The 115,343-nt window shown below is 55.2% G+C and carries 100 protein-coding genes and 1 pseudogene (1 of these 101 running past the window's edge); 55 read left to right on the top strand and 46 right to left on the bottom strand.

Annotated elements, in window-relative coordinates; translation table 11 throughout:
- Positions 1-475: the end of a preprotein translocase subunit SecA gene (gene secA, locus FHW71_RS11360; RefSeq protein ID WP_179451972.1), read on the top strand. Its footprint begins 2,231 nt before the window's first position; only the last 475 of its 2,706 coding nucleotides appear in the window; its start codon lies beyond the left edge, outside the window; its stop codon occupies positions 473-475.
- A gap of 39 nt (positions 476-514) precedes the next feature.
- Here the strand turns inward: secA and FHW71_RS11355 are convergent, their stop codons facing one another.
- Entirely contained in the window at positions 515-901 is a 387-nt protein-coding gene (locus FHW71_RS11355) for a response regulator (RefSeq protein ID WP_179451973.1), read from the bottom strand.
- Positions 902-1,087: 186 nt separating this feature from the next.
- On the opposite strand from FHW71_RS11355, the gene mutT reads away from it, so the two are divergent.
- Positions 1,088-1,483 carry an 8-oxo-dGTP diphosphatase MutT gene (mutT, locus tag FHW71_RS11350; RefSeq protein WP_179451974.1) on the top strand — a complete coding sequence of 132 codons (396 nt, stop codon included), beginning with the start codon at positions 1,088-1,090 and terminating at the stop codon, positions 1,481-1,483.
- Between the two features lie 27 nt (positions 1,484-1,510).
- Here the strand turns inward: mutT and yacG are convergent, their stop codons facing one another.
- Genes yacG through coaE form a run of 3 tightly spaced genes read right to left on the bottom strand, consistent with a single transcriptional unit; the run spans position 1,511 to position 3,073 of the window.
- A complete protein-coding gene (gene yacG, locus FHW71_RS11345; protein WP_061718119.1) occupies positions 1,511-1,708 on the bottom strand; it encodes a DNA gyrase inhibitor YacG in 198 nt (65 codons plus the stop codon).
- A gap of 8 nt (positions 1,709-1,716) precedes the next feature.
- Positions 1,717-2,460 (bottom strand): cell division protein ZapD, encoded by a 744-nt coding sequence (gene zapD / locus FHW71_RS11340; protein ID WP_061718118.1) that lies wholly within the window; start codon positions 2,458-2,460, stop codon positions 1,717-1,719.
- 4 nt (positions 2,461-2,464) lie between these two features.
- Positions 2,465-3,073: a dephospho-CoA kinase gene (gene coaE, locus FHW71_RS11335; RefSeq protein ID WP_179451975.1), complete on the bottom strand. Its 609-nt coding sequence runs from the start codon at positions 3,071-3,073 to the stop codon at positions 2,465-2,467.
- A 218-nt stretch (positions 3,074-3,291) separates the two neighbouring features.
- Here coaE and FHW71_RS11330 point away from each other — a divergent pair, with 218 nt between their 5' ends.
- On the top strand, positions 3,292-4,332 hold the full coding sequence (locus FHW71_RS11330) for a GMP reductase (RefSeq protein ID WP_179451976.1): 1,041 nt from the start codon (positions 3,292-3,294) through the stop codon (positions 4,330-4,332).
- Between the two features lie 33 nt (positions 4,333-4,365).
- Here the strand turns inward: FHW71_RS11330 and hofC are convergent, their stop codons facing one another.
- The 4 genes from hofC to nadC all read right to left on the bottom strand — a co-directional run bounded on the left by hofC (position 4,366) and on the right by nadC (position 8,462).
- Positions 4,366-5,565, bottom strand: a complete 1,200-nt coding sequence (gene hofC, locus FHW71_RS11325; RefSeq protein ID WP_061718115.1) for a protein transport protein HofC — start codon at positions 5,563-5,565, stop codon at positions 4,366-4,368.
- Positions 5,558-6,946 (bottom strand): type II secretion system protein GspE, encoded by a 1,389-nt coding sequence (gspE, locus tag FHW71_RS11320; RefSeq protein ID WP_179451977.1) that lies wholly within the window; start codon positions 6,944-6,946, stop codon positions 5,558-5,560. The genes hofC and gspE overlap by 8 nt, the downstream gene beginning before the upstream one ends.
- Positions 6,946-7,389: a prepilin peptidase-dependent pilin gene (gene ppdD, locus FHW71_RS11315; protein ID WP_154154180.1), complete on the bottom strand. Its 444-nt coding sequence runs from the start codon at positions 7,387-7,389 to the stop codon at positions 6,946-6,948. Before ppdD ends, gspE begins: the two co-directional genes overlap by 1 nt.
- Positions 7,390-7,565: 176 nt before the next feature.
- On the bottom strand, positions 7,566-8,462 hold the full coding sequence (nadC, locus tag FHW71_RS11310; RefSeq protein ID WP_179451978.1) for a carboxylating nicotinate-nucleotide diphosphorylase: 897 nt from the start codon (positions 8,460-8,462) through the stop codon (positions 7,566-7,568).
- Positions 8,463-8,644: 182 nt separating this feature from the next.
- On the opposite strand from nadC, the gene ampD reads away from it, so the two are divergent.
- Positions 8,645-9,196: a 1,6-anhydro-N-acetylmuramyl-L-alanine amidase AmpD gene (ampD, locus tag FHW71_RS11305; RefSeq protein WP_008108575.1), complete on the top strand. Its 552-nt coding sequence runs from the start codon at positions 8,645-8,647 to the stop codon at positions 9,194-9,196.
- A gap of 16 nt (positions 9,197-9,212) precedes the next feature.
- Positions 9,213-10,067, top strand: coding sequence for a beta-lactamase regulator AmpE (ampE, locus tag FHW71_RS11300; protein WP_061718110.1), 855 nt, complete (start codon positions 9,213-9,215; stop codon positions 10,065-10,067).
- On the opposite strand, the gene FHW71_RS11295 is transcribed toward ampE, so the two are convergent.
- From FHW71_RS11295 to aroP, 3 genes are all read right to left on the bottom strand, one after another.
- Positions 10,049-11,002 (bottom strand): family 43 glycosylhydrolase, encoded by a 954-nt coding sequence (locus tag FHW71_RS11295; RefSeq protein ID WP_154154173.1) that lies wholly within the window; start codon positions 11,000-11,002, stop codon positions 10,049-10,051. The two genes, ampE and FHW71_RS11295, sit on opposite strands and share 19 nt — an antisense overlap.
- Positions 10,999-12,405, bottom strand: a complete 1,407-nt coding sequence (locus tag FHW71_RS11290; RefSeq protein ID WP_154154170.1) for an MFS transporter — start codon at positions 12,403-12,405, stop codon at positions 10,999-11,001. Before FHW71_RS11290 ends, FHW71_RS11295 begins: the two co-directional genes overlap by 4 nt.
- Positions 12,406-12,567: 162 nt before the next feature.
- Positions 12,568-13,923: an aromatic amino acid transporter AroP gene (gene aroP, locus FHW71_RS11285; RefSeq protein ID WP_008108568.1), complete on the bottom strand. Its 1,356-nt coding sequence runs from the start codon at positions 13,921-13,923 to the stop codon at positions 12,568-12,570.
- A gap of 513 nt (positions 13,924-14,436) precedes the next feature.
- On the opposite strand from aroP, the gene pdhR reads away from it, so the two are divergent.
- The 4 genes from pdhR (at position 14,437) to lpdA (ending at position 21,503) form a co-directional block, all read left to right on the top strand.
- Entirely contained in the window at positions 14,437-15,201 is a 765-nt protein-coding gene (gene pdhR / locus FHW71_RS11280; RefSeq protein ID WP_008108566.1) for a pyruvate dehydrogenase complex transcriptional repressor PdhR, read from the top strand.
- Between the two features lie 127 nt (positions 15,202-15,328).
- Entirely contained in the window at positions 15,329-17,995 is a 2,667-nt protein-coding gene (gene aceE, locus FHW71_RS11275; RefSeq protein ID WP_008108564.1) for a pyruvate dehydrogenase (acetyl-transferring), homodimeric type, read from the top strand.
- A 14-nt stretch (positions 17,996-18,009) separates the two neighbouring features.
- Positions 18,010-19,905 (top strand): pyruvate dehydrogenase complex dihydrolipoyllysine-residue acetyltransferase, encoded by a 1,896-nt coding sequence (aceF, locus tag FHW71_RS11270; protein ID WP_179451979.1) that lies wholly within the window; start codon positions 18,010-18,012, stop codon positions 19,903-19,905.
- 173 nt (positions 19,906-20,078) lie between these two features.
- On the top strand, positions 20,079-21,503 hold the full coding sequence (gene lpdA / locus FHW71_RS11265) for a dihydrolipoyl dehydrogenase (RefSeq protein WP_008108560.1): 1,425 nt from the start codon (positions 20,079-20,081) through the stop codon (positions 21,501-21,503).
- A 144-nt stretch (positions 21,504-21,647) separates the two neighbouring features.
- On the opposite strand, the gene FHW71_RS24125 is transcribed toward lpdA, so the two are convergent.
- Together FHW71_RS24125 and FHW71_RS11255 are read right to left on the bottom strand one after the other, a co-directional pair.
- Entirely contained in the window at positions 21,648-21,794 is a 147-nt protein-coding gene (locus FHW71_RS24125) for a Hok/Gef family protein (protein WP_137385164.1), read from the bottom strand.
- Between the two features lie 279 nt (positions 21,795-22,073).
- Entirely contained in the window at positions 22,074-22,973 is a 900-nt protein-coding gene (locus FHW71_RS11255; protein ID WP_008108558.1) for a LysR family transcriptional regulator, read from the bottom strand.
- A gap of 98 nt (positions 22,974-23,071) precedes the next feature.
- Here FHW71_RS11255 and FHW71_RS11250 point away from each other — a divergent pair, with 98 nt between their 5' ends.
- The 3 genes from FHW71_RS11250 (at position 23,072) to yacL (ending at position 27,437) form a co-directional block, all read left to right on the top strand.
- The gene (locus FHW71_RS11250; protein WP_179451980.1) at positions 23,072-24,067 is read left to right on the top strand and encodes an aldo/keto reductase; all 996 of its coding nucleotides are present in this window, start codon (positions 23,072-23,074) and stop codon (positions 24,065-24,067) included.
- Positions 24,068-24,304: 237 nt separating this feature from the next.
- A complete protein-coding gene (gene acnB, locus FHW71_RS11245) occupies positions 24,305-26,902 on the top strand; it encodes a bifunctional aconitate hydratase 2/2-methylisocitrate dehydratase (protein ID WP_085982361.1) in 2,598 nt (865 codons plus the stop codon).
- 172 nt (positions 26,903-27,074) lie between these two features.
- Positions 27,075-27,437 (top strand): protein YacL, encoded by a 363-nt coding sequence (gene yacL / locus FHW71_RS11240; protein WP_008108552.1) that lies wholly within the window; start codon positions 27,075-27,077, stop codon positions 27,435-27,437.
- A gap of 32 nt (positions 27,438-27,469) precedes the next feature.
- Here yacL and FHW71_RS11235 read toward each other — a convergent pair.
- The 4 genes and pseudogenes from FHW71_RS11235 to FHW71_RS11220 form a co-directional block, all read right to left on the bottom strand.
- Positions 27,470-28,795, bottom strand: a pseudogene (locus tag FHW71_RS11235) (MFS transporter).
- Positions 28,796-28,839: 44 nt separating this feature from the next.
- Positions 28,840-29,793 (bottom strand): phosphoglycerate dehydrogenase, encoded by a 954-nt coding sequence (locus FHW71_RS11230; protein ID WP_179451981.1) that lies wholly within the window; start codon positions 29,791-29,793, stop codon positions 28,840-28,842.
- A gap of 162 nt (positions 29,794-29,955) precedes the next feature.
- Positions 29,956-30,840, bottom strand: coding sequence for a dihydrodipicolinate synthase family protein (locus FHW71_RS11225; protein WP_179451982.1), 885 nt, complete (start codon positions 30,838-30,840; stop codon positions 29,956-29,958).
- Positions 30,841-30,857: 17 nt separating this feature from the next.
- The gene (locus tag FHW71_RS11220) at positions 30,858-32,006 is read right to left on the bottom strand and encodes an iron-containing alcohol dehydrogenase (RefSeq protein WP_179451983.1); all 1,149 of its coding nucleotides are present in this window, start codon (positions 32,004-32,006) and stop codon (positions 30,858-30,860) included.
- 182 nt (positions 32,007-32,188) lie between these two features.
- Here FHW71_RS11220 and FHW71_RS11215 point away from each other — a divergent pair, with 182 nt between their 5' ends.
- Genes FHW71_RS11215 through FHW71_RS11205 form a run of 3 tightly spaced genes read left to right on the top strand, consistent with a single transcriptional unit; the run spans position 32,189 to position 35,198 of the window.
- Positions 32,189-33,460, top strand: a complete 1,272-nt coding sequence (locus FHW71_RS11215; RefSeq protein ID WP_179451984.1) for a four-carbon acid sugar kinase family protein — start codon at positions 32,189-32,191, stop codon at positions 33,458-33,460.
- Positions 33,453-34,433, top strand: a complete 981-nt coding sequence (locus FHW71_RS11210; RefSeq protein ID WP_179451985.1) for a D-threonate 4-phosphate dehydrogenase — start codon at positions 33,453-33,455, stop codon at positions 34,431-34,433. The genes FHW71_RS11215 and FHW71_RS11210 overlap by 8 nt, the downstream gene beginning before the upstream one ends.
- Positions 34,434-34,439: 6 nt before the next feature.
- The gene (locus FHW71_RS11205; RefSeq protein ID WP_008108534.1) at positions 34,440-35,198 is read left to right on the top strand and encodes a DeoR/GlpR family DNA-binding transcription regulator; all 759 of its coding nucleotides are present in this window, start codon (positions 34,440-34,442) and stop codon (positions 35,196-35,198) included.
- Between the two features lie 59 nt (positions 35,199-35,257).
- Here the strand turns inward: FHW71_RS11205 and FHW71_RS11200 are convergent, their stop codons facing one another.
- Complete coding sequence (locus tag FHW71_RS11200) at positions 35,258-35,605, bottom strand: YacC family pilotin-like protein (protein WP_007888732.1); 348 nt, start codon at positions 35,603-35,605, stop codon at positions 35,258-35,260.
- Positions 35,606-35,782: 177 nt separating this feature from the next.
- Here FHW71_RS11200 and cueO point away from each other — a divergent pair, with 177 nt between their 5' ends.
- A complete protein-coding gene (cueO, locus tag FHW71_RS11195) occupies positions 35,783-37,372 on the top strand; it encodes a multicopper oxidase CueO (RefSeq protein ID WP_179451986.1) in 1,590 nt (529 codons plus the stop codon).
- Here the strand turns inward: cueO and FHW71_RS11190 are convergent.
- Entirely contained in the window at positions 37,365-38,654 is a 1,290-nt protein-coding gene (locus tag FHW71_RS11190; RefSeq protein ID WP_179451987.1) for a cystathionine gamma-synthase family protein, read from the bottom strand. The genes cueO and FHW71_RS11190 overlap by 8 nt on opposite strands.
- Positions 38,655-38,819: 165 nt before the next feature.
- Here FHW71_RS11190 and hpt point away from each other — a divergent pair, with 165 nt between their 5' ends.
- The 3 genes from hpt to FHW71_RS11175 all read left to right on the top strand — a co-directional run bounded on the left by hpt (position 38,820) and on the right by FHW71_RS11175 (position 41,242).
- Positions 38,820-39,356, top strand: coding sequence for a hypoxanthine phosphoribosyltransferase (gene hpt / locus FHW71_RS11185; RefSeq protein ID WP_008108528.1), 537 nt, complete (start codon positions 38,820-38,822; stop codon positions 39,354-39,356).
- Positions 39,357-39,548: 192 nt separating this feature from the next.
- On the top strand, positions 39,549-40,475 hold the full coding sequence (locus FHW71_RS11180; RefSeq protein WP_179451988.1) for an ABC transporter ATP-binding protein: 927 nt from the start codon (positions 39,549-39,551) through the stop codon (positions 40,473-40,475).
- Entirely contained in the window at positions 40,472-41,242 is a 771-nt protein-coding gene (locus tag FHW71_RS11175; RefSeq protein WP_179451989.1) for an ABC transporter permease, read from the top strand. The genes FHW71_RS11180 and FHW71_RS11175 overlap by 4 nt, the downstream gene beginning before the upstream one ends.
- An 84-nt stretch (positions 41,243-41,326) precedes the next feature.
- Here FHW71_RS11175 and panD read toward each other — a convergent pair whose 3' ends face one another.
- The 9 genes from panD to thpR all read right to left on the bottom strand — a co-directional run bounded on the left by panD (position 41,327) and on the right by thpR (position 48,336).
- Positions 41,327-41,707 (bottom strand): aspartate 1-decarboxylase, encoded by a 381-nt coding sequence (gene panD, locus FHW71_RS11170; RefSeq protein ID WP_007888760.1) that lies wholly within the window; start codon positions 41,705-41,707, stop codon positions 41,327-41,329.
- Between the two features lie 41 nt (positions 41,708-41,748).
- The gene (gene panC / locus FHW71_RS11165; protein WP_179451990.1) at positions 41,749-42,603 is read right to left on the bottom strand and encodes a pantoate--beta-alanine ligase; all 855 of its coding nucleotides are present in this window, start codon (positions 42,601-42,603) and stop codon (positions 41,749-41,751) included.
- Between the two features lie 15 nt (positions 42,604-42,618).
- The gene (gene panB, locus FHW71_RS11160) at positions 42,619-43,413 is read right to left on the bottom strand and encodes a 3-methyl-2-oxobutanoate hydroxymethyltransferase (protein ID WP_061718097.1); all 795 of its coding nucleotides are present in this window, start codon (positions 43,411-43,413) and stop codon (positions 42,619-42,621) included.
- A gap of 42 nt (positions 43,414-43,455) precedes the next feature.
- The gene (folK, locus tag FHW71_RS11155) at positions 43,456-43,941 is read right to left on the bottom strand and encodes a 2-amino-4-hydroxy-6-hydroxymethyldihydropteridine diphosphokinase (protein ID WP_179451991.1); all 486 of its coding nucleotides are present in this window, start codon (positions 43,939-43,941) and stop codon (positions 43,456-43,458) included.
- Positions 43,938-45,350 carry a polynucleotide adenylyltransferase PcnB gene (pcnB, locus tag FHW71_RS11150; RefSeq protein WP_353620989.1) on the bottom strand — a complete coding sequence of 471 codons (1,413 nt, stop codon included), beginning with the start codon at positions 45,348-45,350 and terminating at the stop codon, positions 43,938-43,940. The genes folK and pcnB overlap by 4 nt, the downstream gene beginning before the upstream one ends.
- Before the next feature lie 38 nt (positions 45,351-45,388).
- Positions 45,389-46,318, bottom strand: a complete 930-nt coding sequence (gluQRS, locus tag FHW71_RS11145) for a tRNA glutamyl-Q(34) synthetase GluQRS (protein ID WP_179451992.1) — start codon at positions 46,316-46,318, stop codon at positions 45,389-45,391.
- A 70-nt stretch (positions 46,319-46,388) separates the two neighbouring features.
- Positions 46,389-46,844 (bottom strand): RNA polymerase-binding protein DksA, encoded by a 456-nt coding sequence (dksA, locus tag FHW71_RS11140; protein ID WP_007888770.1) that lies wholly within the window; start codon positions 46,842-46,844, stop codon positions 46,389-46,391.
- A 247-nt stretch (positions 46,845-47,091) separates the two neighbouring features.
- A complete protein-coding gene (sfsA, locus tag FHW71_RS11135) occupies positions 47,092-47,796 on the bottom strand; it encodes a DNA/RNA nuclease SfsA (protein WP_179451993.1) in 705 nt (234 codons plus the stop codon).
- Positions 47,797-48,336, bottom strand: coding sequence for an RNA 2',3'-cyclic phosphodiesterase (gene thpR / locus FHW71_RS11130; RefSeq protein ID WP_179452020.1), 540 nt, complete (start codon positions 48,334-48,336; stop codon positions 47,797-47,799).
- A 36-nt stretch (positions 48,337-48,372) separates the two neighbouring features.
- On the opposite strand from thpR, the gene hrpB reads away from it, so the two are divergent.
- Both hrpB and mrcB read left to right on the top strand, forming a co-directional pair.
- Complete coding sequence (hrpB, locus tag FHW71_RS11125) at positions 48,373-50,847, top strand: ATP-dependent helicase HrpB (protein WP_179451994.1); 2,475 nt, start codon at positions 48,373-48,375, stop codon at positions 50,845-50,847.
- A gap of 223 nt (positions 50,848-51,070) precedes the next feature.
- Complete coding sequence (gene mrcB, locus FHW71_RS11120) at positions 51,071-53,611, top strand: bifunctional glycosyl transferase/transpeptidase (RefSeq protein WP_061718092.1); 2,541 nt, start codon at positions 51,071-51,073, stop codon at positions 53,609-53,611.
- Between the two features lie 54 nt (positions 53,612-53,665).
- Here the strand turns inward: mrcB and ispD are convergent, their stop codons facing one another.
- Together ispD and FHW71_RS11110 are read right to left on the bottom strand one after the other, a co-directional pair.
- A complete protein-coding gene (gene ispD / locus FHW71_RS11115; RefSeq protein WP_179451995.1) occupies positions 53,666-55,051 on the bottom strand; it encodes a 2-C-methyl-D-erythritol 4-phosphate cytidylyltransferase in 1,386 nt (461 codons plus the stop codon).
- Between the two features lie 4 nt (positions 55,052-55,055).
- On the bottom strand, positions 55,056-56,882 hold the full coding sequence (locus FHW71_RS11110; RefSeq protein ID WP_179451996.1) for a glycosyltransferase family 25 protein: 1,827 nt from the start codon (positions 56,880-56,882) through the stop codon (positions 55,056-55,058).
- A 26-nt stretch (positions 56,883-56,908) separates the two neighbouring features.
- On the opposite strand from FHW71_RS11110, the gene FHW71_RS11105 reads away from it, so the two are divergent.
- From FHW71_RS11105 to fhuB, 5 genes are all read left to right on the top strand, one after another.
- Complete coding sequence (locus FHW71_RS11105; RefSeq protein WP_155726974.1) at positions 56,909-57,073, top strand: hypothetical protein; 165 nt, start codon at positions 56,909-56,911, stop codon at positions 57,071-57,073.
- Between the two features lie 143 nt (positions 57,074-57,216).
- On the top strand, positions 57,217-59,421 hold the full coding sequence (fhuA, locus tag FHW71_RS11100) for a ferrichrome porin FhuA (protein WP_179451997.1): 2,205 nt from the start codon (positions 57,217-57,219) through the stop codon (positions 59,419-59,421).
- A gap of 55 nt (positions 59,422-59,476) precedes the next feature.
- Positions 59,477-60,271 carry a Fe3+-hydroxamate ABC transporter ATP-binding protein FhuC gene (gene fhuC / locus FHW71_RS11095; protein WP_007888799.1) on the top strand — a complete coding sequence of 265 codons (795 nt, stop codon included), beginning with the start codon at positions 59,477-59,479 and terminating at the stop codon, positions 60,269-60,271.
- Between the two features lie 9 nt (positions 60,272-60,280).
- Complete coding sequence (fhuD, locus tag FHW71_RS11090; protein WP_179451998.1) at positions 60,281-61,159, top strand: Fe(3+)-hydroxamate ABC transporter substrate-binding protein FhuD; 879 nt, start codon at positions 60,281-60,283, stop codon at positions 61,157-61,159.
- A complete protein-coding gene (gene fhuB / locus FHW71_RS11085) occupies positions 61,159-63,135 on the top strand; it encodes a Fe(3+)-hydroxamate ABC transporter permease FhuB (protein WP_179451999.1) in 1,977 nt (658 codons plus the stop codon). The genes fhuD and fhuB overlap by 1 nt, the downstream gene beginning before the upstream one ends.
- A 57-nt stretch (positions 63,136-63,192) precedes the next feature.
- Here the strand turns inward: fhuB and hemL are convergent, their stop codons facing one another.
- Entirely contained in the window at positions 63,193-64,473 is a 1,281-nt protein-coding gene (gene hemL / locus FHW71_RS11080) for a glutamate-1-semialdehyde 2,1-aminomutase (RefSeq protein WP_008108498.1), read from the bottom strand.
- Between the two features lie 200 nt (positions 64,474-64,673).
- On the opposite strand from hemL, the gene erpA reads away from it, so the two are divergent.
- Entirely contained in the window at positions 64,674-65,021 is a 348-nt protein-coding gene (gene erpA / locus FHW71_RS11075; RefSeq protein ID WP_007893884.1) for an iron-sulfur cluster insertion protein ErpA, read from the top strand.
- Positions 65,022-65,056: 35 nt separating this feature from the next.
- Here the strand turns inward: erpA and FHW71_RS11070 are convergent, their stop codons facing one another.
- From FHW71_RS11070 to mtnN, 3 genes are all read right to left on the bottom strand, one after another.
- Positions 65,057-65,308 carry a hypothetical protein gene (locus FHW71_RS11070; protein WP_008108497.1) on the bottom strand — a complete coding sequence of 84 codons (252 nt, stop codon included), beginning with the start codon at positions 65,306-65,308 and terminating at the stop codon, positions 65,057-65,059.
- Positions 65,309-65,416: 108 nt separating this feature from the next.
- Positions 65,417-66,226 (bottom strand): vitamin B12 ABC transporter substrate-binding protein BtuF, encoded by an 810-nt coding sequence (btuF, locus tag FHW71_RS11065; protein WP_179452000.1) that lies wholly within the window; start codon positions 66,224-66,226, stop codon positions 65,417-65,419.
- Positions 66,219-66,917 (bottom strand): 5'-methylthioadenosine/S-adenosylhomocysteine nucleosidase, encoded by a 699-nt coding sequence (mtnN, locus tag FHW71_RS11060; RefSeq protein WP_008108495.1) that lies wholly within the window; start codon positions 66,915-66,917, stop codon positions 66,219-66,221. The genes btuF and mtnN overlap by 8 nt, the downstream gene beginning before the upstream one ends.
- Positions 66,918-67,015: 98 nt before the next feature.
- On the opposite strand from mtnN, the gene dgt reads away from it, so the two are divergent.
- From dgt to FHW71_RS11035, 5 genes are all read left to right on the top strand, one after another.
- Positions 67,016-68,509 (top strand): dGTPase, encoded by a 1,494-nt coding sequence (gene dgt, locus FHW71_RS11055; RefSeq protein WP_179452001.1) that lies wholly within the window; start codon positions 67,016-67,018, stop codon positions 68,507-68,509.
- 136 nt (positions 68,510-68,645) lie between these two features.
- Positions 68,646-70,094 (top strand): serine endoprotease DegP, encoded by a 1,449-nt coding sequence (gene degP, locus FHW71_RS11050; RefSeq protein WP_008108493.1) that lies wholly within the window; start codon positions 68,646-68,648, stop codon positions 70,092-70,094.
- Between the two features lie 243 nt (positions 70,095-70,337).
- Entirely contained in the window at positions 70,338-75,167 is a 4,830-nt protein-coding gene (locus FHW71_RS11045) for an invasin domain 3-containing protein (RefSeq protein WP_179452002.1), read from the top strand.
- Between the two features lie 222 nt (positions 75,168-75,389).
- On the top strand, positions 75,390-76,547 hold the full coding sequence (locus FHW71_RS11040; RefSeq protein ID WP_061718082.1) for a CdaR family transcriptional regulator: 1,158 nt from the start codon (positions 75,390-75,392) through the stop codon (positions 76,545-76,547).
- Positions 76,547-77,776 carry an alginate lyase family protein gene (locus FHW71_RS11035; RefSeq protein WP_179452003.1) on the top strand — a complete coding sequence of 410 codons (1,230 nt, stop codon included), beginning with the start codon at positions 76,547-76,549 and terminating at the stop codon, positions 77,774-77,776. The genes FHW71_RS11040 and FHW71_RS11035 overlap by 1 nt, the downstream gene beginning before the upstream one ends.
- A 41-nt stretch (positions 77,777-77,817) precedes the next feature.
- On the opposite strand, the gene FHW71_RS11030 is transcribed toward FHW71_RS11035, so the two are convergent.
- The 4 genes from FHW71_RS11030 to map form a co-directional block, all read right to left on the bottom strand.
- Entirely contained in the window at positions 77,818-78,207 is a 390-nt protein-coding gene (locus FHW71_RS11030; protein ID WP_008108490.1) for a DUF3461 family protein, read from the bottom strand.
- A gap of 293 nt (positions 78,208-78,500) precedes the next feature.
- Positions 78,501-79,325, bottom strand: a complete 825-nt coding sequence (dapD, locus tag FHW71_RS11025) for a 2,3,4,5-tetrahydropyridine-2,6-dicarboxylate N-succinyltransferase (protein WP_008108489.1) — start codon at positions 79,323-79,325, stop codon at positions 78,501-78,503.
- A 123-nt stretch (positions 79,326-79,448) separates the two neighbouring features.
- Positions 79,449-82,103: a bifunctional uridylyltransferase/uridylyl-removing protein GlnD gene (gene glnD, locus FHW71_RS11020; protein WP_061718442.1), complete on the bottom strand. Its 2,655-nt coding sequence runs from the start codon at positions 82,101-82,103 to the stop codon at positions 79,449-79,451.
- Positions 82,104-82,173: 70 nt separating this feature from the next.
- Positions 82,174-82,968, bottom strand: a complete 795-nt coding sequence (gene map / locus FHW71_RS11015) for a type I methionyl aminopeptidase (protein ID WP_008108487.1) — start codon at positions 82,966-82,968, stop codon at positions 82,174-82,176.
- A 318-nt stretch (positions 82,969-83,286) separates the two neighbouring features.
- Here map and rpsB point away from each other — a divergent pair, with 318 nt between their 5' ends.
- The 21 genes from rpsB (at position 83,287) to FHW71_RS10910 (ending at position 107,538) form a co-directional block, all read left to right on the top strand.
- Positions 83,287-84,006: a 30S ribosomal protein S2 gene (rpsB, locus tag FHW71_RS11010; RefSeq protein WP_007893898.1), complete on the top strand. Its 720-nt coding sequence runs from the start codon at positions 83,287-83,289 to the stop codon at positions 84,004-84,006.
- 182 nt (positions 84,007-84,188) lie between these two features.
- Positions 84,189-85,040, top strand: a complete 852-nt coding sequence (gene tsf, locus FHW71_RS11005) for a translation elongation factor Ts (protein ID WP_179452004.1) — start codon at positions 84,189-84,191, stop codon at positions 85,038-85,040.
- Between the two features lie 154 nt (positions 85,041-85,194).
- A complete protein-coding gene (pyrH, locus tag FHW71_RS11000) occupies positions 85,195-85,920 on the top strand; it encodes a UMP kinase (RefSeq protein WP_007893903.1) in 726 nt (241 codons plus the stop codon).
- Between the two features lie 142 nt (positions 85,921-86,062).
- Positions 86,063-86,620 carry a ribosome recycling factor gene (gene frr / locus FHW71_RS10995; protein ID WP_036649587.1) on the top strand — a complete coding sequence of 186 codons (558 nt, stop codon included), beginning with the start codon at positions 86,063-86,065 and terminating at the stop codon, positions 86,618-86,620.
- 119 nt (positions 86,621-86,739) lie between these two features.
- On the top strand, positions 86,740-87,942 hold the full coding sequence (ispC, locus tag FHW71_RS10990) for a 1-deoxy-D-xylulose-5-phosphate reductoisomerase (protein ID WP_179452005.1): 1,203 nt from the start codon (positions 86,740-86,742) through the stop codon (positions 87,940-87,942).
- Between the two features lie 166 nt (positions 87,943-88,108).
- Positions 88,109-88,861 (top strand): (2E,6E)-farnesyl-diphosphate-specific ditrans,polycis-undecaprenyl-diphosphate synthase, encoded by a 753-nt coding sequence (ispU, locus tag FHW71_RS10985; RefSeq protein ID WP_007893909.1) that lies wholly within the window; start codon positions 88,109-88,111, stop codon positions 88,859-88,861.
- Between the two features lie 18 nt (positions 88,862-88,879).
- A complete protein-coding gene (gene cdsA / locus FHW71_RS10980; protein WP_008108481.1) occupies positions 88,880-89,737 on the top strand; it encodes a phosphatidate cytidylyltransferase in 858 nt (285 codons plus the stop codon).
- Between the two features lie 12 nt (positions 89,738-89,749).
- Positions 89,750-91,099 carry a sigma E protease regulator RseP gene (gene rseP / locus FHW71_RS10975; protein ID WP_008108480.1) on the top strand — a complete coding sequence of 450 codons (1,350 nt, stop codon included), beginning with the start codon at positions 89,750-89,752 and terminating at the stop codon, positions 91,097-91,099.
- Positions 91,100-91,150: 51 nt separating this feature from the next.
- Positions 91,151-93,562 carry an outer membrane protein assembly factor BamA gene (gene bamA, locus FHW71_RS10970; RefSeq protein WP_008108479.1) on the top strand — a complete coding sequence of 804 codons (2,412 nt, stop codon included), beginning with the start codon at positions 91,151-91,153 and terminating at the stop codon, positions 93,560-93,562.
- Positions 93,563-93,657: 95 nt separating this feature from the next.
- Entirely contained in the window at positions 93,658-94,158 is a 501-nt protein-coding gene (locus tag FHW71_RS10965; RefSeq protein ID WP_007893920.1) for an OmpH family outer membrane protein, read from the top strand.
- A gap of 3 nt (positions 94,159-94,161) precedes the next feature.
- Positions 94,162-95,187: a UDP-3-O-(3-hydroxymyristoyl)glucosamine N-acyltransferase gene (lpxD, locus tag FHW71_RS10960; protein WP_008108477.1), complete on the top strand. Its 1,026-nt coding sequence runs from the start codon at positions 94,162-94,164 to the stop codon at positions 95,185-95,187.
- A gap of 190 nt (positions 95,188-95,377) precedes the next feature.
- Entirely contained in the window at positions 95,378-95,833 is a 456-nt protein-coding gene (gene fabZ, locus FHW71_RS10955; protein ID WP_007893924.1) for a 3-hydroxyacyl-ACP dehydratase FabZ, read from the top strand.
- Positions 95,834-95,836: 3 nt separating this feature from the next.
- Entirely contained in the window at positions 95,837-96,625 is a 789-nt protein-coding gene (lpxA, locus tag FHW71_RS10950; protein WP_008108476.1) for an acyl-ACP--UDP-N-acetylglucosamine O-acyltransferase, read from the top strand.
- Positions 96,626-96,628: 3 nt separating this feature from the next.
- On the top strand, positions 96,629-97,777 hold the full coding sequence (gene lpxB, locus FHW71_RS10945) for a lipid-A-disaccharide synthase (protein ID WP_179452006.1): 1,149 nt from the start codon (positions 96,629-96,631) through the stop codon (positions 97,775-97,777).
- Entirely contained in the window at positions 97,770-98,396 is a 627-nt protein-coding gene (gene rnhB / locus FHW71_RS10940; protein WP_179452007.1) for a ribonuclease HII, read from the top strand. The genes lpxB and rnhB overlap by 8 nt, the downstream gene beginning before the upstream one ends.
- Positions 98,397-98,427: 31 nt before the next feature.
- Complete coding sequence (dnaE, locus tag FHW71_RS10935; protein ID WP_179452008.1) at positions 98,428-101,910, top strand: DNA polymerase III subunit alpha; 3,483 nt, start codon at positions 98,428-98,430, stop codon at positions 101,908-101,910.
- Between the two features lie 12 nt (positions 101,911-101,922).
- Positions 101,923-102,882, top strand: a complete 960-nt coding sequence (gene accA / locus FHW71_RS10930; protein WP_179452009.1) for an acetyl-CoA carboxylase carboxyl transferase subunit alpha — start codon at positions 101,923-101,925, stop codon at positions 102,880-102,882.
- A 374-nt stretch (positions 102,883-103,256) separates the two neighbouring features.
- Positions 103,257-105,404 (top strand): lysine decarboxylase LdcC, encoded by a 2,148-nt coding sequence (locus FHW71_RS10925; RefSeq protein ID WP_179452010.1) that lies wholly within the window; start codon positions 103,257-103,259, stop codon positions 105,402-105,404.
- Positions 105,405-105,469: 65 nt separating this feature from the next.
- Positions 105,470-105,859: a VOC family protein gene (locus tag FHW71_RS10920; RefSeq protein WP_008108470.1), complete on the top strand. Its 390-nt coding sequence runs from the start codon at positions 105,470-105,472 to the stop codon at positions 105,857-105,859.
- Positions 105,860-105,913: 54 nt separating this feature from the next.
- Positions 105,914-107,215 (top strand): tRNA lysidine(34) synthetase TilS, encoded by a 1,302-nt coding sequence (tilS, locus tag FHW71_RS10915; protein WP_179452011.1) that lies wholly within the window; start codon positions 105,914-105,916, stop codon positions 107,213-107,215.
- Positions 107,216-107,229: 14 nt separating this feature from the next.
- Positions 107,230-107,538, top strand: a complete 309-nt coding sequence (locus FHW71_RS10910; protein ID WP_179452021.1) for a cytochrome c — start codon at positions 107,230-107,232, stop codon at positions 107,536-107,538.
- A gap of 39 nt (positions 107,539-107,577) precedes the next feature.
- On the opposite strand, the gene rof is transcribed toward FHW71_RS10910, so the two are convergent.
- Positions 107,578-107,841 (bottom strand): Rho-binding antiterminator, encoded by a 264-nt coding sequence (gene rof / locus FHW71_RS10905; protein ID WP_008108461.1) that lies wholly within the window; start codon positions 107,839-107,841, stop codon positions 107,578-107,580.
- Positions 107,828-108,028 (bottom strand): YaeP family protein, encoded by a 201-nt coding sequence (locus FHW71_RS10900; protein ID WP_036622231.1) that lies wholly within the window; start codon positions 108,026-108,028, stop codon positions 107,828-107,830. Before FHW71_RS10900 ends, rof begins: the two co-directional genes overlap by 14 nt.
- 214 nt (positions 108,029-108,242) lie before the next feature.
- Here FHW71_RS10900 and arfB point away from each other — a divergent pair, with 214 nt between their 5' ends.
- Complete coding sequence (arfB, locus tag FHW71_RS10895) at positions 108,243-108,653, top strand: alternative ribosome rescue aminoacyl-tRNA hydrolase ArfB (protein ID WP_008108459.1); 411 nt, start codon at positions 108,243-108,245, stop codon at positions 108,651-108,653.
- Positions 108,654-108,683: 30 nt separating this feature from the next.
- Here the strand turns inward: arfB and proS are convergent, their stop codons facing one another.
- The 6 genes from proS to metN all read right to left on the bottom strand — a co-directional run bounded on the left by proS (position 108,684) and on the right by metN (position 114,256).
- Entirely contained in the window at positions 108,684-110,402 is a 1,719-nt protein-coding gene (proS, locus tag FHW71_RS10890) for a proline--tRNA ligase (protein WP_179452012.1), read from the bottom strand.
- Positions 110,403-110,491: 89 nt separating this feature from the next.
- Positions 110,492-111,199 (bottom strand): tRNA (N6-threonylcarbamoyladenosine(37)-N6)-methyltransferase TrmO, encoded by a 708-nt coding sequence (gene tsaA / locus FHW71_RS10885; RefSeq protein ID WP_179452013.1) that lies wholly within the window; start codon positions 111,197-111,199, stop codon positions 110,492-110,494.
- Entirely contained in the window at positions 111,196-111,597 is a 402-nt protein-coding gene (gene rcsF, locus FHW71_RS10880) for an Rcs stress response system protein RcsF (RefSeq protein ID WP_061718072.1), read from the bottom strand. Before rcsF ends, tsaA begins: the two co-directional genes overlap by 4 nt.
- A gap of 128 nt (positions 111,598-111,725) precedes the next feature.
- Positions 111,726-112,541: a MetQ/NlpA family lipoprotein gene (locus FHW71_RS10875; protein ID WP_008108451.1), complete on the bottom strand. Its 816-nt coding sequence runs from the start codon at positions 112,539-112,541 to the stop codon at positions 111,726-111,728.
- Between the two features lie 37 nt (positions 112,542-112,578).
- Entirely contained in the window at positions 112,579-113,232 is a 654-nt protein-coding gene (locus tag FHW71_RS10870; RefSeq protein ID WP_008108449.1) for a methionine ABC transporter permease MetI, read from the bottom strand.
- Complete coding sequence (gene metN, locus FHW71_RS10865) at positions 113,225-114,256, bottom strand: methionine ABC transporter ATP-binding protein MetN (protein ID WP_008108447.1); 1,032 nt, start codon at positions 114,254-114,256, stop codon at positions 113,225-113,227. The genes FHW71_RS10870 and metN overlap by 8 nt, the downstream gene beginning before the upstream one ends.
- A gap of 187 nt (positions 114,257-114,443) precedes the next feature.
- Here metN and gmhB point away from each other — a divergent pair, with 187 nt between their 5' ends.
- Positions 114,444-115,004, top strand: coding sequence for a D-glycero-beta-D-manno-heptose 1,7-bisphosphate 7-phosphatase (gmhB, locus tag FHW71_RS10860; protein ID WP_008108445.1), 561 nt, complete (start codon positions 114,444-114,446; stop codon positions 115,002-115,004).
- The last annotated feature ends 339 nt before the right edge of the window (positions 115,005-115,343 follow it).

Genomic DNA, 115,343 nt, shown 5'->3' with positions numbered 1-115,343 from the left:
GGAAAACTATGCTGCCAAAGAAGAAGTGGTCGGCGAAGAGATGATGCGCAACTTCGAGAAAGGCGTGATGCTGCAAACGCTGGATTCGTTGTGGAAAGAGCATCTTGCGGCGATGGATTATCTGCGTCAGGGTATTCATCTGCGCGGTTATGCGCAGAAAGATCCGAAGCAGGAATACAAACGTGAATCCTTCTCTATGTTTGCGGCGATGCTGGAGTCACTGAAATACGAAGTGATCAGTACCCTGAGCAAAGTTCAGGTGCGCATGCCAGAAGAAGTGGAAGCGATGGAGCAACAGCGCCGTGAGGAAGCAGAGCGTTTAGCGCAGCAGCAACAGCTGAGCCACGTTGATGATGCCACCGCCGCAGCCGAAGCGTTAGCCGCACAAGGCGGAGAGCGTAAAGTGGGGCGTAACGATCTTTGCCCATGTGGTTCCGGCAAAAAATACAAACAGTGCCACGGTCGTCTGGCCTGATAAAAAAGGAGCCTTCGGGCTCCTTTTTTTGCTTACGATTTAGCGTGTTATCGCCATTAGTTTCTCTTCGTTTAGGCGTACGCCATGATACGGTAGCGTCACTAGCAGACCATCCGGCAAGCCAGCTCGCTTCAACAGCGCCCGACTTTGGAACAGTAGCTGATGGTAATTGTTGTCGCTAATGCTCGGATAGCTCTCATTCCATACCGTGGCAATAATCTGACGCTTTGAGGTAATACGCAGCAGCAGGCAGGAGAAAAATCGTTTTTGCGCTTCATTCAACGAAATAACTTTGTGTTCAGGCCACCATGTTAAGGTGTTCTTAGCACTGTCTAACGTCAGGATGTCATGAAATACCAGATGGCGTAGGGCTTGTAATTGTTCCGGCGTATTTTGCGCCAGAAACGTTGTTTCTTTGAATTCCATAGGTAATCGGGTTTGGCAGAAGAAAGTGGCTGCGAGTATTCCCAACATTCCCGGTTGCGATCATTACGACATGTCTTAATCACTGGCTTTTGTGCGGCGCGGGACGTCACTTTCCTCTCAACGGTTAACATCACTCGATGTCTGATTTACACTCAGCGCTCATTTATTAAAAGCGGAATCCAGCTTATGAAACACCTGCAGGTTGCGGTGGGCATCATTCGCAATACAGAACGTCAAATCTTCCTTGCCCAGCGTGCGGCAAGCTCCTATATGGCGAATAAATGGGAGTTTCCTGGCGGAAAAATTGAACAAGATGAATCTGCCGAGCAGGCGCTCAAGCGTGAGTTGATGGAAGAAACCGGTATTGAAGTCACATCGGCAAGCGCAATTGGTCAGGCCGATCACAGTTATGAAGATCTGCGCGTTACGCTGCATTTCTTTCTGGTTGAAGGCTGGAACGGCGAGCCTTATGGCCGTGAAGGTCAGCCACAGCGTTGGGTCGAACAGCAGGATTTGATCGCGGATGAATTTCCGCCTGCGAACCATGAACTGATTAGCAGATTAGTGGCTGGCGAAATTTAAGTGAAGGGGCGGAAAGCCCCTTACTTTTCACTGCTGTTCTTCGCTCCAGTCATCGCTGTCCATCTGGTCACCGCTGCTGGGAATGCGTTTCTCTTCTGCTGCCCATTCACCTAAATCAATCAGCTGGCAACGTTTACTGCAGAATGGCCGCCACGGGCTCAACTCATCCCAAATCACATCGCGACGACAGTTGGGGCAAGGTACGGTAATAATCTCTTCCGGCATAACTTCCTCTAACAACAAGCTAATTCAAAATTCAGTCGCGCTGGTACTTCTCCGCGTTCGCTGTCTAACGGCAGAAAACGAATCGCATAACGGCTTTTGTGGCCCGAGACTTGCGGATAGAGCGCGTCTTCCAGCGTCAATTGCAGGCGCAGCAAATCAGATCCTTCGGCGTTATCCTGATAAAAGCCGTTGAGGCTGGTTTGATGACGAAAAATGCCAGACTGACGCACTAAATCGAGGATCATCGTCAAACTATTACGCAACGGATTCAGTGATTCCAGCCAGCCATTGACCTGAACATCTCGCACCGCTTGCTCCTGATGCAGCCAGATATGCAGGCTTGGTAGATCGAAACTGCAGCAGCCGCCGGGAATGCTCAGACGCTGACGCACCAGAGCAACCAGGCGATCTTCTCGCAACTGTTGGCCCATGCGCGGTGCCGCCATCAGTTCGCTTGAGTATTGCTTCAACTGCTGACGCAAATTATTCACGCGCAGTTCGTCAATGCCCGGCACATCCAGCCATGCGCGTAACTTTTGCTGTTGGCGCTCCAGTTCTTTTAGCAATTCAGTGCGCATATCGCCGCGCTCAAAAATATCCAGCAAATCACTGAGGATGCGGAACACGCCAAGTGCTGATACCGAACCGCTAACCGGCACCGTTTCATGCAACTGATCAATCAGATATTCGACGCGCAGCCAGGTACGCATCTTCTCATTCAAAGGGTGTTCAAACAGAACCACTGTGCTCATGATGTTAATCCTTTCCGGTTGCTGCCATGCGCAGATAGCGCTGGTGAAGCTCAGCAACGCGCGGTAGCACCTGCTCAGGTGTACCGCTGTTATCAATGATGTCATCCGCACAGGCTATGCGCTGTTCGCGACTGGCCTGTGCGGCAAGAATATTTTTCGCCTGACTCAGCGAAATGCCATCCCGCTGTTGTGTGCGTTGCAACTGCGTGGCGGTATCCACATCCACAACCAACACGCGATCGGCCTGATGCTGTAAGCCGTTTTCGACCAACAGCGGCACCACCCAAAGCACATAAGGTGAAGTAGCCAGTAACTTTAATTGTTGCGTGCGGGCATTAATAAGTGGATGAAGCAATTGATTGAGCCAGTTTTTCTCATGTGGCTGCTGGAAAATAATTTCACGAAGCCGTGCACGATAGAGCGTGCCTTCTGCCGTCAGAATGGTGTCTCCATGACGTTGAGCAATCGCCTTTAAGGCCGGCGTTCCAGGCTCAACAACTTCTCTGGCAATGACGTCAGCGTCAATAATATCAACGCCTAGCGCTGCGAAAGCGTTGGCAATAGTGGTTTTACCACTGCCAATGCCGCCGGTGAGCGCAACGGTATAAGGCATAACGTTCTCGCAAAATTTATATCGTGAGCGGCGATTAACCACAGCAAGATGAGAGCATGATCACAATCAATTTTCTCAGCTAAATTTAAGGGATTGTAGCCTAAATAAAGTGAAATTCGCAGTCTTGTCGCGGAACGAATGGCGCGTATGATAACGACACTGGAGCCGTGAGCGCTACCCGAACCGCGGTTCGTCGTCACTAACCAGGATAATCAGCTATGCGCATTGAAGAAGATCTAAAATTGGGCTTTAAAGATGTTTTGATCCGCCCAAAACGTTCCACATTGAAAAGCCGTTCCGAGGTTGAACTGGAACGCACCTTCACCTTTAAACACTCAGGCTTGAACTGGAGCGGCATACCGATTATTGCCGCCAACATGGATACCGTCGGTACTTTCACGATGGCTGAAGCCCTGGCGAGTTTTAACGTACTGACCGCAGTGCATAAACATTACAGCGTGCAAGAGTGGCAGACATTTGTGCAGCGCGTGCCAGCGGCGGTGCTGGGTCATGTAATGGTTTCATCCGGTACCTCAGAATCAGATTTCACCAAGTTATCCGCCATTCTGGCGCTATCACCGCAGCTTAACTTTATCTGCATCGACGTTGCTAACGGTTACTCTGAGCACTTTGTTCAGTTCCTGCTGCGCGTGCGTGAAAGCTTCCCGGGTAAAACCATCTGCGCAGGTAACGTGGTCACCGGTGAAATGGTGGAAGAGCTGATTTTGTCTGGCGCAGACATCGTCAAAGTGGGCATTGGTCCCGGCTCGGTTTGCACCACACGCGTTAAAACTGGCGTTGGCTATCCTCAGCTTTCGGCCGTTATCGAGTGCGCGGATGCGGCACACGGCTTAGGCGGACAGATCGTCAGCGACGGCGGCTGCTCGGTTCCGGGTGACATTGCCAAAGCTTTTGGTGGTGGCGCAGACTTCACCATGCTCGGCGGCATGCTTGCGGCCCACGACGAGTGCGAAGGAACCGTCGTTGAAGAGCAGGGCGAGAAATTTATGCTGTTCTACGGCATGAGCTCCGAATCGGCAATGAAACGCCACGTTGGCGGTGTTGCGCAATACCGTGCGGCGGAAGGAAAAACCGTGCGCCTACCGGTGCGCGGCCCGGTTGAGGAGACGGTTAAAGATATCCTCGGTGGCTTACGGTCAGCTTGCACCTACGTCGGTGCGGAACGATTGAAAGAGCTGACGAAACGCACCACCTTTATCCGCGTTGCTGAACAAGAGAACCGCGTGTTCACTCGCTGATCTCAGACATCGGGCGCGCATCGCGCGTGCCCGTTAGCGAATTGCATCGCCAAGACCAAATACCGGCAGATACATCGCAATCACTAACGTGCCAACAATTCCGCCAATTACCACCATCATCATCGGTTCCAGCGATGCCGCCAGAGCATCAGCGCGCGCTAACGTTTGTGCTTCATGCCATTCCGCCAGACGTGCCAGCATCACATCCAGCGCACCCGCTTCTTCGCCCACTCGGATTAGCTGGGCACAAAGGGGAGTGAACAGCAGATGTTGTTGCAGCGCCTGATGCAGCGGCGCACCCGCAGCAATGTGCTGCTGCAACTGAATGATGGCATCGCGCCACAACCGGGAAACCAGCGTCACCTCAACTGCCTGCAGACTTTGCAGCAAGGTTAAACCGGATTGCTGCGTAAGTTGCAGGATGGCGTATATCTGGCTGAGCTGCCCGCCGCGCCACAGCGGCGATAACAGCGGCATGCGCAGCAGCCATTGATGGACGCGCTTTTGCCACGCTACTGAACGACGATAAATTTGCTGCACAATCCCGATAAATACGGCGCATATCAGCGACAGCGGCAGTGCAGCTTTTTGCAGCAGTTCTGAGAGCGACATCACTGCGGCAGTAAAAGCGGGTAGCGGTGCATCAAAGCTGGCATAGACGGAGACAAACTCCGGCAAAACAAACAGCAGCATGCCAGCACTGACCGCCAGCGCCACCAGCAAGATAAACAGCGGATAACGCAGCGCCTTGACCACTTTCTGCCGTAAGTATTGCTGTTTACTTTGCTGCTGCGCCAACTGGCGACAGCACTCATCGAGCTGGCCGGTTAACTCACCCACTTGCATCAAAGCGGGAAACAATGGTGGAAAGATCTGCGGCCACTCCTGCAAGGCTTGTGAGAAGGGCTCACCGGCGATAACGCGGCGCTGCAATCCCTTAAGTAATACCCGCCAACCGGCATGGGGATGGCCTTCTGCCAACAGAATCAAACTTTCCGCCAGCGGCAAACCGGCCTTCAGCAGCGTCGCCAGTTGCCGCACCAGGTCGATTTTCTGCTGCCACTTCCAGTCGCGCGAACGCCAGCATTTTCCACGCTGCCAGCTCACCGGCAGCATGCCGCGATCGGAGAGTTGATTGAGCAACGCATCCTGGCTGGCATTGAGTGATTCGCCTTCCTGCAGCACGCCCATGGTATCGAGCGCCTGCCAGCGGAAATGATAGAGATTAGCCATCGCCCAATCCCACCACGCGCTGCATCTCTTCAAAGGACGTATCGCCGCGACTTACCGCTTCCAGCCCCGCAGCCAGCAAGGTTTTCATTCCCTGTTCATTTGCCAGCATGAGCAGATGTTCCAGCGGCATATCTGCCGAAATAGCATTTTGCAATTTGCTGGTTACCGGCAAGACTTCAAACAGCGCCAGTCGCCCGTAATAGCCGGAGAAGCAGTGATCGCAGCCGGGTGCTCGCCAGGTTTGCAGCGTACCCGGCCAGAGTTCGGCTGGCAGATGGGCGATAGCTTGTCCCGGCTGGCGACAATGCACGCACAGGCGCCTGACCAGACGCTGCGCCACCACCAACTGCAAAGCGGGACCCAGCAGATAGCCGGGAATATCCATCTGGCGCAGGCGCGTCAACGTTTCGGCGGTTGAGTTGGTATGCAGTGTGGAAAGCACCAGATGGCCGGTCTGCGCGGCTTTGACGGCGATGCTGGCCGTTTCGGCATCACGAATTTCCCCTACCATAATCACATCAGGATCCTGGCGCAGCAGGGCGCGCAGTACACGATTGAAATCAAGCCCGCTGCGCGGTTGGATCTGCGTTTGATTGATGCCATCCAGCGGGATCTCAACCGGATCTTCCACGCTGCATACATTCTTTTCCGGCACGTTCAGCGCGCTTAATCCGCTATAGAGCGTGAAGGTTTTACCGCTGCCGGTCGGGCCGGTGACCAGAATCAAACCCTGCGGTTTCGCCAGCGCACTTTTCAGCAAACGCAGCTGGGCGGCGGGCATGCCGAGTTTATCGAGCGTGATGGCGCTGTTTTCACTTTGCAGCAGTCGCACCACGGCTTTTTCACCCTGGCTTACCGGCAGCGTTGAAAGACGGAACGCTGCCAGTTTGTCGTCTATTTCCAGCGTAAACTGTCCGTCCTGCGGTAGACGTCGTTCAGCGATGTCCAATCCACCGAGGATTTTCAAACGCGCCAGGATCGCAGCGGGTTGTGTTTCAGAGGGCGGAGGCAGTTTGTGCAACACGCCATCGATGCGCAGACGCACCCGCAATCCATGGCGCTGCGGTTCGAAATGCACATCTGAGGCGCGGCGCTGAATGGCCTGGCGCAAAATCTGATCGACCGCGTTAATCGCGGACTCTGCGCTGGCGTGTTCTCGCGGTGCGGCGACGGCATCCGGTTCGTGCAGTAACTGCTCAAGACGTGCTGCAGGCCAGCACTCGACATCCACCTTGCACTGGCTGGCGAACTGTAACGCCTCCAGCAGCAGCGGGTCGGGCGTGTCGGCTACCGCAACGCGCAATAGCGTGGCGTCATGGTGCAGAATCACCGCCTGATAACGTGCGCACAACGCATGCAGCGCACTATTAGGATTGTCCATCAGTTGGCATCCTTGTCGGCAAAGCGGAACTGCTCAAGGCAGCTATCGCGCAGGCTGCTGTTATCGCTGGTGCAACTGCGTTGCCAGCTCAACGTGCCATCGGTTGCGCTCCAAATCGGCAGCATTTCAACCGTCAATCCGCTAAGACTTTCCTGGCCGGTCAGGTTGATGGTTCCGTTAACCACGCTGAGCGTTGCCACATAGCGCGATCCTTTGGCCACCGGAATGCCGCGTTGTCCTGCCTGACACTGAGCGGGCCCGCCGCGCTCAATGGCGCAGAGTTCTACGGCTGTTTTGTACGAAACCATGGTTTGCAGCATGTCGGTGAGTGCTGCGCGTTGCAGATAGTTTTGATAAGCCGGTAAACCGATGGCGCTGAGAATGGCGACGATGCCAATCACAATCATCAATTCAATTAGAGTAAAACCGCGTTGTCTGTCCATAGTGAGGCTCCTTGTTGTGGAGCCGCTACGGTAGAAAAGGGCGAGGAAAAGCGGAAGTCAGGCCTGCGCGAGGCTGGAAAGCATCGCGCAGAGAATCGTTAGGATTACAGCGGGAATAGCATAACTTTGGAAGCCATCTCGCATATCCGCCACTTACATACGGCAGATGCAGAGCATCAAAGTTCGCGGAAACGCATCGACAGATCCAGCGCACGCACATGTTTGGTCAGCGCGCCGACAGAGACATAATCAACGCCGGTCTGGGCAATGTGCGGCAGCGTGATTTCGGTTACGTTGCCAGAGACTTCCAGCAGCGCGCGCTTGTTGGTTAGCGCAACCGCTTCATGCATCATCTCAAGGCTGAAGTTGTCGAGCATGATGATGTCCGCTCCAGCATCGATGGCATCCTGCAGTTCTGTCAGCGATTCGACTTCAACTTCTACCGGCACATCAGGCGACAGCCACAGCGCTTTTTCTACGGCGTTACGCACCGAGCCGCTGGCGATAATGTGGTTCTCTTTGATAAGAAAAGCATCCGACAGGCCTAAACGATGGTTGTTACCGCCACCGCACAGCACTGCATATTTCAACGCGGTACGCAGGCCTGGCAAGGTCTTGCGCGTATCAAGCAGCTGCGTTTCGCTGCCCGCCAGCAGGGCGACATAACGGCTGACCTCGGTGGCCACGCCGGACAGCGTTTGCACGAAATTGAGCGCGGTGCGCTCTGCGGTTAACAGCAGGCGCGCCGGGCCGGTAAGCTCGAACAGCAACTGATCGGCAACCAGCGTTTGTCCATCTTCAACATGCCAGGTAAGGGTGACTTTATTACCAAGCTGGATAAAGACTTCTTCCACCCAGCGTTTACCACAAAAAACACCGGCTTCACGGGTGATGACTTTTGCCACCGCCTGTTTTTCAGCCGGCAGCAGCAACGCGGTGATATCGCGATCTGCATCTACTTCGCCGCCTAAATCTTCCTGAAGCGCACGGGCAACGGCTTCCGGAATATCCTGTTCAATACGTTTAATCAGTTCCTGACGGCGATGATCGGGATCGTAACGACGCGTTGCCATGGTTTTGCCACTCCACAAGACGAGATTTCGTGCGCTCACCTTAGCCTGATTTATCGGTCATTGCCAGTTGCTCGCGGTGAAATGTTTAGTATCCTGAACTCACCTGTAGCGGCGCATTAAGTCGCAAGTCTGCTGGGTGAAACATGTTATTCTCAGCCTGATTTTGGTTAGGATTTAACAGCATGAAACTGGAAGAGGGCTGGATTACCAGCGCACGTAAAGTACCTTCACCACACTTCAATCAGCGTCCAAATGATGAAGTGCCCTCGCTGTTGGTGATTCATAACATCAGCTTACCGCCCGGTGAGTTTGGCGGGCCGTGGATCGATCGCTTGTTTACCGGCACGTTGCCTGCCGATGCGCATCCCTATTTTGCGGACATCGCCCATTTACGTGTGGCGGCGCACTGCTTAATCCGCCGCGACGGCGAGCTGGTGCAATATGTCTCTTTCGATCAGCGCGCCTGGCACGCCGGCGTGTCGCAGTTTGAGGGTCGTGAAAGCTGCAACGATTTTTCCATGGGCATTGAACTGGAAGGCACCGATACGCTGCCCTATACCGATGCGCAGTACGCGACTTTGCAACAGGTGACTCACCTGCTGTTGCAGCACTATCCGTTGACGCCTGCGCGCATCACAGGCCATAGCGATATCGCACCAGAGCGGAAAACCGATCCCGGTTCCTCTTTTGACTGGTTGCGCTATAAAGAATCCATCAGGCAGGAGAATCCCTGAGACAGCAGGAGCGGGTATGACGTTGTTTAGCTTGTTATTAGTTTTAGGTTGGGAACGCCTTTTTAAGTTGGGTGAGCATTGGCAACTGGACCATCGGCTTGAGCCGCTGTTTCGTGGCCGCCAGCGTTTTTCCCTGCTGCGCACGCTGATGATGACAGTGATAGCGATGCTGATTGTCTGGCTGGTGGTGTGGAGCCTGAAAGGCATTCTGTTTGGCGTGGCGCAACTGTTGTTCTGGATTTTAGTGGGATTGCTGTGTATCGGCGCGGGTTCGGTACGACTGCACTATCACAGCTATCTCAAAGCCGCGAGTCATGACGATGAAGCGGCACATCAAGCGATGGCGGCCGAACTGACGCTGATTCACGGTGTGCCAGTTGAATGCAGCGAGCGCGAATTCCTGCGTGAACTGCAAAACGCGCTGATTTGGATTAACTTCCGCTTCTATCTTGCGCCGCTGTTCTGGTTTGTGGTCGGTGGACCTTACGGCCCGGTGCTGCTGGTGGGTTATGCGTTTCTGCGCGCCTGGCAGAGTTGGCTGGCGAAACATCATTCGCCGCTGGAGCGCTCGCAGTCTGGCGTTGATCGTCTGCTGCATGTGCTGGACTGGATCCCGGTGCGTTTGGCCGGCGTGGCTTACGCGCTGCTCGGCCACGGCGAACGTGCGCTGCCAGCCTGGTTTGCCGCGTTGGGCGATCTGCATCGCCCGCAATATCAGGTGCTGACCAGCCTGGCGCAGTTCTCGCTGGCACGCGATCCGCACATGGATAAAGTCGAAACGCCACGGGTTGCGGTGGCGTTGGCGAAACGTATTTCTCTGGTGCTGGTGGTGGTGGTCGCGCTGTTGACTATCTACGGCACGCTGGTGTGATCGGCGGGCGGCACGCCGAAATCCGGTGTGCCGTCTTCGCGCCAGTCAAAGTATTTCAAACGCGTATGGCGATTCGGATCCCATAGCGGATCGCCCTCGATTTCGGTGTAATTGCGCGCGTGATACACCAGCACCGCTCTTCCCGCTTCATCCACCGTAAAGCTGTTGTGTCCCGGTCCGTATTGCTGATTATCCCAGCTGGTGGCAAATACCGGCCGCGCGGACTTATGCCAGGCGCTGATGTTGAGCGGATCGGCTAACACATCAATACTTAATATTCCCAGGCAGTAATTTTCATCAGTCGCGCTGGCGGAATAGGTGATAAACAGCTTGTCGCCATGCTGAATTACCGCCGGTCCTTCGTTGACGCTGAATCCCGCGCACTCCCATTCATACTCCGGTCGGCTCAACATCAGCGGGGCGCTTTTCAACGTCCACGGATTGAGTAACTCAGCGAGATACAGGTTGGAGTTTCCGGGAATCGCCGGATCTTTTTGCGCCCACAGATACCAATGTTTGCCTTGATGCTGGAAATACGTCGCATCGAGAGAGAAGGAGTCGATGGGCGTATGTACGCGGCGGCAGGGCTGCCAGTTACCGCTTAGCGGGTCGGCATCATTACATACCAGCGCATACATGCGGTGCTGGAACAGGCCATCTTTAATTGCACGCGTCGGTGCGGCGGCGAAATAGATCACCCATTGCCCGTTGATGTGATGCAACTCCGGCGCCCAAATCAGCGCGCTGAACGGGCCGGTATCCGGCTTGTGCCACACCGTTACCGCTTCTGCCTCAATCAGGCCAGCCAGCGTCGAGGCATAGCGAATCTCCAGTCGGTCATATTCCGGCACCGAGGCGATAAAGTAGTAGCCATCGGCATGGCGCAGAATAAAGGGATCGGCGCGTTGAGTAATAAAAGGATTGGGCCAGCTCATTTGATCTCTCCAGGTTGCGCAGTCGCAGAGGACGCGATAGGGGATTCGTGGTGTGAATGGGCACGGCGCAGCGCCAGATCGGCCTGAATCGTACGCATTAAGTTGCGATCCACTTTCATTAAACGCACTACGCCGGCGGTAATCAGATATCCGACGCCCGGAATTACCGTGAACAGCAGCATGATGCCGTTTATGGCGTTGGGTGCCTGCTGTTTTGCGCCAGCATCGTAGCCGTAAATTGACAGCAGGAAACCGACCATCGCGCCTGCAACCGCCAATCCTACTTTGAGGAAGAACAGGTTGCCGGAGAAGCTCATACCGGTGATGCGTTTGCCGGTTTTCCATTCGCCGTAATCATCCACGTCGGCCATTAGCGACCAGTGCAGCGGCGACGGAATTTGATGCAGGATATTCAGCAGGAAGTAGGCGATCACCACCGCAACAGTGGCGTGCGGATCAATCCAGTAGAAGCCGCAGGAGAACAGCGCCAGCGCGATGTTGGTCCAGAAGAACACCTTGAGCTTGCACCAGCGATCGGTGAGGATTTTCGCCAGCGTGCTGCCGAACATCATGCCGATCACGCCAAGGCTGATAAACAGCGTGGCAAAGTGCGTAGATTGCCCCATCACCCAGGTGACGTAATACATGGTGGCGGCCATGCGGATAAAACCGGGGCAGACGTTGCAGAAGGTCAGCAGCAGAATGCGCACCCACTGATCGTTTTTCCATACGTCGCGCAGGTCTTGTTTCAAATCATCGTTGCTTGGCGTGGCAGGGCGAATGCGCTCACGCACCGTGGCAAAGCAGAACAGGAACATCACCAGACCAATCAGCGCCAGCACGCTCATCGCCAGTTGATAGCCGCGTGCTTTGTTGTCGCCGCCAAACCATTCAGCCATCGGCAGCAGCGAAAGTGAGAGGATCAGCGTGGCAATCCCCACCATCACAAAGCGATAAGACTGACAGGAAACGCGCTCTCCCGGATCGTTGGTAATCACACCGCCCAGCGAGCAGTAAGGAATGTTGATGGCGGTGTAAGTGAGTGACATCAGGAAGTAGGTGACAAACGCCCAGATGACCTTGTTGTCGTAGCTCCATTCAGGTGTGGTGAACATCAACACGCTAAACAGCACGTAAGGCACGGAAACCCACAGCAGCCACGGGCGGAAACGGCCCCAGCGGCTTTGCGTGCGGTCGGCAATCGCGCCCATGATCGGATCGGTAATCGCGTCGAGTACGCGCACTGACAGCAACAGTGTGCCGACCAGCGCCGGGGCTAAACCGAATACATCAGTGTAGAAATAATTGAGGAATAGCATGATGGCACCGCCAATCATGTTGCATCCGGCATCGCCCATGCCATATCCCAGTTTCTCCCTGAACGAGAGGGCTGCTCCTTTCATTGATCGTCTCCAGCGATATGATGAGCAGGAATTATCTGTACAAAATCAGTAATCTGCTGGGGAGCAAATGGTCGGGTAGATGGACAAAACGCGCGGCCGGGGAAAAGTGTGAGCCAGATCAGAAGTGCTGCCCGGCAACGGCGTGCCGGGCATAGAACAACATTACGCTTTCTGTAGTTTGTTCTTGATGGTGTAACCGATAGCCAGAATCACCAGCCAGACCGGGATCAGCCATACCGAAATCGCCATACCCGGCGTCATCAACATGATCACCAGCACACCGGCGAGGAACACCAGGCAAATCCAGTTACCCAGCGGATAGAGCACCGCTTTGAAGCGCGTGGTCACACCTTGCTGGTCTTTCTTCTTACGGAATTTCAGGTGCGCGAGGCTGATCATCGCCCAGTTGATCACCAGCGCAGAGACCACCAGTGCCATCAGCAGGCCAAAGGCTTCGCCCGGCATCAGGTAGTTGATCAGTACACACAGCAGGGTCGCAACGGCTGAGACCAGAATGGTCGCGACCGGCACGCCACGGCTATCAACTTTCAGCAGCGCTTTCGGCGCGTTGCCCTGTTGCGCCAGGCCAAACAGCATGCGGCTGTTGCAGTAAACGCAGCTGTTGTAGACCGACAGCGCTGCCGTCAGGATTACCACGTTCAGCGCGTTGGCCACAAAGGCATCGCCCAGCTCGTGGAAGATCAGCACGAACGGGCTGGTATCCGCCGTTACGCGCGTCCATGGCAGCAGCGAGAGCAGCACTGCCAGTGAACCGATATAGAAAATCAGGATACGCCACAGCACCTGATTGGTGGCTTTAGGGATGCTTTCTTGCGGATTATCGGCTTCCGCAGCGGTGATGCCCACCAGCTCCAGACCCCCAAAGGAGAACATGATAATCGCCATCATCATCACTAAGCCGGTCATACCGTGTGGCAGGAAGCCGCCCTGATCCCACAGATTGCTGACGCTCGCTTGTGGGCCGCCGTTGCCGCTAAACAGCAACCAGCCACCGAACAGGATCATGCCGATGACCGCGACCACTTTGATAATCGCGAACCAGAACTCCATCTCACCAAACACTTTCACGTTGGTCAGGTTGATGGCGTTGATCAGCACAAAGAAGATGGCAGCCGTGGCCCAGGTTGGGAAATCTGGCCACCAGAACTGCACGTATTTACCGACGGCGGTCAGCTCAGCCATCGCCACAAGCACATACAGCACCCAGTAGTTCCAGCCCGAGGCGAAACCGGCGAAGTTGCCCCAGTATTTGTAGGCGAAGTGGCTGAAGCTACCGGCAACCGGCTCTTCAACCACCATTTCGCCCAGTTGGCGCATAATCAGAAAGGCAATAAAACCGGCGATCGCGTAACCGAGAATCACGGCAGGACCGGCCGATTTAATCACTGATGCGCTGCCCAGAAACAGGCCAGTACCTACGGCTCCGCCCAGCGCAATCAGCTGAATATGGCGATTCTTTAAGCCGCGATGCAGCGTGTCGCCATGCTGTTGTTCCATACAAACCTCGTGATGTTGTTATTGTGCACCTGCAGTGCGCGCACTGTAAGGCTGTTTACCCTAATGTATTCTTTTCTTTACGGTATCTGGCGTGCTGTGTGCATGCATGAGCTACCACGGCGTTCAGAATAGTGATAAGCGCGTCAGTTTGCACCTGCTTTTGCTTTTTGTGCTGAGAGATGACTGAAAAAGCAGCAGCATCCTCTGCGCGCCCGTCGCATTATTTCTGCCATGAAAAAACCGTGAACACGAATAGCTTTCGCTTATGGTTATGCCGCGTTGACTCCGCTAACTCAGTGTAAGGTTTGGTAAAAACACAATTATTTAACATTTGCTACAGGCCAACATTTTCCTACCTTATTCCGGTAAGTTAGTGCAGCGCCATTGCTATCGCCCCCGGAAGTGTGAAGCCCGCCATATAGACACAAGGTGAATACTTTGTTACTTTACCGGCACCATTTTTCAATTGGTATTACCAATTTACTCCGGACGTTTGGCTGATAAGAAGGGAAGATGGCCTACAGTAAAATTCGCCAACCCAAGCTCTCCGATGCGATTGAGCAGCAGCTGGAATCCCTCATTATGGAAGGGACGCTCCAGCCGGGTGAAAAACTGCTCCCTGAGCGTGAACTGGCGAAACAGTTTGATGTCTCACGTCCATCCCTGCGCGAAGCGATTCAGAGCCTGGAAGCTAAAGGCCTGCTGCTACGTCGTCAGGGTGGTGGCACCTTCGTCCAAAAAAATCTCTGGCAAAGCCTGAGCGACCCGCTGGTCGGTCTGCTTGCCGAACATCCAGAATCTCAGTTTGACCTGCTGGAAACCCGCCACGCGCTGGAAGGCGTTGCTGCCTATTACGCGGCACTGCGGGGAACCGATGAAGATCTGCAGCGCATCCGCGACTGCCATGTTCATATTCAGCAGGCACAGGACAGCGGCGATCTCGACGCCGAAGCCGATGCAGTGATGAAGTATCAGATCGCTGTCACAGAAGCAGCCCATAATGTGGTGCTGCTGCATCTGCTGCGTTCCATGGGCCCTATGCTGGAACAAAACGTCCGTCAGAATTTTGAATTGCTCTACGCTCGTCGGGAAATGCTGGCGAAAGTGAGCGGTCACCGCGCCAGTATCTACGAGGCGATTGTGGCGCGTGAGCCAGAACAAGCACGCGAGGCATCTCATCGTCACCTGGCGTTCATTGAGGAAATCTTGCTGGATAGAAGTCGGGAGCAGAGTCGTCGTGAACGCTCCCTGCGTCGTTTACAGCAACGTAAGGAATAACGCACGGCAACGAACGTGCGGAAAACACGACGGGCCTGTCTTCTTGTGCTGTGAACCAGAAGCAAAGCACAAGCAGACAGGCTCCTGATAATTTCAACGTATTAGACACAGATAAGGAATACACCCCATGTCAGAACGTTTACAGAATGACGTGGATCCGATCGAAACTCGTGATTGGCTACAAGCGATCGAATCGGTCATCCGTGAAGAAGGTGTTGAGCGCGCGCAGTATCTGATTGATCAGGTAATGAGTGCAGCACGCAAAGGTGGCGTGAAAGTTGCCGCAGGTTCCTCTGCAATCAGCAACTACATTAACTCTATTGCTGTTGAAGATGAGCCGGACTATCCGGGCAACACCTCTCTTGAACGTCGTATCCGTTCCGCAATTCGTTGGAACGCCATCATGTCGGTGCTGCGTGCGTCGAAGAAAGATCTGGAGCTGGGCGGCCATATGTCCTCCTTCCAATCTTCCGCGACCATTTATGAAGTGTGCTTTAACCACTTCTTCCGCGCACGTAGCGACAAAGACGGCGGCGATCTGGTCTTCTTCCAGGGTCACATTTCTCCAGGTATCTACGCGCGCGCCTTCCTTGAAGGTCGTCTGAGCGAAGATCAAATGAATAACTTCCGTCAGGAAGTGCAGGGCAAAGGTCTCTCTTCTTACCCGCACCCGAAACTGATGCCGGACTTCTGGCAGTTCCCAACCGTTTCGATGGGCCTGGGTCCATTGAACGCGATCTATCAGGCGAAATTCCTGAAGTATCTGGAACACCGTGGTCTGAAAGACACCTCAGCACAAACCGTTTATGCCTTCCTCGGCGATGGCGAGATGGATGAGCCGGAATCCAAAGGTGCGATCACCATCGCCACCCGTGAGAAGCTGGACAATCTGGTGTTCATCATCAACTGTAACCTGCAGCGTCTGGATGGCCCGGTCACCGGTAACGGTAAGATCATTAACGAGCTGGAAGGCATCTTTGCCGGTGCTGGCTGGAACGTGATCAAAGTGATTTGGGGCGGTCGTTGGGATGAACTGCTGCGTCAGGACACCAGCGGCAAGCTGATTCAGCTGATGAACGAAACCGTTGATGGCGATTACCAGACCTTCAAATCCCGTAACGGCGCGTACGTGCGTGAGCACTTCTTCGGTAAATATCCGGAAACCGCAGCTCTGGTGAAAGACTGGTCAGACGAAGAGATCTTCGCGCTGAACCGCGGCGGCCACGATCCGAAGAAAGTCTACGCAGCACTGAAAAAAGCGCAGGACACCAAAGGTCAGCCAACGCTGATTCTGGCACATACCATCAAAGGTTATGGTATGGGTGACACTGCCGAAGGTAAAAACATCGCGCACCAGGTTAAGAAGATGAACATGGATGGCGTTCGCTACATCCGCGATCGCTTCAATGTGCCGGTTGCCGACGACAAAATCGAAGAGCTGCCATACGTCACCTTCGAGAAAGGTTCTGAAGAGTACAACTATCTGCACGGTCAGCGTGAGAAGTTGGGCGGCTACCTGCCAACGCGTCAGGCGGAGTTTAGCGAGAAGCTGGAAATGCCTACGCTGGAAGAGTTCCGTCCGTTGCTGGAAGAGCAGAACAAAGAGATCTCTACCACCATCGCCTTCGTGCGTGCCCTGAACGTGATGCTGAAGAACAAGTCGATCAAAGATCGTCTGGTTCCGATCCTCGCGGACGAAGCGCGTACCTTCGGTATGGAAGGTCTGTTCCGTCAGATTGGTATCTACAGCCCGAACGGTCAGCAGTATACCCCGCAGGACCGCGAGCAGGTTGCATACTATAAAGAAGACGAGAAAGGCCAGATTCTGCAGGAAGGGATCAACGAGCTGGGCGCAGGTTCATCCTGGCTGGCTGCGGCGACCTCTTACAGCACCAACAACCTGCCGATGATTCCGTTCTACATCTATTACTCGATGTTCGGCTTCCAGCGCATCGGCGATCTGATGTGGCTGGCCGGCGATATGCAGGCACGCGGCTTCCTGGTTGGCGGTACTTCAGGTCGTACTACCCTGAACGGTGAAGGTCTGCAGCACGAAGATGGTCACAGCCACATTCAGTCACTGACTATCCCGAACTGTATCTCTTACGATCCGTCTTACGCTTACGAAATTGCGGTCATCATGCAAGATGGTCTGGTGCGTATGTACGGCGAAGCGCAGGAAAACATCTACTACTACATCACCACGCTGAACGAAAACTACCACATGCCTGCGATGCCGCAGGGTGCGGAAGAGGGTATCCGTAAGGGTATCTATAAGCTGGAAACCGTAGACGGTAGCAAAGGCAAAGTGCAGCTGCTGGGTTCAGGTTCAATTCTGCGTCACGTGCGTGAAGCCGCGCAGATCCTGGCGAAAGATTACGGCATCGGTTCTGACGTCTACAGCGTGACCTCGTTCACCGAGCTGGCGCGTGATGGTCAGGATTGCGAGCGCTGGAACATGCTGCATCCAACAGAAACCCCGCGCGTTCCGTACATTGCTCAGGTGATGAACGAAGCTCCGGCCGTCGCTTCAACCGACTACATGAAGCTGTTCGCAGAACAGGTTCGCAGCTACGTACCTTCTAGCGATTATCGCGTGTTGGGTACCGATGGCTTCGGTCGTTCCGACAGCCGTGAAAACCTGCGTCACCACTTCGAAGTGGATGCATCGTATGTGGTTGTGGCTGCGCTGGGTGAGCTGGCTAAACGCGGCGAAATCGATAAGAAAGTGGTGGCAGAAGCAATCACCAAGTTCAATATCGACGCCGATAAAGTTAACCCGCGTCTGGCTTAAGAGGTAAGAGAGTAATGGCTATCGAAATTAACGTACCGGACATCGGGGCAGACGAAGTTGAAGTCACCGAAATCCTGGTCAAGGTGGGCGACAAAGTTGAAGCTGAACAGTCGCTGATCACCGTGGAAGGCGATAAAGCCTCCATGGAAGTGCCTTCGCCGCAGGCGGGCGTGGTTAAAGAGATCAAAATCTCTACCGGCGACAAAGTAGAAACCGGCAAACTGATCATGATCTTTGAAGCTGAAGGTGCCGCAGAAGCGGCGCCAGCGCCAGCCGAAGAGAAGAAAGCGGAAGCCGCTCCTGCTCCAGCAGCCGCTGCTGCGGTCAGCAAAGAAGTCAACGTACCGGACATCGGCGGCGACGAAGTTGAAGTCACTGAGATCCTGGTCAAAGTTGGCGACAAAGTTGCCGCTGAGCAGTCGCTGATCACCGTTGAAGGCGACAAAGCCTCAATGGAAGTTCCGGCACCGTTCGCGGGCGTGGTGAAAGAGATCAAAATCGCCACCGGCGATAAAGTGAACACCGGTTCACTGATCATGGTGTTCGAAGCAGAAGGCGCAGCGCCAGCCGCTGCCGCTCCAGCAGCCAAACAGGAAGCCGCACCAGCTGCAGCGCCTGCGGCTTCTGGCGCGAAAGACGTCAACGTGCCGGACATTGGTGGCGACGAAGTTGAAGTTACCGAGATCCTGGTGAAAGTGGGCGACAAAGTCGCTGCTGAGCAATCCCTGATCGTGGTTGAAGGCGACAAAGCCTCAATGGAAGTGCCTGCACCGTTCGCCGGTACCGTGAAAGAGTTGAAAGTGGCGACTGGCGATAAAGTCAGCACCGGTAAACTGATCATGGTGTTCGAAGTGGAAGGCGCTGCACCGGCTGCGGCACCTGCAGCTAAGCAGGAAGCGGCTCCGGCGGCAGAAGCAGCGAAACCTGCAGCGGCCCCAGCAGCAGCGAAAGCAGATGCGAAAAGCGAGTTTGCTGAGAACGACGCTTATGTACACGCTACGCCGGTGATTCGTCGTCTGGCGCGCGAGTTCGGTGTGAATCTGGCGAAAGTCAAAGGCACCGGCCGTAAAGGTCGCATCCTGAAAGAAGACGTGCAGACTTACGTTAAAGATGCGGTGAAACGCGCTGAAGCGGCTCCGGCTGCAGCAGCCAGCGGCGGAAGCCTGCCAGGTCTGTTGCCTTGGCCGAAAGTGGACTTCAGCAAGTTCGGCGAAATCGAAGAAGTGGAACTGGGCCGTATCCAGAAAATCTCGGGTGCCAACCTGAGCCGTAACTGGGTGGTTATCCCGCACGTTACGCACTTCGACAAAACCGATATCACCGACCTGGAAGCGTTCCGCAAACAGCAGAATGCCGAAGCTGAGAAACGCAAACTGGATGTGAAATTCACGCCAGTGGTGTTCATCATGAAAGCCGTTGCTGCTGCGCTTGAGCAGATGCCACGCTTCAACAGTTCACTGTCTGAAGATGCACAGAAATTGACGCTGAAGAAATACATCAATATCGGTGTGGCGGTCGATACGCCAAACGGTCTGGTGGTTCCAGTGTTCAAAGATGTGAACAAGAAAGGCATCACTGAACTGTCTCGCGAGCTGATGGCGATTTCCAAGAAAGCGCGTGATGGCAAGCTGACCGCTGGCGATATGCAGGGCGGTTGCTTCACCATCTCCAGCCTTGGCGGCCTGGGCACCACGCACTTCGCGCCAATCGTCAACGCGCCTGAAGTGGCTATCCTCGGTGTTTCCAAGTCAGCGATGGAGCCGGTGTGGAACGGTAAAGAGTTTGAGCCGCGTCTGATGATGCCGATCTCACTCTCCTTCGACCACCGCGTGATCGACGGTGCTGATGGTGCGCGCTTTATCACCATCATCAACAACACACTGTCCGACATTCGCCGTCTGGTGATGTGAAGTTAATCAAGGCCGGCGAAAGCCGGCCTTGTTGTAAGCATTCAATGTTGCCGCGGTTGGCAGTTTGTTAACAATTCTGTAAACTCTCGCGGTGAAATGTCCCGGCGGATATAGGGCATTAGAGCTTGGGAAAAGCTTTCTCCTGACTGCCGGTAATCAAACAAGAGGTCATGATGAGTACAGAGATTAAAACTCAAGTCGTGGTACTTGGGGCAGGTCCTGCAGGTTACTCTGCAGCCTTCCGTTGCGCTGATTTAGGTCTGGAAACCGTAATCGTTGAGCGTTACAGCACCCTCGGCGGTGTTTGTCTGAACGTAGGCTGTATCCCGTCAAAAGCGCTGCTGCACGTCGCCAAAGTGATCGACGAAGCAAAAGCCCTGGAAGAGCACGGTATCGTGTTTGGCCAGCCGCAAACTGACATCGACAAAATTCGTTCGTGGAAAGAGAAGGTTATTAACCAGCTCACTGGCGGCCTCGCGGGTATGGCGAAAGGTCGTAAAGTGAAAGTGGTCACTGGCCTCGGCAAATTCACCGGTGCTAACACGCTGGTGGTTGAAGGTGAAGGTGGCGCAACCACCATTAACTTCGATAACGCGATCATCGCGGCCGGTTCTCGTCCAATTGAACTGCCATTCATTCCGCACAACGATCCCCGCGTGTGGGACTCTACCGATGCGCTGGAACTGAAAGAAGTGCCGAAGCGTCTGCTGGTAATGGGCGGCGGTATTATCGGTCTGGAAATGGCCACCGTTTATAAAGCGTTGGGTTCAGAGATTGACGTGGTTGAGATGTTCGACCAGGTGATCCCGGCTGCCGATAAAGACGTGGTGAAAGTCTTCACCAAGCGTATCAGCAAGAAATTCAACCTGATGCTGGAAACCAAAGTCACCGCTGTTGAAGCGAAAGACGACGGTATCTACGTCTCAATGGAAGGCAAAAAAGCACCAGCCGATGCACAGCGTTACGACGCGGTGCTGGTGGCGATTGGTCGCGTGCCGAACGGTAAAGGCCTTGATGCCGGTAAAGCTGGCGTGGAAGTGGACGATCGCGGCTTTATCCGCGTCGACAAGCAGATGCGCACCAACGTACCGCACATCTATGCTATCGGCGACATCGTGGGTCAGCCAATGCTGGCGCACAAAGGTGTGCACGAAGGCCACGTAGCGGCGGAAGTGATCTCGGGCCTGAAGCACTACTTCGACCCGAAAGTGATCCCATCCATTGCTTACACCGAGCCAGAAGTTGCCTGGGTTGGTCTGACCGAGAAAGAAGCCAAAGAGAAAGGCATCAGCTACGAAGTGTCCACCTTCCCGTGGGCGGCTTCAGGCCGTGCTATCGCTTCTGATTGTGCAGACGGTATGACCAAACTGATCTTCGACAAAGAAACTCACCGTGTTATCGGTGGTGCGATTGTCGGTACCAACGGCGGCGAGCTGCTGGGTGAAATCGGTCTGGCGATTGAAATGGGCTGTGATGCCGAAGATATCGCTCTGACCATTCACGCGCACCCAACGCTGCATGAGTCTGTCGGCCTGGCTGCCGAAGTGTTCGAAGGTAGCATCACTGACCTGCCGAACCCAAAAGCGAAAAAGAAATAAGTTTGCGCTTTGAATAAATTAACGGCTCCTTTATGGAGCCGTTTTTTATTACGGCTTCTATTTAAATAAACAAGTAAAAAAGGCGCGTGAGCTACTTTGTGAGTCATGCCGGAATAGCGGGAGCGAACTCCCGCTAGTGAAGTTTTACTGTTGTGCTTCGTAAGCCATAACAGCCGATAATTCAGCAGTGAATATCCGTAATCGTAATTCACAGAGTGAGCTGCGATTAACCAGACACAATCCTAATAGAATGAGCCCGCTGATAATCAGCTTGCTGAATATTGACTTCATAGTCACGTTCCTCTTGATTTAGCACGAGCAAGCGACTACCCTGACATTTCTGACGTGTAGGGTAGTTCGCTTGCCCGTGCGGTTAATGAAAGTTAACTGCACGGTTTTACGCTCCACAACCCACCTCAATCTTTTCAGCTTGAAGCAAGTTGCCTCAAGCGTCCGCAGGCAGTCTACGCCAAACTTCTTTTATTTCATCTTAATTTTTAAATTATTTATAATTAATGGATTTATATATTATCTAACCATTTAAATAGGACGCGTAATGGATGTTTTTAATTAAAGGTTGATTTCTTTAAGCCAATCAATAAAATGTCTCAATGGCGCAGAAAGATATTTACGACTCGGATAATAGAGCCAGAATCCTTCTTCTACCTGAGTGAAGTTCGCCAGTATTTCCACTAACTCACCGCGAATTAAATCTTCCCGTACCGTACCTTCATGCAGAAAGGCAATGCCTACGCCCGCGCGCGCTGCCTGTAATATCCGCTCATTGTTATCCAGCACCAGCGATCCTTTTACCGCCACTTCCTGCTTGCGGCCATCCTGCCAGAATTCCCAGCGATAACGTCGGCCACTGGGAAAGCGTCGCTCAATGCAGGGAAACTGCAGCAGCTCAGCCGGTTGCTGTGGCGCGCCATGCTGCGCAATAAACGCCGGGCTCGCCACCGCCAGCGCCCGCATCGCTGCGCCAAACGGCACCGCCACCATATCCTGCGCCAGCACGTCGCCATAGCGCACGCCGGCATCAAATCCGGCCTCTACGATATCCAGCAGAGAATCGTTGCTGTCGATCTCCAGCGTAATCTCGGGATAGCGCAGTAAGAACGGCAAAATAAGCGTATCGAAGAACAGCGCTTCCGCCGATCGCGGCATGCTAATGCGCAATACGCCGCGTGGATCGCTGCGCCAGTCGTTGAGCTCATCCACCGCTTGCGACAGATCGGCAAGCGCAGGCTGAATGCGCTGTAAAAAGCGTTCACCGGCTTCGGTGAGCGCCACTTTGCGCGTGGTGCGATTGAGCAGCCGCACACCCAAACGCGCTTCAAAATGGCGCATCGCGTGGCTTAGGCTGGAGGGCGTGACATTGCGCTCCTCCGCTGCTTTACGAAAGCTCAGGTGCTGCGCGATGGCAGCAAACATCTCCAGTTCCTGCATAGACGCACGGTATTTATTCATTGCTGAGTTTTACTCACTAAATCGGCAAAAATGCCTCAATTGTTGCTGCGATTGCTGAGGTTTATAACATTAACACCAACAGCGAAGAGGATTAAACAATGCAACAACGTCAATTAGGCAATCAGGGATTACAGGTTTCGGCGCTGGGATTAGGCTGCATGGGCATGAGCTTCGCCTATGGGCAGAACGATGAAAAACAGGCGCTGAACACGCTGGCGCGGGCGTTTGAGCTGGGCGTGAATTTCCTCGATACCGCAGAAGTATATGGTCCATTCACCAACGAGAGCTTGTTGGCAAAAGCAATTAAAGGGCGCAGCGATATCAAAGTCGCCACCAAGTTTGGTTTTCGCATTACCGATCAGGGAGAAGGCTGGGAACGAATTACTGGGGTGAATAGCGATCCGGCGCATATTCGACGTGCGGTCGAAGGATCTTTGCAACGTCTCGGAGTGGAAACCATCGAACTGCTCTACCAGCATCGTCTCGATCCGGCGGTGTCGATTGAAGAAGTGGTGGGCGTGATGGCCGATCTGGTGCGGGAAGGGAAGGTGAAGTATCTCGGTTTGTCTGAGGTTTCATCCGCCACCTTGCGCCGTGCGCATGCGGTGCATCCGATTTCGGCGCTGCAAAGCGAATATTCGCTGTGGTCACGCGATCCGGAGCAAGATGTCCTCGCTACCTGCCGTGAACTGAACGTCGGCTTTGTTCCGTATAGCCCGCTGGGTCGCGGCTTCCTCACCGGGAAATTCCCGGCCTCCTCAACCTTAGCGGAAGATGATTTCCGTCGTTCACTGCCGCGTTTTCAGCAGGATGCGCAGGCGCATAACCAAAAGTTAGTGAATCAGCTCACTGAGATGGCTGCAGGTTATGACGCAACCGCCGCTCAGCTGGCGTTGGCGTGGGTACTGGCCAAAGGTGAGTTTATTGTGCCGATTCCCGGTGCCAGCAAAATCGCCCATCTGGAACAGAACTGCGCCGCCGCCGATTTAGCATTACGTCATGCGGATGTCGCCACGCTGGATGAGTTGTTTAGCGAGAAAAACATTCTGGGTGAACGCTATAACGACAGCGAGTTTGTGCTGGTCGATCGTTAAAACCCTCCTCCGAAATGAGAGCAAGCAGGCTTTCAAAGCCTGCTTTTTTATGTGATCCCGCTCAATTTGCAGATGAAGCTGCTAAAAAACGCACGGATGTTGCTTTTTTGTAAACAGATTAACAATCAGGCGAAATGCTGCTATGCTGCCCCACGCGGAACCGGGCACCTCACCCTACTGTTCGACAGCATCAAGGGGTGCACCGGAAAGCTATACAATGAGAGCGAGGAGAACGTCGTGCTAGAAGAATACCGTAAGCACGTTGCCGAGCGTGCTGCCCAGGGAATCGTACCTAAGCCGTTAGATGCTTCCCAGATGGCCGCGCTGGTTGAACTGCTAAAAAACCCGCCAGCGGGTGAAGAAGAATTCCTTACCGACCTGTTGGTCAATCGTGTTCCACCAGGTGTTGATGAAGCGGCGTATGTTAAAGCCGGTTTCCTGGCAGCTGTCACTAAGGGCGAAGCCCACTCTCCTCTGGTTACTCGCGAAAAAGCCGTTGAGCTGCTGGGCACCATGCAGGGCGGTTATAACATCCATGCGCTGATTGAAGCGTTAGAAGATGAAGCCTTAGCCCCCATCGCTGCCGAAGCCCTGTCTCACACGCTGCTGATGTTCGATAATTTCTACGATGTCGAAGAGAAAGCCAAAGCGGGTAACCCACACGCGAAAAAAATTATCCAGTCCTGGGCCGATGCCGAATGGTTCCTGAAGCGTCCAAAACTGGCTGAAAAAATCACCACCACCGTGTTCAAAGTGACCGGCGAAACCAACACCGACGACCTCTCTCCGGCGCCGGATGCATGGTCACGTCCGGATATTCCACTGCACGCGCTGGCAATGCTGAAAAACGCCCGTGAAGGCATCGAACCCGACGATGCTGGTAACATTGGCCCGATCAAACAGATCGAAGCACTGCAGACCAAAGGCTTCCCGCTGACCTATGTTGGCGACGTGGTCGGTACCGGTTCTTCGCGTAAATCCGCCACCAACTCGGTGCTGTGGTTTATGGGCGACGATATCCCTTACGTGCCGAACAAAAAGGGCGGCGGTCTGTGCCTCGGCGGTAAAATCGCTCCAATCTTCTTCAACACCATGGAAGATGCGGGTGCCTTGCCAATCGAGCTTGACGTTGATCGTCTGAACATGGGCGATGTCATCGACGTTTACCCATACAAAGGCGAAGTGCGCAATCACGAAACTGATGAAGTGCTGGCGACCTTCGAGCTGAAGACCGACGTGCTGCTGGACGAAGTCCGTGCTGGCGGTCGTATTCCGCTGATCATCGGTCGTGGCCTGACCACCAAAGCGCGCGAGTCATTGGGTCTGCCGCACAGTGATGTGTTCGTGCAAGCCAAAGATGTTGCCGCCAGCACCCGTGGTTACTCACTGGCGCAGAAAATGGTTGGCCGCGCGTGTGGCGTAGATGGTGTTCGTCCAGGCGCGTACTGCGAACCAAAAATGACTTCAGTCGGTTCTCAGGACACCACCGGTCCAATGACCCGTGATGAACTGAAAGACCTGGCGTGCCTCGGCTTCTCCGCGGATCTGGTAATGCAGTCATTCTGTCACACCGCTGCCTATCCGAAGCCGGTTGACGTGACCACGCACCATACGCTGCCAGACTTCATCATGAACCGTGGCGGCGTGTCGCTGCGTCCGGGCGATGGCGTTATCCACAGCTGGCTGAACCGTATGCTGCTGCCAGATACCGTTGGTACCGGCGGTGACTCGCATACCCGTTTCCCAATCGGTATTTCATTCCCGGCAGGTTCTGGTCTGGTAGCGTTTGCGGCTGCGACCGGCGTAATGCCGCTGGATATGCCGGAATCGGTGCTGGTGCGCTTTAAAGGCGAAATGCAGCCGGGCATCACCCTGCGCGATCTGGTACACGCTATTCCGCTGTACGCGATCAAAGCGGGTCTGCTGACCGTTGAGAAGAAAGGTAAGAAAAACATCTTCTCTGGCCGCGTGCTGGAAATTGAAGGTCTGCCGAAACTGAAAGTTGAGCAGGCATTTGAGCTGACCGATGCCTCGGCTGAGCGTTCTGCAGCTGGCTGTACCATCAAGCTGGATAAAGAGCCGATCATTGAGTACCTGAACTCGAACATCGTGCTGCTGAAGTGGATGATCTCGGAAGGCTACGGCGATCGTCGTACGCTGGAGCGCCGCATTGAAGGCATGCAGAAATGGCTGGCCGATCCGCAACTGCTGGAAGGTGATGCGGATGCGGAATACGCGGCGGTGATCGACATTGATCTGGCCGAGATTAAAGAGCCAATTCTGTGCGCACCTAACGATCCAGACGACGCGCGTTGGTTGTCTGACGTGCAGGGCGAGAAGATCGACGAAGTGTTTATCGGTTCGTGCATGACCAACATTGGTCACTTCCGCGCGGCTGGTAAACTGCTGGATGCCCATAAAGGCCAGCTGCCAACCCGCTTGTGGGTTGCGCCGCCAACCAAAATGGACGCCGCCCAGCTGACTGAAGAGGGCTACTACAGCGTCTTCGGTAAGAGCGGTGCGCGTATCGAGATTCCGGGCTGTTCACTGTGCATGGGTAACCAGGCGCGTGTGGCGGACGGCGCGACGGTGGTTTCCACCTCAACCCGTAACTTCCCGAACCGTCTGGGTACCGGCGCGAACGTCTTCCTGGCGTCGGCTGAACTGGCGGCGGTCGCTTCGCTGCTTGGCAAGCTGCCAACGCCGGACGAGTATCAGCAGTTCATGCTGCAGGTTGATAAGACCGCGGCTGACACTTATCGCTATCTCAACTTTGATCAGCTGGGACAATACACTGAAAAAGCGGATAGCGTGATCTTCCAGACTGCCGTTTAATCGGCTATCGGGATGAACAAGGGGACGATGAAAATCGTCCCTTTTTTTATGCCCTTTTTTCCTCTGACATCTCCAGGCATAATGCGAGCGCGATCCCACTTTATTCAGCGTGCTGCGCACAAAATGCACTAACACGGTGCCGCACGGCGCGTCATCAGTATGAGGCAAACCCATGGAGTACGAATTTCTGCGTGATTTGACCGGTCAGGTCAAAGTGCGTATGTCGATGGACCACGAAGCGGTGGGGCACTGGTTCAACGAAGAGGTTAAAGACAATCTGCCGTTGCTGGATGAGGTTGAGGCCGCCGCCCAGCAGGTGAAAGGCACCATTAATCAGTGGCAGCGGGTCGGACATGAATACACGCTGTGGCTGGATGAAGAAGAGGTGATGATTCGCGCCAACCAGCTGGCGCTGGAAGATGACGGCATGGAAGAGGGCATGACCTATTACGACGAAGAGAGCCTCTCTTTCTGCGGCGTCGAAGATTTTCTCGCGGTGATTGCCGCTTATCGGCTGTTTATCGCCGGTAAATAACGTTGGGTCGCCATTCATGGCGACCCAACCGATTACCGCGCCGCGCCGCTTGCAACGGAATGTGAATGTGAAACCTGTTCCTCATCGACGATAGGTTCAACTTTCCCCATCAGGAACAGATAGTTAAGGATGCCAATCACCACCAACACCGCCGAGAACACCAGCGCCCAGGTAAAGTGACCGGTTGCGCCAACAATCGCGCCGGTAATGATCGGTCCCACCGCACCGCCCATATTTGAAACGGTATTCTGCAGGCCCGCCACAATCGACACGCTGTTTTGCGGCGCAACATCGCCCGGCAATGCCCACACTTATGATGCCGCCACGGTGGTGCCGGATTTGGCGATACACAGCAGCAGGACGGTCATAAACACCGAATCGGTGAACGGAGCAAAGCCGATGCACAGCGCCATCAGCAGGCCGATGGTGAGGAACAGTTTGCGTGTGGCGGTCAGCGACAGCACTTTGTTATGCACCATGCGATCCGATGCCCAACCCGCCAGCACTTCAATCACCATGCCGCAGATCAGCGGCAGCGCGGCCACCATCCCCATTTTGAGGAAATCCATGCCTTTATCTTTCACCAGATAGGTCGGTAGCCAGGTGATAAAGAAATAGGAGGTGTAATTGATGGTGAAGAAGCCAATGCACATCGCCCAGATATTGCGGTAGCGCAGCAGTTTGTACCACTTCATCGGACGCACGCTTTTATCGCCGTGCTTCTGCGCCTGGCCGTCACGGATGAAGCGCACTTCTTCTTTGCTGATCGACTTATGATCTTCCGGGTTCTCGGCGTAGATAAAGTACCAGGCAATCACCCAGAACAAGCCGAGCGCACCAATGGCGAGGAAGGTCAGACGCCAGTCGAACAGGGCAATCATAAAGACAATCAGCGGCATGGCCACCGCACCACCAAACTTGGAGGCGCTGTCGAACAGGCCAGAAACCGTGGCGCGTTCGCGGTCCGGGAACCAGCGCGCGGTAATGCCCGCGTTGCTGGGATAGGCGGCGGCTTCACCGACGCCGAGGGCTAAACGCAGCGCCAGCAGCGATTTAAAGCCGGTTGCGAGGCCCATTGCCATGGTCGCGATTGACCACCAGCCGACGGCGATGCCAAGGCCTTTTTTCTGACCGAAGCGATCGGCGAACCAGCCCGCCGGGATCTGCAATAGCGCATACGACCAGAAGAACGCCGCCATGATGAAGCCCATCATTTCAGGATTGATATCGAGCTCTTTGATCAGATGCGGTGCCGCTGCCGAGAGCACGGTGCGGTCAATGTAGTTAATGGCGATGGCCAGCCACATCAGGCCAGCAATCCACCAACGGATACGACTCGAGCGCGCAGAGTTAGTCATAATAATTATCCACTCGAAAAAGGGTTACAGAGAAAGGCGGGGTGTTATTCCAGCCCGTTCATCACGTTGATTGGGCGTTCGCCCTGTTGGATGCACTGCACAATTTGCGACACGCAACGTTCACCAATCGCGCTGATTGCGCCGTCGGTGTAACCGGCAATGTGCGAAGTGGGAATGAAGTTGTTGAGCGTAAACAGTGGATGCTCGCTCAGCGGTTCCTGCACAAACACATCAGCTGCAGCACCGGCAATCACGTTATCCAGCAACGCCTGATAGAGATCCTGCTCGTTCACCACGCCGCCGCGTGAGGCATTAATCAGGAAGGCAGTTTTCTTCATGCGTTTGAGGCGTGCGGCATCAAATAAATTCTGCGTCTTGTCGGTAAGCGGCATGTGCAGAGTGATGAAATCGCTGGTTTCGGTCAGATGATCCAGCGTGACGAATTCGATGCCGTGCTCGGCAGCAAACTGCTCATCGGGATAAAAATCGAACGCGATAACCCGCATGTTGAAGCCTTTGGCGCGCAGCGAGACCTGCTTGCCGATATTGCCCAGCCCAATGATGCCTAACGTTTTGCCGTAGACGTCGGTGGCAAAAATTCGCGGCCAGCTGCCCGCGCGGGTTTCAATGGCGGCTTGGGTGATCTGACGCGCGCTGTTGAGGATCAAAGCAAAGGCGAAATCGGCAACCGCGTGTTTGTTGGCATCGGGCACGTTAGTGACGTAAATACCGCGTGCGCGCGTCGCTTCCAGATTGATATTGTCGACGCCAACGCCGTGCTTACAGACGATTTTCAGTTGCGGCGTTAATGCCAGCAGTTCTTCATTGATGTCGGTAAAGGCCACAATCATCGCTACGGTGTCAGCCAGATGTGGCTCAAGTGCGCTCAGCGGCGCATCGGCGGGCAGTGCAATCAATTCGAAACCGTGCTGTTGCAGCACCTCAATCGGCGCTGCGTCGTATTTGGCGAATGACGGTGAAGTACAGATGACTTTCATGATTCTTCCCGGGATTAGTAAATGCTGCCAAATTGGGCAGGTCACCATAAATGGCGACCCTACAAAACCGCATTCATATGTGCGTTCGTACCCGCATTCATATGCGCATTCATACGCCGCAGGGTCGCCCTTTAGGGTGACCAAACCAACGGCGCACCTGCATTACTGCAAATACTGATTCACAATCTGGCGGATCTTCTGCTCTTCTTCGGCAGAGAAACTCACCGCATAGCGGCTGTCGCCAACCTCAAAGCCCAGCAGCGTCACCGCTTTTTTCACTGCGGCGGGAGAGAAGCCCACGCTATACAGATCGGTGCGCAGACCGGTGACGTTTTCCTGCGCCAGGCGCGAACCTTCGATATCGCCGGCATGAAAGCGTGCCCAAATCGCATTGATCTCTTTAGGCGCCACGTTAGCGAGACCAGAAATACAGGCCGAGCAGCCGTCGACAAAGCCCTGATGAATCAACGAATCCGGACCGTTCAGCACATCAAAACTGTCGATTCCTGCAGCCGCTTGCAGAAAGCCGCTCAGGCTTTCATAGCTGCCGGCGCTGTCTTTAATGCCGATGATGTTCGGGTGCGCGGCCAACGTGCGCACGGTTTCCGGCTGCAGCGTGTTGCCGGTGCGTGCCGGAATGTTGTAGAGGAACAGCGGCACGTCGATGGCATCGGCCACCGCGCGATAGTGGGCGATCAGCTCTTCCTGCTTTAGCGGCACGAAATAGGGCGTGATCACTGAAACCGCATCCACGCCCAGCTTCGCCACTTGTTTGCCGAGGCGAATGGTTTCACGCGTGGAGATCTCGCCAATGTGCGCCACCACCGGCGCGCGGCCGTTCACTTCATCAACGCAGGTTTGCGTCACCGCCAGCTTCTCCTGTTCGTTCAGCACGAAGAATTCGCCGTTGGTGCCGCCGCAGAAGATGCCGTTGCCAGCGCTTAACTGACGTTTAACCTGTTCGCGTTGGACGGCTGGATTGAATGCGCCGTCGCGATCGAAGGTGGTGACGATGGCGGTTAACACGCCCTGAATTTTCTTGCTCATGTTGTCCTCGATAATCCTTAGTGATTCAAAGCCGGAAATAGCGTCAGGTAGACGTTGCGTACGTCATCGGCGCCCACTTTCATCGGTACATTCTTCATCAGGCGCTGCACGTCGAGCGCGGCTTCCACCAGATACGGCAGATGATCCGAGCCGATACCCAGCTCTTCCAGGCTGGCGGGCAGCTTCAGGCGTTTCACCAGCGCGGCAAAGTACGCCACCAGCGCGTGGGATTTGGCTTCGTCGTCCAGCGAGGTATCGGCATCCGGTAGCAGATCGTAAGCCTGAGCGAATTTGCTCACCGCCGCCGGACGCACAAAGCGCATGCAGGGCGCGAGCAGAATGGCGTTGGCGACGCCGTGCGGCAGGTGATATTTGCCGCCCAGCGGATAAGACATTGCATGTACCAGATGCGTACCGGCATGCGCAATCGATGCGCCACCGTAATAAGACGCCCACAGCATATTCAGGCGCGCCTCAAGATTATCCGGCTCCGCGATGGTGGTTTCGAGGCTGGCAAACAGCTTTTTCATGCCGATCAGCGCATAGTTATCGCTCACCGGATTCGACACGGTTGCGGTAAAACACTCGATTAAATGGCACAGCGCATCGATACCGGTGGAAGAGGCGATATGTGGCGGCATGCTGGTGGTGAGTTCCGGCACCAGCGCGACATAATCTGGCAGCATCACCGGCGTGATAATGCCGACCTTGGTCTCTTTCTCGGGGATCGCCAGAATCGCATTGGGCGTGGCTTCTGAGCCAGTACCTGCGGTGGTGGGAATCAGCAGCGAAGTGGTGCGTGTTTGCGGCTTTTCACCCGCCAGCAGCGCCTCCAGTGTTGGCGCGCCTTCAACACACAGAATCGACAGCAGCTTGGCGACATCCAGTACGCTGCCACCGCCGACGCCAATCACCAGATCCACATCGGTGCTCGGCAGCGCGGCAACAATGGCTGCCACATCGTGCTGGCTGGGCTCTGGCGGCACCGTATTGACGATGCTCAGGCTGGCAATCTGCTGCTTCAACTGGGCGATCAGCGTCTGCACCGCCGGAATGCCTTCAATATTCTTATCGGTCACCAGCAGCGCTTTTTCTTTACCTTGCAGTAAATAGCTGAGGTCATTAAGCGCTTGAAAGCCACTGATCACGGTGCTGTTGATATTCATCTCTTACCCTTACGTTTTTTGCGCTGAATGATTAAGTTTGCTCATGCAGCACGAGGTCTATCACTACAGTGCCTAATTTTATAGGACAAATTGATTTCGATTAATTTGATCTTGCTCACATATAATCAATCATGATTGAATATAATCATTGCAGCACGGCAGCGGCCGGAACAGGAGAGAGCATGACTTTACCGCCATGGAAAACGCCAGTCCTGGTGATTGCCGATGATTTCACCGGCGCCAATGACGCGGGCAGCGGGCTGGCACAAGCCGGGGCGCGAGTGCATGTGCTGTTTGATAGCAGCACGCCGCATGACGCTGATGCCGCCGATGTGCTGGTAATCAGCACCGATAGCCGTGCGCTCAGCGAACAGGAAGCAGCCCGGCGCACGCGAGCGGCGATTGAGCAACATCGGGCCATCGCTAACGATGGTTGGTTGTTTAAGAAGATTGATTCCACGCTGCGCGGCAATCCCGGCGCGGAAATCGAAGCCGCGATGCAGGCCAGCGGCAAATCATTAGCCTTAGTGGTGCCGGCGGTGCCGAAGCTTGGACGCACCACGCGAGCGGGTGAAGTGTGGATCCATCAGCAACGTCTGATCGACAGCGAATTCGCCAGCGATCCTAAAACGCCGGTCACCAGCGGCCATGTGCTGACGCGGTTGCAGATGCAGAGCACATTGCCGGGTGAAACCCTCGATCTCGCTACGCTGCGCGGCGGCCAGTTGGCGCAGGTGCTCGGCAGCAAGCAAGGTTTGCTGGTGGTGGATATCGAGCAGGACGGCGACATTGCCTTATTAATGGCCGCGGCAGCCACGCTGGAGACGCGTCCATTGCTGGCCGGTGCGTCCGGGCTCAGCGATGCGCTTGGCGCGATGCTGGCGGCGCGTCAGCCTCGTCCGGTGCTGGCGGTGGTTGGCTCGATGAGCGCGATTGCGCAGCAGCAGATTACGCGCCTCGCCAGCCAGCGCGACATCCGCATTATCGACATTGATATCCGCCAGCTGTTTGCCCAACCGGCCTGGCCGCTGGCTGAACAGTGGCAGCAGGCAATGCAGCAGGCTCTGTACGACGGCGCGCATTGCGTGGTGCGTACTACGCAACACGCCGATCAGCGCCACGAGATCGAGCAGTTGTGCCAACAACATCAGGTTTCACGTCAGTTATTGGGCGAGCGCATCTGCCAGTTTCTCGCGCAGTTAACCCGCAGCGTGTGCCGCGAGGTGCAGCCTGCTGGACTGTATCTCTCTGGAGGTGATGTGGCGATTGCCGTGGCGCAGGCGTTTGGCGCGAGCGGTTTCCAGATTCAGGGCCTTGTGGCGGGCTGCGTGCCGCACGGGGTTTTGCTTAACAGTGAATTACACCTGCCGGTGATGACCAAAGCAGGTGGCTTTGGTGACGAAAACACCCTGGTAGAAGCCATTCGTTTTATTGAGGAGAAGTCGAGTGAGTAAAATTATTGCGATTACCATGGGCGATCCGGCGGGCATCGGCCCGGAGATCATCATTAAAGCGCTGGCAGAAGGTGAGTTAGCGGGCGTACCAGCGGTGGTGGTGGGTTGCGCCAACACGCTGCGTCGGGTGATGGGACTCAATATCACGCCGCAGGCTGAACTGCGCGTGCTCGACCAGGTCAATGATGCGCACTTCGCGCCCGGCATTATCAACGTAATAGATGAGCCGCTGGCGGATGCCGCCGCGCTGCAGCCCGGCGTGGTGCAGAAAGCGGCGGGCGATTTGGCCTGGCGCTGCGTGAAACGTGCTACCGAACTGGCGCTGGCTGGCGAGGTGCAGGCGATCGCCACCGCACCGTTAAATAAAGAGGCGCTGCATTCGGCGGGACATCTTTATCCCGGCCACACCGAACTGCTGGCGCAGCTGACCAACACCAAAAATTACGCCATGGTGCTCTACACCGATAAGCTGAAAGTGATTCACGTCACCACGCATATTGCGCTGCGAAAGTTCCTCGATACCTTAAACGGCGAACGCATTCAGACGGTGATCGGCATGGCCGACAGCTTCCTGCGCCGCGTCGGTTTCGACAAGCCGCGCATCGCCGTGGCGGGCGTCAATCCACATGCCGGTGAAAACGGCTTGTTTGGCGATGAAGAGATCACCATCGTCGCGCCTGCTATCCAGGCGATGAAAGCGCAGGGCATTGATGTCAGCGGTCCATGCCCGCCCGATACCGTGTTCCTACAGTGTCAGGAAGGGCAGTACGATATGGTGGTAGCGATGTACCACGATCAAGGACACATCCCGCTGAAATTATTAGGTTTTTATGATGGAGTAAATATCACCGCTGGCTTGCCGTTTATCCGCACTTCGGCGGACCACGGCACCGCGTTTGATATCGCCTGGACAGGTAAAGCGAACTCTGCGAGCATGGCGATCTCCATTAAACTCGCGATGCAGCTTGCATAGGGAAATATGAAGGGACAAAGCCGTCTCGACCAGATTATGGACTATCTGAAGAGCCATAATTTGGTCACTGTTGAACAACTGGTGAGCGCTATTTCTGCCTCGCCAGCGACGATCCGCCGCGATCTGATCAAGCTGGATAAAGAGGGCGTTATTAGCCGCAGCCACGGCGGCGTCACGCTGAATCGCTTTATCCCCAATCAGCCGACCACGCTGGAGAAGATGCAGCGTAACCTCGCCGAGAAGCAGGCCATCGCGCAGTTTGCCGCCAGCTACGTGCAATCGGGTGATGCGGTGGTATTGGATGCCGGTACTACCATGCTGGAGCTGGCGCGCCAGCTAACGCACCTCAAGCTGCGGGTGATCACTGCCGATCTGCACATCGCGCTGTTTCTTTCCGAATTTAAGCAAATCGAAACCACCATTATTGGTGGACGCATCGATGATTCCAGCCAGTCGTGTATTGGTGAACATGGACGTCGCTTGCTGCGCAGCATCAATCCCGATATCGCGTTTGTCAGCTGCAACTCTTGGAGCATCGAACGCGGGATTACCACGCCAACCGAAGATAAAGCCGGATTGAAAATGGATCTGCTGGCTAATGCGCGCCGCCGTGTTCTGCTGGCTGACAGCAGCAAGTACGGTTCATGGTCGCTGTATTGCGCCGCGCCGATTGATAGCCTGACTGATGTGGTAACGGATGCGCGTCTGGATGAAGCGGTGTGCCGCGACCTGCGCGAGCGTGGATTGGGTTTGCAATTAACTTAACATTCTCCTCTCCTGTGGGAGAGGAATGGGGTGAGGGCATCAGCCCGCACCCAATCTGATTACTTAACGTAAGCCAGCAAACTCAGCGAATCGCGCGCCAGCGACTTACACTTTTTGTCATTGGTGATGGCGATGCCGCTCAAATCCTTGTAGCTCTCTTCGCCCAGCGACTTCATGTTGTAATTGCTGTAGTTGCTTAAATCCCAACGGTTTTGTTGGGCGAAAAACACCAGCGCTTTACGAATCTGTGCGTCCGGCAAATCCTGATAGCCACAATCGTTCTTGAGATAAACGAACACGGCGGTGAGGTCGGCCAGATCTTCTGCTTCGGATTCGCTCAGGGCAAAACTGGTGGAGGAGAAGCCAAGGAGTCCCGCCAGCAGCAGGATCTTGATGCTTTTCGTCATAATGATTCTCAACAAGGGACAATTTATTGACGTTAGCACAGTTATTGCCGGTATTCCGCTAAATTTGCCCTTTCGGGCCATTCCCACCATTTTTATCAGCGCATTCTGTTTCAGGGCTTGACCCTCCCGCAGGGTAAAGGTTTACGCTGTGCCCTTATTCACGACAAGGATAAGAATATGCAACGTCGTCATTTTCTAAAGTTGACTGCCGCACTCAGCGCCGCCGGTGCGCTGCCGCTGTGGAGCCGCTCACTAATGGCCGCCACACGCCCATTATTGCCGATTCCCTCTATTTTGCAGCCTGATGCCCGCGGGCAATACAACTTAACCGCGATGATCGGCAGCAGCCAATGGAATGGCAAAGCGGTGCCAACCTGGGGATACAACGGTGGATTGCTCGGGCCTGCGCTGCGTCTGCAACGCGAAAAAACGGTTACGGTGAATATCCATAACCAGCTGCCAGAAGCCACCACCTTGCACTGGCATGGTCTGGAAATTCCCGGCGATGTCGATGGCGGCCCGCAGGGGATTATTGCGCCCGGTGCAACCCGTCAGGTGAGTTTCACGCCCGACCAACCCGCCGCAACCTGCTGGTTCCATCCGCATCAACACGGTAAAACCGGTTATCAGGTGGCGCAAGGTCTGGCCGGTTTGGTACTGCTGGAAGATGAAGCTTCCGGCAAGCTGCGTCTGCCGATGCAATGGGGCGAAGACGATGTGCCGCTGATTTTCCAGGATAAGCAGTTGAATAAAGCGGGAACGCAAATCGATTATCAGCTCGATATCATGCGTGCCGCCGTCGGCTGGTTCGGCGACCTGATGCTCACCAACGGCGTGCAATATCCGCAGCATGCGGTGCCGCGCGGCTGGCTGCGTCTGCGTTTACTCAACGGCTGTAACGCGCGTTCGCTGCATATCGCTACCAGCGATCAACGTCCGCTGTATGTGATCGGCAGCGACGGCGGTTTGCTGGCCGAACCGGTGAAAGTGGAGAGCTTGCCGCTGCTACCGGGCGAGCGTTTTGAAGTGCTGGTGGATACTTCAGATGGCAAAGCCTTTGACGTGGTGACGCTGCCGGTCACGCAGATGGGCATGACGCTGGCGCCGTTCGATCAACCGCTGCCGCTGGTCAATATTCTGCCGCTGCGCGTGCTGGCTAGCGGCACATTGCCGGACAAACTGGTGGATCTGCCGCCGATTCCTGCCACCGAAGGTCTGCAAAGCCGCTGGCTGCAGCTGATGATGGATCCGCAGCTTGATCAGCAAGGCATGCAGGCGTTGATGGATCGCTACGGCGATAAAGCCATGGGCGGCATGAAAATGGATCATGGCAACATGGATATGACTAACAGCGCCAAGCCGATGGATCATGGCGATATGGCGATGGATCACGGCAACCACGGCAAAACCGCTGGCTATGATTTCCACAACGGCAACAAGATCAACGGCCAGGCGTTCAACATGACCAAGCCAATGTTCAATGTTGAGTTGGGCAAGCTGGAAAAGTGGACGATTTCCGGCGAAGGCGATCAAATGCTGCATCCGTTCCACATTCACGGCACGCAGTTCCGCATCCTGTCAGAAAATGGCAAGCCGCCCGCGCCGCATCGCGCCGGCTGGAAGGACATGGTCAGCGTTAACGGCTGGCGCAGTGAAGTGTTGGTGCGCTTCAACTATGTCGCTAACGCCGACAATGCCTACATGGCGCATTGTCATCTGCTGGAACATGAAGATACCGGCATGATGCTCGGTTTTAGCGTCAGTTAAGCGAGGCTTCCAGCGCCAGGCGCATGTCTTCAATTAAGTCGTCAGGATGTTCGATTCCAATCGACAGGCGCACGGTCGCATCGGTGATGCCAATACGTTGCCGAACATCCTGCGGCACGCCCGAATGGGTGGTGCTGGCAGGATGGCTGGCGAGCGATTCGGTGCCGCCGAGGCTCACCGCCAGCTTGAACAGTTCCAGCGTGTTGAGAAAACGGAACGCCGCCGCTTGCCCGCCACGAATATCAAACGAGAAGGTTGAACCCGCGCCGCTGCACTGGCGCTGATACGTTTTGCCCGCCGGACTTTCAGCCGTCAGATATGGCAGCCAATGCAGTTTTTCCACCTGCGGATGATCGCGTAAAAACGCCGCCACTTTTTCGGCATTGCTGGTGGCTTTCTCCATGCGCAGCGATAGCGTTTCCAGCGAGCGACCAATCATCCAGCTGGAGTGCGGATCCAGCTGCGTGCCTATGGCGCTGCGCAGCGAACGTACTTTGCCGACCAGCGCTTTGCTCCCCAGCACTGCACCGGCAATCAGGTCCGAATGGCCGCCAACATATTTGGTCAGGGAATAGAGCGACAAATCCGCGCCGTGCTGCAAGGGACGTTGAAACAGCGGGCCGAGCAACGTGTTATCACAGGCTAGAATTGGCCGCGATCCTTGCTGCTGCGCGATCACATCCGCTACCTGCTGCATCAACTGAATATCCACCAAGCTGTTGGTTGGATTGGCAGGCGTCTCAATCAGAATCAGCGCCACGCGTCCGCGCTGCCACGCCAGTTTCGCCGCCTCATGCACCTTATCTTCGTCGGTGCCATCGCTGAAACCCACCGCTTTGATCTCCAAATCGTGCAGCGTTTTACTCAGCAACGTTTCGGTGCCGCCATACAGCGGCTGGGAATGCAGAATCACTTCACCTGGACGCGCAAACGTCAGCAGCGTGGTGGCAATTGCCGACATGCCGGAAGAGAACAGCGCCGCGCTTTCCGCGCCTTCGTACACCGCCAGCCGATCCTCCACGATTTCGCTGTTGGGATGGTTGAAGCGCGAATAGACCAGCCCGCCACTTTTGCCTTCTGGCGGTTGTTTACGCCCAGCGACGAAATCGAAAAAGTCCTGTCCCTCTTCGGCGCTGTTAAATACAAAGGTGGAGGTGAGAAATACAGGTGGTTTCACCGCGCCTTCCGATAATTGCGGATCGTAACCGTAGTTCAGCATCTGCGTTTCCGGGTGCAACTCGCGCGTACCAATCTTGGTTTTTTTACTGGATGAAGCGGTCATAGGAACTCCAGAACTCGGCGGTGAAAGGGCGGACAGGTTCCTACAGTTAACGCCAGCGCGATAAATTTCGCCACGGAATCGTTTGCGTTCTGTGCGCGGCGTTAGACGCTGGCTCGACTATGATAGACTTCGTGGCTTTCCAAAAACCGTAACTGGACGCATGCAATGAAACATACCGTCGACGTGATGATCTCCGAGCAAGAGATCGCAACCCGAATTGCCGAACTGGGCAAGCAGATTAACGAGCACTACCGCGACAGCGGCAGCGAAATGGTGCTGGTGGGTTTGCTGCGCGGCTCCTTTATGTTTATGGCCGATCTGTGCCGCGCCATCGACGTGCCGCATGAAGTCGACTTTATGACTGCGTCAAGCTACGGCAGCGGCATGTCGAGCACCCGCGATGTGAAAATCCTTAAAGATCTCGATGAAGATATTCGTGGCAAGGACGTGCTGATCGTGGAAGACATCATCGATTCCGGCAACACGCTGAGCAAAGTGCGCGAGATCCTGCGCCTGCGTGAGCCAAAGTCACTGGCGATTTGTACTTTGCTGGATAAGCCCGAGCGCCGCGAAGTGGACGTCACCGTCGAATACGTGGGCTTCACCATTCCCGATGAGTTCGTGGTGGGCTTTGGTATCGATTACGCCCAGCGCTATCGCCATCTGCCGTACATCGGCAAAGTTATCCCGACCGGTGAATAACCGCACAATCGTCCAAGGCTAATCTCCCCCGCCTGCGATACACTGCGCAGCCCGTGAGTCAACGACTTATGGGCTGGCTTCACTCTCTGCTAAACTCCATTGATTTCTTAATGTTAATGACCGCGACATCGTTCGTGCGCATTTTCATTTTCATAGGCCTTTGATGTCTCTACAACAAGGTATGGATTCGCAATGACATATGCACTGGAAATTTCCGGGCTGACCAAAACCTATCCCGGCGGCGTACAGGCGCTGAAAGGACTCGATCTCAACGTGGAAGCGGGCGACTTTTACGCCTTGCTGGGGCCAAACGGCGCCGGAAAATCCACCACCATCGGTATTATCAGCTCGTTAGTGAATAAAATCGGCGGCAGCGTGCGCGTGTTTGGCTATGACCTGCAAAAAGACGTGGTCAACGCCAAGCGTCAGCTCGGGCTGGTGCCGCAGGAGTTCAACTTCAACCCGTTTGAGACCGTGATGCAGATTGTGGTTAATCAGGCTGGTTACTACGGCGTTGAACGCGCCGAAGCAAACAAGCGCGCGGAAAAATACCTCAATCAGCTCGATCTGTGGGGCAAACGCAACGAACGTGCGCGCATGCTTTCAGGCGGTATGAAGCGTCGTCTGATGATCGCGCGTGCGCTGATGCATGAGCCGAAGCTGCTGATCCTCGACGAACCAACCGCGGGCGTGGATATCGAACTGCGCCGTTCGATGTGGAGCTTCCTGAAAGAGCTGAATATCAAAGGCACCACCATCATTCTCACCACGCACTATCTGGAAGAGGCGGAAATGCTGTGCCGCAATATCGGTATTATTCAAAGCGGCGAGCTGGTGGAGAACACCTCGATGAAAGGATTGCTCTCTAAGCTGCAATCCGAAACCTTCATTCTCGATTTAGCACCGCGCAGCCCGCTGCCGCAGCTGGAGGGCTTCCAGTATCGTCTGGTTGATACCTCTACGCTGGAAGTGGAAGTGATGCGCGAGCAAGGCCTGAACAGCGTGTTCAGCCAGCTGAGCGCGCAGGGCGTGCAGGTGCTGAGCATGCGCAATAAAGCTAACCGCCTTGAGGAGCTGTTCGTCAGCCTGACACAGGGAAAAACAGGAGTGAAAGCATGACGCACTTGTATTGGGTGGCGCTCAAGAGCATCTGGAGCAAAGAGATCAACCGCTTCGCCCGCATCTGGATTCAGACGCTGGTGCCGCCGGTGATCACCATGACGCTCTACTTTATTATCTTCGGCAACCTGATTGGTTCACGCATCGGCGATATGCACGGTTTCAGCTACATGCAGTTTATCGTGCCGGGCCTGATCATGATGGCGGTGATCACCAATGCTTACGCTAACGTGGCGTCATCGTTCTTTAGCGCCAAGTTCCAGCGCAACATTGAAGAGCTGCTGGTGGCGCCGGTGCCAACGCACATCATCATCGCCGGTTATGTCGGCGGCGGCGTGGCGCGCGGCGTGTGCGTGGGGATTTTGGTGACCGCGATTTCGCTGTTCTTCGTGCCGTTCCACGTGCATTCGTGGTCGATGGTGGCGGTGACGCTACTGCTGACGGCGATTCTGTTCTCGCTGGCAGGCCTGCTGAATGCGGTGTTCGCGCGCACCTTTGACGATATCAGCCTGATTCCGACTTTTGTGCTGACGCCGTTAACCTATCTCGGCGGCGTGTTCTACTCGCTGACGCTGCTGCCACCGTTCTGGCAAGCGGTGTCGAAGCTGAATCCGGTGGTGTATATGATCAGCGGCTTCCGTTACGGTTTCCTTGGTATTAGCGATGTGCCGTTGGTGTTTACCCTGTCGGTGTTGGTCGCCTTTATCGTGGTGTTTTATGTGCTGGTGTATTCGCTGATTCAGCGTGGGCGCGGGTTGCGTACGTAGGTTTTAGAGTGATATTCAAGAAGGTCGCCATGAATGGCGACCCTACAAATAACAAGGGCGGGATTTAATCCCGCCCTTGTTATATCAGGCGACCTGAACCGGCAGCGCCTTGGCGAGGCGCTTCATTTCGTTATCGCCTTCAAAGTAGGCGACTTTCGGCTGCCAGCTACGCGCGACTTCATCTTCGACCTGCACGTAAGAGCAGATGATCATGATATCGCCAGCGCAGGCGCAACGCGCGGCGGCACCGTTGACTGAGATGATCTTCGAGCCACGTTCAGCGGCAATCGCGTAGGTGGAAAAACGCTGGCCGTTGGTGACGTTGTAGATGTCGATGGCTTCGTATTGCAGAATGCCGGAGGCGTCGAGGAAATCCTGGTCAATGGCGCAGGAACCTTCGTAATGCAAATCTGCCTGAGTGACTTTAACGCGATGCAGTTTGCCTTGAAGTACGGTGCGAATCATAACTGTCTAACCTTGTTAAGCTGCCAATAAACGACGGAAAACTACTCCGTCAGATCCACTTGCTGATTATCAATCAGACGCGCATTGCCCAGCCATGCGGCCATCAGAATCACCGCGCGCTGGCTGTCCACGTTCAGCGCTTGTAAGGTTTCGGCATCGCAAATCGCCAGTCCGTCCGGACGAAAACCCTTCTCACGCAACGCCACTTCCGCGTGCTCGATAATCTCTTCGACATGCCGCTCGCCGTTGTTCAGACGTTCGGCCATGCTGTTCATCACCTGGCTGAGACCAGCGGCGATGTTACGCTCGTCGGCGGTGAGATAGCCATTGCGCGAACTCAGCGCCAGGCCATCTTTCGCGCGCACCGTTGGCACGCCCACAATCTCAATATCGAAGCCCATATCCGCCACCATCTTGCGGATGATCGCCAGCTGCTGGAAATCCTTCTCGCCAAAGCAGGCGATGTCGGGCTGCACCAGATTAAACAGTTTGCTGACGATGGTGGAGACGCCACGAAAATGTCCCGGACGGCTGGCACCTTCCAGCAGCGATGATAAACCCGGCACTTCCACGAAGGTTTGGCTATCAAGGCCTTTTGGATAGACATCAGCCGGCGCGGGTGCTAACACCAGATCTACGCTATGACGATTCAGCTTCTCGCAATCGTCCTGCAGCGTGCGCGGATAGCGCGCCAGATCGTCGGGACGATCAAACTGCATCGGGTTAACGAAAATCGAGACCACCACAACGTCGGCGCGCTCGCGCGCTTCATCGACCAACGTCAGATGACCGTCGTGCAGGTTGCCCATGGTGGGCACCAGCGCGATACGTTTGCCTGCCTGACGCCAGCGACGAATTTCTCGACGCAGCATCGGCAGTGTTTCAATGATCAGCACTGCAAATCTCCTGATTTACTGGAAACTGTGTTCAGCGGCTGGATAGAGGCCCGCTTCAACGTCGGCGATATATTGGCGAATCGCCGCGCGAATGTCGCCGGTTTCAGCGAGGAAATTTTTGGCAAATTTGGGAATATGGCCGCCGGTAATGCCAAAGGCGTCGTGCATCACCAGAATCTGTCCGTCAGTGACGTTGCCCGCGCCGATGCCGATCACCGGCACCGACAACGCTTTGGTGACGCGTTCCGCCAGCGCCACCGGCACGCACTCCAGCACCAGCAGCTGCATACCAGCGGCTTCCAGCGCCAGCGCATCGGCCAGTAGACGCTCAGCGGCGGCTTCATCGCGGCCCTGCACTTTATAGCCACCGAAGATATTCACCGACTGCGGCGTCAGACCCAGATGGCCGCATACCGGCACGGCGCGTTCGGTCAGCATACGCACGGTTTCCGCCAGCCACTCGCCGCCTTCCAGCTTCACCATATTGGCACCCGCGCGCATCAGCTGTGCGGCGTTAGTGAACGTCTGTTCCGGCGTGGCATAACTCATAAACGGCAGATCGGCCATCAGCAGCGCCAGCGGCGCGCCACGACGCACGGCGGCGGTGTGATAGGCGATATCGTCCACGGTGACCGGCAAGGTCGATTCGTGTCCCTGCACGGTCATGCCGAGCGAATCACCAATCAGCATCACCTGAATGCCTTCATCGGCAAACAGGCGGGCAAAACTGAAGTCGTACGCCGTCAACGTGGCAAATTTGCGACCGCTGGTTTTGAGTTGGCGTAAATGGGAGAGGGTTGTTGGTTTCATCACACGCTCCAGAGTTTTCTGATGCGCGCAGTGTACTACGGCTTACTCAGACCACAAACGGATAGCGCTGCGATCCAGAGTGGCGAGAATGGCAGACAAGGCTTGCCCGTTCGGCAGCGATAATTGCGGGGCAATTTCCAGCAGCGGCACCAGCATAAAAGCGCGATTGTGCATGTCGTAATGCGGTACGGTCAGACGCGGCGTGGAAATGGTTTTGTTGCCAAACAGCATGATATCGAGATCCAGCGTACGCGGTCCCCAGCGTTCGGCTTTGCGCACACGACCGTGCTCCAGCTCAATGCGCTGGGTATGATCGAGCAGCGCGTCGGCCTCCAGCGCGGTGTCCAGCGCCACAACCGCATTAAGATAATCGGGCTGATCCGGCGGACCGTACGGCGGTGTGCGATACAGCGATGAAGTGGCGATGCGCGTAGTATGCGGAATGGCGTCTAGCGCGGCCAACGCTGCATCAACCTGATGCAGCGGATCGGCCAGATTACTGCCTAAAGCGAGGTAAACGCGGGTCATTGCGGGCTGTTAGTGCGAGGCCCGGTTGGACGGCGACGCGGACGGCGCGGTTTGCGGCGCGGCGCCGGATCATCGCCAAGCGTGGTCATCATGGTTTTCTGCTGCACCGGTGCCGCCGCCTGGAACTCGCCCCACCAATGCGTCAGCTTTTGCAGCTCAGGATTGTTTTCCACGTCGGCACGCAGTGCCATCAAATCGTAAGCGGCACGGAACTTAGGATGCTCCATCAGCTTCCACGCACGCTTGCCGTGACGGCGCGACATGCGTAGCTGCAGCTGCCAGATATCACGAATCAGCGTAGTAATACGCTTTGGAATCGCCAGCGCGCGGCAGGCTTCGTCCAGGGTTTCGTTCATCGACAAGGCGAAAGCATCGTAATAGGTCAGTCCGCTTTCCTGCGCAATGCGTTCGGCGGATTCCAGCTGCGGATACCAGAACATCGCGGCAAACAGGAAGGCCGGATTGACGCGCATATCATTTTGAATGCGGGTGTCGGTATTTTTCAGTACCTGCGCCACCATACGTTCCATCAGGCTGTCGCTTTCGGAGGTGAAACCGCGCGTCAGCGTAGGGAACAGCGGCTGGAACAGCTGATATTCACGCATCATCTGATAGGTGCGGTAGCCGTAACCGGCCTGCAGCAGCTTGAGCGACTCTTCAAACATACGCGCTGGCGGAATGTCATTCAGCAGCGTCGCCAGACGCGGGATCGGCTCGGCAGTTTCTGCCGCGATACGCATCTGCAGCTTGGCGGCAAAGCGCACCACGCGCAGCATACGCACCGGATCTTCGCGATAGCGGGTTTCCGGGTCGCCAATCATGCGAATGATGCCTTCGTGCAGATCGTGCAAGCCACCGACGTAATCACGTACGGTGAAATCGGCCACGCTGTAATAGAGGCTGTTGATGGTGAGATCGCGTCGCTGGGCATCGTCTTCAATGCTGCCGAAAATGTTGTCACGCAGCAGCATGCCGTTTTGGCCGCGCTGCGAGCTGTTGCGATCTTCTTCGCTCTCTTCATGATGATGACCACGGAAGGTGGCGACTTCGATCACTTCAGGACCGAACATCACATGCGCCAGACGAAAACGACGACCCACCAAACGGCAGTTGCGGAACAGCTTACGCATCTGTTCAGGCGTGGCGTTGGTGGTGATATCAAAGTCTTTCGGCTTACTGCCGAGTAACAAATCGCGCACGCCGCCGCCCACCAGGTAGGCTTCGAATCCGGCTTTGTTCAGGCGATAGAGCACTTTGAGGGCGTTTTCGCTGATATCTTTGCGTGAGATGTTGTGGCTTTCTCGTGGAATGACAGTCATCTGACCAGGACTTTCAGCTTCCACCTCTTCAGGCGCCTCCTCATCACGCTTGAGGACTCTCCGGCAAAAATTAGCGACTCGGGTAAAAATGGGACACCTCGACAGTGAGAAAAAGGGTGTTAATAAAATCAGCGGCTAATCATAGCCTGTTGAGAACCATTTAGGAATGGTGATGTCGTTTCATCCTCTTTAAGACCGTTCTGCAACGGAATCAGACGGATATTCCACTGCGCGACCGCCTGTTTCAACAGGCTTTCCAGCGATTCATCCTGCCAGCCTGACGAAACCGGCTGACCAAGAAAGCGCAAAGCTTGCACCAACAACGGGCGCGCATCACCATCGGGCAGCGCGGGCGCATGATTCTGCTTGGAAAGCTTGTTGCCATCGCGATTAACCGCCAGCGGCAAATGCAGGTAATCCGGCACTGGCCAGGCAAACTGCTGATACAAGGCAATCTGGCGCACCGTTGGCTCAATCAAATCCGCGCCGCGCACAATTTCCGTCACGCCCTGAAAATGGTCATCAACCACTACCGCGAGGTTGTAGGCAAAAAGCCCATCACGGCGATGGATAATAAAATCTTCTTGCGCAAGCTGCGGTTCCGCCTGCAAATGGCCGCGCAGGCGATCGTTAAAGCCGCTAACCGGCGCATGTTGACGCAGGCGCAGCGCGGCATTATCCGGCGGCAGCTGCAAATCGCGGCAGTGACCATCATAAAAGCCGCCCAGCTGCTGGATGCGGCTGCGTGTGCAGGTGCAGAAGTAACTTTGACGATGCGTTTGCAGCCAGCTCAGCGCGGCGCGATAGGCGTCGTGGCGCTGTGACTGCCACAAAACCTCGCCATCCCAATGCAGACCATAATGTTCCAGCTGCTGCAAAATACGCGTTGCAGCACCGGGAACTTCACGTGGGGGATCAATATCTTCAATGCGCACCAGCCAGCGTCCCTGTTGCGCGCGCGCGCTCAGGTAACTGCCTAATGCAGCAATCAGCGAACCAAAATGGAGGTCACCAGAAGGAGAGGGAGCGAAACGCCCAATGAAGAGTGAAGGATTCATAACGAAGTGTACCGCACGTCGGGAAAACAGGGATTTTCCCGGCTGTGCGGTAGCAATTTGCTCACGGCCATTAGCCAGCCATCTGCTTCTCGCGGATTTCTGCCAGCGTTTTGCAGTCAATGCAGAGATCGGCAGTCGGACGCGCCTCAAGGCGGCGAATACCAATTTCTACACCGCAGGAGTCGCAGTAACCGAAATCGTCGTCATCCACTTTCTTGAGCGTTTTCTCAATCTTTTTAATGAGTTTGCGCTCACGATCGCGGTTACGCAATTCCAGGCTGAACTCTTCTTCCTGCGCAGCACGGTCGACCGGATCCGGGAAGTTAGCAGCTTCGTCCTGCATATGTGACACAGTGCGATCTACTTCATCCCGAAGTTGGTTGCGCCAGGCTTCCAGAATTTTACGGAAATGGCCTAGCTGGGCGTCGTTCATATACTCTTCGCCCGGTTTCACCTGATAAGGCTCAACTCCAGCGATGGCGAGGATACTCAGGGACGATGTTTTACGGTTTTGCCCTTCTTGCATGTTGTTTCTCCTGGATAACACGCACTTCCCTAAATACGTCAAGTTGCATGTGCGTTAACTGTGTGCCTACAACCCGAACGATTTAGGGCTTATCGATTCCCATAAAGGGAAAAAAACAGGCCGCTATAAATAGCAGAAGCAATCAAGGTTGGCAATTATTCCTGACCACTACTTGACAAGCCTCTGAACAATCGCGTATTCAGCGCCTCGCCCAGAACATTCCTATCACACCAAATTGCTATAAATATTACAACGCTACGTTAATCGGATGCGTCAGTAATATCTTTAACGGTGAGATTTGAGCTTGATACGCTAAAATTTCCACACCACAACGCTGCGCCTGTTCCAGTAGTTCTGCGTAGTGCACGTCGATATGGCGTGCCGGGGAAACGTCCTCAATCCCCGTATGCAAAACTGCGAACAACAAAACGGCTCGATGACCTTCTGCCACGATAGTGCTCAATTCGCGCAGATGTTTCTGTCCACGAGCCGTCACCGCATCCGGAAAATAGCCTTTACCTGCCTGTAACAGGGTGACGGACTTGACTTCAATATAGCAGTTCGATCGGCCATCCGCTTGCAGCAGGAAATCAATTCGGCTTTTTTCCGTGCCGTATTTCACTTCAGGCTGGCAGCGGCTGTAAGCGGATAATTCCGGAATGTTATCGAGCGTCAGCGCCTCGCGCACTAGCTGATTGGCGCGCAGCGTATTGACGCAGATCCAGTGGCCTTGTTGGGTCTCGGTGAGTTCCCAGCTGTGCGGATATTTTCGCGTGGCACTGTTGGATGTCGAATACCACACGGTATCGCCCGGCGTGGCGCAGCCGGTCATCGCGCCGGTATTGGCGCAGTGAATGGTCAGCGTTTCACCTTCTGGCGTAACCACATCGGCTAAAAAGCGTTTGTAACGGGCGATCAAGCGGGCGGGTTTGAGTGGCGGATCGAACTCCATTTACTCTCCTGTGGATGATAGTAGCGGCCAGCGGGCCAGCGCCTGATAACGCGTGCGGCCGCGCGTGACGTTCGAAGCGAACAGCGCAAAATGGCGGATATCGGCGCGCCAGTGAAAGCCGCGCGGCGGTAGCGCAATCTGTGGCACCACGTGGCGCAACAGCGTGATGTGCGGATGAAACGGTTGCGGGCTCTGCGCGCAACCATGACGCGCCGCTTGCGCACGCAGCAGGCTGGCGAGCTGCAGTAATCCGCGCGGCGCGCGCTGGCAGCCGAGCCACACCACGCCGGGACGCGGCCAGTGGCCGGCGTCATCCAAATCGAGGGAAAAACCCGGCTGTTCGATGCGTGAGGCCAGCAGCTGCAGCTTACGTGAGGTCTCATCGCTGACCTCGCCAAGAAACGCCAGCGTCAGGTGCAGGTTGGCCGCCGCCACCGGTTTCCCGGCTTCGGCAGCAAAATTATCCGCGCGCCACTGTACCAGCTGTTGCTGGAGCGGAGCGGGCAGTTCAAGAGCAAAAAACAGACGTTGCGTTGCCAGGTTGGCCTCCGGTAATCCGCGCCTCAGAGTGCTACAATGCGCGCCATCTTAGCACAGGCATTTTGGGAGTTGAGTTTGAGTGAGTTACCGGTAAGCGAGGTGCTGCCTGCGTTGCTGGCCGCGCTGGCGCAGTCGCCGCAGGTGTTGCTGGCGGCGCCGACCGGCGCAGGTAAATCGACCTGGCTGCCGTTACAGCTGCTAAAACACGCCCAATTGCCCGGCCGCATTATCATGCTGGAGCCGCGTCGGCTGGCGGCGCGCAACGTGGCGCAGCGCCTGGCGGAACTGCTTGGCGAGCAGCCGGGCGGCACCGTTGGCTATCGCATGCGCGGTGAAAACTGCTGCGGTGCCAACACGCGCCTCGAAGTGGTCACCGAAGGCATTTTGACGCGCATGCTACAGCGCGATCCGATGCTGGAAGGTGTTTCGCTGGTGATCCTCGATGAATTCCACGAACGTAGCCTGCAGGCCGATCTGGCGCTGGCGCTGCTGCTCGATGTGCAGCAAGGATTGCGCGACGATCTGAAAATCCTGCTGATGTCGGCCACGCTCGACAATCAGCGTTTGCGTCAGCTGCTGCCGGATGCGCCTTTTGTCGTCTCGCAAGGCCGCAGCTTCCCGGTCACGCGCCGCTATGCTTCGCTCAACAGCCAGCAACGTTTTGAGGAAGCGGTGGCACGCGAAGTGGCACAACTGCTGCGCGACGAGTCAGGATCGCTGCTGCTGTTCCTGCCGGGCGTAGCAGAAATTGAAAGAGTGAAGCGCGAGCTGGAAGCGCGGGTCGGTGACGAGGTGGATCTCTCTCCTTTATATGGTGCGCTGTCGCTGGAGGCGCAACGCCGCGCCATCCTGCCGTCTCCAGCGGGTCGACGCAAAGTGGTGCTGGCGACCAACATTGCCGAAACCAGCTTGACCATCGAAGGTATCCGTTTAGTGGTCGATAGCGCGCTGGAACGCTCGGCGCAGTTTGACGTGCGCAGCGGCGTGACGCGGCTGCAAACGCAGCGTATCAGCCAGGCATCGATGACGCAGCGTGCCGGTCGCGCCGGGCGATTAGAACCGGGCATCTGCCTGCATTTGCTGCCGCAAGAGCAGGCGCTGCGCGCGGCAGCGCAGAGCGAACCGGAAATTCTCCAGAGCGATCTGACCTCGCTGCAGATCGATATGCTGCAATGGGGTTGTCAGGATGCGACGCAGCTTACCTGGCTTGACGCGCCGCCGCCGCGCAACTTGCGAGCGGCGTGCGAGCGGTTAACTCAGCTAGGCGCGCTGGAGAATCACCAGCTCAACGCGCGCGGTCGAAAAATGGCCGCGCTGGGCAGCGATCCGCGCCTGAGCGCGATTCTGGTGGCCGCCGGGCAAAACAACGATGCCATCGCCAGCGCCGCGCTGCTGGTAGCGATTCTGGAAGATCCTCCACGCAGCGGCAGCGTCGATCTGCGTGATGCGCTCAATCATCCGCAGTCGCACTGGCAGCGCCGTGCGTGTCAGTGGCAGAAACGCCTCAACGCCAGCGGCGGCACCATTAATCCAGATCTGTTCCCGCAGCTATTAGCCGCCGGTTTTGCCGATCGTCTGGCGCAGCGTCGTGGCGATAGCGCGCGTTATCAGCTGGCGAACGGCATTGGCGCGATGCTCAACGAGCAGGATGGTTTAAGCCGCTATGAATGGCTGATTGCGCCGACGCTGCTGCAGGGCGCCAGCGCTGCCGATGCGCGCATGTTGCTGGCGCTGCCGGTGGATATCGACGCGCTACGCCGCGCGTGTCCAACCTTAGTTGAGCAGCGCACCGACGTGGAGTGGGACGAGGAGAAAGGCACCTTGCGCGCGTGGAAACGCGAACTCATCGGCGCGCTGGTCCTGAAAGCACAGCCGCAGGCGCGTCCGGAAGCCGAAATATTGCATCCGGCGATGCTGCGCTGGATCCGCGAAAAAGGATTGTCGGTGCTGGGCTGGAAAGAAGACGCTGAGCAGCTACTCTTGCGGGTGCACTGTGCCACGCAGTGGTTGCCGGAAGAGGCGTGGCCGCCGCTTGACGATGAGAGCCTGCTCGAAACGCTCGAAAGCTGGCTGCTGCCGGAGATGAGCACGGTGCGCGATCTGAAAGGATTGCAGAGCATCAATCTTGTCAGCGCATTATTACATTTGCTGACATGGTCACAACGTCAGCGGCTGGATACTGTGCTGCCAACTCATTACACTGTGCCGACCGGAAGCCGCCTGCCGATCCGCTACGATGCAGAGAAGCCACCCGCGCTGGCGGTGCGGATTCAGGAGATGTTTGGCGAAGCACAGAATCCGGCGGTGGCCGATGGCCGCGTACCGCTGGTGTTAGAGCTGCTTTCGCCCGCGCACCGTCCGTTGCAGATCACCCGCGACCTCGCGGCGTTCTGGCGCGGTGCCTATCCCGAAGTGCAGAAAGAGATGAAAGGGCGCTATCCAAAGCATCCGTGGCCGGACGATCCGGCCAACGCCTTACCCACAAGGCGGACCAAGAAATTTTCATCGTGAAACGCTGTGGATCGAATTCAGAGGGTTCTGCCATGCGCAGCACGAGAAAGCAGTTGTAGACTAAATAATTCGATTTGCAGGAAGGCAGCAAACGAGAGAATCCCGATGAGCTTACTTCAGTAAGTGATTCGGGTGAGCGAGAGCAGCCAACGCACCTGCAAATCGAATTATGACGTATATAGAGTAACGGCCGCCGCCGTAGCAATGCCTGGAGAATAAAAGCATGTCTGGGAACGATCGCGAACCTATTGGGCGCAAAGGAAAAGCGCCAAAGCCGCCGCGCAGCACTGCGCGTCGGGGTCGCCGCAGGGAACTTGATGATGATATCGATCAGGACGATTTTGATGAAGAAGATGAGGAGAGTGGACCGGTGCCACCAAAAAGTAAAAAACGTCCGCCACGCGGTAAACGTCGCTGGTTAGGCTGGTTGATTAAACTCTTCCTGGTCTTTGTGGTTGTGATGGCTGCCTGGGGCGTCTATCTCGACTCGGAAATCCGTAGCCGCATCGACGGTAAAGTGTGGCAACTGCCGGCCGCCGTTTATGGCCGCATGGTAAGCCTTGAACCGGGCATGCCGTACGACAAAAAAGAGATGATTGCGCTGCTGGAAGGCACGCAGTATCGCGAAGTGTCGCGCATCACCCGTCCGGGCGAGTTTAGCGTCAAAGGCAACACCATTGACCTGCTGCGTCGTCCGTTTGATTTCCCGGACAGCAAAGAAGGGCAGATCAACGCGCGCCTGACGTTTAGCAACGATGAGCTGAGCGAGATTAAAAACCTCGATACCGGCCGCGACTTTGGCTTCTTCCGCCTCGATCCGCGCCTGATCACCATGTTGCAGTCGCCGAACGGTGAACAGCGTCTGTTCGTGCCACGCGCCGGTTTCCCGGATCTGCTGGTCAGCACCTTGATCGCCACTGAAGACCGCCATTTCTACGAGCACGACGGCATTAGCCCGTACTCGATTGGTCGTGCGTTCCTCGCCAACATCACCGCCGGTAAAGCGGTGCAGGGCGGCAGTACGCTGACGCAGCAGCTGGTGAAAAACCTGTTCCTCACCAACGAGCGTTCGCTGTGGCGTAAAGCGCGTGAAGCCTATATGGCGGTGATCATGGATGCGCGTTACAGCAAAGACCGCATCCTCGAGCTGTATCTCAACGAGGTGTATCTCGGCCAGACCGGTAACGATCAGATTCGCGGCTTCCCGCTGGCGAGCTTGTACTACTTCGGTCGTCCGGTGGATGAGCTGAGCCTTGATCAGCAGGCGATGCTGGTCGGCATGGTGAAAGGGGCGTCGCTGTACAATCCGTGGCGTAACCCGAAACTGGCGCTGGAGCGACGTAATCTGGTGCTGCGTTTGTTGCAGCAGCAGAACGTCATCGACCAGGAACTGTATGACATGCTGTCGGCGCGTCCGCTGGGCGTGCAGCCAAAAGGCGGCGTGATCACGCCACAGCCGGCGTTTATGCAGATGGTGCGTAACGAGCTGCAGGCTAAGCTCGGCGACAAAATGAAAGATCTCTCCGGCGTGAAGATTTTCACCACGCTGGATGCGATCTCGCAGGATGCCGCCGAGAAAGCGGTGGTTGAAGGCATTCCGACGCTGAAAAAACAGCGTGGCCTGAAAGATCTGGAAACCGCGATGGTGGTGGTTGACCGCTTCAGCGGTGAAGTGCGCGCCATGGTTGGCGGTGCCGATCCGCAGTTTGCCGGTTACAACCGCGCATTGCAGGCGCGTCGTTCGATTGGCTCGCTGGCAAAACCGGCGACCTATCTCACCGCGCTGAGCCAGCCGAACAGCTATCGCCTCAACAGCTGGATCGCCGATGAGCCGATTGCGCTGAAACAGCCGAACGGCACCATCTGGAAACCGATGAATGACGATCGTCGTTTCAGCGGCAAAGTGATGCTGGTGGATGCGCTGACCAACTCAATGAACGTGCCAACCGTCAACCTCGGTATGACGCTGGGACTGGATGCGGTGGTCGATACCTGGAACAAACTCGGCGTGCCGAAAGATCAGCTGCATCCGGTGCCATCTATGCTGCTGGGTGCACTGAACCTGACGCCGATTGAAGTGGCGCAGGCGTTCCAGTCGATTGCCAGCGGCGGTAACCGCGCTGAGCTGTCGGCGGTGCGTTCGGTGATTGCGGAAGATGGCACGGTGCTGTATCAGAGCTATCCGCAGGCGCAGCGCGTTGAACCAGCGCAGGCCGCGTATCTCACGCTCTACACCATGCAGCAGGTCGCCGATCACGGTACCGCTCGTGCGCTGGGTGCGCGTTATCCTAAAGCGCATCTGGCGGGCAAAACCGGTACCACCAATGACCTGATCGATAGCTGGTTCGCCGGTGTCGATGGCAAAGAAGTGGCGATTACCTGGGTTGGTCGTGATAACAACCAAACCTCGAAACTGTACGGTGCCAGCGGTGCGATGCAGCTTTATCGTCGCTATCTCGACAACCAGGCGCCGATGCCGTTGGTGTTGACGCCGCCGGAAGATATCACGCAGATGAACATCGATTCCGCCGGTAACTTCGTTTGCGGTAGCGGTAGCAGCACATGGCGTTCGCTGCCGGTGTGGTCGCTGGATCCGAATGCGCTGTGTCAGCAGCAGCAACAGCAGGTTCAGCAACAACAGCAGCAGTTGCAGCAGCAACAAGAGCAGCAACAACAGCAACAACAACAGCAGCAGCCACAGAATGAGCAGAAAGATTCTGACGGCGTCGCGGGTTGGATAAAGGATATGTTCGGCAGCAAGTAAGTTGCCGAAAAAATACAAGGGCGCTGCGGCGCCCTTTTTCATTGGGATAGGTGGTTAGCCGGGCTGGTTCTTACCGCTATTTTTGCGAATATCAATAACCATACCAGTACTCTGCGTTACGAGAACTTCCAGGCTTTTTACTGCAACGTCTCGTGCATGTAGCAGTGAGTCTGCCGGTTCCTCGCCAAAATTAACGGTTCTCATCGGCGTTGCGGTTCGCTCAGGATTAATGCAGTTCACTTTGACTTTATCCTCAATCCACTCTTCTGCCAGCGCCTGAGTCAAATTGACTACCGCAGCTTTTGCAGAGGAGTAAAGGGCATAAAAGGCCCGTCCGCGCGTATAGGAACTGGATGTAAAATTCAATAACATGCCGGAATTACAGGTTAAGCGCTCTTTTGCCGCAATCGCCACGTTTACTGCCCCGAGATAATTAATGTTAATCAGCGCCATAACTTCTTGCTTAGTTAGCGTGGAAAGCGGTTTCTTAATTAATATACCCGCAGTGTTGACGATATAATCAATATTGCCATGCTCGGCAATGATGTTATTTAAATAGTTTTTAATGCTGTCGAGCTGAGTGATATCGATATCATTATGTGAACGGCTGGCAATATGCACTTTTGCCCCGCACAGCGTGGCAACTTTCATCATCTCCAAACCAATTCCACTACCGCCACCAAAAATAACCAAATGCTTATCGCGCAGGAAATCGAGATTTGCGGCATTCAGCGAGTGTGAACTTCTTTCCTGCAGCAATTTCTCTGCGATATAGAGATCAAGTGGATGGGTGATTTTGATATTGTCCTCATCGCCCTCGACGGTAATTACACGCGTTTCAGGCAACATATTACGCAGCACGCCGCAGTCGCAGGTAAACGTAAACTTACCCATGGCCGCCGCTTTCTCATAAGCCTGACGAATTTTATCCAGACGGAATGCCTGAGGTGTCTGGCCACGGCGCATGCTGGCACGATGAGGAATATTGGCAATGCAGCCATCATCGTGCACTTCTACTAAGGTATCTGCTGAGGGGATCACCACATCTACGGCGTCAAAGGATTCCAGTGCATCTACGCATTTACGAATTATTGTGTCGCTAATTAATGGCCGCACGGCATCATGCAGTAAGATTTTGCATTGACCGTCATAGTTGATAAGGGCTTTCAGCGCGGAATATGTCGAGTCAAAGCGTTCCTTGCCGCCGTGCACCACTTTACTAACTTTATGCCACTGATTTTTAGCCACCAGCTCCCACATATAATCGATGTACTCATTTTGCGAGACAATAATAATCTCATCAATGTCGACCGAAGTTTCAAAACGCTCGATGGTGTATTCGATCACCGCACGACCCGCCAACTTAGCAAATTGTTTCGGCTTGTCACTGCCAAAGCGGGTGCCTGTACCGCCAGAAAGTATTATGGCTACATTTTTCATTTTTTTATTCCGCCGCTTGCGGTCTGAGTGATGAACAAATAATTTCAGCGATCTTCTCGCCCGCCGTTTTCTTTTCTATCTGCAGTTCCTCATGCAGCACCTGTTCCCGGCGAATTTTCATTGCATCGCGCCCCGCGACAATATTGTCAACAAAGTTGAAAATATCCTCTTCGCACCAGGCCACGTCGTAGGCGTCATAAATGAAATCTGCAGTGCGGTTCAAACCGTGACATGTTTCGTGAGTGAGATAGAGGATGGGTTTTTTTGACGGCAGATATTCCAGCAGGAAGGAACCGGCGTCCGCGATGAGTGCATCGGAACGTGCAAAAGTAAGCGTGTAATCATGCCCGTGATCCCACTCGAGATTGGCGTGTTGCTGTGCTGCGCGCAGTAACTGCTGATAAAGGCTTTGCGCCGTTGGGCTGGCTTCCCCTATCCATTGGCTTAGCAGCGGATGAGGGCGAATAATCAGATGAATATCCTGACGCTCAATCAGCTTCAGGAACGCGCTGCCGTAAAGGTTGAAAGTGGTGTACATCTTCTGATCGCCCGGCAGCACGAAATGCGGTGTCCACAGGAAAGTGGTTACTGTGCGTGGCTGCGGCTTGTCTGAAAGAGGGAAACGACGCTGGTAGTGGTCAAATTTGGGATGGCCGGTAACGTGCACATGGCGATTTCCTGCCTGACATTGCAGTGCAAACTCAGCTTTATGTTTTTCTGAACGGGCGAATATCCACGTCGCCAGATTCTGACAGAGCAAATTATATTGATACACCATGCTCTCTGCGCCAATTCCGGTGTCGAGCGCGTAAGGGATGTAGGCGATTTTCACGCCGCGTTCATGCAGGTAGTCGCTGCGAAAGGCTTCGGGTCGCGCTTCGTCGTAAGGGTTTTGCAGGAACACCACATCCGGCTGACGCTCCTCCAATTGATAATCTTCAAAACCTGTGTAATCGAGCCCTCTTTCGCGCAGAATCTCACGCTGAATATCGCCATTAACATCGCTAGCTTTCCAGTTCAGGTAAGGCACAACTACAATGCGGCAATCGAAGGCGGGATTAGCCTGCATCGCCTCAATCACCGATTCAAAGTTTGTCCAACCCGGCGGCCACTGAAAGTAAAAATCGACCTTAATTGGACCGCTAATGGAGGGCGTGAATTTGGCGGGCGCAACGATTTGACTCAACGGCTTCCTGAAGAGCGCGCGGTAATCTACCGTTTTGTTTTCAATATCGCTTTTGTCGAGCCGTTGTGCACCGGCGTTGGGGAATATGCCCAGCCACAGATCCTGCTGCATCAGGCTATTCCAGTGCACATCAAGGGCATATTGTGCCTGCGCGCCACCTTGCAATTGTGCCTGCAGCGCTGCGCGAAAGTTATCAATCAGCGTGGCGTAATAGCGGTGATTGACAATATACGCGCAGGCGCACCACGCTAAATTAGCGCGCACGATATAGTCCACGCTTTTCAGCGGCGTCACGCGACGATAATTGGCCGCCAGAAAAGCCACTTGCCAGTTGATTTGCGGCAGGGCGGCAAAGTAGCGGTTGAGATTGTCATAATTCGCCTGGTTTTCATCAAAGCTGAAGTCATCTTCCAGAATCAGCACCCGCTCCCAGCCGTTATCGCGTGCCATCTCCAGCGCGGCAATATGCGATTGCGTGCAGCCGATGTAGCCCTTTTCATGCTTGATCGCATCCAGACGAACGATTTTTTCAGCGGTTAGACCCAACTTTTTAAGTTGTTTAGTGATGCGGGTTAATCGGTCTTTGCGTTTCTTCAAATTGATGAAAATAACGCGATCAACAATGTTCCAGTTTATAACTGCCATGACGGTTTCTGTAGGAAGGAGAATGCATGACAAAAGCAATTAGCGGGCCAGATTTTAAAATAATGATTTTATTCATTATTTTTGATTGTGAGCTCTATCGGGATGAAATGAATTTCCGCTTTGCGGCAGTGCAATTTCCCGATTGCTGGCCTCCATTTCCTTCATCGCTAATTTATTATTCGCGATCATGAATAGGCGCGATCTGGCTGCAAACACCGCGCTAATGGGCATTAGTCGTTGCGAATATGACGCTATTTCGCCTAAAATCCGTGCGTCATAATAATCATTCTCGTTTGTATTCGCCTGCATCGACTTTTTTCGAGAGACCTCACTTATGAATACGCGAAACACCAATCCTTGTTTTTTCCGCCCGCGTTCGCTGGCTTGGCTTATTTCACTGACTCTGGGTACGTTCAGCGTGCAGGCGTTGGCAGAAGATACCGTGGTTGTCAGCGCCGATGGCGGCAGCGGCGTGGCGCAAGAGAATGCATGGGGCCCGTCGCCAACCATCGCCGCCAAACGCAGCGCCACCGGCACCAAAACCGATACTCCGATTGAAAAGAACCCGCAGTCGATCTCTGTAGTCACGCAAGAAGAGATGGCGATGAAAAACGTCACCAGCGTGAAAGGGGCTTTCAACTATACGCCTGGCGTATTGACCGGCAACCGCGGTAGCTCCAATGTCATTGATGCGCTTTCTATTCGCGGCTTCAGCGAAACCAACACCAATCAATATCTTGATGGCCTGAAGCTGCAGGGTGATAACTACTCTGAGTTTGCTATCGATCCCTATTTCCTCGAGCGCGCTGAGCTGTTGCGCGGTCCGGTTTCGGTGCTGTACGGCAAGAGCAATCCGGGCGGCGTCGTTTCGCTGGTGAGTAAGCGTCCGACGCAAGAGACGCTACGTGAAGTGCAGTTCCAGATGGGCACCAATAATCAGTTCTCCACCGGTTTCGACTTCGGCGGCTCGCTGGATGATGACGGCGTTTACAGCTATCGCCTGACCGGCCTCGCGCGCAGCGCCGATGCGCAGCAGGAGATGAACAAAGAGAAGCGCTACACCATTGCGCCATCGTTCAGCTGGCGTCCGGATGAGAACACGCGTTTTGATCTGCTGACCTACTTCCAGAACGAACCGGAAACCGGTTATTACGGCTGGTTGCCGCGTCAGGGCACCGTTGTGGGCATTACGCGTCCTGACGGCAGCAGTTACAAGCTGCCGACCAACTTTGATGAAGGCGAAGACAGCAACAAGATTTCGCGCAACACCAAGATGGTGGGCTACAACTTCGAGCACAGCTTCAACGATACCTGGACGGTGCGACAGAATCTGCGCTATGCGGATTTGAGAACGGATTATCGCAGTATTTACGGTAATGGCTTTAACTCAGAAACGCAGCAAATCACGCGCGGTTCAGCGGTTTCTGATGAAAAGCTCAATCAGTTTGCCGTTGATAACCAGGCGCAGGCTAAATTTGCGACGGGGCAGGTTGATCACACGCTGTTGTTGGGTGTCGATTTCCAGCGCACCCGCAACGATATTGATGCGCAATTTGGTACCGCATCACCGCTGAATGCTGTTAATCCGCAATATGGCGATGACAGCGTAACGCCGTTCGCGACACCTTATCAGCACCTCAATAAGCAGCGGCAAACCGGTTTATACGCACAGGATCAGATGGAGTGGAATCGCTGGGTGTTGACCCTCGGCGGTCGCTACGATTATGCGATGAACTCGGTATACGATCGCGTGGCCGATAGCGTTGATCGCCAGAACGATCAGGCTTTCACCTGGCGTGGCGGTCTGAACTATGTGTTTGATAACGGTATCGCGCCTTACTTCAGCTATAGCGAGGCCTTTATCCCGAATGCGGGTGCGACTTTTGGCGGTGAAGCCTTTGATCCTTCGCGCGCCAAGCAGTATGAAGCCGGTGTGAAATACGTTCCTAAAGATCGTCCGGTGGTACTGACGGCTGCGGTATATCAGCTGACCAAAACCAAAAACCTGACGGCCGATCCGGATACGGTTAACCATCCATTTGCCAGCATTCAGAGCGGTGAAATCCGTTCACGTGGCGTTGAACTGGAAGCTAAAGCGGCGCTGAATGCCAACATCAACATGACCGCGTCTTATACCTACACTGATGCGGAATATACCGAAGACACCAATCTGAAAGGTAAAACGCCGAATCAGGTGCCGAAGCATATGGCATCGCTGTGGGGCGATTATACCTTCCATGAAACTGCGCTTTCAGGCGTGACGCTTGGTGCAGGTGTACGTTATGTCGGCGAAAGCAAAGGTATTTACAGCGCCAATGACCCGGCGAACGAGAACCAAAACTTCGACGTCGCCGGTTACACCACGGTTGATGCCGCGCTGAAATACGATCTCGCACGCTTTGGCATGCCGGGATCAAGCATCGGCGTTAACGTCAATAACCTGTTCGATCGTGAATACGTCGCCAGCTGCTACCGCGATTATGCCTGTTACTGGGGCGCTGAGCGCCAGATCGTCGGTACTGCGACCTTCCGTTTCTAATCGTGTTACGTAGGTCGCCATCAATGGCGACCCTACAGATTAACCAGGGATTATCATGCAGCATCCGCACCACGCAGAAACCACCTTCAGGCTGGATAACGTCAGTTTTCGTGTGCCAGGCCGCACGCTGCTTCATCCGCTGTCGCTAACGTTTGCACCGGGTAAAGTCACCGCGCTGATTGGTCATAACGGTTCCGGCAAATCCACGCTGTTGAAAATGCTCGGTCGTCACCATGCGGCGAGTGAAGGGCGCGTGTTGCTGAATGAAGACGCGGTAGATAACTGGGGCAGCAAAGATTTTGCGCGTCAGGTGGCGTATCTGCCGCAGCAGCTGCCAGCGGCGGAGGGCATGACGGTGCGCGAGCTGGTGGCGATTGGCCGCTATCCGTGGCACGGCGCGCTGGGCCGTTATGGTCAGGAGGATCGCGATCGGGTGGAAGAGGCGATTACGCTGGTGGGATTAAAACCGTTTGCCGGTCGTCTGGTCGATAGCCTTTCCGGCGGTGAGCGCCAGCGTGCCTGGCTGGCGATGCTGGTGGCGCAGAACAGTCGCTGCCTGCTGCTGGATGAACCGACGTCGGCGCTGGATATCGCCCATCAGGTTGATGTGCTGGCGCTGATTCAGCGTCTCAGCCGCGAACGTGGGCTAACGGTGATTGCGGTGCTGCACGACCTCAACATGGCGGCGCGCTATTGCGATCGTCTGGTTGCGCTGCGCGGTGGCGAAGTAATTGCCGAAGGCGGCCCCGAGGTGATCATGCAGGCCGATGTGCTGGGCAACATTTACGGTATTCCGATGGGCATTTTGCCGCATCCGCTGGGCGGTGCGCCCGTCAGTTTTGTTTACTAAGGCCTCGCCATGTTCGACATTTCTCGCCGCCGCCTGCTGACGGCGCTGGCGCTTTCCCCCTTGATGTCTGCGTTGCCACTGCGTGCCGCCGTACCGGATACTCAGCGCATTCTGGCGCTGGAATGGCTGCCGGTGGAGCTGCTGGTGGCGCTCGGCGTGACGCCACTCGGCGTGGCCGACATGCACAACTACAACATTTGGGTCGGCGATCCGCAGCTGCCGTCCGGCGTTATCGATCTTGGTTTGCGCACCGAACCCAATCTGGAGCTGATGACGCAGCTCGAACCTTCGCTCATTCTGCACTCCAATGGTTACGGCCCGGCGCTGGATAAGCTGCAGCGCATCGCGCCGACCATGGGTTTTGACCTTAATAGCGGCGACGGTAAACCGCTCAGCACCGCACGTCACTCATTGCAGGCGCTCGGCGCGCGTCTTGGCCGTGAAGCGCAGGCCGTACAGCATCTGCTGTATGTGGATGAGCAGCTGGCGGCGGCGCGTGACCGCCTCAAGCCGTGGGCCGATCGTCCGGTGCTGCTGATGTCGCTGATGGATAGCCGCCACGCAATTACCTTCGGTAAAAACAGCCTGTTCCTCGAGGTGATGGAGATCCTCGGCTTGAGCAATGCCTGGCAGGGCGAAACCAACTTCTGGGGCAGCGCGGTGGTTGGGCTGGAGCGGCTGGCGGAAGTGGGCGATGTGCAGGTGATCTGCTTCGATCACGATAACGATCGCGATATGCAGCAAGTGATGGCTACCGCGCTGTGGCAGGCGCTGCCGTTTGTGCGCGCGCAGCGTTTCCAGCGCGTGCCGGCGGTCTGGTATTACGGCGCAACCTATTCGGCGCTGAAATTTGTCCGCGTGCTGGAACACGCGCTGGAGTCGCACTGATGCGCAATCGTCTCTTTCCCGTCGCGCTGCTGAGTGCGGTCTTTCTGCTGGCGCTGGCCTTAACCTTGATCAATCTGCGCCAGGCGCTACCAAGCGATCAGTGGTCACAGGCGTTTTTCGCGCCTGACATCAACAACATCCAGCAAGTGGTGTTTCATCATAGCTTGCTGTCGCGGCTGGCGCTGTCGCTGCTGGTTGGTGCGGGCCTTGGCCTCGCTGGTTTACTGTTTCAACAGGTGCTGCGCAATCCGCTGGCGGAACCCACCACGCTGGGCGTGTCGTCGGGCGCTCAGCTGGGGATTACCGTCGCGACCTTATGGCATTTGCCGGGTGGCGAGCTCACGCAGCAGTTTGCGGCGATGGGCGGCGCGGTGCTGGTCGGCATTCTGGTATTCGGCGTTGCCTGGGGCAAACGTCTGTCGCCAGTAACGCTGATCCTGGCTGGGCTGGTATTGAGTTTGTACGCCGGTTCGGTGAATCAAATCTTCGCTATCTTCAATCACGATCAGCTGCAAAACATGTTCCTGTGGAGCACCGGCGCGCTCAATCAGCTGGATGGACACAACGTGGCCCAGCTGTGGCCGCGTTTGCTGCTGGCATTTGTGGTGGCGCTGGCGCTGCTGCGCCCGCTGACGTTGATGGGACTCGACGATGGCGTAGCGAAAAATCTCGGTCTGGCGCTGTCGGCGGCGCGCATTGCCGCACTGGCGCTGGCAATTTTGCTCAGCGCGCAGCTGGTTAATGTTGCGGGCATCATCGGCTTTATTGGCCTGTTTGCGCCGCTGCTGGCGAAGATGCTCGGCGGACGTCGCCTGATGAGCCGCATGATGCTGGCCCCGTTGATTGGTGCGCTGCTGCTGTGGCTGGCCGATCAGTGCGTGTTGTGGCTTACCAGCCACTGGCGCGAAGTCTCTACCGGCACGGCGACCGCGCTGATCGGCGTGCCGATTCTGCTGTGGCTGTTGCCGCGCTTGCGTACCGGCTCGGTGCCACCGGCGCTTAATCAGGGCGATAGCGTGCCGGCTGAGCGGCAGAACGTCTTGCGCTGGTGTCTGATTGGATTACTGGTTCTGGGCATATTCAGCTGGGTTGGCATAACCTTTGGCCGCGATGCGCACGGCTTTGCGTGGGTGGGCGGCGATATGCTGCAGCTGCTGCTGCCGTGGCGCGCACCGCGCGTATTGGCCGCGCTGATTGTGGGCATGATGCTCGGCGTGGCGGGTGCGCTGATCCAGCGTCTCACCGGCAATCCGATGGCGAGCCCTGAAGTGCTGGGCATCAGCTCGGGTGCGGCGTGTGGCGTGGTGGTGATGATGTTCTTTGTGCCGGGCGATGCGGTAGCCTGGCTGTTGCCTGCCGGTGCGCTGGGTGCGGCATTGACGCTGATGATTATTATGCTGGTGGCGAGTCGCGGCGGCTTCTCGCCGGAACGTATGTTGCTGGCGGGCATGGCGCTCAACAGCGCGTTCGTCACTATTTTGATGGTGCTACTGGCCAGCGGCGATCCGCGCATGGGCGGTTTGCTGAGCTGGATTTCCGGTTCAACCTACAACATCAATATGCAGCAGGCGTTGCAAAGCGCGGTGGTGGGTTTGGTGCTGATTGCGCTGGCACCGCTGGCGAGTCGCTGGTTAACGCTATTGCCACTCGGCAGCGCCACCGCGCGTTCGGCGGGCATGGCGCTGACCACCTCGCGCCTTAGCTTGCTGTTGCTGGCGGCGGCATTGACCGCCACGGCAACCTTAACCATCGGGCCGCTGAGTTTTATCGGGCTGATGGCGCCGCATATCGTGCGTATGCTTGGGTTCCGCCGTGCGTTACCGCAGGTGTTGATGGCCGGTTTGTTAGGCGGCGGTTTGATGATTTTCGCCGACTGGTGCGGCAGGATGCTGGCGTTTCCGGATCAGATTCCAGCCGGGTTGATGGCGACCTTCTTCGGTGCGCCGTATTTTATCTGGTTGTTGCGGCGGGCTTAATGTTGGTCGCCATTAATGGCGACCCTACGAAAATGCGTAGGATCGCATTTAGCAATTTTACAGTTTCGCGAAGCTGCGACGTGCAGCATCAATGGTGCGCTGAATATCTTCTTTGCTGTGCGCCAGCGACATAAAGCCGGCTTCGAAAGCGGATGGCGCGAGGTAAACGCCTTCTTCCAGCATCAGGTGGAAGAAGCGCTTGAAGCGTTCCACATCACACTGAGTCACGTCCTGGTAGCAGGTGACTTCATCGGCGTCGGTGAAGAAAATCCCGAACATGCCGCCAACGTGGTTGATCACGAGCGGAATATTTTCGGCCTTCGCCGCAGCCAGCAAGCCTTGCGCTAACTGCGTGGTCAGATCGGTCAGTGTGCTATGCGTACCCGGCTGCGCAATCTGCGACAGACATGCAAAGCCCGCCGCCATGGCAATCGGGTTACCGGACAAAGTACCGGCCTGATAAACCGGACCGGTTGGCGCCAGCGCATCCATCACATCGCGACGACCACCAAACGCACCAACAGGCATGCCACCGCCGATGATTTTACCCAGGCAAGTCAGATCGGGCGTCACGTCGTAATAGGCCTGAGCACCGCCCAGCGCGACACGGAAGCCGGTCATCACTTCGTCGATGATCAGCAGCGCGCCGAATTCGTCACACAGCGCACGCAGGCCCGGCAGGAAGTCCGGCTGCGGTGGAATGCAGTTCATGTTACCCGCGACCGGCTCAACGATGATGCAGGCGATATCCTCAGGGTATTGCTCGAAAGCCGCACGCACGGTGCTGAGATCGTTGTAGGTGCAGGTCAGCGTGTGTTTTGCGAAATCTGCCGGTACGCCCGGCGAGTTTGGCTGGCCCAGCGTCAGCGCGCCGGAACCGGCTTTCACCAGCAGGCAATCGGCGTGGCCGTGATAGCAGCCTTCGAACTTAATGATTTTATCGCGATGGGTGAAGCCGCGCGCCAGGCGAATGGCGCTCATGGTGGCTTCGGTGCCGGAGTTAACCATGCGCACCATGTCCATGCTTGGCACCAGCTCGCATACCAGCTCGGCCATTTTCACTTCCATCTCGGTCGGCGCGCCGAAGCTCAGACCGCGCGCGGCGGCTTCAATCACCGCGTTACGGATATTGGCGTTGTTGTGACCCAGCACCATCGGGCCCCACGAACCGACATAATCGATATAGCCTTTGCCGTCGGCATCATACAGATACGCACCGTCAGCGCGTTCGATGAACAGCGGCACACCGCCCACACCGGTAAATGCACGTACCGGGGAGTTCACACCGCCGGGGATCAGGCGTTGCGCTGCGGCATACAGGTTTTCTGACTTACTCATTGTTCTGCTCCTGCTGTTCGGGAAAAAATCTGGCGCCATTCTACGGGAATAACGGCTTACGCTAAAGTTTAGGGTATATACTTTCCTGCGCATGCGGCGGCACGCAGTGTCAAGCTTGAGACTTGATTGCACTGGACGGCTGGCAGATAATAGCGAGATTAAGGTCGTTTTCTGACCTCGACGTTTACCCGGAGTAAAAGATGAGTGACGACTTAGCAGCGCTGCCTTTGCAATTTACTGATGCAGCAGCAAAAAAAGTGAAAAACCTGATTTCTGATGAAGAGAATCCTGAGCTGAAATTGCGCGTCTATATTACCGGCGGCGGTTGCAGCGGTTTCCAGTACGGCTTCACCTTTGACGATCAAATGAATGACGGCGACATGACCATCGAGAAACAAGGCGTGGCGCTGGTGGTGGATCCGATGAGCCTGCAATATCTGGTGGGCGGTTCCGTGGATTACACCGAAGGCCTGGAAGGTTCACGTTTCATCGTGACCAACCCGAATGCCAAAACCACCTGCGGTTGCGGCTCTTCCTTCAGCATCTAATGCTGCTTCTGGCTGCCGTTCTGGTAGCCAGATTCCTACCACTCAATTGTTACCAGGCGCGCAGATTCACGGCGCGTGGCATCGCGTTTTAACACACGTTCGGTAATGCGCGGCTGCGCGCTGAAATGGCGTCCACAATCCACGGTGGGCAGAGTGTGTTCATTCTGGCGCGAGATATCGCAACGCGAGAATAACGTCAAGGTGACGGCGATAGAGCCGGTCGACGTGGCCGCACTCAATGGTGCAGCGATCACGAGCCCTATGGCCAGCAGCAGTGCTCTGGTCATGAATAGTTCCTGGTGAAGACAAAATTGCGCTAAGCGCTAAAAATGGGCACAGAGCATACGTGGCCGCTGTGCCTTGTATTATGATTTACGACAATTTCTGCCGGATCTTTAATCTTTATTGGTGCTTTTTTTCGTCGGATGTAAATCTGCACATAGCTGTTTCGCTGCCAGCAGCATGCGAGGCCCCGGACGGCTCAGCCAGTCGTCATTGATGGCGATCACCGGCACATCCAGCTGCGGCTGCCAGAATTTGGCAATGCTGGCGGCGTGTGCGGCGTTACCGCCAATCACAATCGCCTGCGGATGGCGCATCAGTACTTGTTCACGGCTCACCTGCGGCCAACTGACGCTGCTATCGGCAAAAATATTCCTGCCGCCGCACAGCTCAATCACCTGGTTTTGCATGGTGTTGCGCGAAGCGGTAAATAGCGGCTGCTGACCAAACTGCAAAAACAGCGGGATCGGCGTGCTTTGCTGATACTGCTTGCGCAGCGCCGCTTCCTGCGCGCGCAATGCCTGCGCCGCATCAACCGCTTGCTGTGGCTGCGGACTCCAGCGCTGTAACGCCGCCAGCGCATCGATCATTTGATCAATGGTTTGCGGATCGATCCACTCAACCTTAATCCCGAAACGCTGCAACTGTTCGATTTGCCGCTGCGGATTACCGCCACGCCATGCCAGCACCAAATCCGGCTTGAGTTGCAGAATGCGTTCCACTTTGATGCCTTGCCAGTTCGCGACCTGCTCCAGCGTGTTGGCCTGCGCGGGATAATCGGAGAAGGCGCTGACGGCCAGCGGCGTAATGCCAGCGGCGAAGGCCAGTTCCGTCAGATGGGGCGAAAGGGTAATGACGCGCGGCGTGGCGGCGAACAGGCTGCTGCACAGCAGCAACAGCCCAAGCAGCAGGATTTTAGCCACGCGCCAGCTGAACCAGCAGGTTTTCTACCATCAGCGAAGACTGTTTTGCCGCGACGCTGAGGAACTCGTCAAAGCTCAGGTGTGATTCCTGATCGGCGACGTCAGAAATCGCGCGCACCACCACAAAAGGCACCTTGAACTGATGGCAAACGTGACCGATCGCGGTCGCTTCCATCTCCACCGCAATCGCCTGCGGGAAGGTGGTGCGGATGCGCGCCAGCGGTGCAGCACCGTTGATAAAGGCATCGCCGCTCACTACCAAACCGCGTACCGCGTTGAGGTCGAGCTGCTTGATAACCCGCTCAGCGGCGGCAATCAGTTTGTCATCTGCCACGAAAGCCGCGGGGCAACCGGCCATCTGGCCTGGCTCGTAACCGAAGGCGGTGACGTCGGCATCGTGATAGCGCACTTCATCGGACACCACGATATCGCCCACTTTCAACGTTGGCGCCAATCCGCCAGCAGAACCGGTGTTGATCACCACATCCGGCTTGCACAGCTGGAGCAACAAGGTGGTGCCGAGCGCGGCAGCCACTTTACCGATGCCTGATTTCAGCAGCGCCACTTCAACACCGTTCAGCGTGCCGGTGTAAATTTCGCAGCCGGCCAGCGTCAGTGTCTGGCGGTTTTCGATTTTGTCACGCAGCAGAGTAACTTCCTGCTCCATCGCGCCAATAATGCCTACTTTCATAAGAATCTCGCTAATTTAATGGATGTAACCCGCAAAAGTGAGGCATAGTCTAACATGGCTGATTGAGGAAGAATTCACGAAAAAAATAAGGGGTAATTATGGCGACGATCAATTTCAGGAAGAAGATCAGTTTCACCCGCCCTTATACCAGCCGCAAAGATCCCGAAGGGGAATACTTTATTACCCGCCACTTTGAAAGCGATCGCGGACGTATTATTAACTCCGCCGCGATTCGTCGTCTGCAACAGAAAACCCAGGTATTCCCGCTGGAGCGCAACGCGGCGGTGCGTTCGCGTTTGACGCACTCGCTGGAAGTGCAGCAAACCGGGCGATATATCACTAAAGAGATTCTGCAAGCGCTGAAAACTCAGGGCGGCGGGCTGGCGAATTATGGACTGGATGAGTTCGAAGGTGCCTTCGAAAGCCTGATTGAGATGGCCTGTTTGCTGCACGATGTTGGCAATCCGCCGTTTGGTCACTTTGGTGAGGCGGCGATCAATGACTGGTTCGATGATAATCTGCCTGCCGAGTTGGTCGATCCGCTGGTGGCGGGTGTTGCCGATGAATCAGAGCGATCTGCTTTTGACCATTTAAATGCAATGATTCGTCAAGATTTATGCCATTTCGAGGGTAACGCCCAGGCGATTCGCCTGGTGCATACGCTGCTGCAACTCAATCTCAGCTATGCGCAGGTCGCCTGTATTTTGAAATATACCGCGCCGGCATGGTGGCAAGGCGATAAACCGGCTGAATTTAGCGTATTAATGAAAAAACCGGGTTTCTATTTATCTGAGCGCGATTATGTGGCTGAGTTACGCGAGGCAACGAATATAAAAGAGCACCATCGTTTTCCGCTCACCTGGATAATGGAAGCCGCCGACGATATCTCTTATTGCATTGCCGATCTGGATGACGCCGTAGAAAAAGACATCTTCCATGTTGAAACGCTGTATAAGCATTTACTCGATGCCTGGGGCACGGTAAAAACCGGCGATGTTTTCAGCCGCACCATCGGCGATGCCTGGAAAGAGGCTAATCAGAAAAAACGCCGCAGTATCAGCGATCAATTCTTTATGTCGCTGCGGGTTAACGTGCAAAACGTGCTGGTTAGCCATGCGGTTAAGCGTTTCATCGACAACTTACCTTCTATTTTCGAAGGCGATTTTAATCATGCTTTGCTGGAAGATGATGGCGAAGAAGGGCGCTTGCTGAAAATGTTTAAAACGGTGGCGCGTCAGCAGGTGTTTAATCATCCGGAAGTTGAACAACTGGAATTACAGGGTTATCGGGTGATTAAAGGTTTGCTCGAAATATATCAGTCATTGCTGTTGCTGGATTACGAGCAATTTACCACTTTGATGAACGAGGATTTTCTGGCAAAGCATCCAATTGAAACCCGGCTGTTTCATAAGCTTTCCGGCAAACATCGCAAAGCCTATCAGCAACACATGCGTTCATTAATTGTTGAGCATAAATATCAGCGCCTGTTGTGGGAACGTTATTATCGTGCGCGCCTGATTCAGGACTACATTAGCGGGATGACGGACAATTATGCCTGGGATGAATATCGTCGTTTAATGGCGGTTGAATAAGCGCAGAATTGTAAAGACGAAGAACAATTTTTTACCTTTGCCTAAAACTTTATTAGGAACTTCGCGCTAAAAACTTAATCTCACCATCACGACCACAGCAATGGTCTGGCCGTAATTCTTAGAGAGACACAGATAAATGAAAAAAAACACAATTATGCTGGCGTTGGCGCTGAGTTTCGGCGCGACGGCGTTGAGCCCTGTGAGTGTATTTGCCGCAGAGACCGCTTCTTCTTCCAGCCAGCAGTTGCCAAGCCTGGCACCGATGCTGGAAAAAGTCATGCCGTCCGTGGTGAGTATCAGCGTGGAAGGCACGACGACGGTTAAAACACCGCGTATGCCACAGCAATTCCAGCAATTCTTTGGTGATAATTCTCCGTTCTGTCAGGACGGTTCACCGTTCCAGAGTTCGCCAATGTGCCAAAACGGCGCGGGCGGTGACGGCGGCGGCGCAGATGGCGGTGCTAACGCACAGAAACAGCAGTTCCGAGCGCTCGGTTCTGGCGTGGTGATTAACGCGGATAAAGGCTATGTGGTGACTAACAACCACGTGGTGGATAACGCGACCAAAATTCAGGTTCAGCTCAGCGATGGCCGTCGTTACGACGCCAAAGTAATTGGTAAAGATCCGCAGTCAGATATCGCGCTGATTCAGCTGCAGGATGCGAAAAACCTCACCGCAATCAAAATTGCCGACTCTGACAACCTGCGCGTCGGTGATTACACCGTGGCGATCGGTAACCCGTACGGCCTCGGCGAAACCGTGACCTCGGGGATTGTTTCAGCGCTGGGTCGCAGCGGCCTGAACGTTGAAAACTATGAAAACTTCATCCAGACCGATGCGGCGATTAACCGGGGTAACTCCGGCGGCGCGCTGGTTAACCTTAACGGCGAGCTGATCGGGATTAACACCGCGATTCTGGCGCCGGACGGCGGCAACATCGGTATCGGCTTTGCGATCCCAAGTTCAATGGTGAAAAACCTGACTGCACAGATGGTTGAGTACGGCCAGGTGAAACGCGGTGAGCTGGGCATTATGGGCACCGAGCTGAACTCTGAGCTGGCGAAAGCGATGAAAGTCGATGCGCAGCGCGGCGCCTTTGTTAGCCAGGTGCTGCCGAATTCTGCCGCAGCGAAAGCCGGCGTGAAAGCCGGTGACGTGGTGGTGTCAATGAACGGTAAAGCGCTGACCAGCTTCGCGGCGCTGCGTGCAGAAGTCGGCTCGCTGCCGGTCGGCACCAAACTGCAGCTGGGTCTGCTGCGCGAAGGCAAACCGGTGAACGTCACGGTTGAACTGCAGCAGAGTTCGCAGGATAAAGTGCAGTCCGCCACCATTTACACCGGCATTGAAGGTGCCGATCTCAGCAATATCGATACTAACGGCCAGAAAGGCGTGCGTGTCGATAGCGTTAAGCCGGGCAGCGCAGCGGCGCGTATCGGTCTGAAGAAAGGTGACGTGATTCTCGGCGTGAACCAGCAAGCCGTGGCTAACCTTGGCGAGCTGCGCAAAGTGCTTGATACCAAACCTTCGGTGTTGGCACTGAACGTACAGCGTGGTGACAGCAGTTTGTATCTGCTGATGCAGTAAGTTTTCCAGCAGTAGCATACCAATAACTATTTTCATATGCCGGTTAAGTTGAGTAGCCGGCATTTTTTTAACGCATTTTGAACATTCCCACCAGCACTATCCAAGACCAGTCCTGACGTATCCCTCTCCGAAGTTTAGGAAAATTCCTGCAATTACACAGTTCAGCTGAAGGAAAAGCCGCTTTACCAGGCGCCTGCTCCTACGCCGCTGCGCCATTTTTCCTTCACTATCGGAACGTTACTTATGACTTCAAACTCTTCTCCGACCGGACACTCCGCCGCCACGCGGCGCTTTGTGCTGGCGCAGATTGCCGTACAGGTTGGCATGGCGCTGACGCCGTTTTGGGCGCTGACCGTGCAGGCGGCGATAACGCCTGAGCGGGATGACCGCTTCCTCAGCAGCGGCGCGCAGGCGGCCAGTGGGCTGGCGCAGGCGCACCAGTCGGGCAACGCCGCTGGCTATTTCAGCCAGCAGGCGACGTCCGCCGCCAGCGCGCAGGCGCAGCAGTGGCTGCAGAACTTCGGCACCGCGCGCGTGGAGCTCGGCACCGACGACCGCTTCAAACCGCGCACCGGCGCTGCAGATCTGCTGGTGCCGCTGTACAAAAGCGACGAGCGTCTGTTCTTTACCCAGAACGGCATTCGCAACCTCGACGGCCAGTTCACCGGTAACTTCGGCCTCGGCCAGCGTCATTTTTCCGGCGACTGGATGCTGGGCTACAACGCCTTCTACGACCAGAACTTCAGCCACGGCCACAAGCGCGTGGGCACCGGCGTTGAGGCGTGGCGCGACTACCTGAAGCTGTCGGGCAACGGCTACTGGCGCGTTTCCGGCTGGAAAAACGCCGTGGACGTGGAGGATTATGACGCGCGTCCAGCGAACGGCTTTGACCTGCGCGCCGAGGCCTGGCTGCCGGCCTGGCCGTCGCTCGGCGGTCGCCTGATGTATGAAAAATATTACGGTAATGAGGTCGCGCTGTTTGGCAAAGATCAGCGGCAGAAAAACCCGGGCGCGGTTACCGCCGGCCTGAGCTACACGCCGGTGCCGCTGGTGTCGCTTTCGGCAGATCACAAGCGCGGCGGCAGCCAGAACGAGACGCGTTTCGGCCTGGAGATGAACTGGCAGATCGGCCAGCCGCTGGCGGCGCAGATCGATCCGGCCGCGGTGAGCCTGCAGCGCACGCTTGCGGGTAGCGGCATGGATCTGGTCGAACGTAATAACAACATCGTGCTGGAGTACCGTAAAAAGCAGCTGATCGATCTGGTGCTGCCGAAGGAGATCAGCGGAGTCAGCGGGCGCGCGGTGCCGGTGGCCTATAAGCTCGCCAGCAAATACGCGCTGGACAAAATTGTCTGGAACGACGCGGCGCTGCTGGCGGCGGGCGGTAAGGTTGAGGATTTGGGCAGCGGCGGCTATCAGGTGGTGCTGCCGACCTACGTCGCGGGCGCGATGAACGAATACGCGCTGAGCGGCGTGGCCTACGACGTGCGCGGCAACGGCTCGAAAACGGCGTCCACACGCGTAATCGTGGCGCACCCGGCGGTGAGTACTGAGCTGAGCTCGGTAAGCGCCGCACCAGAGATTATTCTGGCCAACGGCACGGCGACCTCGGTGGTCACCGTGACGCTGGTGAACGAAGATGGTACGCCGGCGACCGGCCTGGCGGCGGAGCTTGCGGCAGCGGTGCAGGACGATGGCGTAGCGACAGCTCGTGCGAAAGCTGTACCCGCACCGGCAGCACCGGCAGCACCGGCGACACTGGGCGACGTGACCGAGCAGGGCGACGGCGTGTATACGCTGCAGCTGACGGCGGGGACGCGTCCTTCAGTGATAACTGTGAGCGCGGCGCTGAGCGGCGTGGCGCTGCAGCCGGTGACGGTGAAGCAGATTAGCGACGCGTCGAACGGCGTGGTGGCGGACGACGATCTTCTCCTGCTGCAGGACGGCGTGGTGGCCGACGGTGTGGCGACCAACCGGGTGCAGGCGCGCGTTACCGATGCCACCGGCAACCCGGTGGCGGGCGTGACAGTGACCTTTACTCTGAGCGGCACGGCGCAGGCGGCGGCGGGAAGCAGCCTGACCGGTGTGAGCGACGAGAACGGCTTTGTGACCCTGGCGTTTACCAACACCTTTGCAGAAGCGGTAACGGTAACGGTGACCACGACTGGCGGTGGCAGCACGCAGGCCACTGCGATGTTCGTTTCCGATAGCGCGAGCGCGAAGCTGGCTGACGGCAGCCTGAGCGCCGACCGCAGCACGGCGCTGGCGAACGGCAGCGACAGCATTATTTACTACGCGCAGGTGCAGGATGCGCACGGCAACCCGGTGATGGGCGAGAGCGTAAACTGGAGTGCCGACGGCGGCAGCCTGAGCGGGGTGACCAGCGTCACGGATAAGGACGGCCGCGCCACTATCGGCCTGACCAGCCTTAAAGCGGTGGCGGTGGTGGTAAGTGCAGCGCTGAACGGCTCGTCGCTGACGGCCGCGCCGGTGAACTTCACGGCGGACGCGGGCAATCTGGACGCGGGCAAATCGGCGTTAGCGACGGCCCCGGCGACCATTATCGCCAACGGCGCGGCGGCGTCGGTTATCACCCTGAGCCTGAAGGACGTGAACGACAACCCGGTAAGCGGGCAGAGCGTAACCTTCACCAGCGACCTTGCGGGCAGCAGCGTGAGCGCGGTGACCGACAACGGTGACGGCAGCTACACGGTTCAGCTGACGGGCATCAAAGCGGGCGACGCGAACGTCAGCGTGAGCATGGCGGGCGTGGCCTTTGGCGTAACGGCGGCGGTGACGCTGGTTGCCGACGGCAGCAACCTGGACGCGGGTAAATCCGTGCTGGCGGCGACGCCTTCGAGCATCGTGGCGGACGGCGCGGCGGCCTCACAGATTACGCTGAGCCTGAAGGACATTAACGACAACCCGGTAAGCGGGCAGAACATCACCTTTAATACCACGCTGGCAGGCAGCACCGTCAGCACCGTGACCGACAACGGTGACGGCAGCTACACGGCGCAGCTGATGGGCACCACGGCGGGCAGCGAAAGCATCACCGTAAGCGTCGGCGGCGCGGCGCTGGGCGTAGCGGCGGCGACAGTAACGCTGACGGCGGACGCGGGCAACCTCGACGCGGCCAAATCTGCGTTAGCGGCAATGCCGGCGACCATCGTGGCGGACGGCGCGGCGGCGTCGGTGATTACCCTGAGCCTGAAGGACCGCAACGATAACCCGGTGAGCGGGCAGACGGTGACGTTCAGCAGTTCTCTGGGCGGCAGCAGCGTGGGCGGGGTGACAGACAACGGCGACGGCACCTACAGGGCGCAGCTGACGGGCACTGCGGCGGGCGCGGCGATCATCAGCGTCAGCGTGAACGGCACGGCCTACGGCGTGGCGGCAGCGGCGGTGACGCTGACGGCGGACGCGGGCAACCTGGATGCAGGTAAATCTGCGTTAGCGGCGATCCCAGCGATCATCGTGGCAAACGGCACGATGGGATCGGCGATTACCCTGAACCTGAAGGACAAAAACGATAACCCAGTGAGCGGCCTAAACGTGACCTTTAACACTCTGCTCAGCGGCAGCCGCGTGAGCGCAGTAACTGACCACGGCGACGGCAGTTACACCGCGCAGCTGACGGGAACCACGGCGGGTAGCGAGAGCATCAGCGTGAGCGTTAACGGTACGGCCTTCGGCGTGATAGCGGCGGCGGTAACGCTGACGGCGGACGCGGGCAACCTGGATGCGTCGAAGTCAACGCTGGGCGCGACGCCAGCGACTATAGTGGCAAACGGTACGGCGGCCTCGCTGATTACCCTGAACCTGAAGGACGTCAATAGCAACCCGGTAAGCGGGCCGACGGTAACGTTCAGCAGCACGCTAGGCGGCAGCACCGTTGGCGCGGTGACCGACCACGGTGACGGCAGTTATAGTGCGCAGCTGACCGGTATTACGGCGGGCAGCGCCAGCATCTCTGCCAACGTGAACGGCTCGGCGTTAGGTGCTACGGCGACGGTGGTGACGCTGACGGCGGACAGCGGCAATCCTGACGTAAGTCAATCTACGATGAATGCTGCACCGTCTGAAATTCTGGCCGACAACCTTGAAAGCACAGTATTAACCTTCAGCCTGAAAGATCGTAATGGTAACCTGGTTAGCGGGCAGAACATCACGTTCAGCACTAGCCTACCAGGCAGCACACTGAGCAGCGTGACAGACAATGGTGATGGTACCTACAGTGCGACCCTGAGCAGTACTTGGGCAGGCACCGTAGATATCTCGGTTTACCTGGGAGGAACGAGCTTCCATGTTTATACCGGCAGCGTGAAGGTGAAGCCGGTTCCAGTTGATTTGACGTGGGCGATTGATAGCCAGCGTAAAAATATCGGCGACACTATACAACTCACCATTACCGCGAAACGCAAAGGCACCAATACCCTTGCGCCTAACACGAGAATTTCGTTTGCGGCAGTAAATGTGGTTAACCGACAAAATGCAGCTGTTACCAGTGGTGAATTGGTACTTAATGGCAGTGCAATATCAGCTTATCAGGGGGTGACTAACGGAAGTGGCCAGTTGGCGATTGCAGTAACTGATCCTGCTGGTACTGGGGTGAAAACTACATTGCAGGCCAAATCAGAGAATGGTGATAGCGAGAATCAGGATGTGATCTTTAATGTCATAACCAGCCCGGATACTGCTTCGGCCAATATGTGGGGACATATGACAGATGCGTTAACGGCTAATGGTATGACTTTCCGACGTCCTTATTTAACTTCAGAGAAGGCGGGTAGTAGCAAGTATGAAGAAAATAATGAGAGCTGGAGTACTTATTCTTATGTTGATGCCACAGCAATGTGTACGGTAGCGACTGAAAGTCAAATGACTCAGTTTTATCAGGCTTATCCTGCAGGTGGTATAAATACGCAACATGGTTGGCCAATATTAAGCGTTTACCGTACATCAACGCGAGATGTTGGGGGACAGCATTTGTACATTTATATGAGTACGGGGAGAACGGCATATTCAGCGAATAGTGATAATTTATATTACAAAGTGAGTTGTAAGTTATAAAAATTAATTATTTCTGGAGATAATTTCGTTATTTCCAATGAAGATGAAAAAACCGGCTTATGGCCGGTTTTTTTCATTTTAAAAAAGTCAGGTTAGTTGATGTGTAGAATGTGAAGCTTGCCACAAATAATGCATTCTTCTCACGGCTATGTGCAGTTGCACAATGTCAGCGCCTTAACGGATGCGTATTCTGTCTGTTCGTCCTTATCTCCGGAGTGTTTGATGGCCACCTATCATCTCGATGCGCGACTGGCTCAGGATATTGTTGCCCGCACCATGCAAATTATTGATAGCAATGTCAACGTGATGGATGCGCGTGGCCGCATCATCGGCAGTGGCGATCGTGAACGTATTGGCGAATTGCACGAAGGCGCGCTGCTGGTGCTGTCACAAGGCCGCGTGGTGGACATCGACGAAGCGGTGGCAAAACATCTGCACGGCGTGCGTCCCGGCATCAATTTACCGCTGCGTATTGATGGCGACATCGTCGGCGTAATCGGTTTGACCGGCCAACCCGCAACGCTGCGTCACTACGGCGAGTTAGTGTGTATGACCGCTGAAATGATGCTGGAGCAGGCGCGTTTACTGCATATGTTGGCGCAGGACAGCCGTTTGCGTGAAGAGCTGGTGCTGAATCTGGTGCGCAGCGAAACCTTATCGCCAGCGCTGAGCGAATGGGCGCAGCGGCTCGGCATCGATCTTAATCAGCCGCGCGTGGTGGCGGTGGTGGAAGTGGACAGCGGCCAGCTTGGCGTCGATAGCGCCATGTCCGAGCTACAGCAGCTGCAAACGCTGCTGACCACGCCGGAGCGTGACAACCTGATTGCGATTGTTTCACTCACCGAAATGGTGGTGCTGAAACCGGCACTGAATGCGCATGGCCGCTACGATCAGGACGATCATCGTCGTCGCGTGGATCAACTGCTGCAACGCATGAAAGAGAGCGGACAGGTGCGGATGCGTATCGCGCTCGGCAACTACTTTACCGGTCCCGGCAGCATCGCGCGTTCGTACCGTACCGCGCGCACCACCATGATGGTGGGCAAACAGCGCATGCCGGAACAGCGCAGCTATTTTTATCAGGATCTGGTGCTGCCGGTGCTGCTCGACAGTTTACGCGGCGGCTGGCAGGCCAACGAACTGGCGCGCCCGCTGGCGAAGCTGAAAAGCATGGATAACAATGGTTTGCTGCGGCGTACATTGGTGGCGTGGTTTAGCCATAATGTGCAACCCAGCGCTACGGCGCGCGCGCTGTTTATTCACCGCAACACGCTGGAATATCGCCTCAATCGTATTTCCGAGCTTACCGGTCTCGATCTGGGCAACTTCGACGATCGTTTGTTGCTGTATGTGGCGCTACAACTGGATGAGCAAAGTTAATGAGAAACCTGTGGATTGCGCTGCTGTGGCTGTATAGCGCGCTAAGTGTGGCTAATGATCCGGCCTTTCTCTCTTTAAACGATCTTCAGCGGGTTAAGCAGCAGCTGGCACATCATCAAGCTGCGCCGCCCACAATCGATGCCTGGCATCAGTTAAAGCAGCAGGCGGATAACGCGCTGAAACACCCCAATCCCAGCGTCACCGATAAAGGTATGCTGCCGCCGAGCGGCTCGAAGCAGGATTATTTAAGCCTGAGCGCCTATTGGTGGCCGGACGACAGCAGCGCCGACGGCTTGCCGTGGCAGCGTCGCGACGGTGAAGTGAATCCCGCCAGTAAGAATGAACAAAGTGATGGTGTGCGGCTGGCGCGCTTTACCGCTGATTTTCAGGCACTGACGCTGGCCTGGTATTTCTCTGGCGATCAACGTTATGCCGATAAAGCGCTAGCGATGATGCGCCACTGGTTTATCGATCCCGCCAGCCGCATGCATCCGAATCTAAACTTTGCGCAGGGTATTCCGGGCCGATCCGCAGGCCGCCATGATGGCGTGCTGGATGGACGCTACTTTGCTACGCGCGTGGTGGATGCGCTGACTTTACTGCGTAATGCGCCTGGTTGGCAGCCAGCCGATCAGCAGGCGATGCATTTTTGGTTTAGCGAGTATCTGCACTGGCTGCGGCACAATCCTTTAGCGCTACAAGAAGCGGCGGCGGCGAATAATCATGGCAGTTGGTATTGCACGCAGGTGGCGGGAATTGCCTGGTATCTCGGCGATCGTGAGACGGTTAAAGCGATGGTGGAATTGGCGCGCATTAAAATTGCGCTGCAAATCCGTGCCGATGGCAGCCAGCCCGCCGAGTTAGCGCGCACGCGATCCTTCCATTACAGCTACTTCAATCTGCAGGCGCTTACTGCATTGGCGCAGTTGGCCGGTAAAGCGGGATTGGGTGATTTATGGCATAGCAGCCAACAGCAAAGCGGCACGTTGCTGGCTGCGCTGGACATGATGGCGCCGTACAGCGATGCCAGTAAAGTCTGGCCGTGGAAGAACCGCGATCGGGTGAGCCAGCGCATCATTCCGCTGCTTTCAATGGCTGATAACAGTTTGCAGCAGCCGCGTTATCAGCAGTGGATCAGGCAGACGCAATGGAAAGATCAAAGCAGCGGGGCGGTGATGCAGGCACAGCGCGATACCTGGCTGCTTTCACTGCCTTATCAGCAGCCATAAAAAAGGCCAGCATTAGCTGGCCTGTTAGCATAAGCGAACAATTATTTATTGCGGGTCAGCTGGTCGAGGTCTGATTCGATCTCAGCGATCTTGTTAGAGACCACGCTTTCCAGATGGCGCAGATCCGCCAGAATTTTACGCTTCAGATCCACTTCAACCTGGTCGCGCTGGCAAATCTGGTCCAGCTCATCGATCACGTAACGCAGGTTCGGGCTGATTTCCTGCACTTCTTTGTAACCCTGGCTGGTGTGATCGGCGACAACGGTTTTGCGCTGACGTGGATATTTGAATTTCACGCTTTTCGCGAAGAATTCGCCTTTGTCTTTGCGGAAGTAGATTTTAAGAATGTCGTTGTTAGCTTCCTGACGCAGGCTGTAACGGTCGATGTCTTCAGGAGAGCTGATACCTAAGCTTTTCAGGTTGTCGTACATAGCGTTTATATTCCATCTAAGAGTGGGTGAGCGCGCAGGACTATCATCATCATTCGGGATGCAGCAGAAACGCGGCAACCGGAACGCTTACGGCATACTTAATCAACTGTAGACACAAAAACCGGGATGAACAGTGCGCGACCGGAGTTAACTTGGCGCGGATTATGAACTGTTTGAAAAATAAACGCACGTGTTAATTCGCGGCGCGAAATAGGTAATTCAGGCGGGAGTGTAAACAAATAATTACGGGCCTGTAGCCAGGCCCGTCGGGAAGATTTACAGGCAGGAAAAACTTAGTCGATGCTGCGCAGCAGTTCGTTAATGCCTGTTTTGCTGAGGGTTTTAGCGTCAACTTTCTTCACGATCACCGCGCAGTACAGGCTGTAGCTACCGTCTTTTGACGGCAGGTTGCCTGAAACCACCACGGAACCCGCCGGTACGCGACCGTAATGCACTTCGCCGGTTTCGCGGTCAAAGATTTTGGTGCTCTGGCCGATGTAAACGCCCATTGAGATCACTGAACCTTCTTCAACAATGACGCCTTCAACGATTTCTGAACGTGCGCCGATGAAGCAGTTATCTTCGATGATGGTTGGATTCGCCTGCAGCGGCTCCAGCACGCCACCGATGCCCACGCCGCCAGACAGGTGAACGTTTTTACCGATCTGCGCGCAAGAACCCACGGTCGCCCAGGTATCAACCATGGTGCCTTCATCAACGTAAGCGCCGATGTTGACGTAAGAAGGCATCAGCACGGTGTTACGCGCGATGAATGCGCCCTGACGCACAGCAGCCGGTGGCACTACGCGGAAACCGGCGTTTTTGAAACGCGCTTCATCCCAGCCAGCAAACTTCATTGGCACTTTGTCGTAGAAGCGAGTTTCAGAACCTTCCATGACCTGGTTGTCGTTGATGCGGAACGACAACAGCACTGCTTTCTTCAGCCACTGATGCGTTACCCACTCACCGTTGATCTTTTCAGACACGCGCAGTTCACCGCTATCCAGCAGGCCAATAACCTGGGTGATAGCATCGCGGGTCGCGCTGTCTACGCTAGATGGCGTGATGTCGGCGCGACGCTCAAAGGCAGATTCGATAACGCTCTGTAACTGTTGCATATTTATTTCCTGATTCTGTCATGACGGATGTCCGTAAATTCGGACATGATTAATATGTCTACCCTAAATCATTCAAGCTGCAGGAAAGCCAACGCCCCTGCGGTTTGAATGATGACGGGTAGATCACAGTTTATCGTTTGGATTAAGGGCCTCTGTCAACCTCTGTTGCAACACATTGCGCATTTCCACCCCAAGTGCACGCCGCTCACTATCGGCCAGGATGAAAAGATCCTCAACCCGTTCACCAATCGTACTGATGCGTGCGCCATGCAGCGAAACCCCCAAATCAGCGAACACTTCACCCACGCGCGCCAGCAAGCCGGGCTGATCGAGCGCGACCAATTCCAGATAGCTGCGGCGGTCGGTGTGCGTTGGCAGGAAATTGACTTCGGTATCGACACTGAAATGCTTGAGGCGCGCGGACTGACGGCGCGTACGCGGCGGCACCCATTCGTTCTGCGTGATGGCTTGTTCCAGCGCCTGAATGATCAGCGGATGGCGATCGGCGGCCAGCGGGCTGCCATCCGGCTCCAGCACAATAAAGGTGTCCATTGCCATGCCATCGCGGCTGGTAAAGATCTGCGCATCATGCACGCTAAGATTGCGGCGATCCAACTCGCCGGCGACCGCTGCAAACAGGTGCGGACGATCCGGGCTCCAGATAAAGATTTCGGTACCGCCGCGCGTGGCCTGCGGGCTGACCAGCACCAGCGGTTTGTTGAGATCGTGATGAATCAAATGACGCGCATGCCAGGCGAGCTGATTCGGCGTGTGGCGCAGGAAATAGTCGGCGCGGCAGCGGCTCCAGATATGGTGCAAACGCTCTTCGTCGAGGTTTTCCATGCGCAGCAGCGCCAGTGCTTGCAAGCGATGATGACGTACGCGTTCGCGCAGATCCGGGCTATTTTCCATGCCGCGGCGCAGCTGTTTTTCGGTGGCGAAGAACAGCTCACGCAACAGGCTCTGCTTCCAGCTGTTCCACAAGCTTTCATTGGTGGCGCAGATATCGGAAACCGTCAGGCACGCTAAATAGCGCAGGCGGTTTTCGTTCTGCATCACTTCGGCGAACTGCTGAATTACAGTCGGATCCTGAATGTCGCGGCGCTGCGCGGTGACTGACATCAATAAATGATGGCGAACCAGCCAGGCAACCAGCTGCGTTTCACGGGAGTTGAGGCCGTGTAATTCGGCAAAGTCGAGCGCATCCTGCGCGCCGAGAATCGAGTGATCGCCGTTGCGGCCTTTGGCGATATCGTGCAGTAGCGCGGCCATCAGCAGCAGTTCCGGTTGCGGCAGACGCGGCCAGAGTTCAACGCACAGCGGATGCATCGGGCGCGTGGCCTCGTCGGCAAAACTTTCCAGCTTTTGCAGCACGCGAATGGTGTGCTCATCCACCGTGTAAGCGTGGAACAGATCGAACTGCATCTGGCCGACGATGTTGCCCCACAGCGGCGTATACGCCCACAACACGCTGTGACGATGCATCGGCACCAGCGCGCGCTTTACCGCGCCCGGATGACGCAGAATCGCCATAAAGGTTTCACGCGCTTCAGGAATCTGGCACAGCGGCTGTTTCAGATGGCGGCGCGCATAGCGCAACTGCCGCAGCGTGGTGGAGTAAATACCTTTGATATTTTCGTTACGCACCATCACGTAGAACATACGCAGGATAGCTTGCGGCTCACGTTCAAACAGCGTGAGATCGCGCAGGTCGATCAGGTCACCGCGAATCTGGAAGTCATCATCAATGTTGCGCGGCTTTTCAGTGGTCGACAGCGCCAGAATCGCTTCATCGAATAGCTGCAGCAGCATCTGATTGAGTTCGCCGATGCGGCGCGTAACGCGGTAGAAGTCCTTCATCATGCGCTCAACCGGCTCGTTGACCTCGCCCAGATAGTTGAGGCGTTGAGCGACGGTCAGCTGGCGATCGAACAGCAGGCGGTTGTCATAACGCGGCAGCGTTAAGTGCAGCGCAAAACGAATGCGCCACAAAAATTCCTGACACTCGTTGATTTCATTGCGTTCCGCTTCGGTGATAAAGCCGAATCCGACCATTTCATCCATGGTGGTGGCGCCAAAGTGACGGCGCGCCACCCATTGCAGCGTGTGAATATCGCGCAGGCCGCCGGGGCTGCTTTTGATATCCGGCTCAAGGTTGTAGCTGGTGCCGTGATAGCGTTGGTGGCGCTCCTGCTGCTCTTCAATTTTGGCGGCGAAGAAGCGCGACGACGGCCAGAAGCCATCGCTGAAGATGTTCTTTTGCAGTTCGAGAAACAGCGCTACATCGCCAGTGAGCATGCGCGATTCGATAAGATTGGTGGCGACCGTGAGATCGGATAAGCCTTCCAGCAGGCACTCTTCCAACGTACGTACGCTGTGACCGACTTCCAGCTTCAAATCCCACATCAGCGTTAGCAGCTCGCTGGTGCGCTGCGCGGCCGCGTCATCCAGCGGCTGGCGGCTGAGGATCAGTACATCAATATCGGAAAGCGGATGCAGTTCGCCGCGACCATAGCCGCCAACGGCAACCAGCGCGATCTCTTTCATCTGGTCGAAACCAAAGAAGCGCCACAGGCGACGCAATAAGCGGTCGATAAACAGCGTGCGCGCATCGATCAGCGATTCGATATCGGTGCCCGCATCAAATGCGATGCCAAGATGCTGCTGGAATTGCTCAAGATACTGTTTGAGCTTGTCGCGCGTTAGGGCGTCATCGGGCCAGCTGGCGGGGGAATCGGTCAAGCCTTTGTGTACTGCTTCGGTCACGCTACCACTCATCAACATGCCTCTTCATTACGCACATAAAAAAGGCCAGCTATAAGCCGGCCTGGTACTGTCAGCGAGATGATTACGCGACGTTTTCGAGCACCGCTGGAATGGTGTCGTCTTCACGCAGCGTCAGAATCTCACAGCCGTTTTCTGTCACCACAATAGTATGCTCATACTGTGCGGACAAGCTGCGATCTTTGGTTTTCACGGTCCAGCCATCCTTCATGGTGCGGATGCGGTAATCACCGGCATTCACCATCGGTTCGATGGTGAAGGTCATGCCCGCTTGCAACACTACGCCGCTGTCATCCGCGTCGTAATGCAGGACCTGCGGCTCTTCGTGGAAGCCTTTACCGATGCCATGACCGCAATACTCGCGCACCACTGAAAAATCCTGGGCTTCGACATACTGCTGAATCGCACGGCCCAACTCACGCAGACGAATCCCCGGCTTCACCAGACGCAGCGCGATATAAAGACTTTCCTGGGTCACGCGACACAGGCGCTCGCCCTGAATGGTCGCTTTACCGACGATGAACATTTTTGAGGTATCGCCGTGATACTCATCTTTGATCACCGTGACATCGACGTTAACCACGTCGCCATCTTTCAGCACACGATCGTCGCTCGGAATACCGTGACATACCACTTCATTCACCGAAATACACACCGACTTCGGGAAGCCGTGATAGCCGAGGCAGGCGGAAATCGCCTGCTGCTTCTGCGTGATGTGTTCGTGGCAGAGACGATCCAGTTCACCGGTGGTGACGCCAGGCACCACGTGCGGTGCAATCATCTCCAGCACTTCAGCCGCAAGACGGCCCGCAACGCGCATTTTTTCGATTTCTTCAGGGGTTTTAATTGAAATAGCCATTAAATTAATCCGCAATCGTCGAAATTTTCGACAATAATGAGTTCTGTGGCAGTCATGTTAGCAGCCAGCAAAAGGGCTGCCAAATGGCGATTGTCTGCGCCTGCGGCGCTCAACTACTATTGGCGTATTCCTGCGCATTGTGGTATAAAGCGCGCCGACGATTCTCTGTCACCGACGTTTGGCTGGCAGGAAACGCATAAAACTCATTATGTGTACTAAAACACACATGTATCGACACATACGCCGGGGTGCCTTGAAAGAGGTCGGTCGTATGGGATACATGGAGGCCCAACCCCAAATCAAACTTTAGAGGTAATCATGGCAACTGTTTCAATGCGCGACATGCTCAAGGCTGGTGTTCACTTTGGTCACCAGACCCGTTACTGGAACCCGAAAATGAAGCCATTCATCTTCGGCGCACGTAACAAGGTTCACATCATCAACCTCGAGCAGACTGTGCCAATGTTCAACGACGCTCTGGCTGAGTTGAAAAAGATCTCTTCCCGTAAAGGTAAGATTCTGATCGTTGGTACTAAGCGCGCTGCTGCCGAAGCGGTTAAAGAGTCAGCTCTGAGCTGCGACCAGTTCTTCGTAAACCACCGCTGGTTGGGTGGCATGCTGACTAACTGGAAAACCGTTCGTCAGTCAATCAAACGCCTGAAAGATCTTGAGTCTCAGTCTCAGGACGGTACTTTCGACAAACTGACCAAGAAAGAAGCGCTGATGCGCACTCGCGAACTGGCCAAGCTGGAAAACAGCCTGGGCGGTATCAAAGATATGGGCGGTCTGCCGGATGCACTGTTCGTTGTTGACGCTGATCACGAGCACATCGCTATCAAAGAAGCAAACAACCTGGGTATCCCAGTATTTGCTATCGTTGATACCAACTCTGATCCAGACGGCGTTGACTTCGTTATCCCAGGTAACGACGATGCGATCCGTGCTGTAAGCCTGTACCTGACTGCCGTTGCCACTACCGTGCGCGAAGGCCGTTCACAGGATCTGGCTGAGCAGGCTGAAGAAGCTGCTGAAGCTTAATAAGGTTCGCTCTTTCTGAGAGCCCTTAGACATCAGATGTTATCTGTTAAGGGGGCCGTTCAGGCCCCTTTATTTTATCTAAGTCTGTCACGCTCACTGCAGAGCGAGCGGGGCAGAGTAAATTTTCCGCAACAAGTTTCTGACAGTGTGTGAGCACACAGAGACGAATCGAGGATTCTGGAATGGCTGATATTACCGCTGCATTGGTAAAAGAACTGCGTGAGCGTACTGGCGCAGGCATGATGGACTGCAAAAAAGCGCTGACCGAAGCGAACGGCGACATCGAGCTGGCGATTGAGAACATGCGCAAATCTGGCGCAATCAAAGCCGCTAAGAAAGCAGGCAACGTTGCTGCTGATGGCGTGATCAAAACCAAAATCGCTGACGGCTTCGCGGCGATCCTGGAAGTAAACTGCCAGACCGACTTCGTTGCTAAAGATGGCGGTTTCCAGACGTTTGCTGACAAGGTTCTGGATGCAGCTGTCGCTGGCAAAGTTACCGATGTGGAAGTTCTGAAAGCGCAGTTCGAAGAAGAACGCGTAGCGCTGGTTACGAAAATCGGTGAGAACATCAACATCCGTCGTGTTGCTATCCTGGAAGGCGCTGAGCTGAACAGCTATCAGCATGGCGCACGTATCGGTGTGGTTGTTTCTACCACCGGTGCTGACGAAGAACTGAGCAAGCAAGTTGCTATGCACATCGCTGCAAGCAAGCCAGAGTTCGTTAAGCCAGAAGACGTGTCTGCAGACGTGGTTGAGAAAGAGTACCAGGTTCAGCTGGACATCGCCATGCAGTCTGGCAAGCCAAAAGAAATCGCAGAGAAAATGGTTGAAGGCCGCATGAAGAAATTCACCGGCGAAGTTTCTCTGACCGGCCAGGCTTTCGTTATCGATCCAAGCAAAACCGTTGGCCAGGCGTTGAAAGAGAAAAACGCTGACGTCATCAACTTCATCCGCTTCGAAGTGGGTGAAGGCATTGAGAAAGTTGAAGCTGACTTCGCAGCAGAAGTTGCTGCAATGTCCAAACAGTCTTAATGGTCCGAAAGAACCGCCACAAGGCGGTTCTTTTTTGTCTGCGATTTAGTGCAGCACTTTCAGTCTCATCCCAATAGCTTTTCTCGCGGGCTTTGCGGATGATCGACCAGATTTTACTTCTCCTTTTCATCATATCTTCCAGGAAGAACTGACCATGGCGACCAACGCAAAACCTGTATATCAACGTATCCTGCTAAAACTGAGTGGCGAAGCACTGCAAGGTGCCGAAGGTTTTGGCATCGACGCGAGCGTGCTTGACCGCATGGCGCAAGAGGTTAAAGAGCTGGTTGAATTGGGCATTCAGGTGGGTGTGGTTATTGGTGGCGGTAACCTGTTCCGCGGCGCAGGTCTGGCCCAGGCGGGCATGAACCGTGTGGTCGGCGACCATATGGGCATGCTGGCAACAGTAATGAATGGCCTGGCAATGCGTGATGCGCTGCACCGTGCGTATGTCAATGCGCGCTTGATGTCAGCGATTCCGCTGAACGGCGTGTGTGATAACTACAGCTGGGCAGAAGCGATAAGCCTGCTGCGCAATAACCGCGTCGTGATCTTTGCGGCCGGTACTGGCAACCCGTTCTTTACCACTGACTCTGCAGCTTGTCTGCGCGGCATCGAAATCGAAGCCGACGTGGTACTGAAAGCCACCAAAGTAGACGGCGTCTACTCTGAAGATCCGGTGAAAAACCCGGATGCCACGCTTTATGACCAACTGAGCTATGCAGAAGTGTTGGATAAAGAGCTAAAAGTGATGGATCTCGCCGCCTTTACGCTGGCGCGTGATCACAAACTGCCTATCCGCGTCTTCAACATGAACAAGCCTGGCGCGTTGCGTCGCGTCGTGATGGGTGAAAAAGAAGGCACCCTGATTACGCATTAATACCCGACGCACGTTAAAATAAGGTATATTCTTTTGCCGCGATGCTCTGGCATCGCGCAGCAATTAGGATGATCGATGTTTATCGATACCGCTTCCGGTTAGCCCGGAAATGGCCAGGTCAACCGAATTCAAGGGTTTCAACGTGATTAACGACATTAAAAAAGATGCAGACACGCGCATGGAAAAATGTGTGGATGCATTTAAAAACAACATCAGCAAAATCCGCACCGGCCGTGCTTCACCTTCACTGCTCGACGGCATTGTGGTTCCTTATTACGGTACACCTACGCCGCTGCGTCAGCTGGCTAGCGTGACGGTAGAGGATTCACGTACGTTGAAAATCAACGTATTTGATCGCTCGCTGAGCGCTGCTGTTGAGAAAGCGATTATGACGTCTGATTTGGGTCTGAACCCAAGCTCAGCCGGTAGCGATATTCGTGTGCCGCTGCCAGCGCTGACCGAAGAGCGTCGTAAAGATCTGATCAAGATCGTACGTGGCGAAGCTGAGCAGGGCCGTGTCTCTGTACGTAACGTCCGTCGTGACGCGAACGACAAGATCAAAGCGCTGCTGAAAGACAAAGAGATCAGCGAAGACGACGAACGTCGTACGCAGGATGAGATCCAGAAAATGACCGATGCGCACATCAAGAGTGTTGATGCGGCATTGGCCGATAAAGAAAAGGAACTGATGGACTTCTAATTCCATCAACTGCTTTTCAAAACGCCGTTCAGAGACGAGACGTGTTCGACTCTGGCGGCGTTTTACATTGTGTCCGGCGCCGTTGCGGGCACCCTCCACGACTTCACAGGGATAGCATGATGAAGCGATTAACTCTGCTGGGTTCGACCGGCTCCATTGGTACCAGCACGCTGGCGGTGATTGCCGCAAATCCTGAACTTTATCAGGTGACCGCGCTGGTGGCTGGCCAGAATGTGGCGTTGATGGCTGAGCAATGCCTGCAATTCCAACCGCGCTATGCTGCGATGTCCGACGAGAAATCTGCACAAGCACTGCGTGAGCGACTGAAAGCACTCAACGTTAATACCGAAGTGCTCTCCGGCGTTCAGGCAGCCTGCGAACTGGCCGCGCTGGATGACGTGGATCAGGTGATGGCGGCGATTGTTGGCGCCTCAGGTTTACAGCCTACCATGGCCGCAATTCGTGCCGGCAAAACCGTGCTGCTGGCCAACAAAGAATCGCTTGTCACATGCGGCCGTCTGTTTATGGAGGCGGTACGCCAACATCAGGTGCAATTGTTACCCGTCGATAGTGAGCACAACGCCATTTTTCAGAGTTTACCCGCTTCCATACAGCATCAGTTGGGGTACGCTGATCTGCGGGGAAACGGCATCGAGTCGATTCTCCTTACGGGATCGGGTGGTCCTTTTCGTGACACGCCATTAGCCGATTTAGCCGGTATGTCGCCGGATCAAGCTTGTGCGCATCCGAACTGGTCAATGGGGCGTAAAATCTCCGTTGATTCGGCCACCATGATGAATAAAGGTCTTGAATACATTGAAGCCCGCTGGCTGTTTAATGCGACTGACGCGCAGGTGGAGGTGATCCTGCATCCGCAGTCGGTTATCCATTCGATGGTGCGTTATTGCGACGGCAGCGTGCTGGCGCAACTGGGCTCTCCGGATATGCGGACGCCTATCGCGCACAGCATGGCATGGCCAGCACGTATCTCTGCGGGCGTAACGCCGCTCGACTTCACTCGCATGAAGTCGTTGACGTTTGCCGAGCCGGACTACGAGCGCTATCCCTGCCTGAAGCTTGCGATTGATGCCTGTGCCACAGGTCAGGCCGCGACGACCTCGCTGAACGCAGCGAATGAAGTGGCGGTGGCAGCTTTTCTGCAGCACCAGATTCGCTTTACCGATATCGCCGCCATCAACAGCGAAGTGCTGGCGACCCTGAGTTGTCAGGAGCCGGGCAGCATTGACGAGGTGATGGAGATCGATCGGTTAGCGCGCGTGCGTGCCAATGAATTGTTGCCGCGCTTTCGTTTAGCAGGTTGATAGTTCCCGCTATTTGTTCGCTCTGGGTGAAAATGGTATAGTCGCTCGCTCGCGTTTCACAGCCCGACATTGTTTCGATGTCATCTGGCGTGTTTGCCGGAGTTTGCTGCAGGCGCAATGTATTCAGAAACCACAGCATTTCTGATGAAAGGAATTATTACGCGTTATGTCGTCCAACAATCACAACACAATCGATGACGAGTCGTACTGCACGCCACGTCACGTGGCCATCATTATGGATGGTAATGGTCGCTGGGCAAAAAATCAGGGCAAACTGCGTATTTCAGGCCACAAAGCCGGGGTAAAATCAGTACGCCGGGCTGTCAGCTTTGCGGTTAGCCATAAACTGGAAGCGCTCACGCTTTATGCGTTCAGCAGTGAAAACTGGAGCCGTCCGATTCAGGAAGTGACAGCATTAATGGAGTTGTTTGTCTGGGCGCTCGACAGCGAAGTCAAAAGCCTGCACAAGCACAATGTGCGTCTGCGCATTATTGGTGATATCAGTCGTTTCAATAACCGTATTCAGGAACGCATTCGCCGCGCCGAGGAACTGACTCAGCAAAATAATGGACTGACCCTTAACATTGCTGCCAACTATGGCGGCCGTTGGGATATTATCCAGGGTGCCAGAAAATTGGCCGAACAGGTTCAGGAAGGTTTACTGCGTCCTGATCAGATTACCGAAGAAAGCCTGGCTCCGTATCTGTGTATGCAGGAGCTGGCGCCAGTGGATTTAGTGATAAGGACCGGGGGAGAGCATCGGATTAGCAACTTCCTGCTGTGGCAAATCGCCTATGCTGAGTTTTGGTTTACCGATGTTCTTTGGCCTGATTTTGATGAAAACGTTTTTGAAGGTGCACTGAATGCATTCTCTACGCGGGAGCGACGCTATGGCGGTACTGCACCAGGCGGCGCCTAAGCAATTTGGGGGTAACCTTTGCTGAAGTCTCGTCTGATTACCGCGTTAATTTTGATTCCGCTGGTGATCGCTGCACTGTTCTGGTTACCCCTGTCCGGTTTTGCGATTATCACTATCATCATCTGCATGCTTGCCGCCTGGGAATGGGGGCAGTTTGCCGGCATGAAAACGCGTCAGCAACGTATCTGGCTCGCCGTGCTATGCGGTCTGTTGCTGTCCGCGATGCTTTTCACTCTTGAACCCTATCAACGCAATCTGCACCAATTCCAGATGGAAGGCTCGCTTTGGGCATCGCTGGGATGGTGGATTGTCGCGCTCATCTTAGTGCTGTTCTATCCGGCTTCTGCTGCATTATGGCGTCATTCACGTGCGCTGCGCCTGTTGTTTGGCGTGCTCACCTTGATTCCCTTCTTCTGGGGCATGATGGCGCTGCGTCAGTATCATTACGATACCGATCATTTCGCCGGCGCATGGTGGCTGCTGTTCGTGATGTTCCTCGTCTGGGGCGCAGATTCCGGTGCTTACATGTTTGGTCGTCTGTTTGGCAAACATAAGCTGGCACCGAAAGTTTCTCCGGGTAAAACCTGGGAAGGTTTCTTTGGTGGCCTGTTGTCATCTGCCATCATCGCCTGGCTGTTTGCGCTGCTGGCACCGCTTTCGGTGGCGCCGGGCACGCTGATCATCTGTGCGGTGATTGCCACGCTGGCATCGGTATTGGGTGACCTGACTGAAAGTATGTTTAAGCGTGAAGCGGGCATTAAAGACAGCGGTAACTTGATTCCGGGGCACGGTGGTATTCTCGATCGTATTGATAGCCTAACTGCTGCGGTGCCGGTGTTTGCCTGCCTGCTGCTGTTGGTGTTCCGCACCCTCTGAGGATAGCCGACGATGTTGAGTATACTCTGGAGTTTTGCCGCCTTTATCGTGGCGCTTGGCGTGCTGATTACCGTGCACGAGTTTGGCCATTTCTGGGTGGCGCGCCGCTGCGGTGTCAAAGTCGAACGTTTCTCAATTGGCTTTGGTAAAGCGCTGTGGCGTCGCAGCGATCGTCAGGGCACCGAATATGTCATCGCGCTGATTCCTCTCGGCGGCTACGTCAAAATGCTCGACGAACGCGTTGAGAGCGTTCCCGCCGAACTGCGTCATCAAGCCTTCAACAATAAAACCGTGCTGCAGCGTGCTTCGATCATCGCAGCCGGTCCTATCGCCAACTTCATCTTTGCCATCTTCGCTTACTGGGTCGTGTTTATTCACGGCGTGCCGGGTGTGCGTCCCGTAGTTGGTGAAATTCTGAACGGTTCCGTCGCTGCCGAAGCGCAAATTACCTCCGGTATGGAACTTAAAGCGGTAGATGGTATCGAAACGCCTGATTGGGATGCTGTGCGTATGGCGCTGATCGGTAAAATCGGCGACAGCGATGCCACGCTTACCGTCTCGCAATTTGGCGAAGAAGCCACGCAGCAAAAGCAATTAAATTTGCGCGATTGGCAATTTGAGCCTGATAAACAGGATCCGGTGGTCGCTTTAGGTATTCGTCCACGTGGGCCGCAGATTGAAACGACCTTAGCTGAAGTTCAGGCAAACTCACCGGCAAGCAATGCTGGTTTGCAAGCGGGCGATAGGATCGTTAAAGTCGATGGTCAGCCATTGTCTCAGTGGCAGGCTTTTGCGGCACAGGTGCGGGATAATCCGGGCAAAAACATGGCGCTAGATATCGAGCGCAACGGCGAACCTGTGGCGTTGACGTTAACGCCGGAAGCGAAACCGGGCAAGGAAGCGGAAGGCTTCGCGGGTGTAATACCGCGTGTGATTCCGCTGCCTGATGAGTACAAAACGGTAAGGCAGTATGGGCCTTTTGCGGCGATCGGCGAAGCCAGTGTAAAAACCTGGCAGCTGATGAAGCTAACAGTCTCCATGCTGGGCAAGTTGATAATCGGGGATGTGAAGCTGAATAACCTGAGCGGGCCGATTTCGATCGCGCAGGGTGCCGGGTTATCAGCAGAGTACGGGGTGATTTATTACCTGATGTTCCTGGCGCTTATCAGCGTCAACCTGGGCATCATTAACCTGTTCCCTCTGCCGGTTTTAGATGGTGGTCATCTGCTCTTTCTGGCGATCGAAAAGATCAAAGGTGGACCGGTGTCCGAGCGAGTTCAGGACTTTAGTTATCGCATTGGCTCAATCTTGCTAGTGCTGTTAATGGGGCTTGCACTTTTCAATGATTTCTCTCGTCTGTAATAGCTGGAACGCATACAGACGCGGGATGTGTTAGGAAAACGCATAACAACGATGGCGATGAAAAAGTTGCTCATAGCGTCGCTGCTGTTTAGCAGCGCCACCGTTTACGGTGCAGACGATTTCGTAGTGAAGGACATTCATTTCGAAGGTCTCCAGCGAGTCGCCGTCGGCGCGGCTCTGCTCAGCATGCCGGTACGTGTCGGTGATACGGTGAATGACGATGATGTCAGAAACACCATTCGCTCACTGTTCGCCACCGGTAACTTTGAAGATGTGCAGGTTCTGCGTGACGGTACAACCCTGATTGTTCAGGTGAAAGAGCGTCCGACCATTGCCAACATCACTTTCTCCGGCAACAAAGCGGTGAAAGAAGATCAGCTGAAACAGAACCTCGAAGCTTCTGGCGTGCGCGTTGGCGAAGCGCTGGACCGCACCACGCTCTCTTCAATCGAGAAGGGCCTGGAAGACTTCTACTACAGCGTCGGTAAATATACCGCCAGCGTCAAAGCCATTGCTACGCCGCTGCCGCGCAACCGTGTCGATCTGAAATTCGTCTTCCAGGAAGGCGTTTCAGCACAGATCCAGCAGATCAACATCGTCGGCAATAAAGCGTTTAGCTCTGACGAACTGATCTCACGCTTCTCACTGCGTGATGAAGTGCCATGGTGGAACGTGGTGGGCGATCGCAAATACCAGAAGCAGAAGTTAGCGGGCGATCTCGAAACCCTGCGCAGCTTCTATCTGGATCGCGGTTATGCGCGTTTCAACATCGATTCAACGCAGGTGAGCCTGACGCCAGATAAGAAAGGCATCTACATCACCGTGAACATCAACGAAGGTGATCAGTACAAGATTGCCGGCGTGATCGTGAACGGCAGCATGGCGGGCCATTCTGCTGAAATCGAAAAGATGACCAGAATTCCAGCGGGTGAGCTGTATAACGGCACCAAAGTCACCCAAATGGAAGATGACATCAAGAAATTGCTGGGTCGCTACGGTTACGCCTATCCGCGCGTAATGACGCAGCCAGAAATTAATGATGCTGACAAAACCGTCAAGCTGCATATCAACGTAGATGCGGGCAACCGTTACTACGTGCGTAAAGTGCGCTTTGAAGGAAACGACACCTCAAAAGATTCAGTGCTGCGCCGTGAAATGCGTCAGATGGAAGGTGCCTGGTTGGGCAGCGACCTCGTCGATCAGGGTAAAGAGCGTCTGAATCGTACCGGTTACTTCGAAACCGTGGATGTGGATACGCAGCGCGTTCCAGGTGCACCAGACCAGGTTGATGTGGTCTACAAGGTTAAAGAGCGTAACACCGGTACCTTCAACTTTGGTGTCGGTTACGGTACTGAAAGTGGCGTGAGCTTCCAGGTGGGTGTGACCCAGGAAAACTGGCTCGGCACCGGTAACACCGTTGGCATCAGCGGTACCAAAAACGATTACCAGACCTATGCTGAGTTCTCGCTGACCGATCCGTACTTCACAGTCGACGGTGTGAGCCTTGGCGGTCGTTTGTTCTATAACGACTTTAAAGCCGATGACGCGGATCTGTCTGACTATACCAACAAAAGTTATGGTCTCGACGGTACGCTGGGCTTCCCGGTCAACGAAAACAACACCCTGCGTGTTGGTTTAGGTTACGTGCATAACGACCTGTCCAACATGCGTCCACAGGTGGCGATGTGGCGTTATCTGGATTCAGTCGGTCGTCATCAGGGCTTGAATGATGATGGTGATTTCTCTGCAGATGATTTCACCTTCAACTACGGTTGGACCTATAACACCTTAGACCGCGGCTTCTTCCCAACGCGCGGTAACCGTACCAACCTGAACGGTAAAGTGACGATTCCAGGCTCTGATAACGCGTTCTACAAAGCGACATTGGATAGCCAGCAATATGTGCCGCTGAACCGCGATGGTACGTGGGTAGTATTAGGCCGTGGCCGTGTTGGATATGGTGACGGACTTAATGGTAAAGAGATGCCGTTCTATGAGAACTTCTACGGCGGTGGTTCGAGCACAGTTCGTGGCTTCCAGTCCAATACCATTGGTCCTAAAGCTGCGTATCTGAACGATGGCTCGTCAACCTGTAATCTCTCAGATCCAAACGGCGTCTGTAAGTCGGATGATGCGGTTGGTGGTAACGCCATGGCGATTGCCAGCCTTGAGCTGATCACGCCAACGCCGTTCCTGAGCGAGAAGTATGCGAATTCCGTGCGTACCTCGGTGTTTATGGATGCCGGTACCGTTTGGGATACCAAATGGCAGAACACCGCGGAAACACGCGCGGCGGGTGTGCCAGATTACAGCGATCCTAATAACATTCGCGTCTCTGCCGGTGTGGCACTGCAGTGGATGTCGCCTTTAGGACCGCTGGTATTCTCATACGCCCAGCCGATGAAGAAAGTCGAGGGAGACAAGTCAGAGCAATTCCAGTTTAACATTGGTAAAACCTGGTAAGGCTCTGAGCAGGGAAGTGAAAATACCGTCTTGCACGCGTGCTGCCTGATAATGCGGCACGCTGCAAACACACACGTTGAGGTAAGGAGTTTATAGTGAAAAAGTTGTTCTGTGCTGCTGCTCTGGGTGTTGCGTTAGCTGCTTCTGCGGGTGCCCAAGCGGCTGATAAAGTTGCCGTCGTGAACCTGAGCCAGGTTTTCCAGCAGTCTCCGCAGCGTGCTGCTGTTGCTAAACAGCTTGAAGGTGAATTCCAGAGCCGCGCCTCTGACCTCCAGTCTCAGCAGCAGAAGATCCAGCAAGAAATTCAGGATCTGCAGCGTAATGCATCGACCATGAAAGCGAGCGACCGCACCAAGAAAGAGAAGCAAATCTCTTCTGAGCGTGCTGCCTTTGAACAAAAAGCACAGGCTTTTGACAAAGACAACCAAACTCGTCAGATGCAGGAGCGTAACAAGCTGCTGGCTAAAATCCAGACCGCTGTTCAGTCTGTAGCGAAAAGCGAAGGTTACGATCTGGTTCTGGACTCTCAGGCCGTGCTGTACTCTTCTTCTGATGCTAAAGACATCACTGCTGACGTTGTAAAACAGGTTAAATAATTGATGTCATCAATTCGACTGGCTGATTTAGCCCAGCAGTTGGATGCAGAATTGCACGGAGATGGCGATATCGTCATCTCCGGCATTGCTTCTATGCAATCCGCCACAACTGGCCAAATCACTTTTCTTGCAAACAGCCGCTACCGCGAGCAGCTCGCTACTATCCAGGCTTCAGCCGTGGTGCTGACGGAAGCGGATCTGGAGTGGTGTAAAACGGCCGCCCTGGTGGTGAAAAATCCTTACTTAACTTATGCCCGCATGGCACAACTGCTGGACACCACGCCGCAGCCCGCGCAGAATATCGCGCCCAGCGCGGTGATCGATGCAACGGCTAAGCTGGGTAAGAATGTTTCGGTAGGCGCAAATGCGGTGATCGAGTCCGGCGTAGAGCTGGGTGACGACGTCGTTATTGGCGCAGGATGTTTTGTTGGTAAGCAGACGCGCATTGGTCGCGGCTCACGTTTGTGGGCTAACGTCACGATTTATCACGAAATCCAGATTGGTCAGGATTGTCTGATTCAGTCCGGCACCGTCATTGGTGCTGATGGTTTCGGCTATGCTAACGATCGCGGCAATTGGGTGAAAATCCCGCAGCTGGGTACCGTAGTGATTGGTGATCGGGTAGAAATTGGTGCCTGTACCACCATCGATCGCGGCGCGCTGGATAACACTCTGATCGGCAATGGTGTTATCATAGATAACCAGTGTCAGATTGCGCACAACGTCGTGATTGGTGATAACACCGCAGTTGCGGGTGGTGTGATCATGGCGGGTAGTCTGAAGATTGGACGTTACTGTATGATTGGCGGCGCCAGCGTCATTAACGGCCATATGGAAATCTGTGACAAAGTGACCGTAACGGGCATGGGCATGGTAATGCGCCCCATCACAGAGCCAGGCGTGTATTCGTCGGGAATTCCACTGCAACCCAACAAAACCTGGCGTAAAACAGCAGCGCTGGTGATGAACATCGATGAAATAAGCAAACGCTTAAAAGCCATCGAACGTAAGGTCGGCAAAGACGACTAAACGCATCCCACGCTACTCGCTTTCATAACAAGAAGTGTATTTTCTGCCACCTTGGCTAACCCGAGAATGGCAGCAGGTATCGTAAGAAAGCGAAACGTCCCGAACTAATTTGCGGCCTGCGGAAGATCATTTTGATCGGTGCAGGCCGTGTTATTGTTGCCATCAGATTTTTTAGGACAGGAAGAGTATTTTGACTACTGAAACGCATACTCTGAAAATTGAAGAGATTTTAGAACTGCTGCCACACCGCTATCCTTTCTTGCTGGTTGATCGCGTGCTGGATTTTGAAGAGCATAAATATCTGCGCGCGGTGAAGAACGTTTCTGTTAACGAACCGTTTTTCCAGGGACATTTCCCTGGTAAGCCGATTTTCCCAGGCGTTCTGATTCTGGAAGCGATGGCGCAAGCGACCGGCATTCTGGCGTTCAAAAGCGTTGGAAAACTGGAACCAGGCGAACTCTATTACTTCGCTGGTATCGATGAAGCCCGTTTCAAACGTCCGGTTGTGCCGGGCGATCAGATGATCATGGAAGTGACCTTCGAGAAAACCCGTCGTGGCCTGACGCGCTTTAAAGGCGTGGCGACCGTGGACGGCAAAATTGTCTGTGAAGCGACCATGATGTGTGCCCGTAGCCGGGAGGCATAATAAGTGATTGATTCAACCGCCAATATCCATCCCAGTTCTGTCATTGAAGAGGGTGCTGTTATCGGCGCCAATGTTCACATCGGTCCGTTCTGTTTTGTCGGTGCCAATGTGGAAATTGGTGAAGGAACGGTTCTCAAATCGCACGTGGTGGTGAACGGCCATACGCGTATCGGCAAAGACAATCAGATCTACCAGTTCGCTTCCATTGGTGAAGTGAACCAGGACCTGAAATATGCGGGCGAACCGACGCGCGTTGAAATTGGCGATCGTAACCGCATCCGCGAGAGCGTGACCATTCATCGTGGCACCACGCAGGGCGGCAATGTGACCAAAGTCGGCAGCGATAACCTGCTGATGGTGAATGCTCACATCGCGCATGACTGCGTGATCGGCAATCGCTGCATCTTTGCTAACAATGCCACGCTGGGCGGTCACGTCACCGTTGATGATTTTGCAATTATCGGCGGCATGACGGCGGTACATCAGTGGTGCACCATTGGTGCTCACGTGATGGTTGGCGGTTGTTCAGGCGTCGCGCAGGATGTGCCGCCTTATGTCATTGCGCAGGGCAACCACGCAACGCCATACGGTATCAACATCGAAGGTCTGAAGCGTCGCGGCTTTAGCAAAGAAGCGCTGCATGCCATTCGCAACGCGTACAAACTGCTGTACCGCAGCGGCAAAACGCTTGATGAAGTGAAACCAGAGATTGAAGAGCTGGCGAAACAACACAGCGAAGTGCAGCCTTTCTATGACTTCTTTGCCCGATCTACGCGTGGATTGATTCGTTAATCCATGTCAGCGCGTCCCCTAACGATTGCCCTGGTCGCCGGAGAAACCTCCGGCGATATTCTTGGTGCAGGTCTCATCCGTGCGTTAAAAGCGCGCCATCCTGATGCGCGCTTTGTTGGCGTGGCCGGTCCGCTGATGCAGGCCGAAGGCTGCGAAGCCTGGTATGAGATGGAAGAGCTGGCGGTGATGGGCATCGTCGAAGTGCTGGGACGCCTGCGGCGTCTGCTGCACATTCGTCGTGACCTGACGAAGCGCTTCACCGAACTCAAGCCGGATGTGTTTGTCGGCATTGATGCGCCGGATTTCAACATTACGTTGGAAGGGAGCCTCAAGCGCGCGGGCATTCGCACAATTCATTACGTCAGCCCTTCCGTTTGGGCGTGGCGTCAAAAGCGCGTATTCAAAATCGGCCGCAACACTAATCTGGTGCTGGCATTCCTGCCGTTTGAAAAAGCGTTCTACGATCGTTTTAACGTACCGTGCCGCTTTATCGGCCACACCATGGCTGATGCGATGCCGCTACAGCCCGATAAGCTGGCGGCGCGCCGCGAGTTAGGTATTGCTGAAGAGGCGATTTGCCTTGGCTTGTTGCCGGGCAGTCGTGGTGCGGAAGTGGAAATGCTCAGCGCCGATTTCCTGCGCGCCGCGCAGTTGCTGCGTCAGCGCTATCCAACGCTGGAAATCGTGGTGCCGCTGGTGAACGCCAAACGCCGCGAGCAGTTTGAGCAGATCAAAGCGCAAGTTGCGCCTGAACTGCCGATGCATTTGTTGGATGGCAAAGGTCGTCAGGCGATGCTGGCCAGCGATGCCGCTATTCTTGCATCTGGCACCGCCGCGCTGGAGTGCATGCTGGCGAAATGCCCGATGGTGGTTGGCTATCGTATGAAGCCGTCGACCTTCTGGCTGGCAAAACGTTTGGTAAAAACGCCGTATGTTTCCCTGCCAAATCTGTTAGCCGGTCGCGAGCTGGTGAAAGAGTTGCTGCAGGACGAATGTCAGCCCGAAGCGTTAGCTGCGGCGCTGGAGCCGCTACTGCACGCGGGCCCTGAGCGCGAAGCGCTGCTGAAAACCTTCACCGAGCTGCATCAACAGATTCGCTGGAATGCCGATGAGCAGGCGGCGGATGCGGTACTGGAGATCATCAATGGCTGAATTTATCTATCCCAACGCGCAGCTGATTGCTGGCGTTGATGAAGTCGGACGCGGCCCGCTGGTTGGCGCAGTGGTGACGGCGGCGGTGATCCTTGATCCCGCCAACCCGATTGTCGGACTGGCCGACTCGAAAAAGCTCTCCGATAAGCGTCGTCTGGCGCTGTATGACGAGATCAAAGAGAAGGCGCTGGCCTGGAGTCTTGGCCGAGCCGAGCCAGAAGAGATCGATCAGCTCAATATTTTGCATGCCACCATGCTGGCGATGCAGCGCGCGGTCGCGGGTTTGCACATTGCGCCGGACTTCGTTCTGATCGATGGTAACCGTTGTCCCGCGCTGCCGATGCCCTCGCAGGCGGTGGTGAAGGGCGATAGCCTGGTGAAAGAGATCAGTGCTGCTTCGATCATCGCCAAAGTCACGCGCGATCGTGAAATGGCCGAGCTGGATCTGCTGTTCCCGCAATATGGCTTTGCGCAACACAAAGGTTATCCAACCGCGCTGCATATGGAAAAGCTGACGCAGCACGGCGCCACACCTCATCATCGTCGCAGCTTTGCGCCGGTGCGTAACGCCTTGATTGATGCTGACGTGCTGGCAGCCCGCCAGCCAACTACGCTTTAATAGCCTGACGCTGTTTTAACCGGAAACTGATATGGCTGAACCTCGTTTTATACATCTGCGCGTCCACAGCGATTACTCCATGGTTGATGGTCTGGCGAAAACCGGACCTTTAGTCAAAAAGGCGGCTGCGCTGGGCATGCCGGCGATCGCGATTACCGATTACATCAACCTGTGCGGGCTGGTGCGTTTTTACGGTAGTGCGCATGGCGCGGGGATCAAGCCGATTGTTGGTGCTGACTTCCAGGTCGCCAGTGACTTGATGGGCGATGAGCTGACGCAGTTAACTCTGCTGGCGGCCAATAACACCGGTTATCAAAACCTGACCTTGCTGATTTCGCGTGCGTATCAGCGTGGTTACGGCATTGCGGGCCCCATCATCGATCGTGACTGGCTGCTGGAGCTGGGCGAAGGCCTGATTCTGCTGTCTGGCGGACGTCGTGGCGATGTGGGCCGCAGTCTGCTGCGCGGCAATAGCGCGATGGTCGCGCAGTGTTTGAGCTTCTATCAGGAACACTTCCCGAATCGCTATTATCTCGAATTGATGCGCACCGGTCGCGCCGATGAAGAGGCCTATCTGCATGGTGCCGTCGAACTGGCAATTGCCGAAGGTATTCCCGTCGTTGCCACCAACGAAGTGTGCTTCCTCAATGAAGAAGATTTTGATGCGCATGAAATCCGCGTGGCGATTCATGACGGCTACACGCTGGACGATCCCAAGCGTCCGCGCAATTACAGCCCTCAGCAATATATGCGCAGTGAAGAGGAGATGTGCGAGCTGTTCTCGGACATCCCGGAAGCGCTGGAAAATAGCGTAGAGATTGCTAAGCGCTGTAACGTGACGGTGCGCCTCGGCGAGTATTTCCTGCCGCAGTTCCCCACCGGTGATATGAGCACCGAAGACTTCCTCGTGGCGAAGTCGCGCGAAGGCCTGGAAGAGCGTATGGAATTCCTCTTCCCGGATCCGGCGGTGCGCGCTGAAAAACGCGTGGAATATGATGAACGTCTGGAGATTGAACTCACTGTTATCAACCAGATGGGCTTCCCCGGCTACTTCCTGATCGTGATGGAGTTTATCCAGTGGTCGAAGGACAACGGTATTCCCGTTGGTCCAGGCCGTGGTTCGGGTGCCGGTTCATTAGTGGCGTATGCGCTGAAAATTACCGATATCGATCCGCTGGAATTTGACCTGCTGTTCGAACGCTTCCTGAACCCGGAACGTGTCTCGATGCCCGATTTCGACGTCGACTTCTGCATGGAGAAACGCGATCAGGTGATCGATCACGTGGCCGATATGTATGGACGTGATGCGGTATCGCAGATCATTACGTTCGGTACCATGGCAGCGAAAGCGGTTATTCGCGATGTGGGACGTGTACTCGGCCATCCGTACGGTTTTGTTGATCGTATCTCTAAGCTGATCCCGCCCGATCCTGGCATGACGCTGGAGAAAGCCTTCCTGGCTGAACCGCAGCTGCCGGAGATCTACGAGGCAGATGAAGAGGTGAAAGCGCTGATCGACATGGCGCGGAAACTGGAAGGTGTCACGCGTAATGCCGGTAAACACGCCGGTGGTGTGGTGATCTCGCCGACCAAAATCACCGATTTTGCGCCGCTGTACTGCGATGAAAACGGGCAATTCCCGGTTACCCAGTTTGATAAGAATGACGTGGAATATGCTGGGCTGGTGAAGTTTGACTTCCTCGGCCTGCGTACGCTTACCATCATCGACTGGGCGCTAAAGATGATTAACCCGCGCCGTGAAAAGCAGGGTTTGCCACCGATTGATATCGCCGCCATCCCGCTGGAAGACAAAAAAAGCTTCGATATGCTGCAGCGCTCGGAAACTACTGCGGTGTTCCAGCTTGAATCGCGCGGCATGAAAGATTTGATCAAACGTCTGAAGCCTGACTGCTTCGAAGATATGATCGCACTGGTGGCGCTGTTCCGTCCGGGACCGCTGCAATCGGGCATGGTAGATAACTTCATCGACCGTAAGCACGGCCGCGAAGAGATTTCTTATCCGGATATTCAGTGGCAGCACGAAACCCTGAAACCGGTGCTGGAGCCGACCTACGGCATCATTCTGTATCAGGAACAGGTGATGCAGATCGCGCAGGTGCTGTCGGGTTACACGCTGGGCGGCGCGGACATGTTGCGTCGTGCGATGGGTAAAAAGAAACCGGAAGAGATGGCGAAGCAGCGTTCGGTGTTCCAGGACGGTGCGGAGAAGATGGGCGTCGACGGCGAACTGTCGATGAAAATCTTCGATCTGGTAGAGAAGTTCGCCGGCTATGGCTTTAACAAGTCGCACTCCGCTGCTTACGCATTGGTTTCTTACCAAACGCTGTGGCTGAAAGCGCACTATCCGGCAGAGTTCATGGCGGCCGTAATGACCGCCGATATGGATAACACTGAGAAAGTGGTTGGCCTGGTTGACGAATGCTGGCGCATGGGCCTCAAAGTGCTGCCGCCAGACATCAATTCAGGACTCTACCCGTTTCACGTTAACGATGAAGGTGAGATCGTGTACGGCATCGGCGCGATCAAAGGCGTGGGTGAAGGTCCGATCGAAGCAATCATTGAAGCGCGTAATGAAGGCGGTTACTTCAAAGAGCTATTTGATCTCTGTGCTCGCACCGACACCAAAAAGATTAACCGTCGCGTGATGGAAAAACTGATCATGTCGGGCGCGTTCGATCGTCTCGGCCCGCATCGCGCGGCCTTGATGAGTGCGCTTGGCGATGCCTTAAAAGCGGCCGATCAGCATGCCAAAGCCGAAGCCATCGGCCAGGCCGATATGTTTGGCGTGCTGGCGGAAGAGCCGGAGCAGGTGGAGAAATCCTACGCCAGCATCACGCCGTGGCCTGAACAAATTCAACTGGATGGCGAACGTGAGACCTTGGGTCTGTATCTCACCGGACATCCAATTAATCAGTATTTGAAAGAAATTGAGCGTTACGTCGGCGGCATGCGCCTGAAAGACATGCATCCGACAGATCGTGGTAAAGTAACCGTTGCGGCGGGGCTGGTGATTGCCGCCCGCGTGATGGTTACTAAACGCGGCAACCGAATTGGTATTTGTACGATTGACGATCGTTCTGGTCGTCTTGAAGTGATGTTATTTACCGATGCGTTAGATAAATACCAGCAGTTGCTGGAGAAGGACCGTATCCTGATCGTCAGTGGACAGGTCAGCTTTGATGACTTTAGCGGTGGCCTTAAAATGACCGCTCGGGAAGTTATGGACATCGACGAAGCGCGGGAAAAATACGCGCGCGGACTTGCTATCTCGCTGACGGACAGGCAAATTGATGACCAGCTTTTAAACCGTCTCCGCCAGTCTCTGGAGCCTCATCGCTCCGGGACCATTCCGGTGCATCTCTACTATCAGAGAGCCGATGCGCGAGCGAAGCTACGCTTTGGTGCAGCGTGGCGTATTTCGCCCAGCGATCGTTTACTCAACGATTTGCGGTCGTTAGTAGGATCGGAGCAGGTGGAACTGGAGTTTGACTAAAACAGGAACATTATGAGTCTTAATTACCTGGATTTTGAACAGCCAATCGCAGAGCTTGAAGCGAAAATCGACTCGTTAAAATCGATTGGCCGTTCGGATGAGAAACACGATATTAATTTGGATGAGGAAGTGCAGCGTCTGCGCGAAAAAAGCGTTGAGCTAACCCGTAAAATCTTCTCCGATTTAGGCGCATGGCAAGTGGCGCAACTCGCGCGTCATCCGCTGCGTCCTTATACACTGGACTATATCCGCAACGCGTTTGATGATTTCGACGAACTGGCTGGCGACCGTGCTTATGCCGATGATAAAGCGATTGTCGGCGGTATTGCCCGTCTTGACGGTCGTCCAGTGATGATCATTGGTCATCAGAAAGGTCGCGAAACCAAAGAGAAAATCCGTCGTAACTTCGGTATGCCGGCACCAGAAGGCTACCGCAAAGCGCTGCGTCTGATGGAAATGGCTGAACGTTTTAAGATGCCGCTGATCACCTTCATCGACACGCCGGGTGCTTATCCGGGCGTGGGTGCAGAAGAGCGCGGTCAATCTGAAGCGATCGCCCGCAACCTGCGTGAAATGTCTGGCCTGAAAATTCCGGTGATTTGTACCGTAATCGGCGAAGGCGGTTCCGGTGGTGCGCTGGCCATCGGCGTGGGCGATAAAGTCAATATGCTGCAGTACAGCACCTATTCGGTTATTTCACCGGAAGGTTGTGCGTCGATTCTATGGAAAAGCGCCGACAAAGCACCGCTGGCTGCGGAAGCGATGGGTATCACAGCTGAGCGTCTGAAAGAGCTGAAGCTGATCGATTCCATCATTCCTGAGCCGCTGGGTGGCGCGCATCGTCATCCAGTTGATATCGCTGTCAGCTTGAAAAAGCAACTGTTAGCGGATCTGGCCGATCTCGATGTGCTGAGCACCGAAGAGTTGCTCAACCGTCGCTATCAGCGCCTGATGAACTACGGTTACGCTTGATACATCAAACTGAAGCAAGAAGCGGACCTCGGTCCGCTTTTTTTATGTCTAACGTACACCATCCTGACCAGCCATTCGTAGGGTAGCCATTCATGGCTACCTGGTCGACGATTTCGCTGTGACTTCGGTGCAAGGTCCAGAAAAGACCAGCCCGATCGCAAAGAATAACTGCATCCGTGCAGATCGGCCTCGCCATCCATGGCTCGGATGCTTTGCTCTTCGGGCTGGTCTTTCCTGTCCCCTCAGGCTTTATCATGGCTTTTCTGGAACATTAGCATTCGGTTGCAATTACTCAACAGCAGAGCATTCCAGGTTTATCCGCGCGCGCTTTTCGCTATCCTTATTCAGTGCCACAACACCACAGGAGGTGAGCATTGAATATTATTGCGATCATGGGACCGCACGGCGCTTTCTACAAAGATGAGCCTATTCGCGAACTGGATGCTGCCCTTAAGCTGCAAGGCTTCCAAACCGTTTACCCCAATAATGCCAGCGACCTGCTGAAGTTGATTGAACACAATCCGCGTATCTGCGGAGTGATTTTTGACTGGGACGATTACAGTCTGGCGCTGTGTAGCGACATCAATCAGCTCAATGAATATCTGCCGCTGTATGCCTTCATCAACACCCATTCGCAAATGGATGTCAGCATCAACGAGATGCGCATGGCGCTGCACTTCTTCGAATATGCCTTGAGCGCTGCCGATGACATCGCGCTGCATATTCGTCAGTACACCGATGAGTACATCGATAACATAACGCCGCCGCTGACCAAAGCGTTGTTCACCTACGTCAAAGAGGGCAAATACACCTTCTGTACGCCAGGTCACATGGGCGGCAGCGCGTTCCAGAAAAGCCCGGTGGGCAGCTTGTTTTATGACTTCTTCGGCTCGAACACCTTAAAAGCGGATGTCTCGATCTCGGTAACGGAATTGGGTTCGTTGCTCGATCACACCGGCCCGCATCTGGAAGCGGAGGAGTACGTCGCGCGCACCTTTGGCGCCGAGCAAAGCTATATGGTGACCAACGGCACCTCGACCTCGAACAAAATCGTCGGCATGTATGCGGCGCCTGCGGGCAGCACGGTGCTGATAGACCGTAACTGCCATAAATCGCTGACCCATTTGCTGATGATGAGCGACATCATCCCGATCTGGCTCAAACCGACGCGCAACGCGCTGGGCATTTTGGGCGGCATTCCACAGCGTGAGTTTACGCGTGACAGCATCCAGCAAAAGGTCAACGCCACGCCGCGCGCCAGCTGGCCGGTGCATGCGGTGATCACCAACTCAACCTATGATGGCCTGCTGTATAACACGCAGTTCATCAAACAGACGCTGGATGTGCCATCAATCCACTTCGATTCTGCGTGGGTGCCGTACACCAATTTCCATCCAATTTATGCCGGTAAAAGCGGCATGAGCGGCGACCGTATTCCCGGCAAAGTGATCTATGAAACGCAATCGACGCACAAACTGCTGGCGGCGTTCTCGCAGGCTTCGCTAATTCATATCAAAGGTGATTACGACGAGCACACCTTTAACGAAGCCTACATGATGCATACCACCACATCGCCGAGCTACGCGATTGTCTCGTCGATTGAAACTGCAGCGGCGATGCTGCGCGGTAATCCGGGTAAGCGATTGATCAACCGCTCGGTTGAACGTGCGCTGCATTTCCGTCGTGAAATTCAGCGCTTACGGGAAGAGTGCGAAGGCTGGTTCTTTGATATCTGGCAGCCGGAGCAGGTCGATCAAGCCGAATGCTGGCCGATCCAGCCGGGCGAAGAAGATTGGCACGGTTTCACTCATGCTGATCGCGATCACATGTATCTCGATCCGATCAAAGTCACCATTCTGACGCCGGGCATGAGCGAGCTGGGCAAGATGGCGGAAGAGGGCATTCCAGCCGCGCTGGTGGCTAAGTTCCTCGATCAGCGCGGTATCGTGGTGGAGAAAACCGGGCCGTACAATCTACTTTTTCTGTTCAGCATCGGTATTGATAAAACCAAAGCGATGAGCGTGCTGCGTGGGCTGACGGAGTTTAAGCGCGCATACGATCTCAATCTGCGGGTGAAAAACATGCTGCCGGATCTCTATGCTGAAGATCCCGACTTCTACCGCAATATGCGCATTCAAACGCTGGCGCAGGGCATTCATCAGTTGATCCTGCAACACGATCTGCCGCGCCTGATGTTGAAAGCGTTCGACGTGCTGCCGGAGATGAAGATGACGCCGCATCAGGCATTCCAGCGCCAGGTAAAAGGTCAGGTGGAAACGGTGGATATTCGCGAGCTGGTGGGTCGCATTTCTGCCAACATGATTCTGCCGTACCCGCCAGGCGTGCCGGTGGTGATGCCGGGCGAGATGATTACGGAACAGAGCCGTTCCGTGCTCGATTTTCTGCTGATGCTCTGCACTATTGGTCGACACTATCCCGGCTTCGAAACCGATATTCACGGTGCAACGCTGACGGAAGATGGCCGCTATCTGGTGCGCGTATTGCGTGAAGAAGTCGGATAATCACCTCTTTCCAACGCCGCTTTTGCCACGTAGGGTAAGCGGCTTATGTGAAAACCGGAGTCGCTATGCTGCAGATAAAACAGATCCACCACATCGCCATTATTGCCACCGATTATCAGCGCAGTAAGGCGTTTTACTGTGATGTGCTGGGTTTTGAATTGTTGGGTGAATATTACCGCGCCGAGCGCGACTCGTGGAAAGGCGATCTCGGCCTTAACGGGGTTTACACCATCGAGCTGTTCTCTTTCCCATCGCCGCCGCCACGCGTCAGTGGGCCGGAAGCCTGCGGCCTGCGCCATCTGGCGTTTTGTGTTGAGGATGTTGAGCAGTCAATTGCGGCGCTGGCGGAGAAGGGCGTGACGTGCGAGCCGATTCGTATTGATGCGTTAACCGGTAAAGCCTGCACCTTCTTCCCCGATCCGGACGGTTTGCCGCTGGAGCTGTATCAGGCGTAAACTAGCGTCCGCCGCGAGCCGCAATTCGGTGGCTCGCCCGGACGGAACGCGCTCATGTCTTTATCTCATCTTGCTTCGCTGCTGACACCCGACGCTGGCTATGTGCTGGCGTTCAGTGGCGGACTCGATTCCACTGTGCTGCTGCATCAATTGGTCTGCTGGCAACGTCAGCAGCCAGCATTGCGTGTGCGCGCGTTACACGTCCATCATGGTCTGAGCCCGAATGCCGATAGCTGGGCGCTGCATTGTCAGCATGTTTGCCAGCAGTGGCAGATTCCCTGTGAAGTGCTGCATGTGCAGGTTGATGGTCGCGCCAACGGCATTGAAGCGGCCGCCCGCGAGGCGCGCTATCAGGCGCTGTTTCAGCAGCTGCAACTCGGTGAGCACTTACTTACCGCTCAACACCTCGACGACCAGGCGGAAACGCTGCTGCTGGCGTTAAAACGCGGCAGCGGACCGGCGGGTTTGGCCGCGATGCCGCCGCAGCGCAGCGTTGGCGATCATTGGCATCTGCGTCCGTTGCTCGACGTTAGCCGTCAGCAACTGGAAAACTACGCTGCCGATCATCAGCTGCGCTGGATTGAAGATGAAAGCAACGCCGATAGCCGCTATGACCGCAACTTCCTGCGTCAGCAGGTTCTGCCGTTGCTGCAGGCCCGCTGGCCGCACTTCAGCGCCGCCAGCGCTCGCAGCGCCGCGCTCTGTGGTGAGCAAGAGCAACTACTCGACGAGTTGCTGGCGGAACAGCTGGCGCAGCTTAGCGATGCGCAGGGCGCGCTGCACTTCCCACCGTTAATGAACATGAGTGAAGCGCGGCGTCATGCGCTGTTACGCCGCTGGATTGCCCAACAGGGCGGCGCGATGCCTTCGCGTGAGGCGCTGAAACGCATCACCGATGAAGTCATCAACAGCCGTGAGGATGCTAAACCCTGTTTGCGCTTCAGCGCTTTTGAGCTGCGCCGCTATCGGCAGAAACTCTATTGGTTAACGCCACAGCCTTCACTTAGTCAGCACTCGCTAACCTGGCAAGACCGCATACAGCCGCTCGATTTACCGGCTGGTTTAGGTTCGCTGCACGCGAATGCGTGGATTGCCGAGCTGCGTCAGCCTGCAGCGGATGAAGCGATCACTGTCCGCTTCCAGGCGCAGGGTTATTATCACTTGCAGGGGCGCGCAGGTGGCCGCGAGATGAAGAAGCTGTGGCAAGAGTTGGGCGTTGCGCCCTGGCTGCGCGAACGTATCCCGTTGATTTACTTTAACCAGACGCTAATTAGCGCGCCGGGGTTGTTTATCACCCGTGAAGGCGCAGCCAGCAATGAGCAAGGCTGGCAGGCGATCTGGTCACCACAACAATAAAATGGAGAGCAATGATGAAACTTTGGATGGCAGCGACGTTATTCGCTGCGGCGCTGCCGGTGTTGGCCGACGGCGATGTCAATGCAGGCGCGCAAAAAGCGGCAAGCTGCATGGCGTGTCACGGTGCCGAGGGCAAAAGCGCGGTGCCGCTCTATCCTAATCTGGCCGGGCAGCATGCGCCTTATCTGCTGCATTCACTGCAAGCTTATAAAAAATGCGAGCGGAGCGGAGGCCAGGCGGAAGTGATGAAAGCGTTTGTGGCAGGATTGAGCGATCAGGATATGGCAGATTTATCGGCGTATTACAGTTCGTTAAAGCCTTAAGCGAGGTGGGCGGGATGTGATTCCCGCCCGAGAGAGGTTTTACTCGTCTTCGCTAACGACGACGGTGCCCAGCTCCGGATGGGTGAAGCTGGCGATGTGGTCGAGCCGCACTTCGCGGGTCTCGCCTGAGAGATCGACGGCAAGGTACTCAACGTTTTTACGTGAGACCATGTCCACGGCTTTCGCCTTGAGCTGATCGCCGTTTTTTAACTCTAACGACAGCGTCCAGTTTTTTTGGCAGGCGAGTTCGAGGTTGTCGTAATCATCGCAGTTGATGGGTTTATAGGCTTCATTCGTCAACATAGTCGCTCACCAATAAGTTTGCAGCGGCATACGCTGCTTGTTCCCTGAGAGAAGAGTTTAGCGCAGAATCAGCGGCAATATCGTTGAGAGCCTTCAACGCACAACCTATGGCGTCTGGCACATACCCAAGGTCGCCGCTACCAATTTCGGCATACTTCTGGCGAACTAACTCACAATACTTTTGCACATACACCTCCTCAGCAGAGTTGATACTCTGGATGATAGGCGACTATATCACAGGAATTTCATGGAAATCAGCCCGGTCGTCACGGGAATGATGCAAGGAAATGGGCAAAAGTGACATTTCGCGCTGGTCTCATGCACGCAGCGTGCGCACAAAAGGTTAAGTTGATGAACAGGTTATTACACGACGCAACGTCGAGCCAAACGGCAGGTGACAGATGATTGTGCTGTCTCGATCGGTTTCACTTGCAGATAATGAAGTGGAACTCAGTGCCATCCGTGCGCAAGGTGCCGGTGGCCAGCATGTGAATAAAACCTCCACGGCGATTCATCTGCGGTTTGATATCCATGCATCGTCGCTGCCGCCGTTCTACAAAGAGCGACTGCTGGCGGCGAGCCATCATTTGATCACCGCAGAGGGTGTGGTGATTATCAAAGCGCAGGAGCATCGCAGCCAGGAAATGAATCGGGAAGCGGCCGTGCAGCGGCTGATAAATCTGATTCAGGAGTTAACCACGGTGGAAAAAGTGCGGCGCGCGACCAAACCCACGCACGGCTCTAAAGTGAGGCGGCTGGAAGGTAAAACCCGGCGCAGTAACGTGAAGGCGATGCGTGGAAAGGTACAATAAAAAACGCCTCCGGCTGGAGGCGTTTTAGCGTTACTTGTTCAGGGCTTTCGTCAGGAAGTCGACGATGTCATGTTGCTTAATCATCTGCTTCTCGCTGGCGGTACGCGCCTTGTACTCGATCTCTTCATTATCGAGATTACGATCGCCAATCACGATGGTGTGCGGCACGCCGATCAGCTCCATATCCGCAAACATCACGCCTGGACGCTCTTTGCGGTCATCCAGAATCACGTCAATGCCTTTGGCACGCAGCGTGTTGTACAGCTCTTCAGCCAACTGCTGCACACGGAAAGATTTGTGCATGTTCATTGGCAGAATCGCCACTTCAAACGGTGCTAATGCTGCAGGCCAGATGATACCGCGCTCGTCGTTGTTCTGCTCAATCGCAGCCGCTACAACACGCGTGATACCGATACCGTAGCAGCCCATGGTCATCACCTGGTTACGACCATCTTCGCCTTGTACTGCCGCTTTCATCGCTTCGGAGTACTTGGTACCCAACTGGAAGATGTGGCCCACTTCGATACCGCGTTTAATCTGCAGCGTGCCTTTGCCGTCTGGGCTTGGATCGCCTTCCACTACGTTACGGATATCTTCCACACGTGGTTCTGGCAGATCGCGTCCCCAGTTGATGCCGCTCAAATGCTTGCCATCAATGTTAGCGCCGGCGCAGAAGTCGCTGGTTTTCGCCACGGTACGATCGGCGATCACTGGCATGGTTAAACCGACCGGGCCGAGTGAGCCTGGACCGGCACCGAGCAGCGCGCGAATTTGTTCTTCGCTCGCCATCTCCAGCGGTTCAGCGACGATATCCAGCTTCTCGGCTTTGATTTCGTTCAACTGATGATCGCCGCGCAGCAGCAGGGCAACCAGCGTATGGCCGCTCTCTTCGCTGGCTTTGACGAACAGCGTCTTAACGGTTTTTTCAATCGGCAGCTGATGTTGCTCGACCAGCTCAGCGATAGTCTTAGCGTTTGGCGTATCGAACTGCGTCATGGCGGCTGTTGCCTGCGGACGCTCGCCAGCCGGCGCTAAGGCTTCGGCTTTCTCAATGTTGGCCGCGTAATCGGATTCGCTGGAGAAGATCACGTCATCTTCACCGCTCAGCGCCAGCACCTGAAATTCATGTGATGCGCTGCCGCCGATAGAACCGGTGTCAGCTTGTACGGCGCGGAAATCCAGGCCCATACGGCTGAAGCTTTGGCTATAAGCGCGGTACATCGCGTCATAGGTTTCCTGCAGCGATTCCTGCGTGGTATGGAACGAGTAAGCATCTTTCATGATGAACTCGCGTGAACGCATCACACCAAAACGCGGGCGCACTTCATCGCGGAATTTGGTCTGGATCTGATACAGATTGATCGGCAACTGCTTGTAAGAGCTCAGCTCGTTGCGGATCAGATCGGTGACCACTTCTTCGTGGGTTGGACCCAGCACGAAGGGACGTTCGTGACGATCTTTAACGCGCAGCAGCTCCGGGCCGTACTGCTCCCAACGGCCGCTCTCTTCCCACAGATCGGCAGGCTGAACCACCGGCATGGAGATCTCAATCGCACCGGCGTTGTTCATCTCTTCACGCACGATGTTTTCAACTTTTCGCAGCACGCGAATACCGGTCGGCAACCAGGTGTAAAGACCAGAAGCCAGTTTGCGGATCATGCCGGCGCGCAGCATCAGCTGGTGGCTGATCACTTCTGCATCGGAAGGTGTCTCCTTCAGAGTGGAGAGCAGATATTGAGTAGTACGCATTGATTACGATTCCATTTATACGGAAGGAGACTGACAAAATTTTTCTGGCGGCTAGTGTACCAGCGAGAACAATCACTCAAAAGCGCGTTTTAACGGGGATCGAGGGCGATCACCTCGGTTCCTGCCGCATCAATGCGCCAGCGCACGTTAAAGTCGAGTAGCCAGGCGGCATATTCACGATCTTCGGTCTCACCTTTACGGTAAGCCGGACGCGGATCCTGCGCCAGCACCTCGCTAATGAAACGCGCTAACTGTGGATAGGTTTTCTGCTGCTGTTGAAGCTGAGTCTGCGCCAGCGGCGAAAAGCGAACCGGCATACTGGCATCAGGTGCCGCCTGCGCAAATCCGGCGCGCGCATCTGGCAGCGCTTCGGCAAATGGCAGATAAGGTTTGATATCCACCACCGGCGTGCCATCGACTAAATCGAGACTGCCGAGCTGCAAGATCACCTGCTGCTTCTCGCAGCGAATGCCTTTTAACTCAACCAGCGACATGCCGATAGGATTGGGGCGGAAGGTTGAACGGGTGGCAAAAACGCCCATACGCGCATTGCCGCCGAGGCGCGGTGGACGTACGGTCGGACGCCAGCCACCTCCCATGGTTTGGTGAAACACAAACAGCACCCACAAATGACTGAATTCTTCGAGCCCGCGCACCGCTTCCGGCTGATTATAAGGCGGCAGCATATGCAGCTCGCCGCCGCCATCCTGCACCAGACCGGGCTGGCGCGGGACGGCAAACTTCTCTTTCCACGGCGAACGAATCACGCCGATTTGCGCGAAGGCAAACTCACTCATTGATTCGAGACTTTCAGTGCAGAGCCCTGGCAAATGGCCTGGCGATAGCATCCCGGCGTGCTGGTGACAATTTCGCACTTATGCAGCAGAACTGCGTTGGCTTTCATGCCAGCCGCTCGGATCTGCAGGCGCTTACGCGCAGTGTTGATGTTAGGAGGCGAATCCTGGCTGCTGCTCTGGCAATCTTCAGCGGACACTTCGCCCAAATCGCGGAACGGGTTGCTGACCAGATCGGCCGCATCGGTGTAGATCTTCACCGGCGCAGGACGTGGAGTCGGTTTGCGTTCTGGCTCGCTGGATGCCTGTTGCGGGCGAGAAGGAGCACTGCTTATCGGGTGATATTCACGCACACACCCGGTTAGCATCAATGCCAACAAGCAGAGCGGTAAAAAACGCATGGCAACATCCTCAAGTAATAAAAAGTGGCGTTATTGAAACAAGGACGACAATAAATAACAAGTCAGGTGCAATTTATGGCAAAAGAAAGGGCGGCCGAAGCCGCCCTGCAAGGCATGAAAGGTGAAAATTACCAGCCTTTCACTGCGCCGCCGTTGAAGATCTTGTTGGCCGCTTCAGACACTTCGTCTGACTGGTAAGCCTCAACAAACTTCTTCACGTTCTCAGCGTCTTTGTTGTCTTCACGGGTCACGATCAGGTTCACGTAAGGTGAATCTTTGTCTTCCACGAAGATGCCATCTTTCGCTGGCGTCAGACCAATCTGGCTAGCGTAAGTGGTGTTGATCACCGCCAGAGCGATCTGCTGATCGTCAAGTGAACGTGGCAGCTGCGGCGCTTCCAGCTCAACAATCTTCAGTTTTTTCGGGTTCTCGGTGATATCCAGTGAAGTTGGCAGCAGACCAACGCCATCTTTCAGTTTGATCAGGCCCACTTTCTGCAGCAGCAGCAGAGAACGTCCCAGGTTGGTTGGATCGTTTGGAATGGCGATCTGTGAACCGTCCTGCAACTCATCCAGTGATTTGATTTTCTTCGAATAGCCGGCGATTGGGTAAACGAAGGTGTTCGCCACCGCAGTCAGCTTGTAGCCGCGATCTTTGATCTGCTGATCCAGATACGGTTTGTGCTGGAAGGCGTTAGCGTCGATATCACCTTTGCTCAGCGCTTCGTTTGGCAACACGTAATCGTTAAAGGTCACCAGCTCAACGTCGAGACCATATTTCTCTTTCGCCACTTTCACCGCAGTTTCAGCAACCTGCTGCTCAGCACCGACGATCACACCCACTTTAATGTGGTTTGGATCTTTTGCTTTCTGATCGCATCCTGCCAGCGCAATTGCGCCAATCAGAGCACCCACAGCGGCAATCTTTTTAAATGTAAAAGACATATCCCTTCCTTAATAGAGGACTATTGATGTTGCTTGCTTACTTATGGGACACAGCACGTACGATGCGGTCGCCACAGAATTGGATTAAATAGACCAGCACAACCAGCAGAACCAGCACGGTGTTCATCACAGTCGCGTTATAGCCGATGTAACCGTATTGGTAGCCAATCTGACCCAAACCGCCAGCGCCAACCGCTCCGCCCATTGCGGAGTAGCCAACCAGCGTAATCAGGGTAATTGTAGCGGCATTCACCAGACCTGGCAGCGCTTCCGGCAGCAGGACTTTACGCACGATTTGCAGCGGCGTGGCGCCCATGGCGCGTGATGCTTCGATCAAACCGGTTGGCAGCTCCAGCAGGGCGTTTTCCACCATACGTGCAATAAACGGCGCGGCGCCCACGGTCAGCGGCACGATAGCGGCTTGCAGGCCAATCGAGGTTCCGACGATGGCGCGGGTGAACGGAATCATCCACACCAGCAGGATAATGAACGGAATCGAACGGAAGATATTCACCAGCGCCGACAGCACGCGATAAAGCGCGTTGTTGGCCAGAATCTGGCCGGGACGCGTCACATACAGCAGCACGCCCACCGGAAGACCGAGGACAAAACCAAAGAAACCAGAGACAAAGGTCATCATCAGCGTTTCCCAGACGCCGCGCGTCAGTAACCACATCATCGCTTCAGACATAACCCAACACCTCTACTTTCACATGATTTTCTTTCAGCCAGGCAATGGCGGCTTGTGTATCTGTTTCGCTGCCATCCATCTCAGCCAGCATGATGCCGAACTTCACGCCACCGGCGTAATCCATCTGCGCACTGATAATGTTGTTATTCACGTTGAAGCGACGGGCTGCTTCAGACAGCAGCGGGGCATCAACCGATTTGCCGGTGAACTCCAGACGCAGCAGCGGCACGCTTTCGGCTGTTGCCTGTGGCGCCATGCGCTGTTGATAGTCGTCGGGGATATCCAGATGCAGTGTTGACTGAATGAATTGCTGCGCCAGTGGCGTTTTAGGATGCGAAAACACTTCGCTCACGCTGTCTTTCTCTATTAACTCACCGTTGCTGATGACCGCAACCTGATCGCAGATGCGTTTCACCACATCCATTTCGTGAGTGATCAATAGAATGGTAATGCCGAGACGACGGTTAATGTCTTTCAGCAGCTCCAGAATCGAACGCGTGGTGGCAGGATCCAGTGCGCTGGTGGCTTCATCACACAGCAGCACTTTTGGATTGCTTGCCAGTGCGCGGGCAATCGCGACACGCTGCTTTTGTCCGCCAGAAAGATTTGCTGGCCAGCTATCATGCTTGTCAGATAATCCCACCAGATCCAGCAATTCGCTAACGCGCTTCTTTATCTGTTCGCGTGAAAGATTGCCCAACTCCAATGGCAGCGCCACGTTGCCGGAGACGGTGCGGGAGTTCATCAGGTTAAAGTGCTGGAAAATCATGCCAATCTGACGGCGTGCCAGCGTCAATTGACCAGATGAAAGGGTAGTTAATTCCTGGCCATCAACCAGCACGCGTCCAGAGGTTGGGCGCTCCAGCAGATTGACGCAGCGAATCAATGTACTTTTACCGGCACCGGATGAACCGATGACGCCATAAATCTGTCCAGCAGGCACGTGCAGGCTGACGTTTGATAGTGCCTGAATGGTGCGTGAACCTTGCTGGAACACTTTGGTGATATTCTCAAGTTTAATCATTAGTTTATTTATTATCGTGTTGCATAGTCCGTGGTGTATCGGGCTTCACTCAGCAGGGCTGTGCGAAATTTGGATGGATGTTAAGGCATCCAGACGGCTAAATCAATGGAAGTCATTCAAACTGCCATTCTCTCGCTATACGCAATCATGCGATACTTAGCGACACATTTTCAGCAGGAGTTTCTACGTGGCGAATAAAGTCCCGGCTATTTTTCTTGATCGTGATGGCACATTGAATGTCGATCACGGCTATGTTCATGAAATCGATAATTTCGAGTTCATTGATGGCACCATCGAAGCGTTACAGGCGCTGAAGAAGATGGGCTATGCGCTGGTACTGGTGACGAACCAGTCGGGCATTGCGCGTGGCATGTTTACCGAAGATCAGTTTATGCAGCTCACCGAATGGATGGATTGGTCGCTGGCCGATCGCGATGTTGATCTGGATGGCATCTATTTCTGTCCGCATCTGCCCGATGCCACAGTAGAAGCGTATCGCCAGCAGTGTGATTGCCGTAAGCCGCAGCCGGGCATGTTGCTCTCCGCGCAGCAGCATCTGGATATCGATATGGCTTCTTCTTATATGGTAGGCGACAAAATAGAAGATATGCAGGCGGCGTTAGCAGCGGGTGTAGGTACGAAAGTACTGGTACGTAGCGGTAAGCCGGTAACGCCAGAAGGTGAAGCAGCGGCAGATTGGGTGATTAATAGTCTGGCAGAGCTGCCTGCACGCATCAAAAAGGCCTAAAAACGGGCCTTTTGCGCAAATTTCAAGCGAACAGCAAAAAACTTGAAATTTGCACTTGTCAGCTCCGAATAACTCCCTATAATGCGCCACCACTGAGACGGCAAAGCGGCAACGCAGACGGCTCAGCAGGGAGTGAAGAAATTCATCCCGCCGGATGAAAACGCTGAAAAAAGTGTTTGACTCCGAAAGAGGAAAGCGTAGTATACGCCACCTCGCGACATGCGGTTCAGCCGCTGTTCGCAGCGCTCTTTAACAATTTATCAGACAATCTGTGTGGGCACTCGCAGGATTGATATCAGCGTCTCCGGACGTAAAAAATATCAAAGCCTCACGAGTGAA

This window comes from Enterobacter sp. Sphag1F, from assembly GCF_014193275.1.
In the GTDB taxonomy this organism is placed as follows: domain Bacteria; phylum Pseudomonadota; class Gammaproteobacteria; order Enterobacterales; family Enterobacteriaceae; genus Pantoea; species Pantoea symbiotica.
The sequence above is the reverse complement of the archived record's forward strand: the minus strand, read 5'-3'. Positions and strand labels throughout refer to the sequence as shown.

Bases quoted from the DNA above. Each gene is read 5' to 3' on its own strand.
- FHW71_RS11355 (WP_179451973.1), bottom strand. From the start codon at position 901: ATGGAATTCAAAGAAACAACGTTTCTGGCGCAAAATACGCCGGAACAA.
- mutT (WP_179451974.1), top strand. From the start codon at position 1,088: ATGAAACACCTGCAGGTTGCGGTGGGCATCATTCGCAATACAGAACGT.
- yacG (WP_061718119.1), bottom strand. From the start codon at position 1,708: ATGCCGGAAGAGATTATTACCGTACCTTGCCCCAACTGTCGTCGCGAT.
- zapD (WP_061718118.1), bottom strand. From the start codon at position 2,460: ATGAGCACAGTGGTTCTGTTTGAACACCCTTTGAATGAGAAGATGCGT.
- coaE (WP_179451975.1), bottom strand. From the start codon at position 3,073: ATGCCTTATACCGTTGCGCTCACCGGCGGCATTGGCAGTGGTAAAACC.
- FHW71_RS11330 (WP_179451976.1), top strand. From the start codon at position 3,292: ATGCGCATTGAAGAAGATCTAAAATTGGGCTTTAAAGATGTTTTGATC.
- hofC (WP_061718115.1), bottom strand. From the start codon at position 5,565: ATGGCTAATCTCTATCATTTCCGCTGGCAGGCGCTCGATACCATGGGC.
- gspE (WP_179451977.1), bottom strand. From the start codon at position 6,946: ATGGACAATCCTAATAGTGCGCTGCATGCGTTGTGCGCACGTTATCAG.
- ppdD (WP_154154180.1), bottom strand. From the start codon at position 7,389: ATGGACAGACAACGCGGTTTTACTCTAATTGAATTGATGATTGTGATT.
- nadC (WP_179451978.1), bottom strand. From the start codon at position 8,462: ATGGCAACGCGTCGTTACGATCCCGATCATCGCCGTCAGGAACTGATT.
- ampD (WP_008108575.1), top strand. From the start codon at position 8,645: ATGAAACTGGAAGAGGGCTGGATTACCAGCGCACGTAAAGTACCTTCA.
- ampE (WP_061718110.1), top strand. From the start codon at position 9,213: ATGACGTTGTTTAGCTTGTTATTAGTTTTAGGTTGGGAACGCCTTTTT.
- FHW71_RS11295 (WP_154154173.1), bottom strand. From the start codon at position 11,002: ATGAGCTGGCCCAATCCTTTTATTACTCAACGCGCCGATCCCTTTATT.
- FHW71_RS11290 (WP_154154170.1), bottom strand. From the start codon at position 12,405: ATGAAAGGAGCAGCCCTCTCGTTCAGGGAGAAACTGGGATATGGCATG.
- aroP (WP_008108568.1), bottom strand. From the start codon at position 13,923: ATGGAACAACAGCATGGCGACACGCTGCATCGCGGCTTAAAGAATCGC.
- pdhR (WP_008108566.1), top strand. From the start codon at position 14,437: ATGGCCTACAGTAAAATTCGCCAACCCAAGCTCTCCGATGCGATTGAG.
- aceE (WP_008108564.1), top strand. From the start codon at position 15,329: ATGTCAGAACGTTTACAGAATGACGTGGATCCGATCGAAACTCGTGAT.
- aceF (WP_179451979.1), top strand. From the start codon at position 18,010: ATGGCTATCGAAATTAACGTACCGGACATCGGGGCAGACGAAGTTGAA.
- lpdA (WP_008108560.1), top strand. From the start codon at position 20,079: ATGAGTACAGAGATTAAAACTCAAGTCGTGGTACTTGGGGCAGGTCCT.
- FHW71_RS24125 (WP_137385164.1), bottom strand. From the start codon at position 21,794: ATGAAGTCAATATTCAGCAAGCTGATTATCAGCGGGCTCATTCTATTA.
- FHW71_RS11255 (WP_008108558.1), bottom strand. From the start codon at position 22,973: ATGAATAAATACCGTGCGTCTATGCAGGAACTGGAGATGTTTGCTGCC.
- FHW71_RS11250 (WP_179451980.1), top strand. From the start codon at position 23,072: ATGCAACAACGTCAATTAGGCAATCAGGGATTACAGGTTTCGGCGCTG.
- yacL (WP_008108552.1), top strand. From the start codon at position 27,075: ATGGAGTACGAATTTCTGCGTGATTTGACCGGTCAGGTCAAAGTGCGT.
- FHW71_RS11230 (WP_179451981.1), bottom strand. From the start codon at position 29,793: ATGAAAGTCATCTGTACTTCACCGTCATTCGCCAAATACGACGCAGCG.
- FHW71_RS11225 (WP_179451982.1), bottom strand. From the start codon at position 30,840: ATGAGCAAGAAAATTCAGGGCGTGTTAACCGCCATCGTCACCACCTTC.
- FHW71_RS11220 (WP_179451983.1), bottom strand. From the start codon at position 32,006: ATGAATATCAACAGCACCGTGATCAGTGGCTTTCAAGCGCTTAATGAC.
- FHW71_RS11215 (WP_179451984.1), top strand. From the start codon at position 32,189: ATGACTTTACCGCCATGGAAAACGCCAGTCCTGGTGATTGCCGATGAT.
- FHW71_RS11205 (WP_008108534.1), top strand. From the start codon at position 34,440: ATGAAGGGACAAAGCCGTCTCGACCAGATTATGGACTATCTGAAGAGC.
- FHW71_RS11200 (WP_007888732.1), bottom strand. From the start codon at position 35,605: ATGACGAAAAGCATCAAGATCCTGCTGCTGGCGGGACTCCTTGGCTTC.
- cueO (WP_179451986.1), top strand. From the start codon at position 35,783: ATGCAACGTCGTCATTTTCTAAAGTTGACTGCCGCACTCAGCGCCGCC.
- FHW71_RS11190 (WP_179451987.1), bottom strand. From the start codon at position 38,654: ATGACCGCTTCATCCAGTAAAAAAACCAAGATTGGTACGCGCGAGTTG.
- hpt (WP_008108528.1), top strand. From the start codon at position 38,820: ATGAAACATACCGTCGACGTGATGATCTCCGAGCAAGAGATCGCAACC.
- FHW71_RS11180 (WP_179451988.1), top strand. From the start codon at position 39,549: ATGACATATGCACTGGAAATTTCCGGGCTGACCAAAACCTATCCCGGC.
- FHW71_RS11175 (WP_179451989.1), top strand. From the start codon at position 40,472: ATGACGCACTTGTATTGGGTGGCGCTCAAGAGCATCTGGAGCAAAGAG.
- panD (WP_007888760.1), bottom strand. From the start codon at position 41,707: ATGATTCGCACCGTACTTCAAGGCAAACTGCATCGCGTTAAAGTCACT.
- panB (WP_061718097.1), bottom strand. From the start codon at position 43,413: ATGAAACCAACAACCCTCTCCCATTTACGCCAACTCAAAACCAGCGGT.
- folK (WP_179451991.1), bottom strand. From the start codon at position 43,941: ATGACCCGCGTTTACCTCGCTTTAGGCAGTAATCTGGCCGATCCGCTG.
- gluQRS (WP_179451992.1), bottom strand. From the start codon at position 46,318: ATGAATCCTTCACTCTTCATTGGGCGTTTCGCTCCCTCTCCTTCTGGT.
- dksA (WP_007888770.1), bottom strand. From the start codon at position 46,844: ATGCAAGAAGGGCAAAACCGTAAAACATCGTCCCTGAGTATCCTCGCC.
- sfsA (WP_179451993.1), bottom strand. From the start codon at position 47,796: ATGGAGTTCGATCCGCCACTCAAACCCGCCCGCTTGATCGCCCGTTAC.
- hrpB (WP_179451994.1), top strand. From the start codon at position 48,373: ATGCGCGCCATCTTAGCACAGGCATTTTGGGAGTTGAGTTTGAGTGAG.
- mrcB (WP_061718092.1), top strand. From the start codon at position 51,071: ATGTCTGGGAACGATCGCGAACCTATTGGGCGCAAAGGAAAAGCGCCA.
- ispD (WP_179451995.1), bottom strand. From the start codon at position 55,051: ATGAAAAATGTAGCCATAATACTTTCTGGCGGTACAGGCACCCGCTTT.
- FHW71_RS11110 (WP_179451996.1), bottom strand. From the start codon at position 56,882: ATGGCAGTTATAAACTGGAACATTGTTGATCGCGTTATTTTCATCAAT.
- FHW71_RS11105 (WP_155726974.1), top strand. From the start codon at position 56,909: ATGACAAAAGCAATTAGCGGGCCAGATTTTAAAATAATGATTTTATTC.
- fhuA (WP_179451997.1), top strand. From the start codon at position 57,217: ATGAATACGCGAAACACCAATCCTTGTTTTTTCCGCCCGCGTTCGCTG.
- fhuC (WP_007888799.1), top strand. From the start codon at position 59,477: ATGCAGCATCCGCACCACGCAGAAACCACCTTCAGGCTGGATAACGTC.
- fhuD (WP_179451998.1), top strand. From the start codon at position 60,281: ATGTTCGACATTTCTCGCCGCCGCCTGCTGACGGCGCTGGCGCTTTCC.
- fhuB (WP_179451999.1), top strand. From the start codon at position 61,159: ATGCGCAATCGTCTCTTTCCCGTCGCGCTGCTGAGTGCGGTCTTTCTG.
- hemL (WP_008108498.1), bottom strand. From the start codon at position 64,473: ATGAGTAAGTCAGAAAACCTGTATGCCGCAGCGCAACGCCTGATCCCC.
- erpA (WP_007893884.1), top strand. From the start codon at position 64,674: ATGAGTGACGACTTAGCAGCGCTGCCTTTGCAATTTACTGATGCAGCA.
- FHW71_RS11070 (WP_008108497.1), bottom strand. From the start codon at position 65,308: ATGACCAGAGCACTGCTGCTGGCCATAGGGCTCGTGATCGCTGCACCA.
- mtnN (WP_008108495.1), bottom strand. From the start codon at position 66,917: ATGAAAGTAGGCATTATTGGCGCGATGGAGCAGGAAGTTACTCTGCTG.
- dgt (WP_179452001.1), top strand. From the start codon at position 67,016: ATGGCGACGATCAATTTCAGGAAGAAGATCAGTTTCACCCGCCCTTAT.
- degP (WP_008108493.1), top strand. From the start codon at position 68,646: ATGAAAAAAAACACAATTATGCTGGCGTTGGCGCTGAGTTTCGGCGCG.
- FHW71_RS11045 (WP_179452002.1), top strand. From the start codon at position 70,338: ATGACTTCAAACTCTTCTCCGACCGGACACTCCGCCGCCACGCGGCGC.
- FHW71_RS11040 (WP_061718082.1), top strand. From the start codon at position 75,390: ATGGCCACCTATCATCTCGATGCGCGACTGGCTCAGGATATTGTTGCC.
- FHW71_RS11035 (WP_179452003.1), top strand. From the start codon at position 76,547: ATGAGAAACCTGTGGATTGCGCTGCTGTGGCTGTATAGCGCGCTAAGT.
- FHW71_RS11030 (WP_008108490.1), bottom strand. From the start codon at position 78,207: ATGTACGACAACCTGAAAAGCTTAGGTATCAGCTCTCCTGAAGACATC.
- dapD (WP_008108489.1), bottom strand. From the start codon at position 79,325: ATGCAACAGTTACAGAGCGTTATCGAATCTGCCTTTGAGCGTCGCGCC.
- glnD (WP_061718442.1), bottom strand. From the start codon at position 82,103: ATGAGTGGTAGCGTGACCGAAGCAGTACACAAAGGCTTGACCGATTCC.
- map (WP_008108487.1), bottom strand. From the start codon at position 82,968: ATGGCTATTTCAATTAAAACCCCTGAAGAAATCGAAAAAATGCGCGTT.
- rpsB (WP_007893898.1), top strand. From the start codon at position 83,287: ATGGCAACTGTTTCAATGCGCGACATGCTCAAGGCTGGTGTTCACTTT.
- tsf (WP_179452004.1), top strand. From the start codon at position 84,189: ATGGCTGATATTACCGCTGCATTGGTAAAAGAACTGCGTGAGCGTACT.
- pyrH (WP_007893903.1), top strand. From the start codon at position 85,195: ATGGCGACCAACGCAAAACCTGTATATCAACGTATCCTGCTAAAACTG.
- ispC (WP_179452005.1), top strand. From the start codon at position 86,740: ATGAAGCGATTAACTCTGCTGGGTTCGACCGGCTCCATTGGTACCAGC.
- ispU (WP_007893909.1), top strand. From the start codon at position 88,109: ATGTCGTCCAACAATCACAACACAATCGATGACGAGTCGTACTGCACG.
- rseP (WP_008108480.1), top strand. From the start codon at position 89,750: ATGTTGAGTATACTCTGGAGTTTTGCCGCCTTTATCGTGGCGCTTGGC.
- bamA (WP_008108479.1), top strand. From the start codon at position 91,151: ATGGCGATGAAAAAGTTGCTCATAGCGTCGCTGCTGTTTAGCAGCGCC.
- lpxD (WP_008108477.1), top strand. From the start codon at position 94,162: ATGTCATCAATTCGACTGGCTGATTTAGCCCAGCAGTTGGATGCAGAA.
- lpxB (WP_179452006.1), top strand. From the start codon at position 96,629: ATGTCAGCGCGTCCCCTAACGATTGCCCTGGTCGCCGGAGAAACCTCC.
- rnhB (WP_179452007.1), top strand. From the start codon at position 97,770: ATGGCTGAATTTATCTATCCCAACGCGCAGCTGATTGCTGGCGTTGAT.
- dnaE (WP_179452008.1), top strand. From the start codon at position 98,428: ATGGCTGAACCTCGTTTTATACATCTGCGCGTCCACAGCGATTACTCC.
- accA (WP_179452009.1), top strand. From the start codon at position 101,923: ATGAGTCTTAATTACCTGGATTTTGAACAGCCAATCGCAGAGCTTGAA.
- FHW71_RS10920 (WP_008108470.1), top strand. From the start codon at position 105,470: ATGCTGCAGATAAAACAGATCCACCACATCGCCATTATTGCCACCGAT.
- tilS (WP_179452011.1), top strand. From the start codon at position 105,914: ATGTCTTTATCTCATCTTGCTTCGCTGCTGACACCCGACGCTGGCTAT.
- FHW71_RS10910 (WP_179452021.1), top strand. From the start codon at position 107,230: ATGAAACTTTGGATGGCAGCGACGTTATTCGCTGCGGCGCTGCCGGTG.
- rof (WP_008108461.1), bottom strand. From the start codon at position 107,841: ATGTTGACGAATGAAGCCTATAAACCCATCAACTGCGATGATTACGAC.
- arfB (WP_008108459.1), top strand. From the start codon at position 108,243: ATGATTGTGCTGTCTCGATCGGTTTCACTTGCAGATAATGAAGTGGAA.
- proS (WP_179452012.1), bottom strand. From the start codon at position 110,402: ATGCGTACTACTCAATATCTGCTCTCCACTCTGAAGGAGACACCTTCC.
- tsaA (WP_179452013.1), bottom strand. From the start codon at position 111,199: ATGAGTGAGTTTGCCTTCGCGCAAATCGGCGTGATTCGTTCGCCGTGG.
- rcsF (WP_061718072.1), bottom strand. From the start codon at position 111,597: ATGCGTTTTTTACCGCTCTGCTTGTTGGCATTGATGCTAACCGGGTGT.
- FHW71_RS10875 (WP_008108451.1), bottom strand. From the start codon at position 112,541: ATGTCTTTTACATTTAAAAAGATTGCCGCTGTGGGTGCTCTGATTGGC.
- FHW71_RS10870 (WP_008108449.1), bottom strand. From the start codon at position 113,232: ATGTCTGAAGCGATGATGTGGTTACTGACGCGCGGCGTCTGGGAAACG.
- metN (WP_008108447.1), bottom strand. From the start codon at position 114,256: ATGATTAAACTTGAGAATATCACCAAAGTGTTCCAGCAAGGTTCACGC.